We start from the raw sequence: 114,975 nt of genomic DNA, 5'->3' as shown, positions 1-114,975 counted from the left end.
GGCCAACGCCGCCGTGCTGGTGAAGCTGCGCATTGATATGGAAGATCGCGGCGGCCGTCTGGAACTGCTGATCCCCTATGCCACGCTGGAGCCGGTGCGTGAATTGCTGCTCCAGATGTTCATGGGTGAGAAATTTGGCCGTGATAGCATCTGGGAAACCCACTTGGCCTCGGAGCTTTGGCAGACCGATGTTCACCTGTCCGCTGTCCTGGATGAAATCGTGCTGCCCTTGAGCGAGGTGCTGGCCTGGCGTGTCGGCAGCCGCGTTCTGTTGAACGTGGCACCGGACGAAACGATTGAGCTGCGCTGCGGTGACGTGCCGATGTTCCTCGGCCGCATGGGCCGCAAGGGTGGCAATATCGCCGTGCGGATCGACCGCGAGGCCCCGAAACCGGAGTCGCAGCCATGATCCCCGGCCTGTTGTCCCTGCTGCTGGATATCGCCGTCATCGGCCTGCTGGTGGCCACCATCATCTATGCCGTGCGGCTGAACAAACAGCTTTCCGCCGTCAAGGAAAGCCGGGCGGAGCTGGAGGAACTGGTGAAGGGCTTTGCCGAAGCCACCGCCCAGGCCGACAGTTCGGTAAAGGGGATGCGCAAGGCCGCGTCGGAGTCGGGGGAGGCCCTGTCGGCCATGATCACCCGCGCCCGCAGCCTGAAGGAAGAAATGGAACTGATCGTGCAGGCCGCCGACGGGCTGGCCAACCGGTTGGAACAGGCATCCGGCCGGGCGCGTCAGGCTGCCCAGCAGCCATCCCCGCCGCCGCCGCTGACGGCGGCACCGCCCCCGGCTTCCCGCCCCGCAGCGGCAGCGCAGAATATGGCGCCGCCATCCCGCCCGGCCTCCCCGCCGCCCGCCGCTTCGTCCGGCGGGTCTGAACCGCGCTCCCGGGCGGAGAAGGAATTGTTGCAGGCGCTGGAGAATCTGCGGCCATGAGCGTTCCCCCGGATATGCCGGCCGCACCTGCTGTGAAAAGCCCCGCGCCCCCCCGTGCGGCAGCACCGCGCGCGCCGGGCAAGGTGCCGGCTGGCAAACGCCCGGTTGCGGCCAAGCCGAAGGTGAAGGCGCGGCGCCGGCCCCTGCTGCGGCCCGGCCTGCTGCCCGCCACCATCCTGGCCGCCGGTCTGCTGATTGGGGTGAAGGTGGGGGATATCTGGATGGCGGTCACCACCGGTGCCGCCTTCAACCCGGTACCGCCCTCTGTCGCAGAAGAACAGGCCCCCCAGGGCCTGCCGGAAAAGCCGGATACGGCCAAGCTGGCGGTGCCGCCAGCGACCCAGGTGGCCGCCGCCAATGCCCCGGCGCAGGAACCGGCAGCACCCAAGCCTGAACCGGCGCAGGCGCCCAGCCCCCCGGTCACGCCCGCACCGGCGGTGCAGCATGGCGATGATCATGGTGCTGCCCCCTCTGGCGCGCCAGGGCAGAGTTTTACGCCCAAGGAGGTGGAAATCCTCCAGCGTCTGCAGGAACGGCGAGAGCAACTGGACCAGCGCGGGCGTGAACTGGACCAGCGGGAGGCCATGCTGGTGGCTGCCGAATCCCGCTTTGACCAGAAGATCGCCGAGCTGCAGAAGCTGAAACAGGAAATCCAGGGCCTGCTGACCACGGTGAATGCCGAACAGCAGACACAGTTGGACAGTCTGGTGAAGATTTACGAGACGATGAAGCCGGTGGATGCGGCAAAAATCTTCAACAGCCTGGAAAACAAGGTTTTGCTGAATGTCATCAGCCGCATGAAGGAGGCCAAGGCGGCCCCGGTACTGGCGGCGATGGATTCGGCGCGTGCGCAAGAGGTTACAATCCTGTTGGCGGAGCGGAAGAGACTGCCAACCGTGCCTGAATGATTGTATGTAAGCGGCGGAACTGTCTCCGCCAGCAGGGTTTGGCCCTCTCGGTGGGGCTGGAACCCTGTCGCGTTATTCCCTCCGTTGAACCTGATGCTTGCCGAAGGTGTCCAGATGCTCCGCACTGCCGTTGATCCCGCCCTGAAGGAACGTCTGGACCTGGCCCGCCAGGAGGCGCGCCTTCCCCTGTCCCGTGATGAGGTGGCGGGCATCGTCGCCTCTGTGCTGAATTCCATGGGCGGGGAGATTTCCCAGCACGATCTGCGCATCTATTCCGAGCTGGAGGGGTTGGCCCGCTTCATCCACAATGCGAAGAAGGAAATCGCCGCCATCCAGCCGGCCGACATCCATTCGGAGCATATCCCCCTGGCGACGGATGAGCTGGATGCCGTGGTGGGCGCCACGGAAGACGCCACCAACCGCATCATGGATGCCTGCGACCAGATGATGGCGCTGGCCGGCGACGTGCCCAGCGCCGTATCCTCCAAGCTGATGGACATCACCACCGGCATTTATGAAGCCTGCAACTTCCAGGATATTACGGGCCAGCGAATCACCAAGGTGGTGCGCGCCCTGAAACATATCGAACAGAAGGTGGAGGCGCTGCTGGTCGCCATGGGTGAGCAGGTGGAACGCCGCCATCCGGTGACGCCCGATGTGCCGGCCGTGGCCCTGGCGGTTCCCGATTCCGACCTGCTGCATGGCCCCTCCATGCCGGGTTCCGGGATCGATCAGGCCTTTATCGACTCGCTTTTCGACTGACCATTCCCGACAGAGGATGAATGTCCCAGGATCGCCCCCCGAATCAGCCCTTCTTCTGGCCATCCCCGGCGCCCGCCGCCGGTGAGGATGGGCAGGGGGCGGGGGCCCTGACGGTCTATCTGGGCGTTTTCATCCTGCTGCTGGGATTTTTCATCCTGTTGAACGCCATTTCGCATTTCCATGATCAGAAGGTCGGCGCGGTGCTGCGCAGCGTCGACCAGGCCTTCTCCATGCCCCGCCTGCTGTCCGGCGACAGCGGGGAAAAGGTGCATGACCATGCCATGGGCGATGCGTTGCAGGCGATGTCCAGCCTGGGCGATCTGGTACGCAGCGAGGTGGCGCTGGCCAGGGTGGAAACCAGCGCCGATGGTCTGGCCCTGACGGCCACCATGCCCGCCGACGCGCTGTTCGGGTCCGGCGGCGGGGTGCGTACCGATCGGGTGGCGCTGCTGGACCGGCTGGCTGGGGCTCTTGTCCCGCGTCCCGGCGGGGTGCAGGTGGCGGGGGAGATGCTGATGGGCATCAAGGGGCAGGGGGAAACCGGCCCTGCCGTGGCACGCATGGGCGCGCTGGCCCGCGCACTGGTGGCCAATGGTGCCCCGGCGGCGGCCCTGTCCATCGGGCTGGAGCCGGATGACCCGGCCGGGCAGGTGCGCCTTGTCTTCCGGCTGCCGCCGCCCAAGGCCGTGGCCAGTGACGGGGGTGGGCGATGAAGCCCGGCCTGCCGCTGCTGAAACTGTTTCCCGCCCCGCAAACGGCCTCGGGCAAGGCCTGGCTGGTCACTTTCACCGATCTGGTCTGCCTGCTGCTGACCTTCTTCGTCATGCTCTATTCCATGTCAGAGCCGGACGCCGCGCGTTATCAACGCGCGCTGGGTGTGGTTCCTGGCCAGGGCAGCGGCGGCACCGGTGCTCCCCCCCCCAAGGCTGTCTTCACGGCGGAAAGCCTGAACCGGGAAAAGGCGGCCGATCTGGGCTATCTGCGGCGGGTGTTTGAAAATCTGCTGCCCGGAAACCCGGCCCTGGCCGATCTGCGAATGGAACGCCGGCCGGAAGGGTTGGCGCTGTCGCTGCCGGCGGACCTGTTATTCGCGCCGGGGGAGGCGCAGTTATCGGAAAATGGCCGGGCGGCCCTGTTCGTCATGGCCGGGGTGGCGGATAATCTGGGCAACGCCCTGGATGTGGCCGGCCATGCCGATGCCACCCCGGCCGGCAGCCATTGGCCCTCCAACTGGGAATTATCGCTCGCCCGCGCCCAGGCGGTGGCGGCAGCCCTGCATCAGGCCGGCTATCTGCGCCCCATCACCATGCGCGGTCATGGCGACGGCAGGGCCGGGGAGGTCGCCGCCACCCCGGAGGGCAATGCCCTGGCCCGCCGGGTGGAACTGGTGATCCGTGACCATGGGGGGTCCCGCTGATGCGCCGGCCCCTGATCCCGCTGCTGCTGACGATGACGGCGACGCTGGCCCTGCTGCCCGGTCTGGCCAATGCCCAGCCGGGCAAGCCAGCGGCGGCAACAGCTTCCGCGGCCAAGGTGGGGGTGCGCAGTGGGGTGCATCCAACCTATACACGGCTGGTTTTCGACTGGGCCAGCAACACCGCCTATACCGCCGAACAATCCGGACAGGATGTCACCCTGCGTTTTCCGGTGGCGGCGGAGGTCAATCTGGCGCCCGTGCTGCGGGCCAAGCCGGCGCGGGTGGAGGGGCTGACCCAGGCGGCGGAGGGGGGCGCGCTGCTGGTGCGGTTCCGCATCCCCGCCGGGGCCGGCATCAAGGATATGCGGGCGGGCACCCGCGTGGTGATCGATATTCTGGACAAGGCACCACCCGCCCCGGCCAAACCAGCGCCAGCAGCGGCGGCCAATGCGGCACCCGCCCCGGAAAAGGCGGAGAGCAAGGAGAAGCCGGCGGCGGCAGCGCCGGCGAAGGCCGCAGCCCCGGAAAAGCCGCCCGCCCCCGTTGATCCACGGCGGGCCAAGGAAGGCGCGCCGCTGTTTGAGTTGCGCGGCCGCCAGACCTCAGCCGAGGGGCAGGCCGCGGCCAAGGGGCAACCCACGCCCCTGACACCAGCGCCGGCCGCTGGCCAGCCGGCAGCGGCCGCCGGAACCACCACACCCGCGCCGCAAAAGCCGAACGCGCCGACCCCGGCGGCCAGTCCCGCGCCGGTGCCGGCGGTGGAACAGGCTGCCCTGGCACCGGCCCCGCTGGTTGACAGTGTCAGCATCCCGTTTGATCCCAAGCTGGGGACGGCGGCGGCGGTATTTGAGCGGGCGGGATATCTTTATGTGCTGTTCGACCGCCCAGTGCCGCCGGAAACCGCCCCCGCACCCGGCAGCGTGCCCGGCCTGAACACAGCGGTGGAGCCGGTGACGGTGCCGGATGCGTCCGGCTTCCGCCTGCCCATGCCGGCCCTGATGCAGGCCCGCGTCCAGCGCGATGGCACGATCTGGCGCATCGGGCTGAACCGGGCCACCGACCTGCCGCCCAATGACCCGGCGACGGTGCTGACCGCCACGCCGGACCCGCAATTCGCGCTGGGGGCGCGGCTGGTGGTGGCCGCCCCGGATGTGGCCAAGGTGTTGAGCTTCAAGGATCCGGTGGTGGGCGACACGCTGTTCGTGACGCCCATTTCCACCCCCGGCCCGCATCTGCCGGCCGCTCGGCGTTTCGCCCAGGCGCAGTTGCTGCCCAGCCTGCAGGGGCTGGTGGTGCGCCCGCTGGATGACCGGCTGGTGGTGCAGCCGGTGCGCGAGGGGGTGGAAATCTCCGTGCCCGGCGGGCTCAGCCTGTCACCGGCGGCCGATCTGGCCTCTGTCGCGCCCCCGCCGCTGCCCAAGCAGGAAAAGGAAAAGCTGTTCGATTTTAAACGCTGGGGGCAGGGGCCGGCCGACCGCTACATCGCCACCCGGCAGGAGCGCTGGCAGCAGCTGGCGGGAATGCCGGAGGCGGAGCGGAACCGCGGCCGGCTGGACCTTGCCCGTTTCTACATCGCCAATGGTCTGGCCTATGAGGCCGCCGGCATGTTGACCCGCGTGCAGGAGGTGCAGCCCGATGTGGATCGCCGGCCGGAATTCCTGGCCGTGCGCGGCATCGCCCGCGTCCTGACCGGCAATCTGGATGGTGCCTTGGCCGATCTGTCCAATCCGGGATTGGCGGGGGAGAAGGATGCCGACCTCTGGCGGGCCGCCGCCCTGGCCGGCAAGCAGGATTATGCCGGTGCGCACGCCCTGTTCCAGGCCCGCAAGGACCAGCTGGCGGCCTATCCCGATCCGTTCTTTGTCGGCCTGTCGCTGGGCGCGGCTGATGCCGCCCTGCGCCAGGGCCAGCCGGAGGCGGCGGCCCTGATCCTGGACAAGGTGGTCAAGCGCGGCGGGGAGGGCGGCCAGCAGGGGCCGGGGGTGGAATTCTATCGTGGTCTCGCCTTCCGCGCCCTGGGCGACAAGGAAAAGGCGCTGGGCCTGTTCGAGACGGCGATGAACAGCCGCGACCGGCTCTATGCCATGCGCGGCAAGAAGGAATGGATCGACACCGCCCTGGACCTGGGCAAGATCGACGCCAAGGAAGCCGCCAAGCGGATGGAGGAAATGCGCTTTGCCTGGATGGGCGATGCGCTGGAACTGACCAATCTCCGCCGCCTGGGGGAGGTCCATGCCCTGGCCGGCAATTATCCCCAGGCGTTTGAAACCATGCGCCGCACCATCTCCCTGTTCCCGGATACGCCGGACGCCAAGGAGATTGCGGCCGACATGACCCGCACCTTTACAGAGATTTTCTCCAAGGATGGCGCGGCCAAGATGCCGCCGCTGGAGGCGCTGGGCCTTTATGAACAATACCGCGAACTGACCCCGCCGGGGGCAGAGGGCGACCTGATCATCCGCAAACTGGCCGAACGGCTGGTGGAGATTGACCTGCTGGACCGGGCGGCCGAACTGCTGGACCATCAGGTGCAGTACCGGCTGGCCGGGGTGGAGAAGGCCCAGGTCGGCACAAGGCTGGCCGGCATCCGGCTGCTGGATGGCAAGCCGACCGACGCGGTGGCCGCCTTGGATGCCAGCCAGGTGGAGGGCATTCCCCCCGAACTGGCGGAGGAGCGCCGGCTGCTGCGGGCCCGCGCCCTGTCGCAATCTGGCAAGGGGATGGATGCCATCCAGTTGCTGACGGGGGATCAGTCCAGCAATGCCAATCTGTTGCGGGTGGATATCGCCATGCGTGACAAGAAATGGCCGCAGGCAGCGCAGGCGCTGGGCGATGTGATCGGCCCGCCGCCAGCAGCGGGCACGGCGTTGGATGCCAAGACATCAGGCCTGGTGGTGCAACGCGCTGTGGCCCTGTCGCTGGCGCAGGATAATGCCGGGCTGGAGGCGCTGCGCCGGGATTTCGGCCCGCTGATGGAAAAGACCAAGGATGCCACGGCTTTCCGCGTGCTGACCCGGCCAGAGGAAGCGGCTGGGCTGGCCGATGCCGCGACCATCCGGTCGCGCATCACGGAAATCGACCTGTTCCGCAGCTTCCTGGATAATTATCGGGCCAAATCGGCCGACAAGCCGGCCCCCGCCGCAGCCCCAGCCCCGGCAGAACCGGCGGCAACCCCGCCTGCCCAATCAGCGCAGAAACCCTCTTGACCTTCCCTTGTGCCACGGCAGCGTCTATGTAGAAGGGAACGGAACGGGACCAGGGGTGCTGCAAGATCGTGGCCGCAGGATTGTTCGATGCCGCCGCACCACGGCCCCTGGCCGACCGGTTGCGGCCCCAGAAGCTGGCCGACGTGGTGGGCCAGGACCATCTGCTGCGCGAGGGTGCGCCCATCGGCCGGATGATCGCCGCCCGGCGGCTTTCCTCCATGATCCTGTGGGGGCCGCCCGGCTGTGGCAAGACCACGCTGGCCCGGCTGCTGGCCCAGACCACCGACCTGCATTTTGAACCCTTGTCGGCCATTTTCTCCGGCGTGGCGGATTTGCGCAAAATCTTCGAGGCGGCAAGGGCGCGCCGTACCGGCGGGCAGGGCACCTTGCTGTTCATCGATGAAATCCACCGGTTCAACCGCTCCCAGCAGGATGGTTTCCTGCCTTATGTGGAGGATGGCACCATCACCCTGGTGGGGGCGACGACGGAGAATCCCTCCTTTGAACTGAACGCCGCACTGCTGTCGCGCGCCCAGGTTTTCGTGTTGAACCGGCTGGATGATGCCGCCCTGGAGCAGTTGCTGCAACGGGCGGAGGCGGAGGAGGGGCGGCCGCTGCCGGTGGATGGCGATGCCCGCAATGCGGTGAAGGCGCTGGCCGATGGCGATGGCCGCTATTGCCTGAACCTGTGCGAGGAACTGTTCGCGCTGCCGGCGGGCACGCTGCTGGATACCAATGGTCTGGCCAGTGCCGTGCAGCGGCGGATGCCGCTGTATGACAAGGCGCAGGAAGGCCATTACAACCTGATCTCCGCCCTGCATAAATCGCTGCGCGGCTCGGATACCGATGCCGCCCTTTACTGGTATGCCCGCATGTTGGCCGGCGGGGAAGACCCCCGCTATATCGCCCGCCGCCTGACCCGCTTTGCGGTGGAGGATATCGGCATGGCCGATCCGGCCGCATTGATCCAGGCCACGGCGGCCTGGGAAGCCTATGAACGGCTGGGCAGCCCGGAAGGTGAACTGGCCATTGCCCAACTGGTGATCTATCTGGGCACAGCACCCAAATCAAACGCTGCCTATACCGCCTATAAGGAGGCGGTGCGCGCCGCCAAGGAGACGGGCAGCCTGTCGCCGCCCAAACATATCCTGAATGCGCCGACCAAGCTGATGAAGCAGTTGGGGTACGGCAAGGGCTATAATTACGACCACGATACGCCGGAAGGCTTCAGCGGGCAGAATTACTTCCCCGAGGAGATGCCCCGGCGGGAATTCTACCGCCCCGTCGAACGCGGCTTCGAACGCGACGTGCGCAAGCGCCTGGATTACTGGGCCCGGCTGCGTGCGGAGAAAGGCCCTGGTTCGTAAGACGATTCTATTATATAGATATGAATCTCATTAATTGGGATTTGTGGCCCTAACGCTACGGATTCCGATTCATCAGGGATCATTCGCTGATGGGATTCGCTTTGAACCGCCGTGCCTTTCTGCACTTGGCCTTGTCCACCGGTATCACGGCGGCTGCACCCGTCGGTGCCGCCGCGCCGTCCCCCACCTATCGGCCGGGGCCGTTGCTGTTCAGCGATGATTTCACCCAGGGGCTTGGCCAATGGCAGGTGGAGATGCATCGGCCGGGCCGGATGGTGGCCCAGGCTGGGGTGATGGAGATTGATGTGCCCGCCGGCACCTCGGTCTGGTTCCGGCACCCGCTTTCCGGGCCGGTGCTGATTGAGTATGAGGCGCAGGCGGTTTCCGAAGGGGGCCCCAATGACCGGGTCAGCGACCTGAATGCCTTCTGGATGGCGACCGACCCGGCGGCCCCCGGCGGCGATGTGCTGGCGCGGACCCGCAGCGGCAAGTTTGAGGATTATGACACGCTGAAAACCTATTATGTCGGCCAGGGCGGCAACTGGAACAAGACCACCCGATTCCGCCGCTATATCGGTCGCCAGGATGACCGGCCGCTGCTGCCGGAAAATGACCGGCAGGATCCGGCCGACATGCTGGTGCCCAATCGCTGGCAGAAAATCACCCTGCTGGCCGCCGGGCCCACCGTGCGCTACTTCCGCGATGAAAAAATGTTGTTTGATTACAACGACCCCGAACCCTATACGCGCGGCCATTTCGCCATCCGCACCACGCAGAGCCATCTGCGCATCCGCCGGTTCCGGGTTTACCAGGCTGTTGCAGGGTAAACCCGGTGGATGGCAAATCGTTAATGCGGATAGCCACCCGGCGTGAACAGGGCTTGTCCTGATGGGGTCGGATAACCAAACTGGGTGACAATGTTGCCGGAGTTACCCGCCTTGGTTCCCGCCCTGTCCGCCCGCATCCGACCCATCGTCGACTGGCTGTTGCTGGAAGGCAACCGCTTGACCGATATGGATGCGCTGTTCGCGGAGCTGATTGACCGGGTGGCGGCCGCTGGCCTGCCGATCGGCCGCGTCTCCTTGAACCTGGAGCTGCTGCATCCCGAGGTTGTGGGGGAGGGGCGGGTCTGGCTCTGCGGTCAGGCCACCCAGGCCCACCGGGTCCACCGCGTCGATACCGATCTGTCGGAATATCTCAGCAGCCCGGTCTATCAGGTGGACCAGACCAATCAGCCCTATCGCGTGCGGCTGGCGACGGAACAGACGGAAATGTCGTTGCTGCGCCGTCTGCAGGCCGATGGTTTCACCGATTATTACATCATTCCCATGCAGGTGCAGGATCGGCACCGCACGGCGGCCATGTCCTTTGCCGCCAAGCGCGTGCCGTCCTTCAGCGACGATGATATCCGCGATCTGGAACATATCGTTGCCGCCGTCTCCCCGGTGCTGGAAGCCCGCGTCGTGCGGTCCATCGCCTGCGATCTGCTGACCACATATCTGGGCCAGGGCGCGGGGGAGCGGGTCTATGCCGGGCAAATCCAGCGCGGCGATGCGGAGAGCATCTTCGCCGCCGTGCTGTTCTGCGACCTGCGCAACTTCACCCGCTATACGGCCGAACATCTCAGCCATGAGGTGGTGGCCCGCCTGAACCATTGGTTCGAACTGGCGGTGGATGCGGTGGAGGCGCATGGCGGAGAGGTGCTGAAATTCATCGGTGATGGGATGCTGGCCATCTTCCCCGCCGACATGCTGAACCCGCGTGAAGCCTGCGGCCATGCGCTGGCCGCCGCCGCCACGCTGGAAGCCGCCGTCGCCCGCTGGAATGAGGCGCCGCCGGCCGGACAGATTGCGCTGGAATATGGCCTGTCGCTGCATCTGGGCCATGTGGCCTTCGGCAATATCGGCGGCCGGCGCCGGCTGGATTTCACCGTGGTCGGCCCGGCGGTGAATATGACCAGCCGGCTGCTGGATGCCGCCAAGGCGCTGGATTGCCCGCTGGTGGTGTCCACCGCCTTTGCCGGCTGTTCGGGCCGGCCCATGCGCTCCCTGGGTGTCCATGCCCTGCGCGGCATTGACCAGCCAGAGGAAATTTTCACACCACATTGAGGGAAATCGCTGCCCGTGCTATCGCTGCGGCCCGATTTCCCGCCTGCCAAAGCAGTTCTCCCCATGAAGATCGCCGTCCGTTTCGCGCCCAGCCCCACCGGCTTCCTGCATATCGGCAATGTCCGCACCGCCATCGTGAACTGGCTGTTCGCGGCGCGGCAAGGCGGCAGCTTCATGTTCCGCCTGGATGATACGGACGAAGAGCGCTCCACCCAGGAATATGCCGATGCCATCGCGCAGGATCTGACTTGGCTGGGCCTGACCTGGGACCGTTATGCCCGTGAAAGCGACCGCTATCCCCGCTATGGCGAGGTGGCGGAAAAGCTGAAGGCCGCCGGCCGGCTCTACCCCTGCTATGAAACGCCGGAGGAGTTGGGCCTGAAGCGCAAATCGCTGCTGGCCCGCCACCTGCCGCCCATCTATGACCGCGCTGCCCTGCGGCTGAGCGAGGAGGATCGCGCCCGGCTGGAGGCAGAGGGCCGCCGCCCGCATTGGCGCTTCAAGCTGCTGCATGAGGATATCGTCTGGGACGATCTGGTGCAGGGACACAAGCATTTCAAAGGGGTCGACCTGTCCGACCCGGTGCTGATCCGCGAGGATGGTCGCCCGCTTTATACGCTCACCTCTGTGGTTGACGACGTGGATTTCGCCATCAGCCATATTGTGCGCGGTGAAGACCATGTGACCAACACCGCGGTGCAGGTGCAATTGTTCCAGGCCATTATCGGCCTGGAAGGGCAGGGGCAGGTGCCGACCTTCGCCCATCTGCCGCTGATCGCCGGGGCTGAGGGCGAAGGCCTGTCCAAGCGCCTGGGCTCCCTCTCCGTCCGCTCCATGCGGCTGGAAGAGGGGGTGGAGGCGCTGGCGCTGACGTCATATCTCGCGCGGCTGGGTACGGCGGATGCGATTGCGGCGGCCGGATCGCTGGCCGAACTGGCGGACGGGTTCGACTTCGCCAAGTTCGGGCGCGGCACGCCGAAATTCGATCCGGATGAGTTGATGCGCCTGAATGCCCAGGTGCTGCATCAGGCCCCGTTTGCCGCGGTGGCCGAACGGCTGGCGGGCTTGGGGCTGGACGGGGTGGATGAGGCCTTCTGGCTGGCCGTGCGCCCGAACCTGTCCAAGCTGGCTGATGCGAAAGACTGGTGGGCGGTGACCCATGCGCCGGTCACCCCGCTGGTGGAGGATGCCGCTTTCCTGGAAACCGCCGCCGGGCTGCTGCCCGATGGGGTTTGGGATGAAACCACCTGGGGCGCCTGGACCAAGGCGGTGGGGGCGGCCACAGGGGCCAAGGGCAAGGCCCTGTTCCTGCCGCTGCGCCGCGCGTTGACGGCGCGCGACCATGGGCCGGAACTGAAGACCCTGCTGCCGTTGATCGGCCGTGACCGCGCCCTGGCGCGGCTGGCCGGGCGGGTGGCGTGATGGTTGTTCAGTTTAAAGCAGGCTCCCGATGTCGACAGGGCGTTGTCGCCCCGCCTCCTCTCGCCTGATATTCAAGACCAAGTTTCCGAAAGCAGACCCATGGCCCTGTCGCTCTACAACACGCTTCTGCGTGCCAAGGAAGAATTCCATCCCATCGATGCGAATCATGTGAAGCTATATGTCTGCGGCCCCACGGTCTATGACTATGCCCATATCGGCAATGCCCGTACCTTCAGTGCCTTTGACCTGCTGGCAAGGCTGCTGAAGCATCTTTATCCGCAGGTGACCTACGCCCGGAACATCACCGATGTGGATGACAAGATCATCGACCGGTCGAACCAGTCCGGCGAGCCGATTGACAGTGTGACCGCCCGCACCACGGCGCAGTTCCACGCCGATATGGATGATCTGGGCCTGCTGCGCCCGGATATCGAACCACGCGCCACCCGCCATATCGGCGATATGGTGGCGATGATCGAACGGCTGGTGGAGAAGGGCTTCGCCTATGCGGCGGAAGGCCATGTGCTGTTCCATGTGCCTTCCATGGCCGATTACGGCCAGCTTTCCCGCCGCAGCCAGGAAGATCTGATTGCCGGCGCGCGGGTGGAGGTGGCGCCCTATAAGAAGTCGCCTGCCGATTTCGTGCTGTGGAAGCCGGCCAAGGCAGGTGAACCGGGCTGGGACAGCCCGTGGGGCAAGGGGCGGCCCGGCTGGCATATTGAATGCTCCGCCATGACGGCGGCGCATCTGGGGCAGGTGTTTGACATTCATGGCGGCGGGTTGGATTTGATCTTCCCCCACCATGAAAATGAAATCGCGCAGAGCCGTTGCGCCCATGGCACCCAGGTCATGGCCAATGTCTGGATGCATTCCGGCTTCCTGACCATTGCCGGCGACAAGATGTCCAAGTCCTTGGGCAACTTCTACACCGTGCGCGAATTGCTGGATGAGTTTCCGGGCGAGGCGCTGCGGCTGGCCATTCTGTCGGCGCATTACCGCCAGCCGCTGGACTTCACCAAGGAGAAGGTGGCCCAGGCGCGGGCGACGCTGGACCGTTGGTATGGCGTGTTGCGCGCGGCGGGTGACGACCTGCCGGCCGCGGCGGTTCCGGCCGACCTGCTGGCAGCCTTGACCGACGATCTGAACACGCCGCTGGCCATCAGTGCTTTGCACGAACTGGCCAATGCCTATCACCGGGAAGGCGATCCGGCAGCCAAGCAGGCGGCAGCGGCAAGCCTGAAGGCCGGGGCGCAGTTGCTGGGCTTTCTGGGCCAGCCGGCGGAAGCCTGGTTCAAGTGGCAGCCCGCCGGGGCGGCGGCCCTGGACGAGGCGGCGATTGAACAGGCCATTGCCGACCGTCTGGCCGCCCGCAAGGCCAAGAACTTTGCGGAGGCAGACCGCATCCGCAAAGACTTGGCCGACCAGGGCATCATCCTGGAAGACGGCCCGCAGGGGACGAGCTGGAAGCGGGGTTAAGGGCAGGGGGCGCCGCCATTGCCGCTTTCTCCACCGTCACCCCGGCCTTCGCCGGGGTCCAGGGGCCACAGGCGCTTTGCTCTACGAATCTGGACCCCGGCCTTCGCCGGGGTGACGGTGGGTGCAGGTGAAAACGGGGCGAAGGGTCGTTTGCGTTGGCACCAATATAGCGTTTGCTGGCGTGAACGCCCCCCCTCTCAAACCCCATCCAGCCGCCGGCCCCAATCCTCCACCATCGCATTGGCCAGCCGGTTGGCGGCCAGCCGGCGCAGGCCGGGGCTGGCACCGGTCAGCTCCGCCAGTTCTTCCAACGCCTCCTGGTTCAGCGTATCGACATACAGCGTGCGCAGGGTGTGGGCGATGTCCCAGGTCGGATGCGGCCGGTCCAGCAGGCGGATCGGGTCGCCCTGGGAAATCGCCCCCGGTTTCAGCACCCGGTAATACCAGCCGGTGCGCCCGCTTTTCTGCACCAGCCGGGGCAGGGCTGGCAGGCCGAAGCGCACGCCCAGCTTCCAGCAGGGCTGACGGGCCTGGGAGACCTGAAGCTGGGCACCGCCCACCTCCACCACATCCCCTAGACAGACATCCGCCTCTGTCACCCCAGCGACGCTGAAATTCTCGCCAAAGGCACCGGGGGCGGCCAGATGCGGCACCATCAAAGGCTGTTCGGCGGCCCAGCGTGCATAATGGTCGAACGGGTAGAGATGGATGGCCTTCTCCGCCCCGCCATGCACCTTGTCATCGCCCACCTGATCGCCGAACAGGCCATTTTCATCGGCTTGCACCGGGCCGGGCACGGGGCGGCGGGCCTGGATGCTGCTGGGCACCCCTTTGGGTCCCAGCGGTTCCGGGGTGCCGATCAGCAGCGTGTCGATCAGGGCAATGCCATGGCTCATGCGATAATCCTCCAACACAGGCGGGCGCTGTCGGCAGCATAATCCGGCGGCCCCGTTTCTGTATGAACGCATATGTCCCGATGACATTTTCACCGGCGGCCAAATAACCTTTCGATATCGCCCAGCTTCAGCTCCACATAGGTGGGGCGGCCATGGTTGCACTGGCCACTATGGGGTGTCGCTTCCATCTGGCGCAGCAGGGCGTTCATTTCGTCTACATTCATCGCCCGGCCGGCGCGCACGCTGCCATGGCAGGCCATGCGCGAACAGATCGCCTCCAGCCGTTCCTTCAGCGCGTGGGCGTCGCCCAGCTCGGCCAGCTCGTCGGCAATATCCTTGATCAGGCCACGCACATCGGCCCGCGCCCCCAGCATGGCCGGCACTTCGCGTACCACCACCGCCCCTGACCCAAAGGTTTCCAGGATCAGGCCCATCTCCGCCAGTTCGGCCGCGCGTTCGCCCACCCGGTCGGCATCGGCCGGGTCCAGCTCCACCACCTCCGGGATCAGCAGCATCTGGCGCTTTACCCCGGTCCCCAGCATGTCCTGCTTCATCCGTTCATAGACCAGCCGTTCATGGGCAGCGTGCTGGTCGACGATGATGATGCCGTTTTCCGTCTGCGCCACGATATAGGTGGCGTGCAACTGCGCCCGTGCAGCACCCAGGGGAAACTGGCTGGCCGGTGGCGGCGCACTTTCCGGGACGGCTTCATTACGGGCGGCGGGGGCGAAATTGGCATCCGGCGGTTCCGCTGCCGGTTGGGGCAGGGGGGCCTGGAAGCGCCAGCTTGCCTCCGCCAACTCGCGGGCCACCGGCGGCGGGGCATGGTGCTGATATTGGCCGGGGAACGAAGGCCCTGCCGCAGCGGCGGGCCGGGCCGGCGGTTCCCATAACAGGCTGGTCTGCGGGGCGACACGCGGGGTTAGGCTGGCCAGCGTGTCGGCGGCCACCGTGGTGCTGGCCCGGTGGCCGGCAGCGGCCAGCGCATGTTTCAAGGCACCGACGATCAGGCCGCGTACAAGCGCCTGGTCACGGAACCGCACCTCCGTCTTGGCGGGATGCACATTCACATCCACCTCATGCGGGTCCAGTTCCAGGAACAGGGCCAGCACGGGGTGACGGTCGCGGGCCAGGAAATCGGCATAGGCACCGCGCACGGCCCCCACCACCAGCCGATCCTTCACCGGCCGGCCATTGACGAACAGATATTGCCCGGCCGCCGTCGGCTTGTTGTAGGTGGGCAGGCCGATATGGCCGGTCAGCCGCACGCCCGCGCGTTCGGCATTGACCGGAATGGCATTTTCCTGGAATTCCCGCCCCAGCACGGCCCCCAGCCGCACCAGCCTGGCCTGTTCGGCCTCCCCCGTGCTGGCGGCCAGCCGCACCGGCGTGCGCCCCTCATCATTCACGGTGAAGGCAACATGGGGGTGCGCCATGGCCAGCCGTTCCACCACATCAATGGCGTGCTGGCTTTCGGTGCGGCTGCCTTTCAGGAATTTCAGCCGGGCCGGCGTGGCGAAGAACAGGTCGCGCACCTCCACCCGCGTGCCTGCGCCGCCCGGTGCCGGGCCGACCGGCCCCTTAGCCCCGCCTTCCACCTGAATGATGCTGGCATGGTCGGCATCGGCGGTGCGGCTGGTGATGGAAAGGCGGCTGACCGCGCCGATGGAAGGCAGCGCCTCCCCCCGGAAGCCCAGCGTGCGGATATCGGTCAGGTCGCCATCGGGCAGTTTGGAGGTGGCATGGCGTTCCACCGCCAGTTCCAGCTGCTCCGGCACCATGCCGATACCATCATCCACCACCGACAGCAGCGCCTTGCCACCATCGCGCAGGGTGACGTCGATGCGCCGCGCGCCGGCATCCAGCGCGTTCTCCACCAGCTCCTTCACGGCGGCGGCAGGGCGCTCCACCACCTCGCCGGCGGCGATCTGGTTGACAAGCGTATCGGGCAGGCGGCGGATGATCGGCATGACCCAGGTCATAGCACCGATGGGGGCTGGTCGCCAAGCCGGCTACAATATCTATCCGTTCGGGGTGGGGGCGGGGATACCCAGCCTGCCCCGCAGCACGGCGGCCGTATCCACCATCCCCAGGGCTTCGCACATGGTCAGAACCGGGGCCAGGCTGGCCTGCAGCCCCTGGCGGGAGCGGGGCGATACCTCGTGGCTGCGCAGATAGCGGTCAATCTCATACAGCGCCTTGCCGCCCATCTCCGCCACCAGACCGGCAATACGGCCATTGGCATCATTCACCCCCAGCCGCGCCAGCAAGGGCGGCAGGGCGGTGGAAAGTACCGGAATCACCTCCCGCGCCCGGTCGCGCTGCGGCCCCTGGCTATGCAGTAGGTCGGTCAAATCCTCCAGATAGGCCAGACAGAGCCGGTTGACATAATCCAGCGACAGCCGCTGTGGCGGCAGGGCGGCGATGCGCTTTCCCTCTGGCTGGTCGGGGGCCAGCAGAGGCAGCCGGTGCAGCCGGTCAATGAACAACTCCATCCCCGCCAGCTTGTCCGCCATGGTCTGCAGCGCCCCCACAGCCTGCAGCCGGGGGGGAATGGCCAGGGCGGCGCTGATTTCCTGTAACTGCTGGTCCAGACGGTGGCGCAGCCAGCGCATGGCCAGACAATCAGCATCCTCCAGCCGTTCGAAATAGAAGGGGAAGGCATCGATCACATGGGTGGGATCGGCACTGATGCTGAACAGATACAGCAGGTAGAGATCGAACTGGTCTTCCAGCAGTTCCAGCAGCGTGTACCAATTGCTGCAGAGGCGCAGCGCCTCCACCCCCGGCAGGCGCCGCACCAGGGGCGCCTGCTGGAAATAGCGCACATTGGGCATGACCAGCCGATGCCATTTCATCACCCGGGCGATGAAACCCAGCATCTCCGTTTCCGCCGCATTCAGGCCCAACCGGTCCGGCAGATCAGGGGTGTTGTTGAAGAAATAGGCGGCCAGATCCACCACACCGGTGGAGACCTGATCCAGGCTGATCTGGTCCCCATCGAAACAGGCCAGCGCGTGCTGCCGCTTCAGCTGTTCCACCGGCTCCGGGTGGGCGGCCTCCAGCGCCAGCCAGAGCGGGGTCAGCAGCCGGCGGGGCACCAGCCAGCAGGCGGAACCCGCCTCGGGTGCGTCCACCAGGAACCGTTCCAGCGGCCGCCAGCACAGCCGCTCCACCGAGCCGACGCGGGGCGGCCGGGCCTGCCGCAGCCAGGGGCGCAGCATCTCCAGCAACTCCGGCGGCGCGCCTTCCAGGATGGCCTGGAACTCCAGCGAGCGGGTGAGATGCACCAGATCGGTGCCAGTCATTTCCCGCAGGCAGCGCCGCTGCGCCTCAACATCCAGGGCTTGGCGCAGGGCATGGAGACGGGTGAAGGAGGGGGAAGGGGTGCCGGCGTTCATCCATGGCCTTATCGCTGGTGACGCCGGCAAGCGTAGCAGCAGAGGCGGCGGCCTGCCGACAGCCCGCCGCTACCCCCATGGATAGGGGATCATACCGATCTCCCTCAGGCGCCGGGCGCCCGCATCCGCGGGCTTGGCTCACGCAGCATGGGCGGCGGGCCGGCGGTCGCCGGCCTCCAACCCGCCTGAAGGTGACCCTTCAGGCGGGTTGGCATCAGTAAACCCCGCCCGTACCGGTGCCGATGGTGGGCGCCGGCTGGCTGCCCGGCACCGGCTGCCCGGCGGAGGAGACGAAGCCGGCGCCATTGTCGCCGCCATCCAGCACGCCCTGACCGTCATTGGGCTCCGTGCCGGGGATGAAACCTTCCCAGATGGCATTGCGCGTGCCCGGCGGCACCGGCTTGCCGGTTTCCGGATCGACCCGCACCAGCTGCAGACCCGGCGGCACGCGGAAGGGGATGGCCGGTTGATCCTTCAGGGCCACCGTCATGAAATCCTTGAAGATCGGCACGGCCACACTGCCGCCCGTCTCATGATCGCCCAGGGAGCGCGGCTGGTCATAACCAACGAAAACGCCGACGGCCAGATCGGGGGAGAAGCCGACGAACCAGGCATCCATACTGTCATTGGTGGTGCCGGTCTTGCCGGCCAGCGGCTTGCCGATTTCGCGCAACTTGGTGGCCGTGCCGCGCTGCACCACGCCTTCCAGCATGGAGACCACCTGATAGATGGTGCGCGGATCATCCACCTGTTCCCGGTCATCCGGCACCTGCGGCACCTGATCCGGGCTGACGGGCACCGCCTCGGCCAGTGGGGCGGGTGCTGCCGTCTGCGGTACGGGAACCGTGCCGGCGGTGCCGGTTTCAGCGGCGACGGCTGCCGTGGCCAGCGGCATCTGGCAGCCGACACAGGGCCGGTTGTCATGGCGGAAGACGGTCTTGCCGGTACGGTCCTGCACCCGGTCGATGAAGCTGGGCTCAATCTTGCGGCCGCCATTGACCAGCATGGCATAGGCCGTGGTCATGCGCATGACCGTGGTTTCACCGGCCCCCAGCGACATGGAAAGCTGGGCCGGCAGATTGTCATAGATGCCGAATCGGCGCGCCGTTTCCACCACCGGGTCCATGCCGATATATTGCGCCAGCCGCACCGTCATGACGTTGCGCGACTTCTCAATGCCGACGCGCAGCGGGGTCGGGCCATAGAATTTGTCGGAATAGTTGGCCGGCTTCCATTTGCCCAGGCCGCCGCCCTGGTCCAGGGCGAACGGCGCATCCAGCACCAGGGTGGACGGGGTGAAGCCATGGTCCAGCGCCGTCAGATAGACGAACGGCTTGAAGGAGGAACCGGGCTGGCGCATGGCCTGGGTGGCCCGGTTGAACACGCTCATCCGGGCGCTGAACCCGCCGGACATGGCCAGCACGCGGCCGGTATGCGGGTCCATCGCCATGATGGCGCCCTGTACCTCTGGGATCTGGCGAAGGGCGAACTGGTCGGCCTTGTCACCCTTGGCCCCGGCCAGCGACTCCACGAACACCACCTCACCGGGCGACAGTGCGTCGGACGCCTTGGTGATGCTGGGGCCGACAATGCGGCCCTTGTCGGACTTGCGCGCCCATTTCAGTTCGGACAGCGGGATGCGGCCCTGGCGGCCATCGATCAGCCCGACGGTGACGGCATCATCGGCCGTCTTCAGCACCACGGCCAGATCCCAATCCTCCCCGCCGGGCGGGATGCGGACCTCTTCCAGCTTTTCCTGCCAGCTATCCAGTCCCTGCAGCCGGGCAACGGGGCCGCGCCAGCCATCGCGCCGGTCATAGGCCATCAGCCCGTCGCGCAGCGCGGTGGAGGCGGCGGCCTGCAGGGTCGGGTCCAGCGTGGTGCGCACCGACAGGCCGCCTGCATAAAGCGTCTGCTCCCCATAGAGCTTGGCCAGCTCGCGCCGCACCTCTTCGATGAAGTAATCGGCGCGGACCTGATTATCGCCGGCACGGTCGGCGAAATTCAGCGGCTCCTGCCGGGCGGCGTCGGCCTCTGCGGCGGTGATGTAGCCATCCTCTTCCATGCGGCCCAGCACATAATTGCGCCGGGCAATGGCGGCATCGCGGTGACGTTCGCGATAATAGCGATCGGGCGCCTTGGGCAGGGAGGCGAGGAAGGCCGCCTCAGCAATCGTCAACTCATCCAGGGACTTGTTGAAATAGTTGAGTGCCGCGGCGCCGACGCCATAGGCGCGGTTTCCCAGGAAAATCTCGTTCATATACAGCTCAAGGATCTGATCCTTGGTCATCGCATCTTCGATACGGCTGGCCAGGATCGCTTCCTTGATCTTGCGGACGTAGGAGACCTCGTTCGTCAGCAGGAAAACGCGCGTCACCTGCTGGGTGATGGTGGAGGCGCCGATGGGGCGGCGGCCGGAGCCGAGATTTTTCAGGTTCTGCAACTGGGCGCGCAGCACGGCCACCCAATCCACCCCGTGATGGGTGAAGAAATTCTGATCCTCTGCCGAGACAAAGGCATGGATCACCCGCTTGGGCACCGAGGCGATGGGCACGAAGACACGACGCTCGCTGGCAAATTCCGCCACCAGCCGCCCGTCACCGGCATGAACGCGGGTGGCGACCGAGGGCGTGTAATTGGCCAATGTCGTATGGTCGGGCAAATCCTTGCTGTAGCGGACATAGCCCAGAACGCCGATCCCGACACCGACCGCGGCCAGCGCCACACCACAGACCAGCCCGGCCTTGATCCATCTATTCATGTTCCAACCCGTTCCCATACGGGCGCCCGCACCCGCATCAGCAGAAAACACCATAACGGCGGCGCCGAGGCATCGGCCCGCCTTCATCCCGCTATTCTAGCAATCTCGTGAAGATTATGTCGCCCTCATGACCGTTTCCGGCCCGCGCCCGGCGAAAAGTAGCCATCCACGGCACGCACGAGTGAGGCAGCCATGCGGCGGCGGTGGGTGCTGGTGGTCAGCAGCTTGGCATCCTGCGTGTGGGAAAGATAGCCCATCTCCACCAGCACCGAGGGGACATCGGGTGCGGTCAGCACCCCGAACCCGGCGGAACGCAGGGGCGAGGGCAGCACGGCAATCGCCTTGTCCAGGCTGGTCAGCACCAGCGCGGCGAAGCGGCGCGACTGGTTCATCTTTTCCCGCTGGGACAGGTTGATCAGAATATTGGCCACCTGTTCCGGCTGCGACGACAGGTCAAGCCCGCCCAGCGCATCGGCGCGGTTTTCCCGCTGGGCCAGGGTTTCCGCCTCCCGATCCGATGCCTTTTCTGACAGCGTATAGATGGACAGGCCGCGCACCTGCTTGCGGTCGATGCTGTCGGCGTGCAGGGAGATAAAAAGGCTTGCCCCCTGGTCGCGGGCCACGGCGGCGCGGTCGCGCAGGGGGATGAAAATATCCTTGTCGCGCGTCAGCACCACCCGATAGCGCTTGCTGGCCAGCAATTGCCGCCGCAGCTCCCGCGCCATGGCCAGGGTGATGTCCTTCTCGTAGGTGCCATTGCCGGCGATGGCGCCGGGGTCTTGGCCGCCATGGCCGGGATCGATGACGATCAGCGGCAATTCCACCTTGGCCGGTGGCTTGGGTCGGGGTGGCAGTGGCGCGCTGCCCAGGCTGGCAGCGGCCACCACCAGGCCGGCACCGGGTGTGCCGGCCGATTGCGGGCCGTTGGCGCTGGGCTGGGGGCCGGTGACGCTGGCCGCCATCTCCGGCGGTGTGCCGATCGGTTCCTGTGCGCCGCTGGGTGCGGGCAGGGGGGGCAGGGTGCCGATGGTTTGCGGAGCACTCGCGTGCGGCGGGCCGCTGGCGGGCACCAGATCCAGGATGAAACGCGGCGGGCGGCCATCGCGCGGCGGAATGATCTCCGCCAGCGCCACCCGCACCGGCCCCGTTGTTGGCAATACCAGCCGAACCCGGCCGGGGGCGACATTGTCCGACGCCACCGCCAGCACCAGCCCCCGGCCGGGCAGCATGGCCCCGCCCCAGGCGACATCGGCCAGATCGATCACCACACTATGGGGCGATGATTGGGTCTGCACCCGGAAGGGGACCGGCTGGGTCAGTTCCAGCACAAAGCGCGTCTTGTCCGGATGCACGCCCAGCCGGGCGTCGAGAATCTGGGACAAAGCCGGGGAGGCGGGCGGGCGGATGGCGGCCACCTGGGCCTGATTCAGGGCGATCCGGCCATCCTCACCGGCGCGGGCCGCCTGCCAGGGCAGCAGCCAGAGAAGGGCCAGCAGGAGTGCGCAAAAAACCGGCCACGCGAACCGGCCTTGCTGCCGGGCGTGGTCGGCCCCGGTTCCTGCGGGATGCTGACGGCGCGTCACGCCTGTTCCGTCCCCCGGCGGTGATGAAATACCAGCACTTTTATAGGCACGGAAAATCAGCCACTTCAACGGCGTTGATGAGAAATCGCTTTATCCCCATCCGGCCAATCGCCCCTTGTGAAGCAGAAAACGCACATCCCCTATCCGCCAGATGCAAATCTATCATTGTGGAAGGGGGCTACTCCTGTTTATGGTGTCTCTTGCGACAAACCATGCGTCGTCCTTGCCCTCCCGGGCTTCGGCGTCGCGCTCCGGGACCGCGCTGCCGGCAGATTTCTGCTGCCTTTGCGCCCGTTGTCTGTGACGCTTGCCAGGGGTTCAACCCCGGCGGCGCGTGGTGCTGTGGAAACCTTGAGGTTGGTGGTGTGCCGGTTCGCCGGTGTGCTGCCCGGTGATGGTGTTGTTCGCGTCCTGGCTGCTTCCCGTTTCTTAATTTTTGGGCAGCGCTGTTCGACGTGGTTGGCAATGACTGCCGCCGAATGCCTCGCACCGAAATGGTGGCAAGGCCCTTCCCCCGTCCCGTCGCACGGGTGGGTGGGGTTTCTTCGCCACGGGGACGACATATGGCCAAGCGTATGCTTGTGGACGCCACGCATCCGGAGGAAACCCGGGTCGTTGTGGTTAATGGTAACCGCCTGGAAGAGCTTGATTTCGAGATCGCCTCCAGGAAGCAGTTAAAGGGCAATATTTATCTGGCCCGGGTCATCCGGGTGGAGCCGTCGCTTCAGGCGGCCTTCGTTGAATATGGCGGGAACCGGCATGGGTTCCTCGCGTTTTCTGAAATCCATCCCGATTATTATCGCATTCCCGTCGCCGACCGTGAGGCGCTGCTGCGTGAACAGCAGGAGCTGGCGGAAGAGCGTGAAGCCCGCGCCATGGAACGGGCGGAGACGGAGACCGACGGCGAAACCCCCATTGAGCAGGAACCGCCGCTGCCGGCGCCCGAAGATGTGGGCGGTGGCGCCCCCGCCCTGATCGTCGGGGAAGAGGGCAATGGCGATGCATCGGGCGTTGACAGCGACGGCGTAGAGCCGGGGATCAGCGGCGATGCCGATGGCGAGACGGGGGAGGTGATCGACCCGACCGCCGGTGAAGCCGAAGCCGGCGATGGTTCGCCCTTCGTGCATAGCAGCGGCCGCGACAATCGCCGCCGCCGTCCGCGCCCCGGCCCCCGCCCGGTTGCCGCCGCGGTGGAAGCACCGGAGCAGGTGGAAGAGGAGGTTGAGCCGGAAGAGCAGCGCCAGCCGCGCCGCCGGCCGATGAAATCTTACAAGATTCAGGAAGTTATCAAGCGTCGCCAGATTCTGCTGGTGCAGGTGACGAAGGAAGAGCGCGGCAACAAGGGTGCCGCGCTGACCACCTTCCTGTCTCTGCCCGGCCGTTACGCGGTGCTGATGCCCAACACCCCGCGTGGTGGCGGCATTTCCCGCAAGATCACCAACCCGGCCGACCGCAAGCGCCTGAAGGAAATGCTGGAGGATTTCGACATTCCCTCGGGCATGTCGGTCATCCTGCGCACGGCGGGTATTGAACGGTCCAAGCCGGAAATCCGCCGCGATCTGGAATATCTGATGCGGCTGTGGGACAGCATCCGGGAGACGACTTTGCAGTCGGTGGCCCCGGCGCTGATCTATGAAGAAGCCAATCTGATCAAGCGCACCATCCGCGACCTCTATTCCAGCGACATTGACGAAGTGCATGTCGAGGGTGAGGCCGGGTATCAGGTGGCCAAGGACTTCATGCGGATGCTGATGCCCAGCCACGCCAAGAAGATCCAGCTTTATCAGGATGAAGGCATCCCGCTGTTCCACCGTTTCCAGGTGGAAGGTGCGATTGAGACGATGTTCAACCCTATCGTCCAGCTGAAATCCGGCGGCTATATCGTCATCAACCAGACCGAGGCGCTGGTCGCCATCGACGTCAATTCGGGCCGTTCCACCAAGGAACGCAATATCGAAGAGACGGCGGTGCGCACCAATCTGGAGGCCGCTGAAGAGGTGGCACGCCAGCTGCGCCTGCGCGATCTGGCGGGCCTGATCGTCATCGACTTCATCGACATGGAAGACCCGCGCAACAATGCGTCGGTTGAAAAGCGATTGAAGGATTGCATGAAGGCCGACCGCGCCCGCATCCAGCTGGGCCGGATTTCTGCCTTCGGTCTGCTGGAACTGTCGCGTCAGCGCCTGCGCCCCAGCCTGCAGGAAATCAATTTCGAGCGCTGCCCGCACTGCCAGGGCACCGGCATGATCCGCAGCCTGGAAAGCGCCGCCCTGGCCATTCTGCGCGCGGTGGAGGAAGAGGGCATCCGCAAGCGTTCGGCGGAGATTACCGTCACCTGCGCTTCGGCCGTCACGCTTTATATCCTGAACCATAAGCGTGAAGCTTTGGCGGATATCGAGCGGCGCCATGGTCTGCGCGTTTATCTGCAGGCCGATGACCATCTGACCGGTACCGACCACCGGCTGGAGCGTCTGCGCGCCCGGCTGGCCAGCGATGATATCGCCGTGGCCCCGGTCAGTGCCGAACGCGTGATGGCCCAGACCGAACGCGCCATGGAGGCCGAAGAGGCCGAGGTGGAAGAGGTTGTGCCGGTGGAGCCGGAGGAAGAGGAGGTTGAAGCCCCCGCCCCCGTCCAGAATGGCCATCGTGGTGAGGGTAACGGGGACCGTGACCGTGATGGTCGCCGCCGTCGCCGTCGCCGTCGTCGCCGGGGTGAACGCGGTGAGGGTACCGGTACCGATGCCAATGGTGACCAGTCCGATGAGGCAGAGGGTGAGGACGAGGCGGATCAGGAAGCTGATACGGCCGAAATCCCCGCTGCCGCTGCTGACCCGATTGTCGAAGCCGAGGCGGTAGAGCCGGCCGCTGAAGAGTCAGAGGACGAGGCTGAAGAGGCAGCGGCCGCTGGTGAGGACGAGGCCGCTCAGAAGAAGCGTCGTCGTGGCAAGCGTGGCGGTCGCCGTCGCGGTCGCCGGGGTGACGAGCTGTCGGCCGATGGCGAGTCTGACGAGGAGGGGGCCGAGGAGGCCGCCTCCCCTGTCACGGCCGAGGTGCCGGCTGCTGAACCGGTGGTGACTGCCCCGGTTGAACCGGTCGCCGAGGCCGCGCCGACGGTGGAAGCACCGGTGGAGGCTCCCGCCGCTGTGGAACCGGTGGCCGAGGAAGCGGCAGCGCCGAAGAAGCGGGCGACCCGCAGCCGCAAGAAGGTGGCTGAACCGGCGGTGGAAGCCCCGGTGGTTGTCGAAGCACCGGTGGAGGCTCCCGCCGCTGTGGAACCGGTGGCCGAGGAAGCGGCAGCGCCGAAGAAGCGGGCGACCCGCAGCCGTAAGAAGGTGGCGGATGCGGTGACCGAAGCGCCGGTGGTTACCGAGGTTCCGGTGGAAGCACCGGTTGCGGTGGAGCCGGTGGCTGAGGAAGCGGCCACACCGAAGAAGAAGGCGCCGCCCCGCAGCCGCAAGAAGGTGGCGGAGCCTGTGGCGGCCGAGGTTCCGGCAGCCGAACAGGTGAGCGAGCCGGTGCCGCCCGCCCCGGTGGTGGAGCCGGCCCCGGTTGCCACGCCGGCCCCGGAGTCGGCGGCCGAGCCGGCGACGGAGAAGCCCCGGCGTGGTGGCTGGTGGAGCCGTAAGGCCTGACCGGCAGCCCATCGCTGAGACGGAAAAGGGGAGGGGCCAGGCCACCTCCCCTTTTTTCTGTCGGCATTTTCAGGCGGCGGCATGGGGCCGCAGCGTCTTTCCCCAAAGGTCCGGATAGGCTAATACCAGCCGGCCTTCTACCATCGCGGTTTGCAGGGACGGTGCCCGTGGCACCGCCCATCGGAATACAGGAATGATCATGAGCAGCCCCACCCAACCCAGCCCGCAGCCGCAGCGCCTGGCCGGGCGTGTCGCCCTTGTCACTGGTGCCTCCCGGGGCATTGGTGCGGCCGTGGCCGAACAGCTTGCCCTGGAGGGCGCGCATGTCGTGCTGCTGGCCCGCACCGTCGGTGCGCTGGAAGAGGTGGATGACCGTATCCGCGCCAAGGGTGGTGCCGCCACCCTGATCCCGCAGGATCTGATGGATGGGGTGAAGCTGGATGCGTTGGGGCCGGCGCTGTATGAACGGTTCGGTCGGCTGGATATTTTCGTCCATGCTGCCGCCCAGCTCGGTTCCCTGGGCCCCATCGCCCATGCCGATCCGAAGGATTGGGACAAGGTGTTCGGTGTCGGCGTGGCCGCCCTGCTGCGCCTGATCCGCACCACCGATCCGCTGCTGCGCAGGTCCGATGCCGGGCGTGCCCTGTTGCTGACCGATCGGGTGGGCCGGGAGCCCATCGCCTATTGGAGCGCCTATGCCGCGGCCAAGGCGGCGTTGGACATGATGGGCCGCACCTGGGCAGCGGAAACGCTGAACACCACCCTGCGGGTTAATCTGCTGGACCCCGGCCCGGCGCGCACCGGCCTGCGCGCCAAGGCCTTTCCGGGGGAAGATCCGGCCAGCCTGCAGGATCCGGTAATGGTGGCCCGCGCCATTGTGGAATTTGCCGTGCCAGCCTGCGCCCTGCATGGGGAACTGATCGATCTGAACCAAAACTGAGAGAATTGTACAAGAAAATCGCGTGTTTCGGTGATGCCGGTCACAGCGGCGGGGCGGGGTAACGGGCAGATTTTCTTCACCGGGGTACGCCCCCGGTATCGACGGGCGGGTGCCCCCACCCCTTTTTCCCCGCCCGACGCCGCATCGACTGGCCCGCCATTCCGCTTGCCCGCGGGATGGCGGGTTCTTCTTATCCGGCACCGGCCTTTTCCGCAGATGCAAAGCAGTTTATGGTTATTGCCATCCGGGCGGGTGTCGCCCGCCGCTTCCGGCTGCGATGAATGATCGAAAAACTTGTCGAAGCCGCTATCGTTTTCCTTATCGTTGGCGGCATGTCCTATGTGATCGGCCTGGGGATCGCCCATTCGGTCGAAAGCTCCCTGCGTCGCCGATTTGAAGGGCAGGGGCTGGAGAGCAAGTTTAACCGCTATATGCTGGCCGCCCAGCGGTTTGAACAGCGGCGCGAGGCGATGTTGCCGCGTCTGGTGCGGCTGGATGCCCAGGTTAAATCCGCCCGCCGACGCCATTACATGATCAACAAGCGCCTGAACGACCTGAAAATCGCCCGCTCCCAATTGATGCGGGTGATCGGGGAGGAGGAGGCTTTTCTGCGGACAGAAAGGCCAGCCCGCAAATTCATCGCCTATGTTGTGAACCGTCATGTGCAGCGGGCCCAGCTGGACCAGAAGGAACATCCCTTCCTGTCCCGCAGCTGGGCTCGCACCCAGCAGGTGGTGATCTGGGCCCCGACCATTGGCGATGCCAAGGCCCTGGCCGAGCGTACCTATCCGCCGGCGACCGGCTTTTTCATCTCTGAAATCACGGAGCCGCAGAGCGATGCCGATGAGCTGACGCCCCTGCAGGCCGCAGAGATGAAGGCTGTGGTCGAGAGCGGGGGGAACGTATGATCAGTTCCTTGTTCAGCACATTGCCCATCTGGTTTGGCCTGCTGGCCGGCGGCGTGGTGATGGTGCAGGTGATCAGCGGCATTTCCAAGCGCCTGCGTCGCGCCAAGGCCATGGAAAGCACCATGCTGGCGCGGGTGCAGCAGGCCCGCAAGCATATGCGTGAGAAGGCGGCCGTCACCCTCGGCCTGCGCCGGGAGGAAATGCAGCAGCACCGCGAGCTGGCGATGTTGCATGACATGATCGAGGATGGGGAAGCGGCGGCCCGGCGAGAAAAAGGCAACGATTCGCAGATCTATGTTTTTGATGAACGCAAGAACCTGGGCGACCAGGCCTTCATGCTGACCATCTCGCACCCGGACTTCAACACACTGGCCCGCAAGGCCCCGGACGAGGTGGCGCAATCCTGGCGGGGTGGCCGGCGTTACATGGTGTGGGCCGCCAGCGAAAAAATGGCCGGCGCCAAGGCCGGGATGCGCTTCAACCAGGATAAGGGCTATCGCGTTTCCGAGCCGGTGCCGTTTCAGGGGGATGCGGAAGCGTTCTAGATTGGCATTGGTCTGGTTTTGGTTCTATATTGGCATTTCGTCCCGCATCCTGGCCGGTTCTTTCCATATGTTGCAAAATAACCGGATTTAGGGGGTGATGCGTTACATGGATGTCTTGTGAAAGGCATTCTTCGTGCTATCACTCTGGCCGCAACCCTGCATCCGCAGCACCGGAGAAGTGATCCGATGTCCCGTCTTACCCAATCCCCCGCCTGGCAGGCCCTTGCCGCCCACCGTGCCGCCCTGGAAGGCACCAGTCTGCGCGACCTGTTCGCCGCCGATGCGGGCCGGTTTGACCGGTACAGGATCGCGTTTGACGGCATGTTGCTGGATTACGCCAAGAACCGCATCACCGACGACACCCTGTCCCTGCTGCTGGACCTGGCCCGCCAGCAGAATCTGGAGGGGATGCGCGATGCCATGTATGCCGGTGAAAAGATCAACATCACCGAGGATCGTGCCGTCCTGCATGTGGCGCTGCGCAACCGCGCCGACCGGCCGGTGCTGGTGGATGGCCAGGATGTGATGCCCGATGTGCAGGGTGTGCTGGCCCGCATGTATGCCTTCTGCCACAAGGTGCGCGATGGCGAATGGCGCGGCTTTGACGGCCAGCCCATCACCGATATCGTCAATATCGGCATTGGCGGGTCCGATCTGGGGCCGGTGATGGTGACGCAGGCGCTGACGCCCTGGCATCATCCGCATCTGGCGGCGCATTTCGTCTCCAACGTTGACGGCACCCATATTGCCGATGTGTTGAAGAAGGTGGACCCGGCCACCACCCTGTTCATCATCGCGTCCAAGACCTTCACCACCCAAGAAACGCTGGCGAACGCCCATACGGCGCGGGACTGGTTCCTGGCCAATGGCGGGTCAGAGGCCGACGTGGCCAAACATTTCGTGGCCCTGTCCACCAATGCCGGCGAAGTGGCGAAGTTCGGCATCGATACCGACAATATGTTCGGCTTCTGGGACTGGGTGGGCGGCCGTTACAGCCTGTGGTCGGCCATCGGCCTGCCCATCGCCCTGATGGTGGGGCCGGAGAAGTTCGGCGAATTGTTGGCCGGCGCCCATGCCATGGACGAACATTTCCGCACCGCCCCCCTGGCGCAGAACATGCCGGTGATCCTGGGTCTGCTGGGTGTGTGGTACGGCAATTTCTGGGGTGCCTCGGCCCACGCCGTGCTGCCCTATGACCAGTATCTGGCCCGCCTGCCGGCCTATCTGCAGCAGCTGGATATGGAGAGCAACGGCAAGTCGGTGGACCGCCAGGGCAACCCGGTGGATTACACCACCGGCCCGATCATTTTCGGCGAACCGGGCACCAATGGCCAGCACGCCTTCTATCAGTTGATCCACCAGGGCACCCACCTGATCCCCTGCGATTTCATTGCGCCGGTGACCTCGCAGAACCCGCTGGGCCGCCACCATGCCATGCTGCTGTCCAACACCTTTGCCCAGACCGAAGCGCTGATGCGCGGCAAGAATGGCGATGAAGTGCGGGCCGAGCTGGTGAAGGAAGGCAAGACGGGGGTCGCCCTGGAAGCCCTGCTGCCGCACAAGATTTTCACCGGCAACCGCCCGACCAACACCATTCTGGTCGATGCCGTGGACCCGTACCGGCTGGGGATGCTGATCGCGCTGTACGAACATAAGGTGTTCGTGCAGGGCATCATCTGGAACATCAACAGCTTTGACCAGTGGGGCGTGGAGCTGGGCAAGCAGCTGGCCAAGGTGATCCTGCCCGAACTGGAGGGTGAGGCCGCCAAGGCCCATGATGCCAGCACCCAGGGCCTGATCGCCGTGGCCAATGCGGGCAAGGTTGGGTGATCTTTCCCAGCGGTTGCACGGCCTTGTAAAGCCCCTGTCCCTGATCCATCATCAGGGACAGGATGGGAGGCAGCCATGGAAGTATCTGTTGGCGACGCTTTGGTACGTTGGCAGGAGTTGATCCAGCGGGCAGAGGCGGGGGAGGAGATCATTCTCACCCGCCAGGGCCATGCGGTGGTGCGTATGCTCCCTGTTCAGCCATCTGCTGTATTTGATCCAAAACGGCGCGCTGATTTCCTGCGGACCCTGTCGCGGAAGGCTTCGGCAAAAGCTGCCCCAGGGGCACCGGCAGCGCAGGCCGACCAATTTCTGTATGGCAATGATGGATTGCCAAGGTGATTGTGATCGATACATCCGCGCTTATGGCGGTTTTACTGGATGAGCCGCTGGCACCATTCTGTATCGAAGCACTTTGCGTACAGGACTTGGCGATGTCTGCCGGCACGCTGGCTGAGGTGTTGATCGTTGCCGGTCAGCGCCGTTTAAAGGCGGAGATAGATTCTTTTTTAGCGGAGTTATCGCCGGAGATTGTACCGGTTGATGAACAGTTTGCTTCTGCCGTTGCCGCTGCTTATTCCCGTTGGGGTAAGGGCAATCATCCAGCTTCCCTGAACTATGGTGATTGCTTTGCTTATGCGTTGGCTGCCAAGCGGGGATGGCCGTTATTGTATGTCGGTCAGGATTTTGCCAAAACCGATTTAGCTTCCGCCCTCTCCCCTGGCTAACGCCATCTTTCCGCCCCACCACCCCTTGATATAGCATTGGGTGATCGGGGGGATTTTCATGCTGCATCCATCCAGCGCCAGGGCGTGGCCCTTTTTGGCGCGTTTTATCGACCGGGAAGCCCGGTTCGCGCAGGCCGCCGCCGCCCGGGGCGGGCTGGCGCTGGCCGGATATGAATTCCTGCGCTTTGGGGTGAAACAGGCCTGGGCCTGTCTTTATGGCGGGCTGATGCTGGCCCTGCTGCTGGGCACCTATCTGTTCTATCCGCGTGATCTGCCGCTGGCCCGCTATGATTTCCTGACGCTGGCGGCACTCACCCTGCAAGTATTGCTGGTCCGGCTGCGGCTGGAAACGCGGGAAGAGGCGCTGGTCATCGCCCTGTTCCATCTGGTCGGCACGGGCATGGAGATTTTCAAGACTGCCATGGGCTCCTGGGTCTATCCCGAACCCAGCCTGCTGCGCATCGGCGGGGTGCCGCTGTTCACCGGTTTCATGTATGCCGCCGTCGGTTCCTATATCGCGCGGGCCTGGCGACTGTTTGATTTCCGTTTCACCCGCCATCCGCCCCTGTGGGCCACGCTGCCTTTTGCCTTGGCGGCCTATGGCAATTTCTTCTTGCACCATTACTGGTTCGATCTGCGCTGGGTGTTATTTGGGGCGGCTTTTGTGCTGTTCGGGCGCGGCTGGATTCATTTTCGTATCTGGCATGACCATCGCCGGATGCCGATGTTGCTGGGCTTTGCCCTGGTGGCCTTGTTCATCTGGTTTGCCGAGAATATCGGCACCTTTGCCGGGGCCTGGATCTATCCCAGCCAGCGCGATGGCTGGGCCATGGTGTCACCGGCCAAGTTTGGCTCCTGGTTCCTGTTGATGCTGCTGTCCTATGTGCTGGTCACGCTGGTGCGACGTCCGGTTTCATTTCCATTGCCCTATGATGAACCGGTGAGGTCGCACGCCAGCTGAAAAGGTAGATTGGCCGTGCGTAGCGGCGACGTCTCACCTCTCCCGCTGACGGGCCGAACTGGTGGGGCTGTTGAAACTATAAAAAAGGGCGGCCCCGTCACCAGGGCCGCCCGTTTACCTATGCCAGAATCAGGGGATGTTACAGCCCCTGTGTCGCCATGGCCGGCATCATGATGGTGTTCTCCTCCCCGCTGCGCAGGATCGGCAGCAGGGGCGACAGTACGGGCCGCACATCGGCCAGCGCATCGGCCGCCATGCGGGCGCTGACGGCAGCGCGCAGGTCACCCACGCTGACCTCACCCGACATCAGCTTCATTACCATTTCCCACGGGCTGCGCTGGGCTGGGTAATTAATCAGGAACAGGCGCTGATCCTCGCTGACGCCCAGCGCCTCACGCACCAGCTTGATCGCCACCTGATAGCCGCCCAGCGCGTCCACCAGCCCCAGCTCCTTGGCCTGCCGCCCGGTATAGACACGGCCCTTGGCGATTTCCCGCACCTTTTCCAGCGGCAGCTTGCGCCCTTCGGCCACACCGCTGGTGAAGGCGCCATAGGTGGCATCCAGGAAGCTGTTCAGCTTGGCGTCCTGTTCCGGGCTGAAAGGCGCATTGGACGACCACATGCCGGCATTGGCCCCCCGGCTGAACGGGGCAAAGCTGACACCCACCATGTCGGTCAGGCCCTTGGTCACCATCTTGCCGGCGACCACGCCGATGGAACCGGTGATGGTGGCCGGCTGGGCGACGATCTTGTCCGCCCCCATCGAGACCCAATAGCCACCCGACGCGGCAACGGCCCCCATGGAGACGATCACCGGCTTGCCGGCGGCCTTGGCCTGCAACACCTTGCGGCGCACCACCTCCGACGCCACGGCGCTGCCGCCGGGGCTGTTGACGCGGAACAGGATGGCCTTCACCTGCTCATTCTCAATCGCCTCGTCAAAGGCGGCGGCGATGGTGGTGGCGCCAAAGCTCTCCGACCCGGACAGCGGATCGACATTGGATTCGCCGCGCATGATGGCGCCTTCACCCACAATGACCGCCACGACGGGTGCATTGTCGGTGGGCAGCTTCACCTTGCTGGTCGCGCTGGCGATCTTGGCATAATCCAGCACCGACACCAGTTGGGCCACGCCGTCGCCCTTGGGGGCTTTCAGCGGCTGGTCGGCGGGGGGCGGCACCTGGCCGCTGGCCTTCAGCAGGGCCCAGGCCACCGCCTCATCCCAATAGGCCAGCCGGTCCACCAGCTTGGCATCCAGGGCGGCCTTGTCCAGCAGGGGCGCATTGTCCACCGCCTGACGCACGGCATCCAGCGCCAACCCGCGATCAGCGGCCACGCCGGCTACCCATTGTTCGTAAAGGTCACCCACCAGCGCATCGGTGGATTCGCGGTTGGCGGCCGAGGGCCCGGTTTCCGTATATTGCTCGGCGAAGGTCTTATATTCCTCGCGCTTGCGGAATTCCGGCTGCACCTGCAGCTTGTCCAGCGTGCCGCGGAAGAAGGTCAGTTCCGCCTGCATCCCGGTGATACCCAGATCGCCCATGGGCTGCAGCCAGATCTGTTCAAACGCGCTGGCCAGATAATAGGGCTGCATCCCATTGCCGGTTTCACCGAAGCTTTCGGCATGGACGATGGCGAAACGCCCGGTCTTGCGGAAGGCGGCGATGGCGTCGCGCAGTTCCTGCGATTGGGCAAAGGGGAAGGCCGGGCTGCCGGTGCGGGCAATGATGCCCTTCACCCGGCTATCCTTGGCGGCATTGTTGAGCGCACCGATCACCTGGCTCAAGGTGGCGCGGCGTTCCCCCAGCAGGCCCGAAACCGGATCATTGGGCGGTGCCTCCGCCAGCGGCTTTTCCAGGTCCAGTTCCAGCACGATATTGCCGGGCAGCGTGGGCGCGCGGTTGGAGAAATGAATGGCGAGCCCGATGAGCAGGCCGGTAACCAGCACGCCCAACAGGCCCAGAATGGCGAAAACGCGGACGATGATACGCATGAACCTCATCCAATGGCTTGGGGAAGAACGGGAATGAAACCTGTCCCCTGCGCGACAGAGTAGACGGGCGCGTCGCTGGCCGCCAGCGATGAAACCAATTGGTTACGCAACCGGGCGGTCACAAGCATCTGTCCCTGATCTTTATTGTCCGCCAGGGCGCGGCCGATTATCGTCCGCCGCATGAATGCCACCAGCCTGCCCATCATCCTGCCCTTGCCGCCGCTTGACGCGGCCACCGCCTTCGCTGCCCTGGCGGGGCAGGATGGCGCCATGCTGCTGGATGGCGGCGCGGCGGACCAGGGGCGGGCGCGTTACAGCGTGATCGCCGCCGATCCCTTTGTCTGGCTGGAGGCGACGGGGCGGCTGGTAAGCCGTGACGGGCAGGTATTGACGGTTGACCCTTTCACGGCGCTGGAAGAGTTGCTGCGCCCGTTCCAGCGCCGTGCCGTGGCCGGTCTGCCGCCTTTCCAGGGCGGTGCCGTCGGCCTGCTGGGGTACGAGCTGGGGGGCTGGCTGGAACGGCTGCCGGTGCCCCGCAGCCGGGGTCTGGACCTGCCGGATATGGCCTTCGGGCTGTATGATACGGTGGCCCTGTTTGATCACCAGACCGGGCAGGCCTGGGTGGTTTCCGGCGGGGAGCGGGAAACGGATGCCGCGCGCCGGCCTGCCATGGCCTGCGCGCTGGCGGACGGGCTGCGCGACCGGCTGCTGGCCCCTCCGGCTGTGACGCCGCTTCCGGGGCCGATCTTGCGCCCGCCTGGCTGGCAGGCGGAATTCGCCCCTGCTGCCTATCGCGCCGCCATCGTCCGCATTCTGGATTATATCGCCGCGGGCGACATCTATCAGGCGAACATGACCCAGCGATTCCTGGGGCGTCTGGCACCGGGGGCCGGTGCCTGGGATGCCTATTGCACGCTGCGGCCGCGCACGGCGGCCCCGTTTTCGGCATTCCTTAATCTGGGCCGGGGCCGGGCCCTGGCGTCCGGGTCGCCGGAACGCTTCCTGGCGCTGGATGCCGGGGGCCGGATCGAGACGCGGCCCATCAAGGGCACCCGCCCGCGCCATGCCGACCCGGTGCAGGATGCGGCCTTGGCCGCCGAACTGCTGGCCAGTGAGAAGGACCGGGCAGAAAACCTGATGATTGTCGATCTGCTGCGCAATGATCTGTCTCGCGTGGCGGAAATCGGCAGCGTCGCCGTGCCCAGCCTGTGGGGGCTGGAAAGCTATCGCACAGTCCATCACCTGACCTCGGTGGTGACGGCACAGCTGCGGCCCGGCCTGGGGCCGGTTGACCTGTTGCGGGCGGCCTTTCCCGGTGGCTCCATCACCGGGGCGCCGAAGATTCGCGCCATGGAGATCATCCACGAGCTGGAGCCGGCGCGGCGCGGTGCCTATTGCGGCTCGGTGGCCTGGATCGGCTGGGATGGGGCGATGGACAGTTCCATCATCATCCGTACCGCTGCCGTGGCGGGCGATCTGATCCAGGTGCAGGCCGGTGGCGGCATTGTCGCCGATAGCGACCCGGAGGCGGAATATCAGGAAAGCCTGACCAAGGCCCGCGCCCTGCTGACCGCCATCGACCCCGGCATGGCCTGGCCGCCGGCCAGCGGTCTGGCGGCGCTGGGCGACAGGATGGCAGGGGAGGCGGCATGAGCAGCATCTGGCTGAATGGCGAATTCCTGCCGGCGGACAAGCCGGCTTTGTTGGCCAGCGACCGGGGGCTGACCCTGGGGGATGGGCTGTTTGAAACCATCGCCGTGAAGGCCGGTGCCCCGCTGCGGCTGGAAGCACATTGTCAGCGGTTGCGGTCGGGTGCCGACTTTCTGGGGTTGCGCGTGCCGCTGGCCGACGATGCGCTGGCCAATGCGGTGGCCGGGATTGTGGCTGCCAATGGGCTGCATGATGCGGCGGTTCGGCTGACCCTGACGGCGGGGCCGGCCCCGCGTGGGCTGCCGCGCCCGGCGATGTTGGCGCCGACCCTGCTGCTGACGGCGGGGCCCTTGCCGGGGGAATTGCCGCCGGCGCGGCTGATCATTGCCACCCGCACCTGCCGCAATGAACATTCGCCCCTGTCGCGTCTGAAAACGCTGAACTATCTGGACAGCATCATTGCCCGGAACGAGGCGCAGGCGCGGGGGGCCGATGATGCCATTCTATTGAACAGCCGGGGGCAGGTGGCGGAGGCCAGCGCCGCCAACCTGTTCGTTCGCCTGGACGGCCATTGGCTGACACCGCCTGTCAGCGATGGGGCCTTGCCCGGCACCATGCGGGCGGCCTTGCTGAAAGCCTGGGGGGCGGGGGAGCGCAGCCTGCTGCCGGCCGATCTGGACCGGGCGGAAGAGATGGTGCTGACCACCGCCCTGGGCATCCGGCCGGTCAGCACCGTATCGGGGTGACCCCGCCGCTATCCGACGGCTTTCACCCGGTCCGCCAGGAAGCGGGGTTCGAAAGCGCTGGCGGGCACAGGTGGGGAGACCAGAAAGCCCTGCAGGGTCTGGCAATTCATGGCACTCAGCCAGGCCCGTTGTTCTTCGGTCTCCACCCCCTCCGCCACAATTTCCAGCCCCAGCCGCAGCCCCAGTTCCAGAATGGTGGCGGCGATGGCGGCATCGCCGGGAACCGTGGCCATCAAGGTGCGGTCGATCTTCAATTCTGTCAGGGGGATTCGGCGCAGATGGGAGAGGGAGGAATAGCCGGTGCCGAAATCATCCATGGCGATGCCAACCCCGATTTCCCGCAACCTGTGCAGGGTGACGAAATCGCCGCTGGCCTGATTCATCGCCGCTGTTTCGGTGATCTCCAGCGTCAGCAGGGCAGGGGGCAGGCCACTGAGGGCAAGGGCGGTGCGCACTTTGTCGGCAAAACCGCTGTCGGCCAGCTGGCGCGGGCTGACATTCACCGCCATATTCAGATCACCATGGTGCTGGCACCATTGCGCGGCTTGGCGGCAGGCCTCCCGCAGCACCCATTCCCCAATCGGAATGATCAGGCCAGTTTCTTCCGCCACCGGAATGAATTCGGCCGGTGAGATGAAACCTTTATCAGTACGCCAGCGTAACAAAGCCTCCGCCCCCAGCAGCGACAGATCATGCGGGCTGACCTTCGGCTGATAGAACAGCACGAATTCTTCCCGCAGCTCGGCAGCCCGCAAACGGGCTTCGGTCTGCAGCCGGTTGACCGCCTTCTCCGACATTTCGGCGGAGAACATGCGCCAGCCGGCGCCGCCGGCGGCCTTGGCGGCATACATGGCAATGTCGGCGGAGCGCAGGAGGCTGGCCCCGTCCTCCCCATCGCCCGGCCAGATGCCAATACCGATCGAGGCACTGACCTGGAGTTGCTGTCCATCAATTTCCAGCGGCTTGGCAATGGCCATCAGGATGCGGTCGGCCACCTGGATGGCCTCCTTCGGTTCCCGCACCTCTTCCACGATCACCAGAAACTCATCCCCGCCCAGGCGGCCCACCGTATCGGACCCCCGCAACATTTGGGACAGCCGTTGGGCGGCGGCCCGCAACAATTTATCACCAGCCTCGTGGCCCAGGCTGTCATTGATGGTCTTGAACCGGTCCAGATCCAGGAAAAGCACAGCAATACCACCTGCACCCCGCCGGGCGCGGGACAGGGCATGGTCCAGCCGCTCCTGCAGCAGGGCGCGGTTGGGCAGGCCGGTCAGCGGGTCGCGTGTCGCCAGCTGGCGCAACTGATCTTGGGAATTGTCCAGTCTTTCCAAGGTCTCATTGATCCGCTGGGTCAGCCGCCCCAGCTCGTCCTGCTCATGCCCTTCGGGCAGCGGCAGGCGATTATAGCCACGGCCGCCGCTGTCCAACGTGGCAATATGCTGTTCCAGCGCCAGCAGGGGGCGGGTCAGGAAACGGTGAAACACCAGGGTCAGGGCCAGCCCCAGCAACAGATTGCGCAACAGGCCACTAAGCAGGGTGGACGTTACGAAGGCGATATAATCGGCCGAGAGCCGGCTCATATCGAAATGGATACGCAGCACGCCAATGGGCGGACGGCTATGGCCATCAGCTTGCGGGCGGTACAGCAGGCGGTCGCTGACCCGCAGATCGTCGAACACCAGCCGACCCATCGGGTTCATGGCGGCCTCTTCCGCTCCGCCATTGCGGAAGCGCTGCCACAGCGGCTGTTGTGGTGTCAGCAGGATTTCCAACCCGTCAATGGCACCAATGGACAGGGCAGAAAGGCCGATCTGTTCGGCCAACCCTTCATCGACATTCCAGGCGGCGGTGGCGGCCCCGCCTTCCAGCAGATCCAGCATCTGGCTGGACAGTTCTGCTGCTTTACCGCGTTCGCGCCAGGTGGCCCAGGCTACTTCCAATATTGACAGCGACAGGCCGATCAGGCAGGCGGCCAGCACGGCCCGTGCCGCCTGCCGTGCTGCCAGTGATTTGGCCAAAGTGCCACGCATCCTTACCGGTTCCGATTATTGCCAATATGATGGGACATCCCCGCCAATCCCGACAACGCACCGGCAGTTTCAACCGGAACACGGATGCGTTGAGGGCGGAGGTATGAGGGCCAATATGATTATGAACCAAAACCATGACGCCAAAAATATAGCCGGTTGTATAGAAAATACTTTTGGTAGAGACCAAAATGTGAAAAAGGGCCGCCCTTTCAGGCGACCCTTTCACAACAGCACCGCCCCTTTCAGGACGTTTGCCCGAAAACCGGTCTTCAGCTGGCAGTCTTCAGCTTGCGGAAGCTGGCCCACAGCGGGGTGGGGTTCTTGTCCAGGTCGAAGGCCCGCGCTTTCTTCGGGTCCAGGCCCTGGCGCACACATTCCAGTGTGAACATGTTCGTGTTTGCTGGGTCAAGGCCATGCTCGCGGCAGGCCGTATCGAAGCTCTTCTCAAAATCCGCGCTGCTCATTCCATCCACCGTACAAGCGTGTCTTACCCGAAGGGCTGCCGGTTCTACCCATGGCCGCCACTTTCCCGTTGCACCCGCGAAATCCGCTGATTGAAGAACCGGGAAAGCGAAGCTGTTGATCGGGAAGCCAAGCACCCTTCTCTGACAGAACAATCTTTCCGTCCGCATGTTGCAACGGCGAAGAACGCAGGGCCGCTTTCTGCTGCGCGGGGGCCAAGGGTGGACCGATTGCCCAGCGGGCCGATTCGCCGCTATCTTTCCCGGTTCGGGAAGATACTGATCCCCTGGCTTGCCTTGATTTGAACAATTGGCTGGTTAACGCTGGCTATTAAGGATTGATGAAGAGCGGTTTCCCGAAAGGCGATCATCAGTATGGGGTATCATCCCTTTACCTTTTGCCCGGCTTGGGGCCATTCTTTCATCATGCATGGGTGGAACCGCCCTTTGTCTGGGGCTGCCCAGCGTGCCGGCCGGGTTTGGCAGGAATCGAACCGGTGCCGGAAGTATTGAACCATTCCGCAGGTGTGCCACCATGGGCATCGGGATAATGGTTTGGTTAGGGAACAAATGTGATGGCGGCCCAGCGTTCGGCCGCCTGCTTTCCGGTTGTTGAGGAATATCCTTAAGCAAAGCCTGCTGCCCCTTGCCTCGATAAGGGCAGTCAACAATCTGAGTCAGGTACAGAAGTTTTCACAGCGTGACGAAGGGACATGCGGTGATGTGCTTCCAGAGGGCCAGGGCAGTCGTACCCGGCCGGCGGATTTCCGCCGGGGTGGCGATTGCGGGCTTGAAGGACGGCACAAAGGGGTGGCACGCCGCCATCCATTCCCTTCCACGAATTGCCATAAGGGTCGTCCGCGTTTGCCCGGGCGCCGCCGCTGCCAGCCCCCGCTTCGCCCCCTGTTGGAACCGCCACCGGTCCAGCAATACCCGGCCTTTACCCGATGGCCGGACCGGTTGCCGATGAAGGAGAGTGCTCATGAGCTTGGTCACGGACCTGTTCGCCAGCTACGCCAGCACCTATGAGAGCCGTCGCGATATCGAGATGTCGCTGTCCGAGTTCCTGGAGGGTTGCCGCGACGAACCGCTGCGCTATGCCAGCGCTGCGGAACGCTTACTGGCCGCCATCGGCGAACCGGAAGTGGTTGATACGGCGAAGGATGCGCGGCTGGCCCGCATTTTCATGAACCGGACGATCAAAGTCTATCCGGCCTTTACCGAGTTCTTTGGCATGGAGGAGACGATTGAGCGTATCGTCGGCTTCTTCCGCCATGCCGCCCAGGGGTTGGAGGAACGCAAGCAGATCCTCTATCTTCTGGGCCCGGTGGGTGGCGGTAAATCCTCGCTGGCCGAGCGGCTGAAGGCGCTGATGGAGGAACAGCCGATCTATGTATTGAAGGCCGGCGACCAGATCAGCCCGGTCTTTGAGAGCCCGCTGGGCCTGTTCGACCCGACCAAGATGGGGACGGTGCTGGAGGAACGGTTCGGCATTCCGCGCCGCCGGCTGACCGGCCTGATGAGCCCCTGGGCCTTGAAGCGGCTGGACGAATTTGACGGCGATATCCGCCGCTTCCGCGTGGTGAAGCTGCGCCCCTCCCGCCTGCGCCAGACCGGCATCGCCAAGACCGAGCCGGGCGATGAAAACAACCAGGATATCAGCAGCTTGGTCGGCAAGGTCGATATCCGCAAGCTGGAGCTTTACAGCCAGAACGATCCCGATGCCTACAGCTATTCCGGCGGCCTGAACCGGGCCAATCAGGGGATGCTGGAATTTGTCGAGATGTTCAAGGCGCCGATCAAGATGCTGCACCCGCTGCTGACGGCGACGCAGGAAGGCAATTATATCGGCACGGAGAATATCGGTGCGCTGCCCTTCCAGGGCGTCATCATGGCCCACAGCAATGAGGCGGAATGGCAGAGCTTCAAGAACAACAAGAATAATGAGGCCTTTATCGACCGTATCTGCGTGATCAAGGTGCCTTATTGCCTGCGGGTGACGGAAGAACAGCGCATTTATGAAAAGCTGATCAGGACATCTGAGTTGTCGGCGGCCCCTTGCGCGCCGGCAACGCTGGAAATGCTGGCGCGCTTCACCGTGCTGTCACGCCTGCGTGACCATGGCAATTCCAACCTGTTCAGCAAGATGCGCGTCTATGATGGCGAAAGCCTGAAAGAGACCGACCCCAAGGCCAAGACCCTGCAGGAATATAAGGACGCCGCCGGGGTGGATGAGGGGATGAACGGCATTTCCACCCGTTTCGCCTTCAAGGTGCTGGCCAGCACCTTCAACTATGACAATACAGAGGTGGGGGCCGATCCGGTCCACCTGATGTATATCCTGGAACAATCCATCAAGCGGGAGCAGTTCCCCGACGAGACGGAGAAAAAATATATCGAGTTCATCAAGGCTGAACTGGCCCCGCGTTATGCCGAGTTCATCGGCAATGAAATCCAGAAAGCCTATCTGGAAAGCTATCACGACTATGGTCAGAACCTGTTTGACCGTTACGTCGATTATGCCGATGCCTGGATCGAAGATCAGGATTTCAAGGATCCTGATACCGGCCAGTTGATGAACCGCGACCTGTTGAACCAGGAGCTGACCAAGATCGAGAAACCCGCTGGCATCGCCAATCCGAAGGATTTCCGCAACGAGGTGGTGAAATTTGCCCTGCGTATGCGGGCCAATAATGGTGGGCGTAATCCTTCTTGGACCAGCTATGAGAAGTTGCGGGACGTCATTGAGAAGCGCATGTTCAGTCAGGTGGAGGAACTGCTGCCGGTGATCAGCTTCGGGTCGAAGAAAGACAGCGACACGGAGAAGAAGCACAGTGAATTCGTCAACCGGATGATGGCGCGCGGTTATACCGAGCGCCAGGTTCGCCGGCTGGTCGAGTGGTACATGCGGGTTAAGCAGGCTGGCTAAACCGTTCCCTCAGGCGAAATCCCCGCCGCCGGTCCCCATCCGGGCCGGCGGTTGCGGAACGGCAAAGGCTCCCGCCGCTTCTGGTTTTCTGGAAGCACGGGATGCGCCAGTGAAAGGACGGTGCAACCTTGTTCACCATTGTTGATCGACGTCTGAACCCTTCCGGCAAATCCCTTGCCAACCGTCAGCGCTTTCTGCGCCGGGCCAAGGAACAGGTGATGCGGGCCGTGCGCGATGCCTCCGCCAAGCGGGGCATCAAGGATATCGATATGGGCGGGGATATCAGCATCTCCCCCGACGGTATCAAGGAACCGACCCTGCAGCGCTCGTCCAGCGGCGGGGCGCGGAATTATGTCGTGCCCGGTAACAAGGAATTCATGTCCGGCGACAAGATCAAGCGCCCGCCGCAGGGCGGTGGGGGCGGGCAGGGCAATGAGGGGGCCGATGATGGCGACGGCCAGGATGAATTCCGTTTTGTGCTGAGCCGGGAGGAATTCATCGATCTGTTCCTGGAAGATCTGGAACTGCCCGATCTGGCCAAACGCAAGCTGGCGGTGACCGACAGCCTGGATTGGCACCGGGCCGGCTATTCCGTCTCCGGTTCGCCGACCAATCTCAACCTTGTGCGCACCATGCGCAATTCGCTGGCCCGCCGCATCGCGCTGAACCGTCCGACGGGGGATGAGATCAAGGCCCTGCGCGTGGAGATCGACGATCTGGAGCGCACGGGCCGTGACCGGGTACGGCTGGAAGAGGCGCGGGAAGAGCTGGCCTTGCTGCTGCGCCGCACCCAACGCATTCCCTATATCGACCCGGTGGATGTGCGCTACAACCGGTTCGATGCCACCCCGCGCCCGGCTGCCCAGGCGGTAATGTTCTGCCTGATGGATGTCTCCGGCTCCATGACGGAGCATATGAAGGACTTGGCCAAGCGCTTCTATATGCTGCTCTATCTGTTCCTGACCCGGCGTTACAAGCATGTGGAGGTGGTGTTCATCCGCCATACCCACAAGGCGCAGGAGGTGGATGAGGAGACCTTCTTCTACAGCCCCGAAACCGGCGGCACCGTGGTGTCGACGGCACTGGAGGAGATGCAGCGGGTGGTGGAGGCGCGCTTCCCGCCATCGGAATGGAACATCTATGCCGCGCAGGCCAGCGACGGCGACAACGCCCTGTCGGACAATGGCAAGACAGCGCAGTTGATGAAGGAGATCATCCTGCCGATCTGCCAATATTATGCCTATATCGAGGTGGGGCAGGATGGCATGTCCCCCGGTCTGGCCTATGGCGGCGGGGTGCGGGAAACCGATCTCTGGCGCACCTATAAATCCATCGCCGAACCGGTGCTGGCCATGCGCCGGGTGACACAGCGGCGGGAAATCTACCCTGTCTTCCGGGAGCTGTTTGCCAAGGACGGGGTGGCGCAACAGGCGGAGGCCGGCGCATGAGCATCATCACATCATTGGGCAATGTACTGGGCGGCGGTGCTGCCGCCGGCGGCGAACCGCTCTATCAGGGGGCGGACTGGGATTATGACAAGGTCCGCCGCGTCTATGACGCCATCGAGCAGGTGGCGGTGCAGGATCTGGGGCTGGATACCTATACCAACCAGATCGAGGTAATTACCTCTGAACAGATGCTGGATGCCTATTCCAGCATCGGGATGCCGCTATTCTACAAGCATTGGTCCTTCGGCAAGCATTTCGCCCGTGACGAGGCGATGTATCGTAGCGGCCAGCGCGGGCTGGCCTATGAAATCGTCATCAATTCCAACCCCTGCATCAGCTACATCATGGAAGAAAATACCATGACGATGCAGACGCTGGTGATTGCCCATGCGGCCTTCGGCCATAACCATTTCTTCAAGAATAACTATCTGTTCCAGCAATGGACCGATGCCGACGGCATTCTGGATTATCTCTCCTTTGCCAAGGAATATATTGCCAAGTGTGAGGAACGGTTTGGGCATGTGGCGGTGGAGCGGGTGCTGGATGCCGCTCATGCGCTGATGAACCATGGCGTCCACCGCTATCCCCGCCGCCGCACGCCCGACCTGCGCAATGAGGAACGCCGGGCGCGGGAGCGGGAGGAGCACCGTGAGCGGACCTTCAACGACCTCTGGCGCACCGTTCCGGGTAAAGCCGGCGGGGCCAGCCCACTGTCGGACCGCGACCGCCGCCGCGCCATGCTGGAACTGCCGGAGGAGAATATCCTCTATTTCCTGGAGAAGAAGGCGCCGCGCCTGGATGGCTGGCAGCGGGAGCTGCTGCGCATTGTCCGCCACGTGGCGCAATATTTCTATCCCCAACGTCAGACCAAGGTGATGAACGAGGGCTGCGCCACCTATTGCCATTACCGCATCCTGCAAACCCTGCATGAGCGTGGGCAATTGACCGATGGTGCCTGGATGGAGGCGATGCACAGCCACACCAATGTGGTGTTCCAGCCGGATTTCGATGACCGGCGCTATGGTGGTATCAATCCCTATGCGCTGGGATTCGCCATGATGCAGGATATCGAGCGTATCGCCAGCAACCCCACGGCGGAGGATCGGGAATGGTTCCCCGATCTGGCCGGCCGTGGCGATCCGATGGGGGCGCTGCGCCATGCCTGGGCCAATTACCGGGATGAAAGCTTCATCCTGCAATATCTCTCCCCGGCGCTGATCCGCAAATTCCGCCTGTTCCATGTGGCCGATGATGCGCGTGACCCGGAAATGAAGGTGGCCGCCATCCATGATGAGCGGGGTTATCGCGCCGTGCGCCACGCCCTGGCGCGACAATATGACATTGCCTGGGCGGAGGCCGATATCCAGATCGTCGATGTCGATCTGGTGGGGGATCGCCGGTTGATCCTGGAACATCGGGTGCTGAATCAGGTGCTGCTGGATGAGGCGTCGACCAAAGCCGTGCTGCAACATCTGGCCGATCTCTGGGGCTATGAGGTCGAACTGGAGGAGGTTGATCCCGCCACAGGTGCACGGCTGAAAAAGCACACCATCGCGCCCCGGCGCGTTCTGGGTAGCCCGGTTTAGCCGGTAAGCTGCCCGCTTCTATCCACAGGGGCCGTCATGCTTTGGCCACCATTTGCCGCATAGATTGGGGGGCCAACCCGTTTAACAGTCTTGCTTTGCCGGGCGCTGGTTGGCAAACAGGCGGCTCCCTATTCTTGTGGATCGAAGTGGCAGGCATGATGCGGCGTCTTGCAGGTTTCCTGATCGTTCTGGCGGTGGCCGGCTGTGCCAGCAAAACCCCACCCGCCCCGCCGGAGGCGGCGGCGCCCCCGCCTCCGCCCGCCGCGCCGGCCAAGCCCACCAGCATCATCATGGATGCCGGCGATCTGGCCGCCGTCCAGGGCGCACTGCGGGAGATGGGCACCAAACCGGTGGATCAGGTGGTGGGCTGGGCCAATCCGCTGACCGGCAAGCGTGGGGCTGTGAAGGTGCTGCGCGATGGTTATGATGCGCAGAACCGCCCCTGCCGGGAGTTCCATTCCGTGGTGATCCTGGACGACATGTATCAGCACACCACGGGTTTCCTCTGCCGCCAGCCCGACGGCGCCTGGGAAGTGGTGGATGCGCGGGAATACCCGCTCTACACCCACCGTCAGTAAGCTGACGCTTCCACACCCGACGGGGTTCCGATGCGGCGTATCCTCCTTGCCTCCACCGCCATTGTCCTGACCGCCATCGGTGCGGCGCTCTGGCTGGTGCCGGGCGGGGAACGGCCATCTGCCCCCGTGGTGGCGGTGCCGCCGCCACTCCCACCGCCGCCGATCGTGGCGGCGGTGCTGAAGGGCGGTCCGGGCGGGCTGCTGCCGGTGGCCGACCCGGATGCCTTGACCCTGTCGGAGGAGGGGGTAAAGGCGCTGACGGATTTTGCCCGCCGCAGCCACAGCCAGGCCCTGCTGGTCTGGCAGGCGGGGGCCTTGCAGCTGGAATATTATGATCCTGCCCTGCAGCCGGGTGACCGGCTGGACGCGGCGGGTCTGCTGCCGGGCCTGCTGGCCCTGCTGACGGGCATTGCCCTGCAGGATGGCACCCTGGCCGGGATTGATGATCCGATCAGCCGCTACCTGCCGGAATGGGCCGGTGATGCCCGTGGCCGCATTACCGTGCGCCATCTGCTGGAAGGCAGCAGCGGGCTTACACCGCCGGCGACTCCGCCCGGCGATGATGCGTCCGTCTGGACGCTTTCGGCTGAACTGGCTGTTGAGCCGGGCACCCGCTTCGCCCCTAATAGCTATGAGGCCCAACTGCTGGGTCTGGTGCTGTCCCGTGCGCGCAACCAGCCGGTGGCGGACTACCTCGCCACCGCGCTTTGGCAGCCGCTGGGGGCCAGGGATGCCAGCCTGGAAGCGGGCAGCAAGACTGGTGCCGCCTATCTGCAATGCTGCATGAAGGCGACCGCTCGCGATTGGCTGCGTCCCGGCCTGCTGCTGCTGGAGGATGGGCGGGTCGGGGCCGACACTCTCGTGCCCAAGCCCTGGCTGGACCTGATGCTACGGCCGAACGGCCATTCCCGCAATGATGGCTGGCGCCTGCGCCTGGGCTGGCCCTTTGATCCGAAGGGACCGGTGGCTGCCAAGGCCCCCTTTACCGATGGGGATACGGTTTTCATGGCGGGGGACGATGGCAGCCGGCTCTACATCTCCAAGGCGAGGGAGCTGGTGATTCTGCGCTTAGGTGCCCTGGGGGCGGATTGGGATGAGTCCACCCTGCCGAATCTGGTGTCACGGGCCAGCACCCTGGTGGCAGCGGAACCCCGCAGCGTGAATGGCAAGAAGGTGCAAAAGGCCAATGATCTCAACGGCAAGGTGGCCATGCCGCCGATCACCAAACCGCCGCCCATCCCGAAGGTGACGGTGGAGCCGCTGGAAGATGGTGCGCACAGCAACATGGCCCCCAAAGACCGCCCGCTGACGAATGTGCCCGCCCCTGACCTTCCGCCGACTCCAAAACCCTGATCCCGGATTGTCACTCCGCGATCAGGCTGGCCGCGAAAAGCGGGATAAGTCAGTCTTTAGCCAGCGGCACGAAATCATGACCGCCGGTTACGCTTTCGTGCCTCTCAATCGCCGGCGCCGGCATCCGCTGGCTTGGCTAAGCCGCATGAGCGGTGCGGCGGCAGCCGCAGCACTACCAACGGTCATGGATTATGACCGTTGGTATTATTCAACATTAGGTTTATTTTGACTTGTAGGCGCGCAACTGTTTGTTGAAGTCGGCGGCGAGCTTTTCCATGCGCGCGGATGCGTCATTGTAACGCTTCGTCCAGTCGCCACCGCTCTTGCCTTTGCCTTCGAACTCCAGGCAGGCCAGAAATTCCTGTGTTTCAGCGACATATGCCTTCACGGCCTTCTGGGCGGCAACCATGTCGGGTTCAGTGGCAGAGGCACCATCAGGAACGGCCGGCGGATCCTTCAATGCGCACTCGGCATGGGCGACGCCCGATATCATGAAGCTCGCGATTGTCACTGCCAGCGCAGTCGCTTTTTTCATATCTTGCAGCCCCTCTTCTTGTTGCAAAGTACTAACCCAAGACCCTCGTCAAGCAAGTGCTATACCTGACGGTTACAGGCGGAATGCTGCAGTGCATCACCAACAATGGTTAAGGGCGTCCTCCAGAAGGCAACTTCCGCTGGGGTTAAGCTTAACACATGCTGGATAATCGAACGTTAATGCTATTCCGCATCGAATTCAGTAGATACGCCTACATTTTCCCAACAAGCTCGTTTATACCTATTCGAAAGGATGGTGCCAGGGCAAGCGCCAATCCCACTTTGGGATGGTGGGATTAATATAAAAGTTTATGCAATCCTGGTTTTGTTTGCCCGGTGGGAGCCGACAGCGCCCAAACAATAATAGGGCGTTTAATGAGGATGCCATGGTCCGCCATGGTATCCGTCAAGGGAAGGTTGAGTGGAGCAGGTTGCGTTGCTGAGAAGGACAGGAAAGGTTAGTCGAGATGAGCAATTTTAATCGGACCATGCGGCCGGCCGGTAGCCCCGCTCCGGCCGGGTCTGGCGGGCTGTTCAGTAATTGGTCGATCAGCCGTAAGATCACGTTTGCGATTGCTATACCGATCATTATCGGTCTTGGCGCCGTGATCGCCCTCAGCGCTTCTGCCATGCGTTCGTCGATGCTGGACCTTTCCAAGCGCTCGGAAAGCCAGGTCACGGAAATGATGGCTGCGCAGATGTCTGCCGCCGTCCGTTTCAAGAATGCTGACGCCATCGCCGACAGCTATGCTGACCTCGCCACGGCCAAGAGCACCAGCCTGGCCTTTGTGCGCGTGCTCGACAGTGACGGTGAGTCGCTGATCGAATATCCCAGCAAGGACAAGCCGCTGCCGGCCGGGATGGCCCCGTTTGAGCCGGCAAAGGCGCAGATCGCCAAGACGGTGACCGAAGTCAAGCTGCTGGACCAGGGTGATTTCCTGGTTGTGCAGGCCCCCGTCCGCGCCGGTGCCAACCGCGATCAGGTTGGTACACTGACCGTGGCGTGGAGCCGGGCCAACCTGCAGGCCTCCATTGCCGATGCGGTGATGGGCAACACCCTGATCGCCCTGGTCGTTCTGGCCGTGCTGATCGGTATTCTGGTGGTGCTGCTGCAGAAGATCGTCGGCACGCCGCTGAAATCCATGCAGGGCGCCATGTCCAAACTGGCGTCTGGCGATCTGACGGTGCAGATCACCGGTACCCAGCGCGGTGACGAGATCGGCGCCATGGCCCAGTCGGTGCAGGTCTTCAAGGACAACGCGCTGGAGATGGACAATCTGCGTCGCCGCCAGGAAGAGGCGGAGCGTCAGGCCGCCATCGAGAAGAAGGCGGCCATGGAGAAGCTGGCGTCCGATTTCGAGAACTCCGTCAAGGGCGTGGTTTCCGAAATCTCCGGCGCGTCCAGTCAGGTCCAGTCCACTGCCGAAGGGCTGTCCGCTTCGGCCGAGGAAAGCCGCGCCCAGACCAGCGCCGTGGCTGCCGCCACCCAGCAGGCTTCCGCCAATGTGCAGTCGGTGGCCAGCGCCACTGAAGAGCTGGCCGGATCGCTGGCGGAGATCAGCAATCAGGTCAATACCTCGGCCCGCATCGCCCGCGATGCCGCCAAGACCGCCGAGAAGACCAACGGCACCGTGCAGTCGCTGGCGCAGCGCGCCCAGTCCATCGGTGATGTGGTGAAGCTGATTTCTGACATTGCCAGCCAGACCAACCTGCTGGCCCTGAATGCCACGATTGAGGCGGCGCGCGCCGGTGAAGCCGGCAAGGGCTTTGCTGTCGTGGCCTCTGAAGTGAAGAGCCTGGCCAACCAGACGGCCAAGGCCACCGAGGAGATCGCCAGCCAGATCACCACGATGCAGGACGCGACCAAGGAGGCCGTGGACGCCATCGTTGTGATCAGCCGGACCATTGCGGAGATCAACGACATCTCCGAAATGGTGGCCGGTGCCGTGGAAGAGCAGGATGCGGCGACCAAGGAAATTGCCCGCAATGTCCAGCAGGCCTCCATGGGCACGATGGAAGTGACGCGCAATATCGAAAGCCTGGAGGAAGTGGCGCACCAGACCGGTTCGTCGGCGACCGACATGTTGGGTGCGGCGCGCAACATGGCCCGCCAGTCGGGCGAATTGGGGCGTACTGTCGACCAATTCCTGGCCCAGGTGCGCAGCGCCTGATCAGGTTCGGGATGGTCTGCCGTTCGTTCGGCTGCCGCCAGACTTTTACAGTGCTTTCCTGTTTGGCCCCCGCACCCGATGGTGCGGGGGCTTTTCATTGCGCCCGCCCTGATGCATCCTGAAACGGGAGGAACCATGCGACGTCACATCCTGGCTTTGGTTATTTCAGGCATCTTTCTGGCGGGCGTGCCAGCTGCATTGGCGGAAGAGGTGCCGGGCCCCTTGGACCGTCTGGAACGGTCCTTCCTGGATTTGCGGATCTGGCTCTGGCCGGATGACCCGAATGTCCGGCTGGCGCGGGCCAATCTGCTCTATCATCTGGAGGAACTGGACGCGGCCTTGGCAGATTATGACCGCGCCATCGCCCTTCAACCCTCACCCGCCGCCTATATGCGCCGCGCCCAGGCGCGCAGTCACCATCCTGATGACCGGGTGCGGAAGGGGGCCTATGACGACTTGGCCGCCGTGCTGGATGAATTACCGGATTTCGATCGCGCCATCGACATGCGGGCGACGATGCGTATCCAGGATGGCGCCTATAATGAAGGCATTGCGGAAATCGATACGCTGTTGGAGAGCTTTCCGAACGCTGATCTGCTGCTGCGCCTGCGGGGTGATTTGTCCGAAGCGGCGGGCCGGCCGTCGGATGTGAAGGATATGTTGGTCGAGCTGGTGGAAAAGCAGCCTTCACCCAGCCTGCTCAACCATCTTTGCTGGGTGCGGGTGACACGGAATATTGAGCTGCAAGAGGCGTTGGAAAATTGTGATGCGGCGCTTGCCGAAGCGCCGGAATTTCCCGAAGCACTGGACAGCCGGGGTGTTGTGCTGTTGCGGCTGGGGCGCCCGGCGGAGGCGATTGCCGCCTTCAACAAGGCCCTGACGAAAGAGCCTGATATGGCGCCTACGCTTTACATGCGCGGCCTGGCGCGCCTGTGGCTGGCCCGTAAAGACCCGGCAGAGGCGGCCCTGGCGGAGGCTGATCTGCAAGCCGCCATCGAACTCGATCCGGAGGTGGAGGAGGATTATCAAGCCTATGGGCTGACGCGCCAATGGGCGATGGGTGGTTGAGTTTTCACGTAAACTTCATGCCACCCCCTGCTGCCGGTCGCTACAGTCAGCACCCTGACGGATGATCCGGTTGATGGTGGAAAATCAATGTCTTTCAAGCGTCTGGCGCTGGCCGCCCTGTCTTCTCTGCTGCTCTCCGGTACGGCGGGGGCCTTTGATCTGGAAGCCCATCGCGGGGGGCGCGCCTTGTGGCCGGAAAATACCCTGCCGGCCTTTGCCAATGCGATTGCGCTTGGCGTGACGACGCTGGAACTGGATACAGGCATCAGCAAGGATGGCACGCTGATCATCGCCCATGAACGGCATGTGGATACCCATCTGGCCCGTGGGGCCGATGGGCAATGGGTGACGGCGCCGACGCCGTCCTGGCACAGCCTGACCCTGGCGGAAATCGGTCGCTATGATGTGGGCCGCATCCGCCCGGACAGCGATTATGCCAAGCGGTTCAGCCGGCAGCAGTCGATCGACGGCACCCGCATTCCCACCCTGGCCAGCCTGTTCGATCTGGTCAAGGCCAAGGGGGCCGATCAGGTCCGTTTCAACATTGAAACCAAGATCGACCCGACCGCACCCGGCGACACGGTGGACCCGGAGCCCTTTGCCCGCACGCTGGTGGAGGCGGTGCGCAAGGCCGGGATGGAAAGCCGTGTGACGATCCAGAGCTTCGACTGGCGGACCTTGCAGGTGGTGCAGCGCATCGCCCCAAGCATCCCCACCGCCTATCTGACCATCGATGATCCGCAGGAAAGCAACGTGACCGGGCCCAAGGCGGCGGCCTGGACGGCCGGCTTCGCCCCGGCGGACCATGGTGGCAGCGTTCCGGCGGCGGTGAAGGCGGCCGGCGGTAAAGTCTGGTCGCCCTATTACCGCAATCTGAGCAAGGAACTGGTGGCCCAGGCCAAGGCGCTGGGCCTGCAGGTGCTGCCCTGGACGGTCAATGATGCCGACACCATGCGCCAGCTGATCGACTGGCAGGTGGATGGCATCATCAGCGATGACCCGGTGTTGCTGCGCCAGGTGGTGGCGGAGAAGGGGCTGGCCCTGCCGGTGGCAGGGCGCTGAGCCTTATACTCGGTTGCCAAAGCTGTTTCCGGGCAACTGGAAACAGCCTTAATCCAGCCAGCGGGAGGTGACGGGGGGCAGTTCCCCCCGCCATTCCGCCACTTCCTTGGCCACCTTTTCCAGCGCCCGCTGATCGCGGTAGCGTTTGCGGGCGCGGTTATTCTCGCCCTTGGCCAGCATGTCTTGCAGGCGGGCAGCCACGCGCGGCTCGCCAATAATCACCTGCCGCCAGCGTTCCAGGCGCAGTTCCGCCACGCAATCGACAATCGCCTGGGTGGCGGGGCGTCGGCCCAGCTTGATCGCCGCCGGGGCCAGCCGGGCTGCCACCGATGAGGCCACATCATGCGGCATCAGCGGGAAGGCGGCCTGCACCGCTTCGGCCAGACTGGAGCGTAGATCCTGGCCGCGCTGACGGTCGTTGCGGGTGCTGCGCTTGGCGGCAATCTCCATGCGCCGGGCGCTGTGGGCCAGCACGTCGGCCACGACCTCCGCCCCGTCCGTGTCCAGCCAGAGGATGGGAGCATCGGCAATGCGTTCCCGCACATTGGTGGGCAGGGCAGGGTGGTCGCCATCCGCCTGCAGCACCAGTTCCAGCTTCAGCAACGATTTCAGTGACCGTTCGCGCCCTTCCTGTGCCGCCAGCCAGTCGGCCAGCGGCAGGGGGGCCTGTTTGGCCAGACTGTCCATTGCTTCCAGGTCGGCGCCGGTCCAGCGGCGGCCATGCAGCAGCCGTTCCGTGCGCTCCCGTAACAGGGCGCGGGCCTGATCGCGCGGCAGGGCCGGTTCCTGCTGCACCAGTTGCCAGATGTCGCCGGTCAGCCGCCCCAGCGCCCAGCCACCATGGCTGGCGATGGGCGTGTCAGTGGGGAAGCTGCCATCGGGCAGGTTCCAGTGGTCGCTGACCCGCAGCAGGCCACGCTCATCGAGCAGCGCCTCCCCACCGGGGGAGCGCTGGATGGCGGGCCATTCAGCCACCAGGGCGGCCAGCCCGTCCGGCATGGCGGACGGGCGGTTCAGTTCACCTAAGCGCAGCGCCCTGGTAAAATCGGTCACCTCAATACCGCCCTTCGATGGCATCGATGAAGCGGTTGAACAGGTAATGGCTGTCCTCCGGGCCGGGGCTGGCTTCCGGGTGATACTGCACGGAGAAGACCGGGCGGCCCTTCAGGCGGATGCCTTCATTGGTGCCGTCAAACAGGGAGACATGCGTGACCTCCACCGTGTCCGGCAGGCTTTCCGGCAGCACGACGAAGCCATGGTTCTGGCTGGTGATCTCCACCACGCCCGAGGCCAGATCCTTCACCGGATGGTTGGCACCGCGATGGCCCCTTTCCATCTTCTCTGTCCGGCCACCGAGCGCCAGGGACAGCATCTGATGGCCCAGGCAAATGCCGAACACCGGCTTGCCGCTATCGACAATGGCCTTGATGGTCGGCACGGCATAGGTGCCGGTGGCGGCCGGGTCGCCGGGGCCGTTGGACAGGAACACGCCATCGGGGTTCAGCGCCAGGATATCGGCGGCGGGCGTATCGCCCGGCACCACCGTCACCTTGCAACCCGATGCGGCCAGGCAGCGCAGGATATTGCGCTTGGCGCCGAAATCCATGGCAACGACATGGTGCTTCGGTTCGGTCTGCTTGCCGTAACCGGTTTTCAGCGACCAGATGCTTTCATCCCAGCCATAGGTCTGACGGGTGCTGACATCCTTGGCCAGATCCATGCCTTCCAGGCCGGGCCAGGACTTGGCCAGCGCCAGCAGCGCCTCCAGGTCGAACTTGCCATCGGGGGCATGGGCGATGACGCCGTTGGGGGCGCCGGCATCGCGGATGCGCCGGGTCAGGCGGCGGGTGTCGATCCCGCTGATCCCCACAATGTCGTTCGATTGCAGCCAGTCGTTCAGGTGGCGCGTGGCGCGCCAGTTCGACGGCTCCGTCACATCGGCCTTCAGGATCAGGCCGCGCGCCACCGGCGTCAGCGTCTCGATATCCTCGGCATTGGCGCCGACATTGCCGATATGGGGGAAGGTGAAGGTGATGATCTGGCCGGCATAGGACGGATCGGTCAGGATTTCCTGATAGCCGGTCATGGAGGTGTTGAAGCACACCTCGCCCACGCGATGGCCGGCGGCGCCCATGCCGCGCCCCCAGAACACCGATCCGTCTGCGAGAACCAGAACGCCAGTGGCTCCGGTCGGGGCGGGCGCGTGGGTGGGGGAACCCATCGACGGGGTGTCGGTCATCGGCGGCGTACCTTATGATCAGTGGCGATGCCCGGGGGCGGGCACCCAAAAATGGTTGGCCACCCGCTGAAAAGCGGGGCGGCCTGCCCGCGGGGCGTCGCGCCCCATCCATCGCCCGCTGGGTTTGCACCCTCTGGGTTATGGCAGGTCGCGCCGATACCGCGCGCCGGCCGGGGCCGGAACGGTTCGGGCGTTGAAATAGACAATCGCGTTACAGCGGTCAACCCGACCTCTGCGCGCCCCTGCTAAGCGTCGCCATGCAGGGGGCAAACATACGGGTGTTTCTTGTCGGGGTTTCCGAATGGCTGGCATTTGAAGCTTATGTTGTTTACTCTTCGCCCCTGTTTTTCTGGATCAACCCCGAGGTATGTCATGTTGCGTCAGACGCTGAACGAGGCCCTGAAGGATGCGATGCGCGCCAAGGATCAGCGCACCGTCGCCACGGTGCGTCTGATCATCGCCGCCCTGAAGGACCGCGATATTGCCGCCCGCACCCGTGGCCAGATGGATGGCGTGGATGATGCCGAAATCCTGGCCATGCTGCAGACCATGGTGAAGCAGCGCCGCGAAAGCATCATCATGTATGAGCAGGGCGGCCGCCAGGAACTGGCCCAGCAGGAAGCCGAAGAAATCACCGTCATCGAGAATTTCCTGCCCCAGCAACTGGATGAAGCCGCGACGCGGGAAGCCATTGCCGCCTTGATCGCGGAGATCGGCGCCACCGGCGTGAAGGATATGGGCAAGGTGATGGCCGAACTGCGCGGCCGCTTCGCCGGCCAGATGGATTTCACCAAGGCCAGCGCCATCGTGCGCGAAAAGCTGGTGAGCTGAGAGGGCGCCTTGACGCGGATTGTGCGGTTGGCACCGGGGGATGAGGGGCGGCTGGATGCCTATCTGGCCGGCCATCCGGCCACATCACTGTTCCTGCGTTCCAACCTGCGCCGCGCCGGGCTGGTGGATGAAGGTCAGCGCTTCCAAGGCCGCTATGCGGCCGCCCTGACGGCAGAAGACGATATTGCTGGCGTCATCGCCCATAGCTGGAATGGCAATATGCTGATCCAGGCGCCGCCTGTGCTGGCGGTGGAACTGGCCCGCCATCTGATGGCTGAGGGTGATCGCCTCCTCTGCGGTCTGATCGGGCCGCTGGAGGCGGCCAGCGCGGTGGCAGACGCATTTCCTGAACAATCCTTCCGGCGGGGTGGGGCAGAGGATCTGTTTGACCTGCCGCTGGATCGGCTGGTCGTCCCGCCCCTGTTGAGCAGCGGTACTTGTCGCTGCCGGCGCGCGACGGCGCAGGATATTCCGCTACTGGCCGGATGGCGGGTGGATTATTCTGTAGAGGCGCTGGACGCCGTGCCGGATGCCGCCCTGCGGGCGCAGGCGGAAGCTGATATCGCCGTCTGGGTGTCAGCGGGCGATGTCTTCCTGCTGACCGGGGCCGATGGGGCGATTCTCTCCATGGCTACCCATAATGCCCGTATTCCCGATACGGTGCAGATTGGCGGTGTCTGGACCCCGCGCGACAGCCGGGGCCGGGGCTATGCCCGTGCCGTGGTCGCAGGCGCGCTGCTGGCCGCCCGTGAGGATGGGGCAAGGCTGGCCGTGCTGTTCACCGGCAAGGAGAATGAGCCGGCGCGCCGCGCCTATCTGGCGCTGGGTTTCCAGATCATCGGCGATTACGCCATCCTGCTTTGTTGACCCGGTTGCCTGTGGATAACAGAGCAACCTGGGGATAAGTCTGCAGCCACATGGCACAGCGGCGGGTGCCTGTTGTATGGTTGCCGGCTGATCTGTCTGCCCGTTGATGGGAAGTCCGCCTTCACATGGCCCTGCCGCCGCAGTTTCTGGAAGAGTTGCGCACCCGCATTTCCGTGTCGGAAGTGGTGCAGAAACGTATGCGCCTGATCCGCGCCGGGCGGGAATTCAAGGCGCCCTGTCCCTTCCATAATGAGAAGTCGCCCAGCTTCTATGTCAACGACCAGAAGGGCTTTTTTCACTGCTTCGGCTGTGGTGCCCATGGCGACCAGATCGGTTTCGTCATGCGCTATGACAACCTCTCCTTCATGGAGGCGGTGGAGAATCTGGCGGGCGAAGTGGGCATGGCGGTGCCCAAGGCCACCCCGCAGGAGCGTGAGCGGTTCGAGCGGCAGAAGTCGCTCTATGATCTGGTGGAACGCGCAGCCAAATATTATGAGCAGCAGCTGTTCAGCCATGGCGGCCGTATGGCGCTGGATTATCTGCGTCGGCGCGGGTTGGATGGCGAGGGTATCGCCCGCTTCCGCCTGGGCTACGCCCCGCAGGACGGGGCGGGGCTCTATGCCGTACTCACCGAGGCCGGCTATGGCGAGGCCGACATGATCGAGGTCGGGCTGTTCAAGCGGCCCGAAAACGGCAAGGCGGTGCGCAATTTCTTCTGGAACCGGGTGATGTTCCCCGTCACCGACCGGCGGGGCCGGGTGGTGGCCTTTGGCGGGCGCGTGCTGGAAGGGGACGGGCCGAAATATATCAATTCGGCTGAAAACCCGCTCTTCCACAAGGGGCACATTCTCTACGGCATGTCGCGGGCGCGGCAGGCGGCGGCGGATGGCCAATCGCTGATCGTCACCGAAGGCTATATGGATGTGATTTCCTGCGTCATGGCCGGGTTCGAAGGGGCGGTGGCACCCCTGGGCACGGCCCTGACGGAAACCCAGATCCAGGAGCTGTGGAAACTGGCACCGGAGGGACGTCGCCGGCCCATCCTCTGCTTTGATGGCGATAATGCCGGCCGGCGGGCGGCGCAACGGGCGGTGGAACGCATCCTGCCGGTGCTGACGCCCGACGTATCGGCCCGCATTGCCTTCATGCCGGAAAAGGAAGACCCGGACAGCCTGATCCGGGGTGGCGGCAAGGCAGCGTTTGAGGCGGTGCTGGACAGGGCCCTGTCGCTGGAAGATTTCATCTGGGAATATGCCCGCCAGGGCAATGAGCCGCGCACGGCGGAAGGCCGGCTGACCATTGAAAGCACCATCAACCAGTTGACCGACGCCATCGCCGACAAGTCGGTGCAATATAATTACCGCGCCGCTTTGCGCGACAAGCTGCGCGCCGCCATCCGGGGGGCGGGCTTTGGCGAAGGCGGTGGGCGCAGCTTTGGCGGCAGCGGCGGGCCGCGCCGTCTGCGGCCGGGGGATATTCCCGTCAGTCACCTGTGGGACAAAAGCCACCGCAGCGGCGCCATCCTGACCGATCCGCGCCGGCGGGAGCGCTGGCTGTTGGTCACCGTGCTGCACCATCCTGCCCTGTTCGAACAGGTGGGGGAACTGCTGGGCCAGGCAGATTTCAGCGATCCGGCGCTGGAAATGCTGCGTCAGGCGCTTGTTGCATGTCTGACGGCCGAATCAGCACTTGACGCGGACGGCTTGAAGCGCCACCTGTCTCTGCGCGGCTTTCAAGAGACGCTGGATAGTCTGCTGAGTGCAGACGCGCCGAAGTTTGCGCAACCAGGAGCGTCCATCGAAGCGGCGAAGAGTGGCTGGCAGGAGGTTTGGTTAGGCTCCGAGGTGACATTGCTTCAGCAGGAACTGCGGGAAGCCGAGCGACGTTTCGCTGAAACCTTCAGCGAAGCCGATCTGGCACGCTTACGAATGCTTCAACAGGAAGTGCTGAACCGCCGGGGGCATACCAATGATCCCGATCAGGATGGGGTATAAGGGCACATGCCGAGGGGTATGGGGGCTCGTGTAACCTATCCACGCCGAAACTGTGTCTTGGCCGACACAGTCGTATGTCACTTTTTGATTTTGTAGCCAGGACAGAGATTGGTGGATGACCGGGCACTTGCCCGAGTCGTCCATTTGCGTTTACCGGTGGCAGCCTTGAAGGTACGGGGGCAGCGAGCGAATGGCGACTAAAGCGGCGCAGACGGCGGAAGTGTCGGAGCAGCGTGAAGAGGAAGCGAACGGCCCTCTGATGGACGGCATGGCAATTGCCGTCAAGAAGATGATCGCGCGGGGCAAGGAGCGTGGCTACGTCACCTATGACGAGCTGAACGCGGCCCTGCCGCAGGACAGTTCGTCTTCCGAGCAGATCGAAGACACGATGGCCTTGCTGTCCGAAATGGGCATCAATGTCGTCGAGGCAGAGGAACAGGAAGAGAGCAACGGCGAAGCCGGCGACGGCGAAGGCCGCCAGTCCGGTAACCTGGACGATGATGATATCGGCCGCACCGATGACCCGGTGCGCATGTATCTGCGCGAAATGGGTTCGGTGGAGCTGCTGTCGCGCGAAGGCGAAATCGCCATCGCCAAGCGCATCGAAGCCGGCCGGGAAATGATGATTGGGGCGATTTGCGAATCGCCGCTGACCATTCAGGCCATCATCGAATGGCATCAGTCGTTGCAGGACGGCAAGATGCTGCTGCGCGACATTATCGATCTGGATGCCTCTTACGGCGTTGACCCGGAATCGGGTGAGCTGCCGCCGGAGACGCTGGACGGCCCGGCCGCCGACCGTGAGGAAGAGGAAGGCGAGCGCGCAGAGGGTGAAGGCGAGGGCACCGGCCCGGCCGCCGACGGCGAAGAGGAAGGCAATGTCTCCCTTTCCGCCATGGAAGCCGAGCTGAAGCCCAAGGTGCTGGAAACCTTCGGCAAGATCGAAGAGACCTATGAGCGCCTGCACAAGATGCAGGAGCTGCGTCTGGCGGCCTTGCAGCGCGGCGAAGAGGTCAAGGGTGCGGACAAGAAGTACGAGAAGGTGAAGGCCGAATTGACCGAACTGGTCAATTCCGTGCGCCTGAACAATGGCCGTATCGAACAGCTTGTCGAACAGCTCTATGCCCTGAACCGCAAGCTGCTGGGCTTTGAAGGCCGCCTGCTTCGTCTGGCCACTGATTGCCGCGTAAAGCGTGAAGACTTCCTGCAGCATTATTACGGGTCGGAACTGGACCCGAACTGGCTGGACCGCTGCAAGAATATCTCCAAGGCCTGGGGCCGTTTTGCCGAACGCTCCTCGCACGAGGTTGCCCGCGTGCGGGAAAATATTGGTGACGTCTCCACCCAGGCGCGGTTGCCGATCGGTGAGTTCCGCCGCATCGTCTCCACCGTGCAGAAGGGCGAGAAGGAAGCCAGCCGCGCCAAGAAGGAGATGGTGGAAGCCAACCTCCGTCTGGTGATCTCCATCGCCAAGAAATACACCAACCGTGGCCTGCAGTTCCTGGACTTGATCCAGGAAGGCAATATCGGTCTGATGAAGGCGGTGGATAAGTTCGAATATCGGCGCGGCTACAAGTTCTCCACCTATGCCACTTGGTGGATCCGGCAGGCGATCACGAGGTCGATCGCCGATCAGGCCCGCACCATCCGTATTCCCGTGCATATGATCGAAACGATCAACAAGCTGGTGCGCACCAGCCGTCAGATGCTGCACGAGATCGGGCGGGAGCCGACGCCGGAGGAACTGGCCGAGCGGCTGATGATGCCGCTGGAGAAGGTCCGCAAGGTGTTGAAGATCGCCAAGGAGCCGATCTCCCTGGAAACGCCGATTGGCGACGAGGAAGATTCGCATCTGGGCGATTTCATCGAGGATAAGAACGCCGTTCTGCCCCTCGATGCCGCCATCCAGGCGAACCTGCGCGAGACCACCACCCGTATACTGGCCACCCTGACCGCCCGTGAGGAACGGGTTCTGCGGATGCGCTTCGGCATCGGCATGAATACCGACCATACGCTGGAAGAAGTGGGCCAGCAGTTCAGCGTGACCCGCGAGCGTATCCGCCAGATCGAGGCGAAGGCGCTGCGCAAGCTGAAGCACCCGTCGCGTTCCCGCAAGCTGCGCAGCTTCCTGGATACGTGATCGGTTCGGCTATGCCTTTCCCCGCTCGGCAACGGGCGGGGAGGGGATACGAAAAACCCCGCCTGGGCAATCAAGCCCGGCGGGGTTTTTTCGTTTAGGCAGATGTTGGAAATTTACAGTGCCAACACCGCATAACCCAGACCACCGACCACAGCGATAATCGCCAATAGTTTGGCCAGACGGGCCAGTCTTTTGCCCAGGGGCGCGGGATTATCATTGGCGGCAGTTGGCGCCCGCCAGAGGAAGACGGGTGCTGCGAACATGGATTGGGCGTTACGGGCGGCCCACAGGGGGCCGCCCGCTTTATGCTGACTATTCAGCCGCTCAGCCACGCTCGTTCAGCGGGACGAAATCCCGCGTCACGTGACCGGTATAGAGCTGACGCGGACGACCGATCTTCTGGGTCGGATCCTCAATCATTTCCTTCCACTGGCTGATCCAGCCGACGGTACGGGCCAGCGCGAACAGCACGGTGAACATGCTGGTCGGGAAGCCGATCGCCTTCAGGATGATGCCGGAATAGAAGTCGACGTTCGGGTACAGCTTCTTCTCGATGAAGTACTCGTCGGACAGCGCGATCCGCTCCAGCTCCACGGCGATATCCAGCAGCGGATCGTCCTTGATCCCCAGCTCGGCCAGCACTTCCTTACAGGTCTGCTGCATAACCTTGGCGCGCGGGTCGTAGTTCTTGTAGACCCGGTGGCCGAAGCCCATCAGACGGAAATTGTCGTTCTTGTCCTTGGCGCGCTTGATGAATTCCGGAATGCGATCAACGGACTTGATCTCTTCCAGCATCTTCAGCACGGCCTCGTTCGCACCACCATGCGCGGGACCCCACAGGGAGGCGATGCCGGCGGCGATACAGGCGAACGGGTTGGCACCCGACGAACCGGCCAGACGCACGGTGGAGGTCGAGGCGTTCTGCTCGTGATCGGCGTGCAGGATGAAGATCTTGTCCATCGCCTTGGCGATGACCGGGTTCACCTTGTACTGCTCGCACGGGACCGCGAAGGTCATGTGCAGGAAGTTCTCGGCAAAGCCCAGATCGTTGCGCGGATAGACGAAGGGCTGACCGACCGAATACTTATACGCCATGGCAGCAATGGTCGGCACCTTGGCGATCAGCCGGTGCGACGCGATGATGCGCTGGGTCGGGTCATTGATGTCGGTGCTGTCGTGATAGAAGGCCGACAGGGCGCCGACGACGCCGCACATGATGGCCATCGGGTGGGCATCGCGGCGGAAGCCACGGAAGAAGTTCGCCAGCTGCTCATGCACCATGGTGTGGCGCGTGATGGTCTGCTCGAACTTGGCCTTCTGCTCCGGGTTCGGCAGCTCGCCGTTCAGCAGCAGGTAGCAGACTTCCAGGAAGTCGCTCTTCTCCGCCAACTGCTCGATCGGGTAACCGCGGTGCAGCAGCACGCCTTCATCGCCATCGATGTAGGTGATTGCCGATTCGCAGGAGCCGGTGGAGGTGAAACCCGGATCGTAGGTGAAGCAGCCGGTGGCCGCATAGAGCTTGCGGATGTCGATGACATCCGGCCCCGTCGCGCCGTGCAGGATGGGCAAGGTGACTTGCTTGCCGTTCCGGTTATCGATCAGGGTCACCGTATCGGCGGTTCCATCGCCCGCCGTCTGGGGAGTCTGGCTCATATCGGCACGTCCTCAAGGTGTTCTTGGGTGGGGCGGCTGCCCCGGGGTTCTTTTTAGGTGGCGGAGTGTAGTTGCGCGGCGCAGCAATGGCAACGCAACTGCATCAAATTATCCACCCTTTGCGACATCTTCCAGCCGCACCAAGGTCTCGGCGCGACCAAGAATTTCCGCCACCTCGAAAATCGGCGGCGAAACGGTGGAACCGGTCAGGGCGGCGCGCAAGGGCTGGGCCAGTTTGCCCAGCTTCAGACCGGTGCGCTCCGCATGGTCGCGCACGATCTGTTCCAGTGCAGCACCGCTCCAATCGGGCGACGCGGCGAACGCTTCTGCCAGCGCCGCCAGCTGCGACCGTGCCTCGGCCGTCAGCAGGGCCGCTGCCTTGTCATCCAGGGCAAGCGGCCGGTTGGCAAACAGATAGAGTGAACCATCTGCCAATTCCAGTAGGGTTTTCACGCGCGGCTTGAAACCGGGCACGGAACGCAACAGCCGTTCCTTCTCCGCGTCCGTCAAGGCGCGGCCGATCTTGGCCTCAATGAAGGGGCTGGTCAGGGCCACCAGCCGCGCATCATCCGCCTCCCGAATATAATGGGCGTTCAGGTTCTCCATCTTGGCGAAGTCCAGCCGGGAGGGGGAGCGGCCGATCCCTTCCAGCGTGAACCATTCGATGGCCTGTTCGGTGGAGATAATCTCCGCATCGCCATGGCCCCAGCCCAGACGCAGCAGGTAATTGCGCATGGTTTCCGGCAGGAAGCCCATGTCGCGATAGGCCTCAATCCCCAAGGCGCCATGGCGCTTGGAGAGCTTGGCCCCGTCCGGCCCGTGGATCAGCGGGATATGCGCGAATTCCGGGGCTGCCCAGCCCATGGCATTATAGATCTGCAGCTGGCGGAAGGTATTGGTCAGGTGATCGTCACCGCGCACCACATGGGTCACACCCATATCATGGTCGTCCACCACCACGGCCAGCAGGTAAGTAGGTGTGCCGTCGGAGCGCAGCAGGATCAGATCATCCAGCTGGCTGTTCTGCACCCGCACTTCGCCCTGCACATGGTCATTCACCACCGTCTCCCCCTCGCGCGGGGCCTTCAGGCGGATGGCGGGGGCGATGCCGGCCGGTGCTTCCGACGGGTCGCGGTCGCGCCAGCGACCGTCATAGCGCGGCTGCTGACCGGCGGCCTTCTGCGCCTCCCGCATCGCGTCCAGCTCTTCCGGGGTGCAATAACAACGATAGGCGGTGCCGTTGGCCAGCATTTCCGCCACCACTTCGGCGTGACGGTCCTTGCGTTCGAACTGGCTGACCGCTTCACCGTCCCATTCCAGGCCCAGCCATTTCAGCCCATCCAGAATGGCATCGACGGCCGCCTGGGTGGAACGGGCGCGGTCGGTATCCTCGATCCGCAGCAGGAAGGTGCCCTGATGGTGCTTGGCGAAAAGCCAGTTGAACAGGGCTGTGCGGCCACCGCCAATATGCAGAAAACCGGTGGGGGATGGTGCGAAACGGGTGACAATTTTCATGATTAATACAATCTTCTGCGGGTAAACCAGTCCGTTGCCGGCAGATGTAGCACAGCAGCGGGCCTTATGCACCGTGACGGTCATCACCAATGCGGCAAAGCACGCACATAAGAATAGCGGGGCCCTGGGCCTGGACAGGGGAGGGCTGGTCACCCCTGGCGCTGGCACGGCGCCTGCTGGGCGCGCTGGCGGCTGAACAGGGCCAGTGGTTGCTGTGGATACCGGTCACCTTGTCGTTGGGCATTGGTGCCTATTTCGCCCTGCCGCTGGAACCGCCCCTGTGGCTTGTGGGGGTGCTGGCGGTGGCGATGCTGACCCTCAGCCTGACGCTGGGGCTGCGCTGGCCGCTCGCCGGGCGGCTGGCGGCCATCCTGCTGCTGGTCCCGGCCCTGGGGTTGCTGGCGGGGGCGTGGCGGACGGCCGGCATGGCCGCCCCCATGCTGGATGCCGCCCGTGGCCCAACGGTGGTGACCGGCCGGGTGGTGGCGCTGCAAAAGCAGGAACATGATTTGCGGCTGCAACTGGCCGATCCCTGGATTGCCGTTGTCCCGGCCGCGGAGACGCCAAAACGACTGACCGTCTTGCTGCGACCGGATGACATGTTGCCGCCCTTGGGGGAGAAGGTGCGCATCTGGGGCCGGGTCGCCGGCCCTGGCGGTCCGGTGGAGCCGGATGCCTTTGATTTTCGACGCTATTCCTATTTCCAGGGCATTGGCGGCAGTGTCGTGGCCTATGTGCGGCTGGAGCGTAAAGGACAGGCGGTCGCGTCGGCGGATGGGGATTGGGGATTGTGGCTGGAACGGCTGCGCCAAGCCATCGCCACAAAGGTGGAGGCGCGGTTGCAGGGCGGGGCCGCCGGGTTGACCACCGCCCTGTTGAATGGGGACAGCAGCGGTATCCCTGACGATGATCTGGCGGCCATGCGGGTCTCAGGCCTGCAGCACCTGATCTCCATCTCCGGCCTGCATATCGGGTTGGTGGCGGGGCTGGTGTTTCTGCTGGTGCGCGGCGGCTTGGCATTGTGGCCGGCCTTGGCCCTGCGCCATCCGATCAAGAAATATGCCGCCGTGCTGGCCATGGCGGCGGCGTTCTTCTACATGCTGATGGTGGGGTCGCCGGTGCCGACGCTGCGGTCGGTGCTGATGACGGGGATCATGCTGCTGGCTGTGCTGGCCGATCGCAATCCGTTTTCCCTGCGGGTCATTGCCGCCGCCGGGGTGGCGGTGCTGCTGGTGGTGCCGGACAGCCTGACCGGCCCCAGCTTTCAGATGTCCTTTGCCGCCGTGGCCGCCCTGATCATGGTCTATGACGCACTCGCCCCCTGGCTGGCGCGGAGACGGCGGGAAGGCGGTGGCGGCTGGGTGGGCAAGCTGGCCGCCTATGCCGGCGGGCTGATTCTCACTTCCCTGGTGGCCAGTCTGGCGACGACGCCCTACGCCGTCTATAATTTCCAGAAGGTGGCCAATTACGGGCTGCTCTCCAACATGATTGCCGTGCCCTTGACCAGCTTCTGGGTGATGCCTTGCGGGCTGCTGGCCTGCCTGCTGATGCCGCTGGGGCTGGAGGGCTGGGCCATCAGCGCCATGGGCTGGGGGGTGGAGGGTATCCTCTGGACCGCCCGTCTGGTGGCCGGTTTGCCCGGTGCCACGCTGACCCTGCCAGTCATGCCGCTCTGGGGGCTGGTTGCCTTCACGCTGGGTGGCCTGTGGCTGGGTATCTGGCAGGGGCGGGTGCGGTGGTGGGGTTTGGTGGGTATCCTGCTGATGCCGCTCAGCTTTCTGTTCTTCGCCCCGCCGGATGTGCGGGTGGATGCCGATGCTGGGGTGATTGGCATCCGCGCCGCCGATGGCGGTTTGCTGGTTTCCACCCGACAGCGCGCACGCTTTGACAGCAATGCCTGGGCGCTGCGGGACGGGCTGCCGGACCCACCCCGCCGCTGGCCCAAATCCGGCAGTGCCAAGGACGGGCTGACCTGTGACGGGGCCATCTGTCTATACCGGGCCAAGGGGCAGGTGCTCGCCCTGATCGACGACCGGGAAGGCGCCGTGACCTGCCCGGCAGAGGCGCTGAATGCTGTCATCAGCCTGCGGGAGGAAGCAGAGTGCCCGGCCCCGCTGATCATCCGGCGGGATGATATTGTGCGGCGGGGTGCCCATGCCCTGCATCTTTCCCCGTCCGGCATCAGGGTTGAAGCCACAAGGCCGCACCCGGGGGCGCGGCCTTGGCAATGACAATCCTGGCTGCTGCGGATCAATAGCCCGGCGGGCGCTTGGCCGTCTGTACCTTCTTCGGCAGGGTCAGTTCGGATTTCTGCTGGGCATAGGCCACAGCGATGCGGGCGCCCACGGCGGCATTGTTCAACAACAGGGCGCGGTTGGCCGTCAGGCTGGCACCGTCGGTCAATTCCTCCATCCGCTTCAGCAGGAAGGGGGTCAGCGCCTTGCCGCGCACGCCTTGGGCGTCTGCCTCCGCCACCGCGCGTTGAATGGCAGCTTCCACCGCTTCGGCATCCAGGGCGGCGGCATCGGGGATTGGCACACCGACCACCACGCCGCCGCCCAGACCCAGCAGCCATTTGGCGCGCAGCACGCGCGCCACCTCGTCCGGCGTGTCGCAGCGCCCATCCACCGGCAGCGGCAGGCTGGCGGTGTAGAAGGCGGGGAACCGGTCGGTGCCATAGCCGATCACCGGCACGCCCTTGGTTTCCAGATATTCCAGCGTGCGCGGCAGGTCCAGGATGGCCTTGGCCCCGGCGCAGATGACGGCCACATCGGTGCCGGCCAGTTCTTCCAGATCGGCGGAGATATCCAGCGTGGTTTCCATGCCACGATGCACACCGCCAATGCCGCCCGTGGCGAACACGGCGATGCCGGCCAGATGGGCGGCAATCATGGTGGAGGCCACGGTGGTGGCGCCATCAGCCTGCTGCGCCAGGGCCAGCGGCAGATCCCGCCGGCTGACCTTGCGCACGCCCGGCTGGGCCAGCCGTTCCAGATCCTCATCATCCAGACCGACGCGGATGCGACCATCCAGCACGGCGATGGTGGCGGGGATCGCCCCTTCGGCCCGGACCGCCGCCTCGATGGCGCGGGCGGTCTCCACATTGGCCGGATAGGGAAGGCCATGGCTGATCACGGTCGATTCCAGAGCCACCACGGCCCGGCCCTGCTTCAACGCCTGGGCGACCTCGGGATGGATGGAAAGGAAGTCCTGCATCTGTCTCTCCTGCTTTGCAGCGGAGAATGCCCCCGCGCCGGGCGGCACGCAAACGCGGATCAGGGGCTGCAAGGCTGCTTCCCGCTTGCCGCAACCCAGCTCTGCGGTTAGCACTGAAGCGATGGTGCCGGCGGTAAGACCGGCCCCGAAAAACGGACAAGGAAGGCAGTATGGCAAACCAACCTATCGGACAATCCTCGGGCGGCATTCTGGGCGCCATTGAACGGGTGGGCAACCGCCTGCCCGACCCGGCCAGCCTGTTCCTGATCGCCATCATCATCCTGATCGCCCTGTCGGCCACCATGGCCGGCATGGGCGTCTCGGCCCTCCATCCGGCGACGGGCAAGGAGGTGGCGGCGGTCAGCCTGCTGTCGGCGGAGAATATCCGCCGCCTGTTCACCGACATGCCGACCATTTTCGCCAGCTTCCCGCCGCTGGCCATGGTGCTGCTGGTGATGATGGGCGTCGGCGTGGCGGAAAAGACCGGGCTGATCGGGGCGTCGCTGGGGGCGCTGGTGCGCGCCATGCCGAAAAGCCTGCTGACCTTCACGGTGATATTCGCCGGCGTGCAATCCAGCCTGGCCACCGATGCCGGCTATGTGGTGCTGATCCCGCTGGCCGGCCTGATGTTCCACAGTGTAGGGCGGCATCCGGTCGCCGGTATCGCGGCCGCCTTTGCCGGGGTGTCAGCGGGCTTTTCCTCCAACATCCTGATCACCGGGCTGGACCCGCTGCTGGCCGGCATCACCCAGGCGGCGGCCCGGCTGGTCGATCCCGCCTATGAGGTGCCGGTGACCGCCAACTGGTATCTGATGATGGCCTTTGTGCCGCTGTTCAGCATCGTCGGCACCGTCGTGCTGGACCGGTTGGTGGAACCGCGCCTGCTGGCCACCGCCCCCGTTCCCGCCGGCCATGTGGTGACGGTGGAAACGGTGACGGAAGCGCAGCAGGCGGCGGAACGGCGCGGCCTGCGCTTTGCCGGCGGGGCGCTGCTGCTGTGCATCCTGGCCATGCTGGCCGCCGTGCTGCCGGAAGGGGCGATCTTCCGCGATGCCAAGGGCACGGTGGAACCGTTCCTGAAGGGGCTGGTGGCGATGCTGTTCGCCATTTTCCTGATCATCGGCATCGCCTATGGCATCGGCGCCCGCATCATCCGCAATGACAAGGATGTGGTGCGGATGATGGGCCAATCCATGGCCGATATGGGCGGCTATATTGTGTTGGCCTTCTGCTGTGCCGTCTTCATCGCCCTGTTCGGCTGGTCGAACCTGGGGGTGATCCTTGCCATCGAAGGGGCGGAGATGCTGAAATCCGCCGGCATTGTCGGGTTGCCGCTGATGCTGGCGCTGATCCTGGTCTCGGCCCTGATCAATATCCTCATCGGCAGTGCGTCCGCCAAATGGGCCATTCTGGGGCCGGTGCTGGTGCCCATGCTGATGCTGGTCGGTGTCACCCCGGAAGCCACACAGGCAGCCTATCGCGTGGGGGACAGCTTCACCAACCCGATCACGCCGCTGCTGCCCTATTTCCCGCTGATCCTGATCATGTGCCAGCGCTATGTGCCAGGATTTGGCATCGGTTCGCTGATCGCCACCATGCTGCCACTGGCGCTGTGGATGGGCTTTGCCGCTGTCGCCCTATTCTCCGGCTGGGTGATCCTGGATCTGCCGCTGGGGCCGGGGTCGGCCATCCACATGAAGGCGGGTTGAACGGGGAGCGGCTGGCAGAGGCTGGAATAGAGCCTATATCAGGGATATGACCATGCCAGCCACCGACCCACCCCCGCCGCCCGACAGTTGGGTGCGACCCTGCCCGCCGGAACAGGGTGGCGGCCTTTGGGTGGAACCGGGCGGGTTCCATGTTGACCCTATCCGTGCCGTCAACCGCGCAATCATCAGCCATGGCCATTCCGACCATGCAAGGCCGGGCCATGCCCATGTGCTGGCGACATTGCCGACGTTGGATATCATGCGGGCACGGTTGGGGGAGGGGGCGGGCGGCAGCCTGCAGGCGCTGGCCTATCACCAGCCGCTGCGTATCCATGATGTCACCGTCACCCTGGTGCCGGCGGGCCATGTGCTGGGCAGTGCCCAGGTGGTGCTGGACTATCAGGGCAGCCGCGTCGTGGTTTCCGGTGATTATAAGCGCCGGCATGATCCCACCTGCGCCCCGTTTGAGCCGGTGGCCTGTGATGCCTTCATCACGGAAGCCACCTTCGGCCTGCCGGTCTTCCGCCACCCGCCCGCAGCGGCGGAGATTGCCCGGCTGCTCCATGCCGGGCAGGTGTTCCCGGAGCGCTCGCTGGTGGTGGGTTGCTACGCGCTGGGTAAGTGTCAGCGGCTGATCGCCCATCTGCGGGAGGCGGGCTATGATAAGCCTATCTATCTGCACGGCGCCCACCTGCCACTGTGTGAGCTGTATCAACGCCATGGCGTCGATCTGGGGGAGTTGCGCCCGGCCACCGCAGCCGCCAAGGAGGAGATGCGGGGCGCCATTGTGCTGGCCCCACCATCGGCCCTGATGGATAAATGGGCCCGCCGCCTGCCCGATCCCCTGATCGCTTATGCATCCGGCTGGATGCGGGTCCGCGCACGTGCCCGCCAGCACGGGGTGGAGATGCCGCTGGTGATTTCCGATCATGCCGATTGGGATGAACTCTGCCAGACCCTGCAGGATGTGGCCGCCCCGGAAGTTTGGGTGACCCATGGCGCGGAGGAGGCGCTGGTGCATTGGGCCAATCTGAACGGCTTCCGCGCCCGGCCCCTGCATCTGGTCGGTTTCGGCGATGAGGAGACGTGAACCATGGAACGGTTCGCCGCCCTGATCGATGCCTTGGCCTATCAGCCCGCCCGCAATGGCAAGCTCCGCCTGCTGGTGGATTATTTTGCCCAGACGCCGGACCCGGATCGCGGCTATGGCTTGGCGGCGCTGACCGGCGGCCTGTCCTTTGCTGCCGCCAAGCCGGCCCTGGTGCGCGAACTGGTGGCGTCGCGCACCGATGCCACCCTGTTCGCACTCTCCTATGATTTTGTCGGCGATCTGGCCGAAACCGTGGCCCTGATCTGGCCGCAGCGGCCCGGCAGCAACCAGCCATCGCCGTCCTTGTCGGAGATCGTTGCAGCATTGGCCGGGGCCAAACGGGCAGAGGTACCAGGCCTGATCGAAGGCTGGCTGGATGGGCTGGACGCCACGGGGCGCTGGGCGCTGCTGAAGCTGATCACCGGCGGAATGCGTATCGGCGTGTCGGCCCGGCTGGCCAAGACGGCCCTGGCCGATTATGGCACGGCGCGCGGCGTGGCCGTGGATGTGGATGCGATTGAGGAAATCTGGCACGGGCTGACCCCACCCTATCAACCGCTGTTCGACTGGCTCTCGGGCAGCGGCCCCCGCCCGGATGTGGCCGGCACCGGCGGTTTCCGCCCGATGATGCTGTCCCATCCGCTGGAGGAGGGGGATTTGGAGAGCCTTTCAGCCACGGATTTCCGCGCTGAATGGAAATGGGATGGCATCCGCGTGCAGCTGGTGGCACGCGGCCAGCCGGGGGCGGCGCGGATTTACAGCCGCACCGGCGACCAGATCGCCACCGCCTTCCCCGATGTGGCGGCGCATATGGGCTTTACCGCCGTGCTGGATGGGGAATTGCTGGTGGCGCGCGATGGCCGCATCGCCCCCTTCAACGACCTCCAGCAACGCTTGAACCGCAAGCAGGTTACGGCGAAACTGCTAAAGGACTATCCGGCCTGGGTGCGGATTTACGATATCCTGTTTGACGGCGATGAAGACCTGCGCGGCCTTCCCTTCGATGAACGCCGCGCCCGGTTGGAAGGCTGGTTCGCCCGCAGCAACCCCAACGCCATGGACCTGTCCCCCCTGCTGGATTTCCAAAATTGGGAAGAACTGGCCACCTTGCGGCTGAATGCCCGCGACAGCGCGGTGGAAGATGGCGCCATCGAAGGGGTGATGCTGAAACGGCGCGACAGCACCTATGTCGCCGGCCGCCCCAAAGGCCCCTGGTTCAAATGGAAGCGCGGGCCGCTGGTGGCCGATTGCGTGCTGATGTATGCCCAGCGTGGCCATGGCAAACGCTCCAGCTTTTACAGCGACTACACCTTTGGGGCCTGGCGGGGAGAGCCGGGGGCAGGGGGCGAACTGGTGCCGGTCGGCAAAGCCTATTTCGGCTTTACGGATGAAGAACTGGCCCAGATCGACCGCTGGGTGCGCAACCATACCAGCAACCGTTTCGGCCCGGTGCGGGAGGTGTCGCCGGGGCTGGTGTTCGAGGTGGCGTTCGACAGCGTTCACTCCTCCGCCCGGCACAAAAGTGGCATCGCCATGCGCTTCCCCCGCATCAGCCGCATCCGCTGGGACAAACCAGCGGCAGAGGCAGATCGGCTGGAGACATTGGAGCGGATGGTGGTATCATAGCCTGGCGGCAGAAACCGGGGGTGCCCATGTCAGGTTGGTCGGGAAAGGTGGTCCGTGCCGGGCTTTCCGGGCTGGCAACCTGTATGGGGGGCCTTCTCGTCATCTCGCTCTGGCTGTCTGTCGTGACGTATGAGCAGGAGACGGTGGAACAAGCCGTGGGCGTGCCGTTCATGTTTGCAGAGTTTGACATAGGGGATGCATCCTTGGCTATATATTGTCCGGGAGTTTTCGTCTTAGAAGAAGTCACTCCACCCCGTGCGGAAAAACGCACCCATAAATCCCGCTAAATATTTCGGGCGGGAAAAGCTGGCTGGTGTCGGGCTTTCCGGGCCAGCCTTTGGTGCTTCAGCGGTTCCCATTCTCTTTCTTGGGCTGCCTGCGGTGACCCAGAGACAGGAACTGGTGGAAAGACTTGTGGGATCGCCGATGATGGTCACTGTCATTGAAGATGACGAGCCGCCACCGCCCCGGTACTTTGATAAACAGGGCAATCCAGACCCTTGCCACTATGACTGGAGTGCTCCAAAGGCTGCCTCCATCCCCCGATTAGAAGTTGATACTGATGAAGCCCGCTAAATCCCGCGTCCTGATCTATCCCGCCCAGAAGGTGCAGCCGGCCAGCATGGCGCTGGCCATGGCGGAGCTGGAGAAAATCCCGCCGACCTCGGTACGCGGCGGGCGAGGCTGGGTGCGGCTGGCCGGTCTGGTCGGGGTGGTGATTGGGGCGCTGATCATCCCCGGCTATATCGTCGCCATCTCACTGGGCTATCAACCGCTGGAGCCCCTGCAGGGCAAGATCCTGATGATCATGCCCCCATCGGAAAAGACGGCTGTGCCCCAGACCCCGACACCCTGAGGGGTGTCGGGAAGCTTTTTTTTATTATCAACGCCTTACTTTATCCTCACCGTCACCCCGGCCTGCGCCGGGGTGACGGTGATACATAAAATCAAATCGTGTATAACATTCCCGACAGACCCCAAGAGAAAATCTGCATGAACCGGTGAAATAGAGAATTATTCTTAGTGTCGCGCAGGAGTGATGGTATCTTTAATAATAACGTCTCTCAATTTCAGCGCATAAAGAATAAACATTCACCTCTTCATCAGTGGAATCTACTGCTTTTGCACCTTCATTCAGATGGCTTCCGCCAGACGCCCTTTTTATCCTCAGCGGATCAAAAGGGCGGTGCTGCCTGCAGGGGATGCAGGCGGAACCCGCTGGATCAAAAAAGGCGGCGGTGTCGGGATGATGAAGGTTTGGGGCTGGCTGGCCGGCATCTGCGGAATGGCATTGCTGTCTTCCTGGCCCGCCGCCCAGGCGCAGGACTGGACGGCGGATGCCGCCATCGTTACCGATTATGTTGATCGCAGCCTCAGCAATTCCGGTGGCAAGCCGGCACTGCAACTGGGCTTGGCCCGTGCGCTGGGTGAGGGGTTCACCCTGGGCACCTGGGCTTCCACCATCGGTGAGGGGGAGGGTAACAACTGGTCGGAGGTGGATTTCTACCTGGCTAAGGATTGGCAGATCGCTGATGGCAATCTTGAGCTGGCGGCGACCTGGATCGGCTATCCCGGTGCGCCGTCCGATAGCGATGCCAATCTGTGGGAATTCTCCGCCGTGCTGCACCAGCCGGTGACGGAGCATGGTCAGATCGGCCTGATTGCCATTGCCACGCCTGATAATTCCGGCCATGCCGGGGACGCGCTGTATCTGGCTTTGGAAGCCCAGTGGCAGCTGGACGATAATTTCGCCCTGTTCGGCCATGTCGGGCGGCAATGGAACCGGCGCGAAGACCGCGCAGGCCCGGATTATAATGAATGGGCCGTGGGCCTCTCCTACAGCATCAACACGGTGTCGCTGTCGCTCACCTTCTCCGACACGCCGGGTTTGGCCAAGGCTGATGCCCCCGGCCCCTGCGGCAAGCGGCTGGTGGCCGGGATCACCTGGCAGCCGGAATGGTGAAGGAAGGCCCGGTCGGGCCTTCCCGCTATTGCCTTTACGCTGCCAGTTCCTGACAGCCATCCACCAAGTGTGGCAGCCGGGCCAGGAAGGCCTTGGCCGTCGCCTCGTCCAGTTCAAAGGCGGCGTGCAAATGGCGGTCGGTGGCCTTCAGCCCGTGGAAGGGCAGGCGCAGACCATCCAGCACCAACACCCCGCGCGCCGTATTGGCATCCAGACCGGCCAGCGTCACCCCGGCTTCAGAGATATTCTGCACCCGCACCCGCTTCTGCCCGGCCTTGGTTTCGGCTGTGGCGTCGCGGTCCAGCACGAAACGGCGGGCCGGGCGCTTTTCCGCCTCCTCGGCCGACTGGCGGACCACCCGCACCAGGGTGCCACGCAGCGCCGTCACCGCCTCGGCCAGCCCGTGCGAGGCGGTGCGCACCGTGCCGGCAGCATTGTCGGTGGCGGCAGCCTCCTGTGACACCTCGGCAATACGGGAGGATACTTCCCGCGCGGCCTGGGCGGTCTGTTCCACATTGCGGGCGATTTCGGCAGTGGCGGCCGATTGCTGTTCCACGGCAGCGGCGATGCCGGCCGATACCTCGTTCAACTCGCCCACGCGTGCCCCGATATCATGCACGGCGGCCAGCGCCCGGTCGCGTACCTGCTGGATTTCACCGATGCGGCGGTTGATATCCTCCGTCGCCCGTGCCGTCTGGCCGGCCAGATTCTTCACCTCACCCGCCACCACGGCGAAACCCTTGCCGGCCTCCCCGGCGCGGGCGGCTTCAATGGTGGCATTCAGGGCCAGCAGGTTGGTCTGGGCGGCGATGTCGGCGATCATCTGCGCCACATCGCCGATCTGCGACACGGCACCGGCCAAGGCGTCGATGGCGGTAACGGCTTCGCTGCCGGCCTGTACGCTGCGGGCAGTGGCGTCGCTGGAATGGGCGACCTGATTGCCGATTTCCTGGATGGAGGCGGTCAGCTGGTTGGTGGCGCTGGCCACCGTCTGGGCGTTGGACAGGGCCTGGGCGGCGGCGGCGGCCACCCCCTCGGCATTGGCGCCGACGCGGCGGGCGGCGGCGGCCATTTGGTCGGCCTCAGCCTCCATCATATGGGTGCGTTCGGAAACGCGGTCCACGGCACTGCCGGTTTCGCGTTCCACTGTGTCGGCCATGGCGGCCAGGGCTTCGACGCGGCGGCCTTCGGCGGCCTGACGCTCTTCCTCCTGTGCTGCGCGCAGGGCCTCGGTTTCCGCCAACCCGTCGCGGAACACGGCGACGGCGCGGGCCATGGCGCCCACATCATCCAGCCGCTCCGTGCCTTCCACGCTGCGCGACAGGTCACCGGTACGCATAGCATCCATGGTTTCCCGCAGGGAGCGCAACGGCCGCAGCAGGCTGGCGGTGACGGCATGGCCACCCAGGATGATGGCCAGTGCGATCACGCCACCACCGATCACGATCCATCGCAGGGCCCGGTTGAATTCCGCGAACAGGTCGGCCTTACGCAGGCCGACATAAAGGATACCGATGGTTTGGCCATTGGCATCCTTGAGCGGATCATAGGCGGCGTAGTAGCGCTCTCCCAGGATGTCCACTTCGCCACGATAGGGTTGGCCGCGGTCCAGCACGGCTTCGCGTGCCTCGGCGCTGGTCAGTTTTGTCCCGACGGCCGGCTTGCCATCGGCACCGGTGACATTGGTGGCCACCCGGATATCACCCTTGAACAGGGTGACGCGACCGCCGGTGACGCTGGCGATGGATTGGATCAGGGGCTGATTGCCCTCCAGCGCGGTGTCACCGGCAAACAGCTTGCCATCCTTCAGGCTGGGGGTGCCTTCGTTCTTCACCGCGTTCCAGGCCAGTTGCATGGACAGCTTCTGGGTGGCATGGGCATTGCGCTCCATGGCGACACTCATCTGCTGATTGGCAAAGCCTAAGATCAGGGCGCAGAGCAGCAGAAGACCGAAGGCATTCATGGCGGCCACCTTTGTGGCTACCGGCAGGCGATAGATGCGGTTCACGGGCCAACCCCCAAAAAGTCATCACTAACTGGGGGAAAGTTGGCACCGGAAATGATTTGCCCGCCTTGATTCAAGTCAAGCCCCCATCCCGATGCGGGATGGGGGTACAGTTGCGAAAATTCCGCTGTCCGTCTGGTGGTCAGTCGCGCTCATCTTTCAGGATTTCGCCGCTGCGGGCATCCACCAGCAATTCGCGGCGGATGCCCTGGCTGTCACGGGCCTTCACCTCGAACAGCTTGTCGCTCTTGCGCTCCACCTCGCGGATTTCGGTATAGCCCTTGGCTGACAGGTGGTCGATCACCTGGGTCATGCCCATCGGCTGACCCTGCGGGAGGGCGGGGGTGGCCGCCGGGGTGGCGGGGGTGGCATTCTGTGCCAGGGCGAAACCGCCCAGCGGCAGGGCGATCAGGCCGGTGGCGAGCGTCAGGGCGGCGATCTTCAGGTTCCGGGTCTTCATTGTCATAATCCTTCCAATTGGGGCTGTTGCGATAAAACCCTTTCTGATGCATCTGCCCTGAACCGATGCTGAATGGCCCGTTCATCGGCCGTTCAGCTTGGCGCCGTCATATTGGTCCCCATGCGAAACCTGTTGCTCCCCCTGGCCTTGCTGGCCGTCACCCTTCTGGCCGTACCGCTGGCGCCCATGGCGGCCGGTGATGACCGGCCCGACCATGACCGTGCCCGCACCGCCCTGCAGCGGGGCGAGGTGTTGCCCCTGCGCGATATCGTGGCGCGGGCGGAGGCGGCCTTTCCCGGCCGCCTGCTGGAAGTGGAGCTGGAGGAGAAGGACGATGCCATCGTCTATGATATTGAGCTGCTGTCCCCCGATGGCCGGCTGATCAAACTGCGCTACGATGCGCGCACCGGCACCCTGCTGAAAGCCAAGGGGGCCGGGCTGACCGAACCGAAGCACGGACATGGGCCGGAGAAGGATTGATGCGCCTGCTGGTGGTGGAGGATGATCCGCAACTGCGGGCGCAGTTGCGCGCCGCATTGGAAGCCGCCCCCTATGCCGTGGACACGGCCCCCGATGGGGAGGAGGCGGCCTTCATGGGGGAGACCGAACCCTATGATGCGGTGGTGCTGGATCTGGGCCTGCCCAAGCGCGACGGGCTGTCGGTGCTGCGGGGTTGGCGGGCGGCGGGACGCTCCATGCCTGTGCTGATCCTGACCGCACGCGGCACCTGGCAGGAAAAGGTGGAGGGCATGGATGCCGGGGCCGATGATTATCTGGCCAAGCCCTTCCGCATGGAGGAACTGCTGGCCCGTGTACGCGCCCTGATCCGCCGGGCTGGCGGGCAGGCGGCGGCAGAGATCACCTGTGGGCTGGTGGCGCTGGATACCCGCGCCGGGCGGGTGACGGTGGCGGGCCAGCCGGTGACGCTGACGGCGCATGAATTGCGCGTGCTTTCCTACCTGATGCATCACCAGGGCCGCGTCATCTCCCGCACCGAACTGACCGAACATGTGTATGCCCAGGATTTCGATCGGGACAGCAACACGATCGAGGTCTTTATCGGCCGGCTGCGGCGCAAGTTGGGGGTGGATGTGATCCATACCGAACGCGGTCTCGGCTATCGGTTGGCAGCGCCCTAATGGGGCGCGTCGGTTCCCTGGGGCGGCGCCTGCTGGCGCTGGCCGTGATCTGGGTGCTGCTGGCGCTGCTGGTGGCCGGTGTGGCCCTGACCGACCTGTTCCGCCGCCATGTGGAGGCGGATTTGACCCGCGCCATGGAACAGCATCTGGACCAGTTAACGGCCGCCTTGTCGGCGCCGGGGCAGGGGGCTGGCCGGCCCCTGGCCCTGGCGCGGGAATTGAGCGATCCGCGTTTTGAACGGCCGCTGTCTGGGCTTTATTGGCAGGTGTCGCAGGCGGGAACGGTACGGTTGCGCTCCCGCTCCCTGTGGGATCAGGATTTGCCGGGGGGCGGCCCGGTGCCGGCGGATGGCGCCCTGCATCTGCGCCGGGCCGCCGCGCCGGAGGGGGGCACGCTGCTGATCTGGGAACGGCGGGTCAGCCTGCCCGATGCGGATCAGCCGCTGGATATTGCCGTTGCCGCCAATGCCGCCGCCTTGGAGGCCGCGACGGGGAATTTCGCCCGCGTGCTGGCCCTCTCGCTGGGTGTGCTGGCGCTGGGCCTGCTGGCGGCGGCCCTGGTGCAGGTGCGGCTGGGGCTTGTACCGCTGGACCGGTTGCGCGCAGCCCTGGCCGACCTGCGGGCCGGGCGGTCAACACGGGTGCAAGGTGCCTTTCCGTCAGAGGTGCAGCCGCTGGTCGATGATCTGAACCAAGTGCTGGCCGACAATGCCGATATGGTGGAACGCGCCCGCACCCAGGCGGGCAATCTGGCCCATGCCTTGAAAACCCCGCTGGCGGTGATCGCCAACAGCGCCCATGGCATGGCCGATGCCGAGGGTGCTCGGCTGATTGCGGCGGAGACGGAGCGGATGCGCCGCCAGATCGACCATCATTTGTCGCGCGCGCGGGCCGCAGCCATGGCGCGGGGGGCGGGACTGCGCACGGCGGTGGCGCCTGCCCTGGCGGGGCTGGCCCGCACCATCCCGCGCCTGCACCCGGACCGGGACATTGCCCTTGATCTGCAGGTGCCCGATGGGCTGCTGTTCCGCGGCGAAGGGCAGGATTTGCAGGAAATGGCCGGCAATCTGCTGGATAATGCCGCCAAATGGTGTGAGGGCCGAATCCGGCTTTCCGCTGCCCCGGCCGGCCCCGGCCAGCTTTGCATCATCGTGGCCGATGACGGTCCGGGCATTCCGGCCGACAGACGGGCGGCCGTGCTGGCCCGTGGCACCCGCCTGGATGAGGCGGTGCCGGGCAGCGGGCTGGGGCTGGCCATTGTCGATGATCTGGCCCGGCTCTATGGCGGGGTGCTGGAACTGGACGAGGATACGGCATTGGGGGGATTATCGGCCCGCCTGACCCTACCCCGTGCATGAGGAAGCTTGAAAGATGAGCGCCAGCGACAAACAGCACCATTACGCGGTCAACGTCACCTGGACCGGCAATCAGGGGACGGGCACCAGCGCCTATCGTGCCTATTCGCGCGATCATCTGATCAATGCGGGTGACAAGCCCGCCATCGCCGGCTCGTCCGATCCCAGCTTCCGGGGCGATCCGGCGCGCTGGAACCCGGAGGAGCTGCTGCTGGCCTCGCTGTCAGCCTGTCACAAGCTCTGGTATCTGGGGCTTTGTGCCGGGGCTGGAATCGTGGTCACGGATTATCAGGATGCAGCGGAAGGCTGGATGGTGGAACATCCTGGCGGGGAGGGGCAGTTCACCCGTGTGTTGCTGCGCCCCACGGTGACATTGGCAAAAGAGGCCGATGTCGAAAAGGCCCGCGACATGCACCATACGGCGCATGAGAAATGCTTCATCGCCCGCTCGGTGAATTTCCCGGTGGAGGTGGAGCCGGTTTTCGTCATGGCACCGTGATGCCGGCGCGGGGGCGCTTCATTTCTGTGCCAGCCGTTGCGAGACCCAGCCGGTGATCAGTGTCAGTGTCGCCGGCTCGACCGGGCCGGTGAACCCGCCATTCTGATTTTCCTTCAGATTATGGCTCAGTCCGGGGCGGATGGCGACGCTGCTGCCATCCTGTCGGCTGGCCAATGTTTTTTGGAAGGGGCCAGCATCCTTTTCCGCCGAAATCTGGATGTCATCGCCCCCGTTGACTACCAGCACCGGCGCTTTGACCTTTGCCAGTGCGCGGAGCGGGTCCAAGGAGAGAGCCCCCTGCATGAAGGGGCCGATATAGGCCGGGTACAGTCCCCGCAGGCCGGGGGGTACCTGGGCTGGCACCTGACCAGACTTGACGATTTCACGACGGATGGCCCCGTCTGCTTCCAGAATAGCCTTGCGCGGTGGCTCCGGCACATTGGCCCGCGCCATTTGCGCTCGTAATTGATCGGCAATCACGTCTCCCAGCGGGCGCGAGGCAGTCCCCAGCAGCACGATGGCGGCGGGTGATATCCGCCCCTCGTCAATGGCGGCGAGCACCAGCGCCCCGCCCTCACTATGGCCCATGACGCCGCGCTTTGCGCCATTGATACCGTCTTCCCGGCCCAAAGCATCATAGGCGGCGGCAAGGTCACCGACAAAAGCACCCCAGCGGAAAAACTGCGCCATGGCTGCCGGGTCATGCGGCATCTGGGCAGCATTGGCCTGCATACCCCGTTTGTCCAGCCGCAGGCTGGCGATGCCTTTCCCTGCCAGGGCCTCAGCCAGTTGTTTCAACAGATCGATGGGTTTGTCCGGAAGCATGGCGCTGTTGCCATTGCGATCCGTGGGACCACTGCCCTGGACCAGCAGAATGGCGGGCCAGCCCTGTGCCGGAGCGCTGCCATCCGGCAAAAGCAAGGTGCCTGCCAAGGTGGCCCCATCGGTACCCGTTACGGTCACCGGTCTTTCGGCAGCCTGGATTTGCGGTGCCGACAGGAAGCAGACCAGCAGGAATGCTGCCAAACAATATCTTTTCACGATAAGCCCTCAGAACTTATTCGTGAAACAATACGGGCATCCATGCGTCGTGGCAATTTTTCCCGGTGCTGTGGAGGCAGCTTAAACCGGCCTGCTGGTACCCAGCGCCTGCTCCACCGCGCGGCGCAATCTGGCTGGCATGGCGGGCTTGCCCAGCAGCGCCATGCCAGCGGCCTCTGCCTTGCGGCGGGCTTCTGCTGTGCCGTCGCCGGTCAGCAGCAGGGCCGGCACCGCGCTGCCATAGCGGGCGCGCAGGGCCTGTACCAGATCGGGGCCGCTCTGCCCGCCCGGCAGATGCAGGTCGGTGATGATCAGGTCTGGCTGGCGCCCGGCCAGTTCCCCCTGCAATTCCGTCTGGCTGCCGCCGACGGCGGTGCGATAGCCCCATTCCTGCAACAGCATCTCAAGCGCTGCCAATTGCAGCCGATCATCCTCCAGCACCGCCACCAGGGGGGCTTCCGGCAGCGACTCCGCGGCCGGTGCGGGACTGGGCGGCGCCATCCCGTGGCGGTTGGCCAGCAGGCTGAAACGGCAACCCTTGCCGGGCGCGCTTTCCAGGGTCACCCGGTGGCCCAGCGCCTGCGCGCCGCGCTGCACGATGGCAAGCCCCAATCCCAGGCCGCGCCGGCCCTGTCCGGCTTCCTCCAGCTGCACGAAAGGTTGGAAAATGCGTTCCTGATCGTCAGGGGCGATGCCGGGGCCGCTGTCCCAGACCTCCAGCGCCGCCAGATGGCCCCGTCGCCGCGCGGCCAGCAAGACCTTGCCGCCGCGCCCGGCATGGCGCAGGGCGTTGCCCAGCAACTGGCGCAGCAGCCGATCCAGCATCATGCCGTCGCTCTGTACGGTCAATTCGCTGGGCACATGGCGCAGGCGTACATCCAGGCTGGCCGCCTGTTCCTGATGTTCCTCCACCAACCGGGCCAGCAGCGGCCCCAGCGGTACCGGGCCGGGGGACAGTTTGGCCGTACCCGCCTGCAGCACGGAAAGGTCCAGCAAACTGCTCACCTGATGGGCCGCCGACTCCACCGCATCGCCCAGCCGCTGGATCAGCTCCCCCTGGCGCGGGTCGGCCGCCCGGCTTTCCAGCAGGTGCAAAAATAGACGCATGGCCTGGAAGGGCTGGCGCAGATCATGGTTTGCCTTGGCGAACAGGGCGGCGGCCGCCTGCGGGTCGGCGTCGGCCGCTGGCACGCCATGCCCGATGCCGACCAGCCCGCTGATCGACCCATCCTCGGCCCGCATGGCGGCAAGCGAAAGGCTGACCGGCTGGGCGCAGCCCTGGATGAAAAGCCGCACGGTCAGCCGTCGCGGCTGCCCATCGGCCAGCACGGCCCGTTTGGCGGACAGAAGCTCTGCCGGGATTTGGCTGTCTTCCGGCTGGTCTGCCCAGCCGGTGAAGATGCCCCGCGCCTGGAGATAATGCAGCCGGGTATCCTGGATGAAATCCCCGCTGCCGCCTTGCCGCAACGCCGTCTCGTAAGCCGCCAGCAGGGCCGGGGGAAGGGCATCGTTCGACATGCGGGCGGGCTCCGGCGGCGTTGGGTGTGGGCTTGGGTGGGGTGGATCGACTATGGCGCCGCCCGCTCCCGGCGTGAAGCCCCTCATCGGCAATCAACACCGCTGCCTTCAGCGGGTTCCGCCCACCTCAGCCGCGAATGCGATTATCCAGCCGCTCATCCTCCAGCCCGGCCGGTTCCTGATGGATAGCGAATTCGGCCGTAGGGAAGGCGGCCTTCAATTCGCGCTCGATCTCATCGGTAATATCGTGCGCCTGGGCCAGGGTCAGATCGGGGTCCAGTTCCAGATGGAACTCAATCTGCTGACCGAGACCGGTGGAGCGGGTGCGCAGATCATGCAGGCCGCGGGCCTGATGATGGGCCAGCACCAGCTCCTTCACCTTTCGGCGGTCCTCGTCCGGCAATTCCCGGTCCATCAGCACATCCAGGGCGGTGGTGACGATGCGGCTCGCCCCCCAGACCAGGAAGCCGGCAATGCCCAGGGCAAACAGCGGGTCCCAATAGGGCCAGCCGGTCCAAGCCGTCAGGCCCAACGCAACGATGACGGCGGCGTTCATGAACAGATCGCCGCTGTAATGCAGGCTGTCGGCATTGATGGCCATGGAACCGGTGCGCCGGATGACAAAGCGCTGAAAACCCAGCAGCAGCGCTGTCATGGCGATGGCAAACAGCATCACCCCGATGCCCAGCCAGGTTTCCCCCACCGGGCGCGGATCAACCAGCCTTCCCACCCCTTCATAGCCGAGAAACACGCCGGACCCGGCGACGAAGGCGGCCTGGGCCAGGGCGGCCAGCGGCTCCGCCTTGCCATGGCCGAAACGGTGGGCATGGTCGGGCGGGCGCAGGGCGCGCGCCACCCCCAGCAAGGTAACGACGGAGGCCAGCAGATCGACCGAACTGTCGATCAAGGATGACAGGATGGAGACGGCATCCGTCGCCATATAGGTGGTGAGTTTGGCCAGGATCAGCGTCATTGCCACGGCGACGCTGGCATAGGTGGCGCGGCGGCGCCACCTGTCCAGTGCGGCGGTATCGGTCTCGACCATCTCACCCCTGCCGGGTTTACGGATAGAAGCGTTGCTTCGCCCATTCCCCGTCGGTGCGGGTGAAGACGATGCGATCATGCAGGCGGAATTCGCGATCCTGCCAGAACTCAATATAGTCCGGCACGACACGATAACCCGACCAATGCGGCGGACGCGGCACGGGCTGGCCCTCATAGCGGGCTTCCACCTCGCGGATCGCCGCTTCCAGCGTCTCCCGCTTGTCCAGCGGGCGGGATTGCTGGCTGGCCCAGGCGCCGATCTGGCTGCCACGCGGGCGGGAAGCGAAATATTCATCCGCTTCCTGCGGGGTCACAAGCTCCACCAGCCCTTCGATCCGCACCTGCCGGCGCAGCGACTTCCAATGGAAGGTCAAGGCGGCGACCGCATTTGCGGCCAGCTGGTCACCCTTTCGGCTCTGCATATTGGTGAAAAAGGCGAAACCGCGCTGGTCAAACCCCTTCAGCAACAAAATGCGCAGCGACGGGCGGCCATTTTCACCCACCGTTGCAACCGACATGGCATTGGCGTCGTTTACCTCGGTGGCTTCCGCCTCGGCAAACCAGGTCTGGAATTGGACAAAGGGATCGGTGGCGTCTGCAAGGGACATCGGGATGATCTTTGTCATAGTTGCGCCTGAATTTCGGTGGAGGATAAGCCCTGTTGAACGAATGTCCATGCCTCCCCCCGCATGGCTGTGTTCGCCACTTTCCGCGTGGAGCCGCCTGTCGGTCGGCCCCCGCCGCGTGTAAGCAGGCGGACCCTTCCCCAGGGGGGGCATATAAGATGAGGTCAAAAATGCTGAAGAAGGTCGTGATCGCCACCGCCATGGTGGCCATGCTGGCGGGGTGTCAGAACAGCAATGCTGGTCAGAAGCAGACTGGCGGCGCCGTGCTGGGCGGTCTGATCGGTGGTCTGGCCGGCAGCCAGATCGGTGGCGGCTCGGGCAAGCTGTGGGCGACCGGTGCCGGTGCCGTGCTGGGTGCCTTGCTGGGGTCGGAAATCGGCGCGTCGCTGGACAAGGCGGATCGTGCGGCGCTGGAGCGCAACACCTACCAGTCTTTCAATGCGCCGCTGAACCAGCCGATCGTCTGGGATAATCCCAACAATTCCAACCGGGTGATCGTCACCCCGACGGCGGAAGGCCGCCAGCAGGGCACCGGCGCCTATTGCCGCGAATACCAGCAGACGATCATCGTCGGCGGTCGCAGCGAGCAGGCTTTCGGCCGCGCCTGCCAGCAGCCGGACGGCAGCTGGAAGATCGTGAGCTGATTGCCAGACGGGAGGGGCTGGCCGGTTTCCCGCCGGCCCTGTCACCGCATATACGCATGGACCGGTGTACTGCGCGTGGTTTACTTGACCAAAGCGGAGCGCGCGGTAGGATGCATGGTTTGAAACGTCCTATTGCTTGTGGTGACCATGCGCGATCCTTACACAGTCCTTGGTGTGACTCGGACGGCTTCCGCCGATGACATCAAGCAGGCTTTCCGGCGCTTGGCCAAGCAATACCATCCGGATGTCAATCCCGGTCGGCCGGACATTGAACTGAAGTTCAAAGAGGTCAATGGCGCCTATAGCCTGCTGTCCGATCCGGATAAGCGGGCGCGCTTCGACCGGGGTGAGATTGATGCCAGCGGGGCCGAACGGCCGGACCGCAGCTTCCGCCGCGCCTATGCCGGTGCCGGGGCGGGCCGCGACTCCGGCAGCCGGGCCGGGGCCGATCCGTTCGGCGATGATGATCCGTTCGCCGATTTCTTCAGCGGGGCCCGCAAGCGCTATTCCACCGGGGGCGGCTCCGGCGTGAAAGCCAAGGGGGCCGATGTCAGCTATTCGGTTACCGTTCCCTTCACCGAAGCGTGTCTGGGCACCAAGCGGCGCCTGACCCTGTCCACCGGCAAGACCATTGATATCAATGTGCCGGCGGGAACCAAGGATCAGACGAAATTGCGCCTGAAAGGGCAGGGGCTGCCGGGGCTCGGTGGTGCCGGGGCCGGGGATGCGATTGTTGAAATCCATGTCGATGGCCATCCGTTCTTCACCCGCAAGGATGATGATATCCATCTGGATGTGCCGGTGACGCTGCAGGAGGCCGTGCTCGGCGCTGCCATTAAAGTGCCGACTCTGGATGGCCAGGTTGCCGTGAAGGTGCCACAGGGGGCCAACAGTGGCACCGTGCTGCGCCTGAAGGGTAAGGGCATTGCCAATGCCGAGCGCAAGGTGACCGGCGATTTCTATGTGAAGCTGGTGGTAATGCTGCCGGAAAAACCGGATGCGGAGCTGGCGGGCTTCATCGAGAAATGGGCCAAGACCCACGATTATGATGTGCGGCGCAAACTGAACCAGCCGGTTTGATCGGCTGCCTGACACTGTCATAATCCAGTCATCTGATACGCGTTGGGCAGGGTGCAATGCAATTGTCGCATGGCCCCGCGGACTTTTCCCGAAAGGGGCATGTCCGGCTTCCTGACGATCAGGCCACCTTCAGGGTTGAGGGTGGCTTTTCTATTTAAAATCAAAATATTATCGATATCCCCTTGCCCCAATCCCCTCTCCGGAATGGCCCGGTTGATCGGCAGGCGGGGCGGCCCTGCGGCTACCGGTGGGGCGCGTCATTAAACCGTAACATTGTTGTAGTATTTGCTTCGCGCAGCGCCGCTATGGTCCCGGCACCCAGCAGGGACATTGACCTGGATGGATGTCTCCATTCCAGGGTGCTGCCCAATAAACCGGAGGCCATTGCTGTGACCACCAAGAAGCTCATCCTCGCCGCCGTTCTCGGCGCCGTTTCCGCCGTCGGCCTGGCCGGCGCGGCTGCTGCCCGTGACCAGATCCGCATCGTCGGTTCCTCCACCGTGTTCCCGTTCACCTCGACCGTTGTCGAGCGTTTCGGCCAGACCACGAAGTTCGGCGCCCCGATCCTGGAATCCACCGGCACCGGCGGCGGTATGAAGCTGTTCTGCTCCGGCGTCGGCGCGGATTTCCCGGATGCCACCGGCGCTTCCCGCCCGATGAAGGCTTCCGAGTTCGATACCTGCCAGAAGAACGGCGTTGAGCAGATCACCGAGCTGGTCATCGGCTATGACGGTATCGGCTTCGTCCACTCCAAGAAGGGTGCCGACTTCAAGGTGACCAAGGCCCAGCTGTTCCAGGCTGTTGCCAAGGAAGTGGAAGTCAACGGCCAGATCGTGTCGAACCCCTACAAGAAGTGGTCCGATATCGACAAGTCCCTGCCGGCTGACGACATCGAAATCCTCGGCCCGCCGCCGACCTCCGGTACCCGTGATGCCTGGGTTGAGCTGGTGATGGAGCCGGGCTGCAAGGAATTCCCGGCCATCAAGGCGCTGGATGCCACCCGTCACGCCGCCGTCTGCAAGACCGTCCGTGAGGATGGTGCTTATGTCGAAGCTGGCGAAAACGACAACGTTATCGTGCAGCGCCTGGAAGCCAACCCGAAGGCCTATGGCATTTTCGGTTACAGCTATCTGGAGCAGAATCAGGACAAGCTGAAGGGCGTGGCCGTCAATGGCGTGCTGCCGACCTATCAGACCATCTCCTCTCAGGAATACCCGATCTCCCGTCCGCTGTTCGTTTACTTCAAGAACCAGCACATGGGCGTGATCCCGGGCCTGAAGGAATTCATCGCCGAATACGCTTCTGAGCGCGCCATGGGTTCCGAAGGCTATCTGGTCGATAAGGGCCTGATCCCGCTGCCGGACGCCAAGCGCAAGGCTTCCGAGCAGGCCACGCTGAAGCTGACCCCGATGGCCAAGCCGGCCTCGTAAGGCAAGGCTGTCATCCGGTATTGGGTTCCCGCGGCAGCTTCCGGTTGCCGCGGGTTTCCCGTACCTAGGTGACGATGATCTCCCTTCGACTGCGGACGGGTACCTTTCATGTCAGCCACGTTCACCGTCGGCCTGCTGCTGCTGCTTTCCCTTATCGGTTATGTGATGGGGCGCAGCCGGGCCGTCACCGTCGCCGGCGGCAGCATCGCCACCCTTCATTCTGTTCCCAATTACTACGGCAGCTTTGTGGCGCTGTGGGCTGGTTTGCCGGCTCTGGTGCTGGTGCTGGTCTGGATGGCACTGCGCGGGCCGGTCATGGACTGGCTGGTGCTGGATGGGCTCAACGCGCAGCAGATCGAAAGCTGGGCGCGGGTCATGCTGCCGCCGAACGATCTGCAGAATCTGCTGTCCAACATTGCCGATGAGACGGCGGCCCTGACGGAAACCCACCGCCAGCTGCTGCTGATCAACATCAAGAATCTTGCGGCAGGTCAGGCGCTCTATGTGAACCCTGCCGTGGTGGACGCGATCCAGCCGGCTGCCGATCACCTGCGCAATCTGCGCGGTCTGTCGGATTGGACATTATTCGGTGCTGTGGCCGCCCTTTCGGGTGGCGCGCTGGCCTTTTGCTGGTCGCGGATCAATCCGGATTTCCGGGCCCGCAATAATGTGGAACGGGTTGTCACCTGGCTGCTGATCCTGTCGTCCACCATTGCCATTTTCACCACCATCGGCATCGTGCTGTCGCTGCTGTTCGAGAGCATCCGGTTCTTCACCAAGGTGCCGGTGACAGAATTCCTGTTCGGCCTGCATTGGAGCCCGCAGACGGCCATCCGCGCTGATCAGGTTGGCTCTTCCGGTTCCTTCGGTGCCATCCCGCTGTTCACCGGTACGATGCTGGTTGCCGTTATCGCCATGGTGGTGGCGGCCCCGGTCGGTCTGATGTCGGCCATTTACCTGTCCGAATATGCGCCCAAGCGGGTGCGGTCGTTGGTGAAGCCGGTGCTGGAGATCCTGGCCGGCGTGCCGACGGTGGTCTATGGCTTCTTCGCCATTCTGACGGTGGCGCCTTTCATCCGTGATATCGGCACGGCGATGGGGCTGAATGTGTCATCGCAGAGCGCGCTGGCGGCGGGTGTGGTGATGGGCGTGATGATCGTGCCCTTCGTCTCCTCCCTGGCCGATGACGTGATCAATGCGGTGCCGCAGGCGCTGCGCGATGGTTCGCTGGGTCTGGGTGCCACCAAGTCGGAAACCATCAAGCAGGTGGTGTTACCGGCGGCGCTGCCCGGTATCGTCGGCGCCATGTTGCTGGCGGCCAGCCGCGCCATCGGCGAAACCATGATCGTGGTGATGGCCGCCGGTCTGCAGGCGAACCTGACGCTGAACCCGCTGGACAGCGTCACCACGGTGACGGTGCAGATCAAGTCCATCCTGGTCGGCGACCAGGAGTTCGACAGCGCCAAGACCCTGTCGGTGTTCGCCCTGGGGCTGGTGTTGTTCGCCGTGACCTTGGTTCTGAATGTCGTCGCCCTTCGGATCGTCCAGAAATACCGGGAAAAATATGACTGAGATCGCAGAGCCGATGCAGGCAGCCGCTCCCGTGTCCGCCTCCTTCCACACTGGCGACGCCGCCATGAAGCGCCTCCGCTCGCGTTATGCAGCGGAGCGGCGCTTCAAGATCTACGGTATCCTGGCGATCTCTTTCGCCTGTATCATGCTCGTCATCCTGCTGTTCACCCTGCTGAAGGGGGGCGTCAGCGCCTTCTGGCAGACGGAGATGCGGCTGGAAGTCACGCTGGATGCCGCCATCATCGACCCCCAGGGCACGGGCAATCCGGCCGATTGGGATCGGGGTGCCCTTCAGACTCTGGCCAACAACGCCCTCTACAAGGAATTCCCCGAGGTTGAGGGGCGTCTGGAAAAGCGCGACCTGCGCGGTCTGGTCAGCCCGGTGGCCGGTGTATTCATCAGCAAGATCCTGGACAAGGATCCGTCCCTGGTGGGGCAGACGGTGCAGCTCTGGCTTCCCACGTCCGATGGGGTGAACCAGATTCTCAAGGGCGGCATTGACCGGACCCTGCCGGAAGCGCAGCGCACCATCAATGACCGGCAGCTGGCCTGGGTCGACAAGATGCAAGCCAATGGCCATCTGAAGACCGCCTTCAACAGCACCTTCTTCACCTCGTCCGACAGTAACTATCCCGAACTGGCGGGTCTGTTTGGCGCGGCGGTCGGCACCCTGCTGACCATGATGATAACCTTGCTGGTCTCCCTGCCTGTGGGTGTGGCGGCAGCGGTCTATCTGGAAGAATTCGCGCCGAAGAACAAGCTGACCGACCTGATCGAGGTGAATATCAACAATCTGGCGGCCGTGCCTTCCATCGTGTTCGGTCTGCTGGGTCTGGCGGTGTTCCTCAATTTCTTCGGGATGCCGCGTTCGGCCCCGCTGGTCGGTGGTCTGGTGCTGGGTCTGCTGGTGCTGCCCACCATCATTATCGCCAGCCGTGCCGCGCTGAAGGCGGTTCCGCCCTCGATCCGTGAGGCGGCCCTGGGCATGGGGGCGTCACGTTTGCAGGCGATCACCCATCATGTGCTGCCGTTGGCCATGCCGGGCATCATGACCGGCACCATCATCGGCATGGCCCATGCCGTGGGTGAAACGGCGCCGCTGCTGATGATTGGCATGAATGCCTTCGTCACCCAGGCGCCGACCTCGGTGCTGGACAGCTCCTCAGTGTTGCCGGTGCAGATTTTCATCTGGGCGGACAAGCCGGAGCGCGGCTTCGTTGAACTGACCTCGGCCGCGATCCTGGTGTTGCTGGCCTTCCTGATCACGATGAACGGTGCGGCCATCTGGCTGCGCAAGAAGTTCGAACGGCGGTGGTAAGAAAATGGATACGACGACCCTGACCAAGAATACGGAAGCCGTCTCCACCCAGCCGGTGAAGGTCTCCGCCCGCGACGTGAAGGTGTTCTACGGCGCCAAGCGCGCCCTGCACGGCGTCAATGTCGATGTCTATAAGAACGAGGTTCTGGCCCTGATCGGCCCCTCGGGCTGCGGCAAGTCTACCTTTCTGCGCACGCTGAACCGGATGAACGACACGATCGACATCTGCCGCGTGGAAGGCAAGATCCTGCTGGATGGCCAGGATATCTATGACCCCAAGCTGGATGTGGTGCAGCTGCGCGCCCGTGTTGGCATGGTGTTCCAGAAGCCGAACCCCTTCCCGAAATCGATCTATGACAACATCATCTATGGTCCCAAGCTGCATGGCCTAGCCACCCGCAAGGATGAGTTTGACGAGATCGTCGAACGTTCGCTGAAGCGCGCGGGCCTGTGGAACGAGGTGAAGGACCGCCTGCAGGAGCCGGGCACCGGCCTCTCCGGTGGTCAGCAGCAGCGCCTGTGCATCGCCCGCGCCGTGGCCGTCAGCCCGGAAGTCATCCTGATGGACGAGCCCTGCTCGGCCTTGGACCCGATTGCCACCGCGCATATCGAGGAACTGATCGACGAGCTGCGTGAAAGCTTCACGATTGCCATCGTGACGCACAACATGCAGCAGGCCGCCCGCGTCTCCCAGCGTACCGCCTTCTTCCATCTGGGCGATCTGGTGGAAGTGGGCAATACGGAAGAAATCTTCACCAACCCGCGTGATGAACGCACCCAGGGTTACATTACCGGCCGTTACGGCTGAGTCCGGTTGACGGCGGCCCCGGTGATGCCGGGGCCGCTGCGCCCAATTTTCCGGGGCGGCGCGGCTGCCCCCTGGTCCTGTCCGCCAGCCCGCCATTGCGGCCTGAAAAGGGGCAGATACCTGCACACCAGCAAAGGGGCCGATCATGGTCACCGAACATACCGTCAAATCCTTCGAGCAGGAACTTCAGCGCCTTTCCAACCAGATCGCCCAGATGGGCGGCGTGGTCGAAGCGCAGGTGGAAGCGGCCGTGCAGGCTGTCGGCCGCCGCGATGTCGAAGGGGCTACCAAAGTCATGCAGGGCGATGCCCGGCTGGATGAGTTTGAACGCCAGATCGAGCATGATGCCATCCGGATGCTGGCGCTGCGCGCGCCCGTTGGCGTTGATCTGCGCGAAGTGCTGGTGGCGCTGAAAATCTCTGCCGATCTGGAACGGACCGGCGATTATGCCGCCAATATCGCCAAGCGCTCCATCGCCCTGGCGCAGCTGCCGGTGATGCGCCCGGCCGCCGCCATCCCGCGCATGGGCCGGCTGGTGCAGGAAATGCTGAAGGAAGTGCTGGACGCCTATATCGACCGCGATGTCGAGAAGGCCATCGCCGCCTGGCACCGCGATGCTGAGCTGGACGATCTCTACACCAGCCTGTTTCGCGAAGTTCTGACCTATATGATGGAAGACCCGCGCAACATCACCCCCTGCACGCACCTGCTGTTCATTGCCAAGAACCTGGAACGTGCCGGTGACCACGCGACCAACATCGCCGAAAACATCCATTATCTGGTAAAGGGCCAGCCCTTGAACGCCGAACGGCCGAAGGGTGACCGTTCCAGCTTCACCGTGTTGGATAGCGACGTTGTCGTCGGTTCCCCTGAGCAGCGTTAATCCGTTTCGACTGTGCGTCCCTTCGACGTTTGACTGGAATCGTCATGAACTCCGCCTTGAAGCCGTTGATTTTGGTTGTGGAGGACGAGGTCGATCTCGTCACCCTGCTGAGCTACAATCTGGAGCGCGAGGGTTTCCGCGTCATAACCGCCAATGACGGGGAAGAAGCCCTGTTGCTGGCCGATGAGAGGACGCCGCATCTGGTGCTGTTGGACTGGATGCTGCCGTTGATGAGCGGGCTGGAGGTTTGCCGCCAGCTCCGCCGCAACCCCAAGACCCGCGACATCCCCGTCATCATGCTGACGGCGCGGGGGGAGGAGGCGGACAAGGTGCGCGGCCTGAACAGCGGTGCGGATGATTACCTGTCCAAGCCCTTCAGCCCGACGGAGCTGGTGGCCCGTATCCGCGCCGTGTTGCGCCGGGCCGCCCCGGCCCTGGCGGAGGAGATGCTGCGCTTCTCCGACATTTCCATGGATCTGGCGGCCCACCGGGTTCGGCGCAGCGGCCGTGATATCCATCTGGGGCCGAAGGAATTCGCCCTGCTGCGCCATTTCATGCAGCATCCCGGCCGCGTCTTCTCCCGCGAGCAATTGCTGGATATCGTCTGGGGCCACGACGTCTATGTCGAACTGCGGACGGTGGATGTGCATATCCGCCGGCTGCGCAAGGCACTGAACGAGACGGACGATCAGGATGTGATCCGCACTGTGCGTTCCGCCGGCTATGCGCTGGATACCAAGACGACGATGTGATTCCAGGCCCTGCCTGGATTAAAAAATAGGAACCCCATCGGATCGGCCTATGTTGCCATTGGCACAAGGGCTCTTTCCGATGGGGTTTTTTCATGAAACCTGTTCTGGCTGCCTATGGCGGTGGTTTGCTGCTGTTCCTGGCGTTGGATTATCTCTGGCTGGGCCATCTGGCCCGCGATTTTTATGCCCGCCAGTTAGGTGATCTGTTGCGTGACCCGCCACAATTGGGCATCGCCGCCTTGTTCTATCTGGCCTATGTCGCTGGCATCGTATTCTTTGCCGTGCTGCCGGCGCTGCGCGAGGGTGGCGTTTGGCAGGCAGCCCTTTATGGGGCGCTGCTGGGTCTGCTGGCCTATGGCACCTATGACATCACCAACCTTGCCACCATCCGGGGATGGCCCTGGACCGTGTCCCTGGTGGATATGGCCTGGGGGACCGCTGTTTCCGCCACGACAGCGGCGGCAGGTTATCTCGCGGCGCGGTGGCTGGGGTAGGGGAGGGAAGGGGTTTATCCCGCCTTCTTCACATCATCTTCAGCCGCAACCTTCACCGCCGGCAGCAGCACGGTGAAGGTGCTGCCTTTGCCAACCTCGCTGTCGATGATCAGCCGACCGCGATGGCGGTTGACGATATGTTTGACGATGGCCAGCCCCAGCCCGGTGCCGCCCAGGGCGCGGGAGCGGGCAGGATCGACGCGGTAGAAGCGCTCTGTCAGCCGGGGCAGGTGGGTGCGGGCGATGCCTTCGCCCCGGTCGGTCACCGCCACGCAGATGGCCGGCCCCCGGGTGATGCGCCCGGCCAGGGCGGCATTGCTGCCCATGCCGGTGCCGGCATTGTTGGGATCATTAATCGACAGATTGACGGTCACCTCCGTCTGCTCCTTGCCATATTTGATGGCATTGTCGATCAGGTTCTGGAACACCTGGGACAGTTGATCTTCGTCCCCGATCACCGGGGGCAGGGCGGGGGGGCCTTCGATCCGCAACTTCACCTTGCGGGCTGCTGCGCGTAATTCCAGCGTGGCGGTCAGATTGCGCACGATCTTGGCCACATCCACCTCAGCGGTCGGCGGCGTATGCTCGTCCATCTCAATCCGGGAGAGGGAGAGCAGGTCATTGACCAGCCGCGACATGCGGTTGGACTGGTCAAACATGATGCCCAGGAACCGTTCATGGGCGTCGCGGTCATCCTTGGCTGGGCCGCGCAGGGTTTCGATGAAGCCGATCAAGGCGGCCAGCGGGGTGCGCAATTCGTGGCTGGCATTGGCGACGAAATCGGCCCGCATCTGTTCTGACCGTTTCAGCAGCGTGATGTCATGCAGGGTCAGCAGCACCTGGCGGGGGCCGGCGCTGCCCAGCGGCTGGAACGGTTTCACCCGCGCCTGCAGGGTGCGTTCCACCGGTACTGGCAGCAGGATTTCCACAGTACGGGAGGCCCCGCCACCCAGCACGGCGTCCACCGCCTCCAGCAGGGTGGGGTTGCGCACGCTGCCGGCCAGATCGCGCCCCACCATCCGTTCGCCGAACAAGGCGCGGGCGGCCTGGTTGGCGCGCAGCACATCACGTTCGCCAGACAGCAGGATCAGCGGGTCATGCAGGGTTTCCAGCACTGCCTCGGCCGCTGCCGCGCGGCCGGCATCGGCGCCATCCCGATCCAGCCATTGCTGGTGCGAACGGGCCAGCGCCCCGGCAATGGCAATGGCGGAGATGGAATCGAATGCAGGGGTGGCAACGGGTTTTTTTGCCTCACCCAACGCATCAGCATAATGAACCAGACGGTTGGTATCCCGGTAAATCAGCCGCAGGATAACCAGGGCAGCGGCTGTGACAAACAGGATGATGCCGGCGCCGGCCAACGGCGGCAGAGCGCCCGCAAAGATCAAGGCGATGGCCGCGATGACAGTCGGGGCGGCCAGCAACAGGCCGATGATCGTGAACCGCACAGGACGGACCAGTTGCCAACCCTTCACCACATTAAACCGCCCGTTCAGACCCGTTGTTCTTGTTCACCCGCTGGCGGGTGGGATCGGAGGACATAGCATCCTCCGCCCCGGCCCGTCAGTGGGATCACAGAAACTTAATATGGGGCCACGCTTTACCGCACCAGCGCATCATGCGCCGCCATCACGGCGGCGGTGGTCAGGTCACTGGCATTGGCGCCCATCTGCACCACCTGCACCGGCTTATCCATGCCGATCAGCAGCGGGCCGATCAGCGTGCCACCGCCGAACTTATGCAGCAGCTTGGCGCCGATATTGGCGGCGTGCAGGGCCGGCATGATCAGCACATTGGCCGGACCCGACAGGCGGCAGAACGGGTAAAGCCGCTTCATCAGGTCATAATCCAACGCCACGTCGGCCGACATTTCACCATCATATTCGAAATCGACACTGCGCCCATCCATCAGGGCCACGGCTTCCCGCACATGGGCAGCACGCGCCCGCATCGGCTGGCCGAAATTGCTGAAGGAGAGGAAGGCGACACGCGGTTCATGCCCCATCTGCCGGGCCATGCGGGCCGACTGGATGGCGATATCGGCCAGCTGTTCCGGCGTGGGCCGTTCATGCACCGTGGTGTCGGAGATGAACACGGTGCGCTGACGGGTGGCCAGCACCGACAGGCCGAAGACGATATGATCGGGCTCCGGATCGATCACCCGCTCAATATCCTCAAAACTGACGGAGAAGCTGCGGGTCAGGCCGGTGACCATGGCATCCGCTTCGCCCGTGGCCACCATGCAGGCGGCAAAGACATTGCGGTTCTGGTTGACCATGCGCTGCACGTCGCGGTGCAGATGGCCACGCCGCTGCAGGCGGCGATAGAGGAACTCGGTATAGCGTTCATTGGTCGGCTGGCCGAAGGTCGAGTTCTGGATTTCCAGCGGCTCGATTCCCGCCATCCCCAGGCTCACCAGCTTTTCCTGGATCACATGTTCACGCCCCACCAAGATGGGTGTGCCATAGCGCCCCGACCGGAAGGCGATGGCGGCGCGGATGGTGCGTTCCTCTTCCCCTTCGGCGAAGACGACGCGCTTGGGATTGTTGCGCACCCGCTCGGAAATGATCTGCAGACTGTCGGCCGTGGGGTCCAGGCGCAGGCGCAGGGCGCGGCGATATTCATCCATATCGACGATGGGCTTGCGGGCCACGCCCGTGTCCATCGCCGCCTGGGCCACGGCGGCGGGCACAGTGACGATCAGGCGCGGGTCGAACGGCACCGGGATGATATATTCCGGGCCATAGCGCAGGCGGCGGCCGGCATAGGCGGCATCCACCTCATCCGGCACATCCTCGCGCGCCAGGGCTGCCAGCGCCTTGGCGGCGGCGACCTTCATCGCGTCATTGATGGTGCTGGCCCGCACATCCAGCGCGCCGCGGAAGATGTAGGGGAAGCCCAGGACATTATTGACCTGATTGGGATAATCCGAGCGGCCGGTGGCGACGATGGCATCATCGCGCACGGATGCCACCTCTTCCGGGGTGATTTCCGGATCGGGATTGGCCAGCGCGAAGATGATCGGGTTGGGGGCCATGGATTTCACCATGGCGGGCGTCACGGCACCCTTGGCCGACAGGCCGACAAACACATCGGCACCTTGCAGCGCATCGGCCAGGGTGCGGGCATCCGTCACCACGGCATGGGCCGATTTCCACTGGTTCATACCCTCGGTGCGGCCTTTCCAGACCACGCCTTTGGTGTCGCACAGGGTGATGTTGCCGGGCGGCAGGCCCATGGCCTTGAACAGTTCGGCGCAGGCGATGGCGGCGGCACCGGCACCGTTGATCACCAGACGGGTATCTTCAATCCGGCGGCCGGTCATTTCCACGGCGTTGAACAGGCCGGCGGCGGCGATGATGGCGGTACCATGCTGATCATCATGGAAGACGGGAATATCCATCAGCTCCCGCAGGCGCTGTTCAATGATGAAACAGTCAGGTGCCTTGATATCTTCCAGATTGATGCCGCCAAAGCTGGGGCCGAGATAGCGCACCGCATTGATGAACTGGTCTACGTCGCGGGTATCGACCTCCAGGTCGATGCCATCCACATCGGCGAAGCGCTTGAACAGCACCGCCTTGCCTTCCATCACCGGCTTGGAGGCCAGCGCCCCCAGGTCGCCCAGGCCCAGAACGGCGGTGCCGTTGGAGATGACGGCCACCAGATTACCCTTGGCCGTGTAATCATAGGCCAGGCTGGGATCTTCATGGATTCGCAGACAGGGCGTCGCCACGCCGGGGGAATAAGCCAGCGACAGATCGCGCTGCGTTGCCATCGGCTTGGTCGGCGTCACCTCCAGTTTGCCGGGCCGGCCGCTGCTATGCAGCAACAGGGCCTCTTCCTCGGTGATGCGCTTCTCGATACCGGCCATTACGTCACTCTCCTCATTATGCTCGCATCCCATTGGGCGGGAAGGATTGCGGGCATGGTAGCGACCGAAAGCTGCGCACACCAGGGGTGAAGATGCGAGAAAATTGCGCAGGTGCTGGCCGTTGGGTGGTTAACGGCACCCCGGCCGGAGCCTGTTGTGTGGAGTGAAAAAAACTGCGATCATCACAAAATGGCTGAACAAAAATCGATCTTCGACTGGGTGGATGAAGAGCGCTTTGCAAGCGCCATCGCCGAAGCGCGCGCCGATTTTGACGCCGGACGCACCGTGCCGCATGAGGTGGTGGCGGCGTGGTTGCTGAAACTGGCGACCGCCATTGAAACCGGAGCGGAACGCCCACCCCCGCCACTTTCTGGCAAATAGCCTCCATGGTGGAATGGTCTGAGACGGCGCTGGCCGATATCGCGGGCCATGCTGGCTATATTGCCCAGTATAATCCTTTTGCCGCTGCCCGTGTCGTGCGTTCGCTTTATGCCGCCGGCAACAGCCTTGCCACTTTCCCCCGCCGGGGGCGGCCGCGGCCTGATGGGTTGCGGGAACTGACTGTCGTTCCGCCCTATGTGCTGGTTTATGAGCTGACCGGGGATGCCGTCCGCATCCTGCGCATCTGGCATGGCGCGCAGGAGCGGTGAAGATGCCAAGCCGCCGCGCTTGACAAGCCCCGCCCCCTTTCTGGCACGATGCGAACGAGCGTGCTAAAATGCCGTCCATCAGATAACCAATAAGGGAGAGCCCGCCAATGTCCGTGCCCAGCCTGTTCAAGGGGAAGCTGTCGCTGCCCGTCATCGCCTCGCCGATGTTCATCGTCAGCTATCCGGAGCTGGTGTTGGCGGAGTGCAAGGCCGGCATTGTCGGCACCTTCCCCAGCCTGAATGCCCGCCAGCCGGGGCAGCTGGATGAATGGCTGGGCCGCATCACGGCGGACTTGGCCGATCACGCGGCGGCCAACCCCGGTCAGCCGGTGGCCCCGTTCGGCGTGAACCTGATCGTCCACAAGTCCAACACCCGGCTGCGGGAAGATGTGGAACTGATGGTCAAGCACAAGGTGCCGCTGATCATCACTTCCGTTGGGGCGCCCACCGGGATTGTGGAGGCGGTACATTCCTATGGTGGACTGGTTTTCCATGACGTCACCAACATTCGCCACGCCAGGAAGGCGCTGGAAGTGGGTGTTGATGGCCTGATTCTGGTGGCCGCCGGGGCCGGCGGCCATGCCGGTACCTTGTCGCCCTTCGCCCTGTTGAGCGAGGTGCGGGAATTCTTTGACGGGCCGGTGGTGCTGGCCGGGGCCATGTCATCCGGTGCCTCGGTGCGGGCGGCGGAGGTGATGGGGGCGGATTTCGCCTATATCGGCACCCGCTTCATCGCCACAGCGGAGGCCAATGCCTCCGATGGTTATAAGCAGATGCTGATCGACGGTTCCGCAGCAGACATCGTCTACACGCCGATGTTCAGCGGCATTCCCGGCAATTATTTGGGGCCCAGCATCGCCGCCAACGGCCTGGACCCGAAGGCGATCAGCGGCGGGCAGGCCGATCCCAACCTATCGATTGAGGATTGGTCGAAGAAGAAGGCCTGGAAGGATATCTGGTCCGCCGGCCAGGGCATCGGCACCATCCATGATGCGCCCAGCGTGGCGGAACTGGTGGCGCGGATGCTGGCGGAATATCGCGCTGCTGCCGCCAAGGGCAGCGATTTCATCTGAACAATTGACCGGCGGCGGGGGCGTTGGCCTCCGCCGCCGGTGATTGATTACCCCTGCTTCAGCAGACGCGCGGCATCGACCGCGCCATAGGTCAGCACCGCGTCACAGCCGGCGCGTTTGAAGCCCAGCAGAGTCTCCAGCAAGGCCGCGTCATAATTCAGCCAGCCATTCAGGCTGGCGGCCTTCAGCATCGCGTATTCACCGCTGACATGATAGGCGAAGGTCGGCACGCCGAACTCGCTCTTCACCCGGCGGATAATGTCCAGATAGGGCATACCGGGCTTCACCATCACCATGTCGGCCCCTTCGGCGATATCCATCCCCACCTCGCGCAGGGCCTCGTCGCTGTTGGCCGGGTCCATCTGATAGGTTTTTTTGTCGCCCTTCAGCAGCCCGCCGGTCTGCAGCGCCTCCCGGAACGGGCCATAGAAGGCGGAAGCATATTTGGCGGCATAGGCGCAGATGCGGGTCAGGCTGTGGCCGCGCGCTTCCAGCGCATCGCGGATGGCGCCGATGCGCCCATCCATCATGTCCGACGGGGCGATGATGTCACAGCCGGCATCGGCCTGCACCAGCGACTGGCGCACCAGCACCTCCACCGTCTCGTCATTCAGCACATAGCCATCGCGGACGATGCCGTCATGGCCATGGCTGGTATAGGGGTCCAGCGCCACATCGCCCAAGATGCCGATGCCCGGCACCTGTTCCTTGATGGCGCGCATGGCGCGGCACATCAGGTTGTCGGGGTTGGCCGCTTCGCTGCCATTGGGATCCTTGCGTTCCAGCGGCACCACCGGGAACAGGGCAACACAGGGGACACCCAGGTCGCGCGCCTCTGCCACCGCCGGCAGCAGCAGGTCCAGCGACAGCCGATCCACGCCGGGCATGGAGGTGATGGGCTGGCGCTGATTCTCCCCCTCCACAACGAACACGGGCCAGATCAGATCAGCACTGGTCAGCGTGTTTTCCGCCACCAGCCGGCGGGTCCAGCCATCGGCGCGGTTACGGCGCAGGCGGGTGCGGGGAAAATTCGTGTGGGGCAGGCTGGTCATGGGCAGCGGTCCGCTGGTGGGATGAGGATGGCGGCGATGCTACGCCCCGGCCCCGCCGGCATCAACCCGCGCGCTGACTTGCCGCACCTTCCCGCACGGTCTCCGCCCCGACTGGGTGCCAAACCCGCAACTGCCCTGGCTCGATCCGAAAACGCAGGGGCGTGCGGCGGCGCTCCAGCTCGCCATCAATGGCCACCCGCAGATGCCGGTGACGGGAATGCACGGTGGCGGCGGTGACGTGATGCACCTCCAGTTCCGGGTCGTTCTTCCATTTTGACAGCAGGGCGCGCAGAAACAGTTGCACCAGCCCCCAGCGGGTGCGGTGCTTGCCGATATAGAGGGAGAGGCGGCCATCATCCAGCCGCTCCCGGTGCGGCACCGGGCCATAGCCTTCCTCATAGGCATTGTTGGCGATGGCCACCATATGGGTATCCACCTGCCTTGTGGTGCCATCGGCCAGCGCCAGGGTGACGGTCAGGCGCGGGTTGCTGGCGATGGTCTTTACCAGGGCCCAGCCCATGGCTGGCCATTTGCGCCAGCCCCGGCGCTGGCGCAGCTTTTCCCGCTCATGCACCATGCGGGCATAGAGCCCGATCACCGCATTGTTGAGGAAGGGAGTGTCGTTGATATAAGCAACATCGATCGGCCTCACCACACCCTGCGCCAGGGCCGCCAGGGCGCCTTCCAGCTCCAGCGGGATGCACAGGTCGCGGGCCAGCAGGTTCATAGTGCCCAGCGGCAGCAGGCCGAAGGCGATGCCATGACGCAGGGCGATTTCCGCCCCGGTCTTGATGGTGCCGTCGCCACCACCCACCACCAGCATGTCCGCCCCCAAGCGGGCGGCTTTCTCCATCGCGGCACCGACTGCTGCACCGGGAACACAGACGCAATCCACCTGATGCCCGGCGGCGGTGAAGGCCGTTGTCACCTGGTCGATCACCTCAGACGGTTCCCGCTGCAACAGGGAACCGGCCTGGCTGTTCATGACAATGGCAAGCCGCATGGATCATCCGTTTCGCGTTACCCCGGGGGGAGGGCAGGAAGGTAACGCCCAGGGCTGATAAGGGGTTCCAGTATCAGCCGAACAGCCAATGAACGGCAAACAGGATGCTTTTCAGGACGATGGCGACCGAACCGGCGGCGATGATTGTGGCGATGACAGACATGATGTAGCCGGCAATCATGGTGGCACCATCGCGTTCCATCTGGGCCAGCGCCATCAGCCCGATGGCGATGGATGGAAAGATGTTCCCCAGTGGAATCGGCAGGATCAGCACAACGGAAAGGAAAAAGATCACGAATCCGGCGATTCGCTCCAGCCCGCCCTCTGTCAGATGGATCATCCGGGGGCGGGAGAATTTCTCGATCCAGCGCAGATAGGGTTCCGCTTTTTCCAGCACGCTCAACAGATCGCTGCGCAAAAAGCTGCGGCGGCGCAGGAAGCCGGGCATCCAGGGATGCGGGCTGCCTAGGATCATCTGTACGGAAAACAGCAGAATCGGCAGGCCGGTGATGGCTGACAGGCCGGGCGGGGCTGGCAGGATCGTCGGCAGGGCAAACAGCAACAGCAGAATGCCGAAAGCCCGTTCACCTAAGCCATCCACCAGTTCCCCGATGCTGATCCGCTCATGGCTGCCGTTCCGCACGGCATCGAACAGGATATCGGTGGTGCGGCGGGGCTTTTCCGCGTCGCCCGGCACAAGGGCGGGCAGGCTGACATGATCGGGGGGAATCTGTGTATCCACGTTCGGCCCTGTGTTCCCGGCCGCCATGCGACCGCTTCCCCCCGACATTAACGATCCCCGGTTACCGGTTTATGATTGGCCCTGTCGGCGCCGATCACCTGATAACGCCTATATGGGGATCATCATCCCAGATTGAAGCGGGTAATCGCGCTGGCAATATCATCCTGGAAGCTGGGGCCCAGATGTACGACGGCCGTGTTGGGCGGCACGCCACGCAACTGATCGGCCCCCATGCTGGTCATCAGGGCGACCGGCACATGCTCGGTTACCGACATGGCGCGCAGGCCGCGCAGCAGATCAATGCCGCCCAGCCCATCCATCACCGCCGAGGCGATCACCATATCCGGCGGCATCCGCACGGCGATGGAAATGGCCTCGATCGGGTCGGAGACGATGTTGACGCGGAAGCCGCAGGCTGCCAGCTCGTTCGCCGCCCGCCGCGCCACCAGCTTGTTGGGCGTCACCAGCATGATTTCGACGTCCTGCACCTCAACATCGGTGATGTCGAATTCAAAGCGAGTCGGCAGCTTGCGGATGATCTGGTTGGTGGTGGCCAGATCGGGCTGTTCCGGCAGTTCCGCCATTTCCGCGATGCGGTCGGCGAAAATCTGGATATGGTCGATCTGCTTTTCGTCCAGATCCTTCAGATCGGCAATATAGGTTTCCAGACGCTGGGCGATCAGGCTGACAATCGGATAGCCGAAGGTGGAGCCGGCGCCCTTCAGGGAATGGGTTTCACGCCGCAATTCCCGCAAGGTTTCATTGGCAGTCACCAGCCCCTGTTTCAGGACTTCCAGGCAGCCATAGATCGTCTGCAGCCGGTCATGGATGTAATCCTGGAACTCTGACTCCAACTGGGCAACCAGTTCATCCAAATCGGCTTCGGCCATCGCTGCACACCTCTTCGCGTATTCACTTCCCTGTACTCCGGACAGGGTAACCCTTCAAGGCCCCTCATATGCACGGAAGGTGAGGCGCAAATGAAGAGGGCTGGGTGACTTTGCCACCCAGCCCTTCAGAAATCGTTTACAAATTCGTGATTTTTTATGCGGCCCGCTGCAATTCCAGGCTCCGCCAGACGCTCAGCAGGGCATCGACCAGCTGATCCATCTTGCGATCATCATGATAGGGGGTCGGCGTCAGGCGCAGCCGTTCCGTCCCGCGCGGCACGGTCGGGTAATTGATCGGCTGCACATAGATATTGTGGATGTTCAGCAGATCGTCGCTGGCCTGCTTGCACAGCACCGGATCACCCACCAGCAGCGGCACGATATGGCTGACCGACGGCATCACCGGCAGCCCCGCCTGGATCAGCCGGCGCTTCAGCGTGGCGGCGCGTTCCTGGTGGCGGATGCGGATTTCATTATGTTCCTTCAGGAACATGACGGAGGCCAAGGCACCAGCCGCCAGCACCGGGGCCAGCGAGGTGGTGAAGATGAAGGAGGGGGCGAAGCTGCGCACGCAATCCACCAGGGCGGTGGAACCGGTGATGTAGCCGCCCATCACGCCGAACGCCTTGCCCAGCGTCCCTTCGATCACGGTCAGCCGATCCATCACGCCTTCGCGTTCGGCCACACCGGCGCCACGCTGGCCATACATGCCAACGGCGTGGACTTCATCCAGATAGGTCATGGCGCCGTGCTTGTCGGCCACGTCGCACAATTCCTTGATGGGGGCGATATCGCCATCCATCGAATAGACGCTTTCGAACGCCACCAACTTGGGCTGTGACTTGGGCAGGCGCGACAGCAGGGTATCCAGATGTTCCACATCATTATGCCGGAAAATATGCTTTTCCGCGCCAGAGTGGCGGATGCCCTCGATCATGGAATTATGGTTCAACGCGTCGGAGAAGACGACGCAGTTGGGCAGCAGGCGGGGCAGGGTGGAGAGCGTCGCCTCGTTGCTGATATAGCCTGAGGTGAACAGCAGGGCCGCTTCCTTGCCATGCAGGTCGGCCAGCTCCTTCTCCAGCAGCACATGATAATGGTTGGTGCCGGAGATGTTGCGGGTGCCGCCAGCGCCAGCGCCGCATTTATGCAGGCTGTCCACCATGGAGCCGATCACCACCGGGTGCTGGCCCATGCCCAGATAATCGTTGGAGCACCAGACGGTCACGTCCTTGGGCGGACCCTCTTCCGGATGGAAGGAGGCGACGGGAAAATCACCGACGCGGCGCTCAAGGTCGGCGAAGACGCGGTAACGCCCTTCGCGCTTGAGGCCGGCAATCTGGCTCTTGAAGAAGCTCTCGTAATCCATGGGCCGTTTGTCCCGTCTTGGCCGTTCCTGCGTCAGTCTTGTTCCGGCCGTCCTGAATGTCCACCCCTCTTTACTACTGCAAAGGAAGAGGTTCAGAAACCCCTTAGCGACGGCTTGTCGCGCCAGGGCCGGACAATCAGGACGTTCTGACCGATGCATGGTCAGGCATATCCGTCTGCCGCGCTTTGATTTCGGTCAATTCATCGTTCTGTCCAAGAGGTGTCGGCGCATGACAAATATGTGATGCCATGCGCCATATAACTATGATTTGAAATTACGATTCATTAAAGAAGTTTTTCTATCTTTGCGCGCATATCTTCCGGCTTGGTGGTGGGTGCCGCGCGGTCCACCACCTCGCCCGTGCGGTCCACCAGGAATTTGGTGAAATTCCATTTGATGGCCTCTGTTCCCAGTAGGCCCGGCTTCTGCGCCTTCAGCCACTGGAACAGCGGATGGGCATTGTCCCCGTTCACATCCACCTTGGTGAACATGGGGAAGGACACGTCATAGGTGAGGGAGCAGAAATTGGCGATTTCCGCCTCATCGCCCGGCTCCTGATGGCCGAACTGGTTGCAGGGGAAGCCCAGCACCACCAACCCACGCGGCCCCAATTCACGATACAGCGCTTCCAGCCCCTGATATTGCGGGGTGAAACCGCATTTACTGGCCGTATTGACGATCAGCAGCACTTTGTCACGCCACTGGTCCAGCGTTACCTCGCTGCCATCCAGCAGGGTGGCGGAGAAATCATAGATGCTCATGCTGGCGATCCCCGAGATTGTTTGGATTGAATCATGGATGCTGTACAGGCAAAGGGCAATGGGCAAGCGGTTGGTTTTCTTCACCCGGCGTAAATGAATGGACAGGCAATTCGATCTTTACCTGGGCATCGACTGGACGGGGGCACAGCCGGCCCGCTCTGTGGCCATGGCCGCCTGCGATGCCGCCGGTCTGGTCCGCCCCATCCAGCCGCAGGGCCGGTTCTGGGAACGGCTGGAGGTGGCGCAGTGGATCGCCGATCAGGCGGCGGGGGGAAAGCGCATCCTGGCCGGGTTCGATTTTGCCTTCGCCATGCCCTGGGTGCCAGGCCAAGGTTATCTGGATGGGCGGGTGCCGGATGTTGCCGACATGCTGGCCCTGTGGGATCTGGTGGAAGAGGCATCGGCGGGCGGGGCCGATGCCTTCGCCGGTGCCGCCGTGCTGGACCCCCGCCTGTTCCCCAGTTTCTGGATCAACGGGCCGACCCCTTCCCATTGGGGCGATGGCTCCACCAAACGCCGGCGGGTGGAGATGGTGGCGGCCGACACCGGGGCCGGCACCCCGGTATCGGTGTTCAAGCTGGCGGCGGCGGCCAAACAGGTGGGCAAGGCATCGCTGGCCGGGATGCGCACGTTGCGCCACCTGCACGGGCTGATGGGCGATGGGCTTTGCGTCTGGCCGCTGGAAATACCGGGGCCGGGGCAGAGCGTGGTGATGGAAATCTATCCCACCCTGTTCCGCAAACAGGCGCTGGGTGGCAATCGCAAGGTGGTGGAGCGCAAGATTCTGCAACCGGGTCTGGCCTTCTATGGCTGCCATGCCGATGCGTCACTACCGGATCGGTTTGACGATCACATCGGTGATGCCATGATCAGCGCCGCCGGGTTGCGCCATCTTGCCCGCCAGCTGTCCGCCTGGGCGCCGGCTTGGATGGATGCGGATACCGCCCGGCGTGAAGGCTGGATTTTCGGGGTCGGCGCATGAAGATGGTCCTCTATGTCGCATTCGGTGGTGCACTCGGCTCCGTGGCGCGCTATCTCACCGCCCAGGGTATGGGGCGATGGCTGGGGGCGGACTTCCCCTGGGCGACGCTGACGATCAATATCGTCGGTTCCACGGTCATGGGGCTGCTGGTCGGGCTGATGGCGCAGGTATGGGCACCGTCGCCGGAACTGCGGGCCTTTCTGACGGTGGGTATCCTGGGCGGCTTCACCACCTTTTCCACCTTCTCGCTGGATGTGGCGACGTTGCTGGAACGGGGTGATCTGGGCGGGGCCGCCTTCTATCTGCTGGCCTCTTTGATTGTGTCGATCGGCGGCCTGTTCGCCGGTCTTTATCTGGTACGGATGGTGACGGCATGAGCGATGCCGATGAAGCGCGCGGCCCCGCCAAGGTGGTCGAAACAAGGCTGGTGACGGAGGACGAGGCGGATATCCGGCTCGACCGCTGGTTCAAGCGGCATTACCCCCAGATCGGCCATGGCGCGCTGCAAAAGCTGTTGCGCACGGGACAGGTGCGGGTGGATGGCAAGCGGGCGGATGCCAATACCCGCCTTGCCCCCGGTCAGTCCCTGCGCATTCCGCCGCTGCCCGATGTGGCCCCGCCGGTTGAAGGGGCAGAGGATGAGGCCCCCGCCCGCCAGCCCGCCTTCAGCGAGAAGGAGGCTGCCGCCCTGCGCGGCCGGGTGCTTTTCCGTGATGCGGATGTCATCGTGCTGGACAAGGCTGCCGGGCTGGCGGTGCAGGGGGGGACCGGCCAGACCAAGCATCTGGACGCCATGCTGGACCTGCTGAAATTCGACGCCAAGGAACGGCCCAAGCTGGTCCACCGGTTGGACAAGGATACCAGCGGCTGCCTGGTGCTGGCCCGCAACGCCTTTGCCGCGACCCGGCTGACGGAAAGCTTCCGCAGCCGTGATGCCCGCAAGATCTATTGGGCCATCACGGTGGGTGTGCCCGACCCGCATCAGGGCCGCATCGACCTGTCGCTGTCCAAGGAGCCGGGGGCCGGCGGCGAGCGCATGATGGTCGATCCCAAAAACGGCCAGCGGGCGCAGACCTATTATACCGTGCTGGAACATGCCCACCGCAAGGCGGCCTTTGTGGCACTCTGGCCGCGCACCGGCCGCACGCACCAATTGCGCGTGCATATGAATGCCATCGGTACGCCCTTGCTGGGTGATGGCAAATATGCCGGCCAGGGGGCCTTTCTGGAAGGCAGCGCCAATGTGAAGCGCCAGCTTCACCTGCACGCCCGCCGCATCATCATCCCGCATCCGCGTGGCGGCACGATCGATGTGACGGCACCTCTACCAGAGCATATGCGCCCGGCCTGGGATTATTTCGGCTTCAGTGCCAACCTGAAGGAAGACCCGTTCGCCGCACTGGACTGACCGATAAGATGCTGAAGCTCGCCCTTTTTGATTGTGACGGTACGCTGGTTGACAGCCAGCACGCCATCGTGGCCGCTATGGTTGCGGGGTTCCAGGCCGTGGGCCTGACCCCGCCCCCCTCACTGGCCACCCGCCGCGTGGTCGGTCTGCCGCTGGTGGATGCGGTGGCGCGGCTGGCACCCGATGGGTCGGATGCCAGCCTGCATCAGGCAATTGCCGAGGCCTATAAGCAGGCCTTCTATCGCAACCGGCTGGCCGGCACCCACCCGGAACCTTTGTTCGACGGGTTGCTGGAGGCACTGGACCGGCTGGAGGCGGCGGGCTTCCTGCTGGGCATCGCCACCGGCAAAAGCCGGCGGGGGCTGGATGCCACGCTGGCCCATCACAATCTGGCCCATCGCTTTGTGACGCTGCAGACCAGCGACCGGGTAAACGGCAAGCCCCATCCGGACATGGTCTATGAGGCGCTGGCCGAAAGCGGGGCCGATGCGGCGGGCACCGTGGTGATCGGTGACACCACCTTTGACATCCTGATGGCGCGCAATGCCCGTGTGGCGTCGGTTGGGGTGGCCTGGGGCTATCACGACCTGTCGGAACTGCGCGCCGCCGGGGCCGACCGGCTGGTGGATGATTATGCCCAGGTGCCCGATGCCCTGGCCGATATTCTGGCAAACAAGGTGCCGTGATGAAGCGTTTTTACAAGCAGGTGACGGTGCAGGCGGTCGATGGTGGCTGGAGCATCGCCCTGGATGGCCGCCCGGTGCGCACGCCTGCCAAACACCCGCTGATCCTGCCCACACAGGCCCTGGCGGAGGCGATTGCCAATGAATGGCAGGGCCAGGGGGAAGAGGTGAAGCCCCAGACCATGCCGCTGACCCAGTTGGCCAGCACCTGCCTTGACGGGGTGGTGGGCCGGATGCCGGACGTGGCGGCGGCATCGGCCGAATATGGCGGTTCTGAACTGCTCTGCTATCGCGCGGAGGAGCCGCCGGAGCTGGTGGCCCGCCAGGCCGCACTCTGGCAACCGCTGCTGGATTGGGCGGCCCGTCGCTATGATACGCATCTGCGGCTGGCCAGCGGCATCATCCATATTGCCCAGCCGCCGCAGGCGCTGAACGCCCTGCGCGCCGGGATCGATGCGCTGGACGCCTGGCGGCTGACGGCGCTGCAGAATGTCATCGGCATTACCGGGTCGCTGGTGCTGTCGCTGGCCCTGGTCGATGGCAGGCTGACGCCGGAAGAGACCTTTGATCTGGCCCAGCTGGATGAGAATTTCCAGATCGAGAGATGGGGCGAGGATTGGGAGGCGGCCGACCGCCGCAACAATCAGCGCACCGATCTGGCGGTAACCAAGCGCTTCCTGGACATGCTGCCGCCGATATCGGCTGCCTGATCCATCAGGGCGGCGGCGGGGGACGCCAGGGCTGTATCTCCGCCGCCTGTTCCTGATCCAGCTTACCGGCGCAGATGGTGTTTTTCGAACCGGGGGTGAAGTTTTCTGCCTCCGGTACGCGCAGGGTCACTTCCAGCAACACCATCTCCACCAGCATCTCCCCGAACGGTTCGGGGCGACCGCTGCGGGTGTCGGCACCGAACAGGCGTTGTAAATACCAGGGCGGCCCCGACAGGCCGCCCGGCGCACCGGCCAGCAGGTTTTCCCGTAGCAAACCGTAGATTTCCTGGCACTGTTCCAGGCTGCGCGCCTTGCCCGCCACGGGTAGGGAGACATAGGCCACCACCCGCCGGTCAAAAGGCCGGAACAGGGTGCCGGTCTTCACCTTTGCCGTGCCGTTGCGGCCGCCATCCAGGGACAGGGCTGTCACCGCCGCCTGCATGTCGCGGCCCAGCCGCAGCATCCCCCATTCCAGCAGGGTGACCGGCGTTTCCGCCAGATATTGATAGAGCTGGGGATCAACCGGCGGCGGTTGCTGGGCCAAGGCGGGGAAGGGGGCCAGCACCAGACCCAGCGCCATCAACCGCCGCCATCCCGCCATTGGCCTGATCCTCCCGTTTGTATAAGGGGGCATAGGCTACAGCGGTCATGTGACGCTTTTGCTACGCGAACAGGCGACGCAGGAACAGGCGCAGACATTGATCGGACCAGACCCCACCCGGCCCATGGAACCCGACATGCCCGCCGCCGGGGCTGAGCAGCGGGGTCAGCAGCGGCAATGCCGACCACTCCACCGCCTGATAGGCATCACCGGGAATCCACGGATCATCCAGCGCATGGATCAGCAGGGTGGGAACGGTGATGCCCGGCAGGAACCGGTTGGCGGAATTCACCGCATAATATTCCGCCGCCCCCGACCAGCCATTCCAGGGGCCGACCAGCCGGTTGTCGAAATCCCACAGGCTGGCAGCGGTGGCGGCGGCGTCCAGCCATTGCGGCTCCACCAGACCAGCCGCCAGCGCCATTTCCGCCTTCATCTTGCCCAGCAGCCAGCGATGATAGAAGCGATTGCCCGGCGACATCATGTGCTGGCAGGAGGCGGCAAGGTCGATGGGGGCGGAAATGCTGGCCCCGGCCCGCACCGGCAGGGGGAAATCCGCTTCCCCCAGCAGTTTCAGCGTGGCATTGCCGCCCAGGGAATAGCCGATGATCACCACGCCATGGCCGGCAATCGCCGCCGGCAACTGTGCCAGTACGGCGCGGATATCGCCCGTGCGCCCGGCGTGATAGCGCTGGCGGCAATGGCCGGCCGTGGGGCCGGCCCCGCGCAGGTTCAGCCGCAGCACCGGGAAACCATCGGCCAGCAGCATCGCCGCCGTGGCCCGCATGTAATAGCTGTCCTCGCTGCCCGTCAGCCCGTGCAGCAGCAGGCAGAGCGGCTTATCCGTGCGGGGGACCGGCTGGTTCAGCCGGCCCTGCAAACGGTCGCCGCTGCTATCTTCCAGGGGAAAATGCAGCACGTCGCCCGCTGGCAGCTGGGGGGCCGGGCGCAGCAGCGTATTGCGGATGGTCTGCAGATGCGGGCCAAGCCAGGGTGCCCGCGCCCGGAAGGGCGGGTACCCTTCAGCCGGCCCGCCATTCATCTCAATCATGCCGCGACAGGAAATCCCGGATCACGGCAATCTGGTCAGGTGCCATCAGGGCCGGTGCGTGGCCGGCATCGGGGACGGTGTAAAGCTGGGCCTTGGGGCCCTCCGCCGTCATCCGTTCTGCCGTCTCGGCCAGCAGCAGATCGGACAGCGCCCCCCGGATCACCAGGGTCGGCTGGCGGATCACCTGCCACAGGGCCCAGAGATCGACATCGCCGATGGGGGCGATCTTGAAGATGCGGGCAATGCCAGGATCATAGGCCAGCCGGTAGCTGCCATCATCCTGCCGGTCGGTGCTGTGCTGCGCCATATGCAGCCATTGTTCGGCCGTCAACTGGCCGAATCCGGCATAATGGTCGCGGAAATATTGTTCTGCGGCAGTCAGATCGGCAAAGACCGGATCCTGGCCGACATAATCACCGATCCGTTCCAAAGCCGCCTTGGGCACGAAGGGGCCGATATCATTGATTACCAGCCGGCGGATCGGGCTGTTGGGCTGGGCCGCCAGCATCATGCCGATCAGCCCGCCCATGGAGGTGCCGATCCAATCGACATGCTCCACCTCCAGCCGGGCGATCAGGGCCGCCATATCGGCCAGATATTGCGGATAGCCGTAATGATCGGGATTGACCAGCCGGCCGCTCTGTCCGCGCCCCACCACATCGGGGCAAATCACGCGGGCCTTCAGCGTATCAGCCAGATCAGCGGCCAGCCGGTCAAAATCCCGCCCATTGCGGGTCAGCCCATGGACACAGACGATGGTGCGCGGGCCCGCCCCCCATTCCCGATAGGCGATCTTGTGAAAACCGGTCGCCGAAAGCCCGAGCAGGTTCTTATCGTGGTAATAGGTCATGCGTCGCGTCTCCGGCGTCGGTTGCGTGCTCGTCAGGCGCTTGCCAAGGCGGCATAAGCGCCACGGTAATAAAGCAAGGGGGCACCGGCCCGGCTGGCCAGCCGCAGCACCCGCCCCACCAGAATATGGTGATCGCCACCATCATGCACGCCATGAAGCTGGCAATCCATCGCCGCCAGACCGTTTTCCAGCACGGGCGCACCCGATTCCCAGACGCTGTGCTCCACCCCCACCCAGCGGCTGGCCTGATCGGCCACGGCAAAGCGGGTAGAAAGATCCTGATGCCCGGCATCCAGCACGGCCAGGGCGAAGCCCGGCGCGCTGAGGAAAGCCGGCGCACTTTCCGCCCGCTTGTCGATGCAGAACAGCACCAGCGGCGGGTTCAGCGAGACGGAGGTGAAGGAATTGACGGTAATGCCAACCGGCTGCCCCTGCGGATCGACGGTGGAGGCGATACAGATGCCTGTGGCAAAACAGCCCATGGCGTCGCGGAAAGCGCGCTTGTCGATCGTCATCGGTGAACCCCGGCCATGATATTGTGATCCTAAATGATTGGAGAGGTAAACGAGCTACCCTGGCGATGCAAGATTACAAGGCCCTATTGAACTTGTTCATTTTCTGTCAGGGAAGTGCTTGATACACTCTTGTCCATTAATCGGACGAACGGATCGGATCGACATTGTGGCCGCCGGCGGCGAAGAAAAAGCACCCATCATCATCAAGAAGATCAACAAGGGCGGCGAAGGGCATCATGGCGGTGCCTGGAAGGTGGCCTATGCTGACTTCGTGACGGCGATGATGGCCTTCTTCCTGCTGCTCTGGCTGCTGAATGTGACGACAGCCGAACAGAAGATGGGCATCGCCGATTATTTCAGCCCGGCCAGCGCCTCGAAACAGACCAGCGGTGCGGGGGGGGTGTTGGGTGGCACCACGGTGACCGTCTCCGGCTCCCTGGCCAACAGCAGCAGCCCCGCCGGCCTGACCGTGCCGGTCCCCACCCTGCAAGGGGCTGCCAATTCCGAAGAGCAGACGGAAGACATGCAGGAAAGCTCCAGCGGCAAACCGACGGAGCAGGATGCCACCGGCAAGGGTGCCGGCGAAAAGGAAGGCGGTTGGACGGCGATTGACACGGTGAACGGGATGGCCAAGCTGGCCGCCGCCGGGGAGACCGCCAGTGCGGATAAGAACCGCGACGGCAAGGTGGATGAAAAGGAACTGCGGGACGCCCTGGCCAAGCACGAACAGGCCCAGTTCGCCAAGGCAGAGGCGGAGCTGCGCCAGGCCATCCAACAGATCCCGGAACTGCGCGATCTGGCGAAGAATCTGGTGATTGAGAATACGCCGGAGGGGCTGCGCATCCAGCTGATCGACCAGGAAGGCTATTCCATGTTCCCGTCGGCCAGCGCCAAGATGCTGCCGCAGACGGCCCAGCTTCTGTCCCAGGTGGCGCAGGTGGTCGCCAAGCTGCCCAACAAACTGTCGATCAGCGGCCATACGGACAGCACGCCCTTCAGCGCCGGTTCCTCCTATGGCAATTGGGAATTGTCCACCGACCGTGCCAATGCCAGCCGGCGGGCGCTGGAGGCGTCGGGTGTCGCCAATGACCGTTTTGAATCCGTGGTGGGACGGGCCGACCGCGACCATCTGTTCAAGGATGACCCCAACTCCCCCCGTAACCGCCGCATCTCCATTGTGCTGTTGCGGGAAAACCCGTTGCGCGGGCAGGCCCCGGCAGGTGGCCCGGCTGGGGCTGGTCTGGGGGCTGCCAGCCCGGCCCCGGTGGCCAACCCGCCACCCGTGCGCCCCGGTGTGACCCCGGCACCCTCGGCCGTTGGCACCTCCCGCTAGGTTGATCAAGGCTGGTTGTCACTTTCCCGTCACAGCGCCACCGATGATGGTGGTGAAATGTGTGTGACGCATAACAGACCCCTGTTCAAACGCATCCGTTCTGATAGTCTCGTGTGTGCGAATGCGAAACGAACCCGCCATCGGCATCGCCCTCGGTGGCGGACAGCATGGCACGAAGGGCGTGGGGGGCTCTGTTGAGCGGGTCTGGAAACGGTGTCGACCATCTGCTGTCGACTTATAATGCCAACGGCTTTTATGATGAGCTGTTCGGGAACGCGGCAAAGCCTGCCAGCCATACGCTGTCGGTACAGGAAAGGCTGCGACAGCTTGATTTCGATGACCTGCGACGACGGGCTTCGGATGCGGAGCGGGAGCTTTATAATCTCGGCATCACCTTCCTGGTCTATAGCGATGCCAAGGCGGTGGACCGCATTCTGCCCTTCGATGTGATCCCACGCATCATTTCGGCCAAGGAATGGGCGCATCTGGAAGCAGGTGTGCAGCAGCGCATCGCGGCGCTGAACCTGTTCCTGCACGATGTCTATCACGATCAGAAGATTTTGAAGGACGGCATCATCCCGGCCGAGCTGGTGCTGGGCAATGCCAATTACCGCGAACAGATGCGCGGCATCGATCTGCCCTTCAACACCTATATCCATATCATGGGCGTGGACCTTGTCCGTGACCATGACGGCACCTTCCGGGTGCTGGAAGATAATGGTCGCGTGCCCTCCGGTGTCTCCTATGTGGTGGAAAACCGCCACATGATGCAGCGCGCCTTCCCCGACCTGATGGGGGATATCGGCCTGCGCAGCGTGGATAATTACGGCATGAAACTGCTGGAGGCGATGTGCGAGATTGCACCGCCCCGGCCGGACGGGGTGGATGGCGACCCGCAGGTGGTGCTGCTGTCGCCCGGTGCCTATAACTCCGCCTATTTCGAACATATCTTCCTGGCCCGCGAAATGGGCGTGCCGCTGGTGGAAGGCCGCGACCTGATCGTTGAAAACGACAAGGTCTATATGAAGACCACGGGCGGGTTGCGCCGGGTGGATTCGATCTATCGCCGCATCGGCGATGATTTCCTCGATCCGCTGGCCTTCAACCCGGACAGTATGCTGGGCGTGCCCGGTATTTTTGAGGCCTATCGCAAGGGCAATGTGGCGCTGGCCAATGCGATTGGCACGGGCGTGGCGGATGACAAGGCCGTCTATGCCTATGTGCCGCGCATGATCAAATATTACCTGGGTGAGGAAGCGATCATCCCCAATGTGGAGACGCATATCTGCCGGGAACCCGATGCCCTGAAGTTTACCCTGGATAATCTGGACAAGCTGGTCGTCAAGCCGGTGGGGGAGGCGGGGGGCTATGGCATTACCATCGGCCCGCGCGCCAGCAAGGCGGAGCTGGAGGAGTGCCGCGCCAAGCTGCTGGAAGACCCGGCCAATTACATCAGCCAGCCGATGGTGCCGCTATCTGTCTGCCCGACGCTGACGGAAGACGGGATTGAGCCGCGCCATGTGGATTTGCGTCCCTTCGCCATTACGGCGCGTAACACCTGGGTATTGCCCGGCGGGTTGACCCGCGTGGCGCTGAAGAAAGGCACGCTGATCGTGAATTCCAGCCAGGGCGGCGGATCGAAGGATACCTGGGTGCTGACCGAGGGACCGGCGGAGGAGCCGGCGCTGGAATCGGCTGTGGCCGATCCGTTCCAATCCCAGTCGCAAAGCCAGTAAGGGGGATCGGAAAATGGCTGCCCTTCTCGCCCGTTATGCCGAATGCATCTTCTGGCTCGCCCGCTATATGGAGCGGGCGGAGAATCTGGCCCGCATTCTGGATGTGAATGAAACCTTCGCCCGCGACAGCTATGGCGCCACCAACTGGGTGACGATCGTGCGGCTGAACGCGGATGAAAAGCGCTTCTTTGAGCTGTACCCGACGGCCAGCGCCAAGAATGTGCTGAATTTCTACATCCTGGACCAGCAGAACCCCACCTCCATCATCGCTGCCGTCAGTTCAGCGCGGGAGAATGCGCGTCAGTTGCGCCCGTTGATCAGCACGGAAATGTGGGCCCAGATCAACGTCTTCTATAACAAGCTGCTAGCCTGGGGACCGAACGACATCGCGCCCCAGAATATTCAGCGGCAATGCGCTTTCATCAAGGAAGCCTGCCAGACCCATACGGGGATTACAGAGGGCACCTTCTTCCGCGATCAGGGTTGGTATTTCTATAATCTGGGCCGCAACCTGGAACGGGCGGACCAGACGACCCGCGTGCTCGACATCAAGTACCACACATTACTGCCCAGCCCGCGCGATGTTGGCACACCCGTTGATATCAGCCAGTGGAACAGCCTGCTGCGGTCGGCCGCTGGATATCACGCTTTTCGCCGGGTTTATCCTCGGGGTTTGACCCCGGCGGCGGTGGCGGGATTCCTGCTGTTCAACGATAATTTCCCGCGTTCCGTCATGGTCTGTATGCGGGAAGTGGATAGTTTGCTGAACCGCTTGAATTCCAAATACCGGCTGCGTCGTGGTACGCTGCCGCTGGAGCGTTCCGATGAGCTGTTGGGCAGCTTGGCCAGCCAGACCATTGAAGCGGTGATTGCCGGCGGTTTGCATGAATATCTGGATAGGTTGCAGCTCAGCTTCTCCAGCCTGACCAGCGATATCGCCCAGGCATTCTTCCATGCGGATCAACCTGCCACCATGACGGCCTGACCGGATAATCCCCAGCAATGAGCGTCATCCCGCCCCTGCATCGGCCCCTGCAACAATTCTTCCGATCCGGGCCGATGCCATGTCCCTATCTGACGGGGCGGGTTGAACGCAAACTCTTCACCCGGCTGGTCGGCACGGATAATGGCGAGATCAATTCGCAATTGTCGCGTGTCGGCTTCCGGCGCAGCCATGACATTCTTTATCGGCCCGTCTGTCCGGGCTGTTCGGCCTGTGTGCCGGTGCGGGTGCCGGTGGCGGCCTTCCAACCCGGCCGCACCATGCGGCGCATCCAGCGCGTCAATCAAGATCTGTCCTTCCGGCTGATCCCGGCGGAAGCGACGATGGAACAGTTCCGCCTGTTCGCCGCCTATCAAGACGCGCGCCATAATGACAGCGACATGAACCGCATGACCCCCGGCGATTACGCCGCCATGGTGGATGAGGGGCAGGCGGATACGATGCTGCTGGAAGCGCGGGATGAAGGCGGCCGTCTGCGCGGGGCCATGCTGGTGGATCGGCTGGATGATGGCTATTCCGCCGTCTACAGCTTTTATGATCCCGATCAACCCCGCCGGTCGCTGGGCACCCAGCTGGTGCTGGCACTGATTGAACAATCCCGCCTGCAGGGCCGGCCCTATATCTATCTGGGCTATTGGATCGAGGGCAGCCGGAAGATGGAATATAAGGCCAAGTTCCAGCCGTTGGAGGCGCTGGGCCGTGACGGCTGGGCGCCGCTGGCGCTGGCGCAGGCGGCAGATTGATGCCGTGGCGCCCCGGTTAAAGACCGGATGGCGCCGGCTCATTCTCCGGGATTTCTTCTGTCGGCGTTGGCCGCAGGTCCAGCACATAGGCCAAGGTCACACCCATCCGGCGCACGCGCAGGATTTGCTTGCCCGTCGGCGCGTCGGGGCAGGTGCCGCGGGTGAAGGCGATATAGAAATCCGCTGGCCCCTTGCCGTCCGGTGGGGCCACCCAGCGGGGCGGCAGGAAATAGAGGGCCGATTCCGGCGGGCCACAGACCCGGATACGATAGGGATGGGCCAGGGCCCACGCCCCTTCCCGTGCCACCAGATGGTCACGCAGACGGCTTGCCGCCTCTGACAGGGCGGTCCCCCCCACATCCAGTTCGAATCGGCCTTCCGCCCCCGTTACCCCACCGGCAAGTGCATTGTACCAGATGGCCTCATAGGGGTGCAGGCGGCCGATACTGACGATCTGCCACACCACCCAGAGGCCCATCAAACCTGCCACCAGACGGATTTCCCGCAGCGGCCGTGCCGCCAACAGCCCCGCCAGCCAGCCAAGCCCCAACCCAGCCAGGGCATAGAGCGGCACCATCACAAACAGCAGGTGCCGGATGCCATCATAGAGCACAGCATGGCTGATGATTACGGTGGCTGGCGGCAACAGGGCCATGCTGGCGAGCCCCAGCCAGGGGGGCGTCAAGCCCGCCCAGCCCTGCCGCCGCAGGGCAAGGATACCGGCAACGCAGGCCGCCAGCAGGCCGAGGAGCGCTGGTTCCGGCAGCTTCACCGCGAAGGCGACGGGTACATACCAGAGCGGCAGGGCCGTGGTTTCAACCTGCTGCCCCGCAAAGGGGAAATGGAAGCTGAGCGGGAAATGCGAGAAGGCCGCCAAAGCCTCCAACGGGCGCAGCCATCCCGTCTGCGCCCAGGGCCAGAAGGCCACCATCATGGCCCAGGAGAGCAGCAGCGATGCGGCCAGCGGCCCGGCCATGCGCGCCATCAGCCGGGCGGCGCTGAGGGGTCCATCGCGCAGCGCTTGGCGCAGCAGCATCAC

General features: G+C 64.2%; 99 protein-coding genes (2 of these 99 running past the window's edge). 64 read left to right on the top strand and 35 right to left on the bottom strand.

Annotated features, from left to right (window positions below; all coding sequences use genetic code 11):
• The 12 genes from fliM to cysS form a co-directional block, all read left to right on the top strand.
• Nucleotides 1-409, top strand: partial view of a flagellar motor switch protein FliM gene (gene fliM, locus CHB97_RS10700; RefSeq protein ID WP_089287953.1) — the end only. Its footprint begins 677 nt before the window's first position; the window shows 409 of its 1,086 coding nt (coding positions 678-1,086); its start codon lies beyond the left edge, outside the window; the stop codon is at nucleotides 407-409.
• Nucleotides 406-936, top strand: a complete 531-nt coding sequence (locus CHB97_RS10695; RefSeq protein ID WP_089287952.1) for a DUF6468 domain-containing protein — start codon at nucleotides 406-408, stop codon at nucleotides 934-936. The genes fliM and CHB97_RS10695 overlap by 4 nt, the downstream gene beginning before the upstream one ends.
• Complete coding sequence (locus CHB97_RS10690; RefSeq protein WP_089287951.1) at nucleotides 933-1,844, top strand: MotE family protein; 912 nt, start codon at nucleotides 933-935, stop codon at nucleotides 1,842-1,844. Before CHB97_RS10695 ends, CHB97_RS10690 begins: the two co-directional genes overlap by 4 nt.
• Nucleotides 1,845-1,958: 114 nt before the next feature.
• Complete coding sequence (locus CHB97_RS10685; RefSeq protein ID WP_089288116.1) at nucleotides 1,959-2,606, top strand: chemotaxis protein CheZ; 648 nt, start codon at nucleotides 1,959-1,961, stop codon at nucleotides 2,604-2,606.
• A gap of 20 nt (nucleotides 2,607-2,626) precedes the next feature.
• Nucleotides 2,627-3,319, top strand: coding sequence for a hypothetical protein (locus CHB97_RS10680; protein WP_089287950.1), 693 nt, complete (start codon nucleotides 2,627-2,629; stop codon nucleotides 3,317-3,319).
• Nucleotides 3,316-4,023 (top strand): flagellar motor protein MotB, encoded by a 708-nt coding sequence (locus tag CHB97_RS10675; protein WP_089287949.1) that lies wholly within the window; start codon nucleotides 3,316-3,318, stop codon nucleotides 4,021-4,023. Before CHB97_RS10680 ends, CHB97_RS10675 begins: the two co-directional genes overlap by 4 nt.
• The gene (locus tag CHB97_RS10670; RefSeq protein ID WP_089287948.1) at nucleotides 4,023-7,229 is read left to right on the top strand and encodes a hypothetical protein; all 3,207 of its coding nucleotides are present in this window, start codon (nucleotides 4,023-4,025) and stop codon (nucleotides 7,227-7,229) included. The genes CHB97_RS10675 and CHB97_RS10670 overlap by 1 nt, the downstream gene beginning before the upstream one ends.
• Before the next feature lie 68 nt (nucleotides 7,230-7,297).
• Nucleotides 7,298-8,596, top strand: coding sequence for a replication-associated recombination protein A (locus CHB97_RS10665; RefSeq protein WP_089287947.1), 1,299 nt, complete (start codon nucleotides 7,298-7,300; stop codon nucleotides 8,594-8,596).
• Between the two features lie 89 nt (nucleotides 8,597-8,685).
• Complete coding sequence (locus CHB97_RS10660; protein WP_089287946.1) at nucleotides 8,686-9,423, top strand: DUF6250 domain-containing protein; 738 nt, start codon at nucleotides 8,686-8,688, stop codon at nucleotides 9,421-9,423.
• Between the two features lie 90 nt (nucleotides 9,424-9,513).
• Nucleotides 9,514-10,704, top strand: coding sequence for an adenylate/guanylate cyclase domain-containing protein (locus CHB97_RS10655; RefSeq protein ID WP_089287945.1), 1,191 nt, complete (start codon nucleotides 9,514-9,516; stop codon nucleotides 10,702-10,704).
• Between the two features lie 63 nt (nucleotides 10,705-10,767).
• Nucleotides 10,768-12,126 (top strand): glutamate--tRNA ligase, encoded by a 1,359-nt coding sequence (gltX, locus tag CHB97_RS10650; protein ID WP_089287944.1) that lies wholly within the window; start codon nucleotides 10,768-10,770, stop codon nucleotides 12,124-12,126.
• Between the two features lie 99 nt (nucleotides 12,127-12,225).
• Nucleotides 12,226-13,602: a cysteine--tRNA ligase gene (cysS, locus tag CHB97_RS10645; RefSeq protein WP_089287943.1), complete on the top strand. Its 1,377-nt coding sequence runs from the start codon at nucleotides 12,226-12,228 to the stop codon at nucleotides 13,600-13,602.
• 197 nt (nucleotides 13,603-13,799) lie between these two features.
• Here the strand turns inward: cysS and CHB97_RS10640 are convergent, their stop codons facing one another.
• From CHB97_RS10640 to CHB97_RS10620, 5 genes are all read right to left on the bottom strand, one after another.
• On the bottom strand, nucleotides 13,800-14,498 hold the full coding sequence (locus CHB97_RS10640) for an MOSC domain-containing protein (protein ID WP_089287942.1): 699 nt from the start codon (nucleotides 14,496-14,498) through the stop codon (nucleotides 13,800-13,802).
• 89 nt (nucleotides 14,499-14,587) lie between these two features.
• Entirely contained in the window at nucleotides 14,588-16,468 is a 1,881-nt protein-coding gene (gene mutL, locus CHB97_RS10635; RefSeq protein WP_089288115.1) for a DNA mismatch repair endonuclease MutL, read from the bottom strand.
• 51 nt (nucleotides 16,469-16,519) lie between these two features.
• The gene (locus CHB97_RS10630) at nucleotides 16,520-17,899 is read right to left on the bottom strand and encodes a hypothetical protein (protein WP_089287941.1); all 1,380 of its coding nucleotides are present in this window, start codon (nucleotides 17,897-17,899) and stop codon (nucleotides 16,520-16,522) included.
• A gap of 214 nt (nucleotides 17,900-18,113) precedes the next feature.
• Nucleotides 18,114-20,660 (bottom strand): penicillin-binding protein 1A, encoded by a 2,547-nt coding sequence (locus tag CHB97_RS10625; protein WP_089288114.1) that lies wholly within the window; start codon nucleotides 20,658-20,660, stop codon nucleotides 18,114-18,116.
• Between the two features lie 125 nt (nucleotides 20,661-20,785).
• Nucleotides 20,786-22,243 carry an N-acetylmuramoyl-L-alanine amidase gene (locus CHB97_RS10620; protein WP_160105758.1) on the bottom strand — a complete coding sequence of 486 codons (1,458 nt, stop codon included), beginning with the start codon at nucleotides 22,241-22,243 and terminating at the stop codon, nucleotides 20,786-20,788.
• 563 nt (nucleotides 22,244-22,806) lie between these two features.
• Between CHB97_RS10620 and CHB97_RS10615 the strand changes: the two genes are divergently transcribed.
• From CHB97_RS10615 to CHB97_RS10580, 7 genes are all read left to right on the top strand, one after another.
• Nucleotides 22,807-25,875 (top strand): ribonuclease E/G, encoded by a 3,069-nt coding sequence (locus CHB97_RS10615; protein ID WP_089287939.1) that lies wholly within the window; start codon nucleotides 22,807-22,809, stop codon nucleotides 25,873-25,875.
• Between the two features lie 199 nt (nucleotides 25,876-26,074).
• Nucleotides 26,075-26,815, top strand: coding sequence for an SDR family NAD(P)-dependent oxidoreductase (locus CHB97_RS10610; protein ID WP_089288113.1), 741 nt, complete (start codon nucleotides 26,075-26,077; stop codon nucleotides 26,813-26,815).
• A 281-nt stretch (nucleotides 26,816-27,096) separates the two neighbouring features.
• Nucleotides 27,097-27,723, top strand: a complete 627-nt coding sequence (locus CHB97_RS10605) for a hypothetical protein (RefSeq protein WP_089287938.1) — start codon at nucleotides 27,097-27,099, stop codon at nucleotides 27,721-27,723.
• The gene (locus CHB97_RS10600) at nucleotides 27,720-28,268 is read left to right on the top strand and encodes a hypothetical protein (protein WP_089287937.1); all 549 of its coding nucleotides are present in this window, start codon (nucleotides 27,720-27,722) and stop codon (nucleotides 28,266-28,268) included. Before CHB97_RS10605 ends, CHB97_RS10600 begins: the two co-directional genes overlap by 4 nt.
• Before the next feature lie 186 nt (nucleotides 28,269-28,454).
• Nucleotides 28,455-30,098, top strand: coding sequence for a glucose-6-phosphate isomerase (gene pgi / locus CHB97_RS10595; RefSeq protein ID WP_089287936.1), 1,644 nt, complete (start codon nucleotides 28,455-28,457; stop codon nucleotides 30,096-30,098).
• A gap of 335 nt (nucleotides 30,099-30,433) precedes the next feature.
• Nucleotides 30,434-30,823 carry a type II toxin-antitoxin system VapC family toxin gene (locus CHB97_RS10585; protein WP_089287934.1) on the top strand — a complete coding sequence of 130 codons (390 nt, stop codon included), beginning with the start codon at nucleotides 30,434-30,436 and terminating at the stop codon, nucleotides 30,821-30,823.
• A 58-nt stretch (nucleotides 30,824-30,881) separates the two neighbouring features.
• Nucleotides 30,882-31,784: a DUF817 domain-containing protein gene (locus CHB97_RS10580; RefSeq protein WP_089288112.1), complete on the top strand. Its 903-nt coding sequence runs from the start codon at nucleotides 30,882-30,884 to the stop codon at nucleotides 31,782-31,784.
• Between the two features lie 139 nt (nucleotides 31,785-31,923).
• Here CHB97_RS10580 and sppA read toward each other — a convergent pair whose 3' ends face one another.
• Entirely contained in the window at nucleotides 31,924-33,777 is a 1,854-nt protein-coding gene (gene sppA, locus CHB97_RS10575; RefSeq protein WP_160105756.1) for a signal peptide peptidase SppA, read from the bottom strand.
• 144 nt (nucleotides 33,778-33,921) lie between these two features.
• Here sppA and pabB point away from each other — a divergent pair, with 144 nt between their 5' ends.
• Both pabB and CHB97_RS10565 read left to right on the top strand, forming a co-directional pair.
• Nucleotides 33,922-35,430, top strand: a complete 1,509-nt coding sequence (gene pabB / locus CHB97_RS10570; protein ID WP_244559494.1) for an aminodeoxychorismate synthase component I — start codon at nucleotides 33,922-33,924, stop codon at nucleotides 35,428-35,430.
• Nucleotides 35,427-36,173: an aminotransferase class IV gene (locus CHB97_RS10565; RefSeq protein WP_089287931.1), complete on the top strand. Its 747-nt coding sequence runs from the start codon at nucleotides 35,427-35,429 to the stop codon at nucleotides 36,171-36,173. The genes pabB and CHB97_RS10565 overlap by 4 nt, the downstream gene beginning before the upstream one ends.
• 8 nt (nucleotides 36,174-36,181) lie before the next feature.
• On the opposite strand, the gene CHB97_RS10560 is transcribed toward CHB97_RS10565, so the two are convergent.
• From CHB97_RS10560 to CHB97_RS26970, 3 genes are all read right to left on the bottom strand, one after another.
• Nucleotides 36,182-38,206, bottom strand: a complete 2,025-nt coding sequence (locus tag CHB97_RS10560) for a bifunctional diguanylate cyclase/phosphodiesterase (RefSeq protein ID WP_089287930.1) — start codon at nucleotides 38,204-38,206, stop codon at nucleotides 36,182-36,184.
• 269 nt (nucleotides 38,207-38,475) lie between these two features.
• Nucleotides 38,476-38,670: a hypothetical protein gene (locus tag CHB97_RS10555; RefSeq protein ID WP_089287929.1), complete on the bottom strand. Its 195-nt coding sequence runs from the start codon at nucleotides 38,668-38,670 to the stop codon at nucleotides 38,476-38,478.
• Between the two features lie 690 nt (nucleotides 38,671-39,360).
• A complete protein-coding gene (locus tag CHB97_RS26970; RefSeq protein WP_256387121.1) occupies nucleotides 39,361-39,492 on the bottom strand; it encodes a hypothetical protein in 132 nt (43 codons plus the stop codon).
• A 157-nt stretch (nucleotides 39,493-39,649) separates the two neighbouring features.
• Here CHB97_RS26970 and CHB97_RS10545 point away from each other — a divergent pair, with 157 nt between their 5' ends.
• The 5 genes from CHB97_RS10545 to CHB97_RS10525 all read left to right on the top strand — a co-directional run bounded on the left by CHB97_RS10545 (nucleotide 39,650) and on the right by CHB97_RS10525 (nucleotide 46,561).
• Complete coding sequence (locus CHB97_RS10545; protein WP_089287927.1) at nucleotides 39,650-41,596, top strand: PrkA family serine protein kinase; 1,947 nt, start codon at nucleotides 39,650-39,652, stop codon at nucleotides 41,594-41,596.
• A gap of 128 nt (nucleotides 41,597-41,724) precedes the next feature.
• Entirely contained in the window at nucleotides 41,725-43,044 is a 1,320-nt protein-coding gene (locus CHB97_RS10540) for a YeaH/YhbH family protein (protein WP_089287926.1), read from the top strand.
• Nucleotides 43,041-44,630: a SpoVR family protein gene (locus CHB97_RS10535; protein ID WP_089287925.1), complete on the top strand. Its 1,590-nt coding sequence runs from the start codon at nucleotides 43,041-43,043 to the stop codon at nucleotides 44,628-44,630. The genes CHB97_RS10540 and CHB97_RS10535 overlap by 4 nt, the downstream gene beginning before the upstream one ends.
• A gap of 155 nt (nucleotides 44,631-44,785) precedes the next feature.
• The gene (locus CHB97_RS10530; protein ID WP_089287924.1) at nucleotides 44,786-45,208 is read left to right on the top strand and encodes an RT0821/Lpp0805 family surface protein; all 423 of its coding nucleotides are present in this window, start codon (nucleotides 44,786-44,788) and stop codon (nucleotides 45,206-45,208) included.
• A gap of 30 nt (nucleotides 45,209-45,238) precedes the next feature.
• Nucleotides 45,239-46,561: a serine hydrolase gene (locus CHB97_RS10525; protein ID WP_089287923.1), complete on the top strand. Its 1,323-nt coding sequence runs from the start codon at nucleotides 45,239-45,241 to the stop codon at nucleotides 46,559-46,561.
• 220 nt (nucleotides 46,562-46,781) lie between these two features.
• On the opposite strand, the gene CHB97_RS10520 is transcribed toward CHB97_RS10525, so the two are convergent.
• Nucleotides 46,782-47,096, bottom strand: coding sequence for a hypothetical protein (locus CHB97_RS10520; RefSeq protein WP_143270830.1), 315 nt, complete (start codon nucleotides 47,094-47,096; stop codon nucleotides 46,782-46,784).
• 466 nt (nucleotides 47,097-47,562) lie between these two features.
• Between CHB97_RS10520 and CHB97_RS10515 the strand changes: the two genes are divergently transcribed.
• The 3 genes from CHB97_RS10515 (at nucleotide 47,563) to CHB97_RS10505 (ending at nucleotide 51,396) form a co-directional block, all read left to right on the top strand.
• Nucleotides 47,563-49,266: a methyl-accepting chemotaxis protein gene (locus CHB97_RS10515; RefSeq protein WP_089287921.1), complete on the top strand. Its 1,704-nt coding sequence runs from the start codon at nucleotides 47,563-47,565 to the stop codon at nucleotides 49,264-49,266.
• Between the two features lie 135 nt (nucleotides 49,267-49,401).
• Entirely contained in the window at nucleotides 49,402-50,334 is a 933-nt protein-coding gene (locus tag CHB97_RS10510) for a tetratricopeptide repeat protein (protein WP_160105754.1), read from the top strand.
• A gap of 87 nt (nucleotides 50,335-50,421) precedes the next feature.
• Nucleotides 50,422-51,396, top strand: a complete 975-nt coding sequence (locus CHB97_RS10505) for a glycerophosphodiester phosphodiesterase (RefSeq protein ID WP_089287919.1) — start codon at nucleotides 50,422-50,424, stop codon at nucleotides 51,394-51,396.
• Between the two features lie 48 nt (nucleotides 51,397-51,444).
• Here CHB97_RS10505 and CHB97_RS10500 read toward each other — a convergent pair whose 3' ends face one another.
• Entirely contained in the window at nucleotides 51,445-52,449 is a 1,005-nt protein-coding gene (locus tag CHB97_RS10500; RefSeq protein WP_143270828.1) for a hypothetical protein, read from the bottom strand.
• Nucleotide 52,450: 1 nt separating this feature from the next.
• On the bottom strand, nucleotides 52,451-53,617 hold the full coding sequence (gene carA, locus CHB97_RS10495; protein ID WP_089288111.1) for a glutamine-hydrolyzing carbamoyl-phosphate synthase small subunit: 1,167 nt from the start codon (nucleotides 53,615-53,617) through the stop codon (nucleotides 52,451-52,453).
• Between the two features lie 390 nt (nucleotides 53,618-54,007).
• On the opposite strand from carA, the gene CHB97_RS10490 reads away from it, so the two are divergent.
• The 4 genes from CHB97_RS10490 to rpoD all read left to right on the top strand — a co-directional run bounded on the left by CHB97_RS10490 (nucleotide 54,008) and on the right by rpoD (nucleotide 59,467).
• Nucleotides 54,008-54,466, top strand: a complete 459-nt coding sequence (locus CHB97_RS10490) for a GatB/YqeY domain-containing protein (protein WP_089287917.1) — start codon at nucleotides 54,008-54,010, stop codon at nucleotides 54,464-54,466.
• Between the two features lie 9 nt (nucleotides 54,467-54,475).
• Entirely contained in the window at nucleotides 54,476-55,333 is an 858-nt protein-coding gene (locus CHB97_RS10485) for a GNAT family N-acetyltransferase (RefSeq protein ID WP_089287916.1), read from the top strand.
• Between the two features lie 125 nt (nucleotides 55,334-55,458).
• The gene (gene dnaG / locus CHB97_RS10480; protein ID WP_089287915.1) at nucleotides 55,459-57,327 is read left to right on the top strand and encodes a DNA primase; all 1,869 of its coding nucleotides are present in this window, start codon (nucleotides 55,459-55,461) and stop codon (nucleotides 57,325-57,327) included.
• Nucleotides 57,328-57,517: 190 nt separating this feature from the next.
• Entirely contained in the window at nucleotides 57,518-59,467 is a 1,950-nt protein-coding gene (gene rpoD, locus CHB97_RS10475; protein WP_089287914.1) for an RNA polymerase sigma factor RpoD, read from the top strand.
• A 113-nt stretch (nucleotides 59,468-59,580) separates the two neighbouring features.
• On the opposite strand, the gene CHB97_RS25895 is transcribed toward rpoD, so the two are convergent.
• The 3 genes from CHB97_RS25895 to gltX (CHB97_RS10465) all read right to left on the bottom strand — a co-directional run bounded on the left by CHB97_RS25895 (nucleotide 59,581) and on the right by gltX (CHB97_RS10465) (nucleotide 62,635).
• On the bottom strand, nucleotides 59,581-59,799 hold the full coding sequence (locus CHB97_RS25895) for a hypothetical protein (protein ID WP_089287913.1): 219 nt from the start codon (nucleotides 59,797-59,799) through the stop codon (nucleotides 59,581-59,583).
• Nucleotides 59,792-61,120: a citrate synthase gene (gene gltA / locus CHB97_RS10470; RefSeq protein WP_089287912.1), complete on the bottom strand. Its 1,329-nt coding sequence runs from the start codon at nucleotides 61,118-61,120 to the stop codon at nucleotides 59,792-59,794. Before gltA ends, CHB97_RS25895 begins: the two co-directional genes overlap by 8 nt.
• Nucleotides 61,121-61,228: 108 nt before the next feature.
• Nucleotides 61,229-62,635: a glutamate--tRNA ligase gene (gene gltX / locus CHB97_RS10465; RefSeq protein ID WP_089288110.1), complete on the bottom strand. Its 1,407-nt coding sequence runs from the start codon at nucleotides 62,633-62,635 to the stop codon at nucleotides 61,229-61,231.
• An 89-nt stretch (nucleotides 62,636-62,724) separates the two neighbouring features.
• Here gltX (CHB97_RS10465) and CHB97_RS10460 point away from each other — a divergent pair, with 89 nt between their 5' ends.
• The gene (locus CHB97_RS10460) at nucleotides 62,725-64,866 is read left to right on the top strand and encodes a ComEC/Rec2 family competence protein (RefSeq protein WP_089287911.1); all 2,142 of its coding nucleotides are present in this window, start codon (nucleotides 62,725-62,727) and stop codon (nucleotides 64,864-64,866) included.
• Nucleotides 64,867-64,885: 19 nt separating this feature from the next.
• Here CHB97_RS10460 and CHB97_RS10455 read toward each other — a convergent pair whose 3' ends face one another.
• Nucleotides 64,886-65,851 carry a pseudouridine-5'-phosphate glycosidase gene (locus CHB97_RS10455; RefSeq protein ID WP_089287910.1) on the bottom strand — a complete coding sequence of 322 codons (966 nt, stop codon included), beginning with the start codon at nucleotides 65,849-65,851 and terminating at the stop codon, nucleotides 64,886-64,888.
• A 170-nt stretch (nucleotides 65,852-66,021) separates the two neighbouring features.
• Here CHB97_RS10455 and CHB97_RS10450 point away from each other — a divergent pair, with 170 nt between their 5' ends.
• The 5 genes from CHB97_RS10450 (at nucleotide 66,022) to CHB97_RS10425 (ending at nucleotide 72,239) form a co-directional block, all read left to right on the top strand.
• Complete coding sequence (locus CHB97_RS10450) at nucleotides 66,022-67,560, top strand: AbgT family transporter (RefSeq protein WP_089287909.1); 1,539 nt, start codon at nucleotides 66,022-66,024, stop codon at nucleotides 67,558-67,560.
• Nucleotides 67,561-67,612: 52 nt separating this feature from the next.
• Nucleotides 67,613-68,650 carry a ligase-associated DNA damage response exonuclease gene (locus CHB97_RS10445; RefSeq protein ID WP_371333003.1) on the top strand — a complete coding sequence of 346 codons (1,038 nt, stop codon included), beginning with the start codon at nucleotides 67,613-67,615 and terminating at the stop codon, nucleotides 68,648-68,650.
• A 3-nt stretch (nucleotides 68,651-68,653) separates the two neighbouring features.
• Nucleotides 68,654-70,276 (top strand): cisplatin damage response ATP-dependent DNA ligase, encoded by a 1,623-nt coding sequence (locus tag CHB97_RS10440; RefSeq protein ID WP_089287907.1) that lies wholly within the window; start codon nucleotides 68,654-68,656, stop codon nucleotides 70,274-70,276.
• 562 nt (nucleotides 70,277-70,838) lie between these two features.
• Nucleotides 70,839-71,132 carry a hypothetical protein gene (locus tag CHB97_RS10430; protein WP_089287905.1) on the top strand — a complete coding sequence of 98 codons (294 nt, stop codon included), beginning with the start codon at nucleotides 70,839-70,841 and terminating at the stop codon, nucleotides 71,130-71,132.
• Nucleotides 71,133-71,522: 390 nt separating this feature from the next.
• Nucleotides 71,523-72,239 carry a TorF family putative porin gene (locus CHB97_RS10425; RefSeq protein WP_160105752.1) on the top strand — a complete coding sequence of 239 codons (717 nt, stop codon included), beginning with the start codon at nucleotides 71,523-71,525 and terminating at the stop codon, nucleotides 72,237-72,239.
• Nucleotides 72,240-72,273: 34 nt separating this feature from the next.
• Here the strand turns inward: CHB97_RS10425 and CHB97_RS10420 are convergent, their stop codons facing one another.
• Both CHB97_RS10420 and CHB97_RS10415 read right to left on the bottom strand, forming a co-directional pair.
• Nucleotides 72,274-74,247: a methyl-accepting chemotaxis protein gene (locus CHB97_RS10420; RefSeq protein WP_089287903.1), complete on the bottom strand. Its 1,974-nt coding sequence runs from the start codon at nucleotides 74,245-74,247 to the stop codon at nucleotides 72,274-72,276.
• Between the two features lie 139 nt (nucleotides 74,248-74,386).
• Nucleotides 74,387-74,704 (bottom strand): PepSY domain-containing protein, encoded by a 318-nt coding sequence (locus tag CHB97_RS10415; RefSeq protein WP_160105750.1) that lies wholly within the window; start codon nucleotides 74,702-74,704, stop codon nucleotides 74,387-74,389.
• Nucleotides 74,705-74,824: 120 nt separating this feature from the next.
• Between CHB97_RS10415 and CHB97_RS10410 the strand changes: the two genes are divergently transcribed.
• From CHB97_RS10410 to CHB97_RS10395, 4 genes are read left to right on the top strand one after another with little or no spacing between them, the layout of a single operon-like run.
• The gene (locus tag CHB97_RS10410) at nucleotides 74,825-75,184 is read left to right on the top strand and encodes a PepSY domain-containing protein (protein ID WP_089288109.1); all 360 of its coding nucleotides are present in this window, start codon (nucleotides 74,825-74,827) and stop codon (nucleotides 75,182-75,184) included.
• Entirely contained in the window at nucleotides 75,184-75,843 is a 660-nt protein-coding gene (locus CHB97_RS10405; RefSeq protein ID WP_089287901.1) for a response regulator transcription factor, read from the top strand. Before CHB97_RS10410 ends, CHB97_RS10405 begins: the two co-directional genes overlap by 1 nt.
• Entirely contained in the window at nucleotides 75,843-77,201 is a 1,359-nt protein-coding gene (locus CHB97_RS10400) for a sensor histidine kinase (RefSeq protein ID WP_089287900.1), read from the top strand. The genes CHB97_RS10405 and CHB97_RS10400 overlap by 1 nt, the downstream gene beginning before the upstream one ends.
• A 13-nt stretch (nucleotides 77,202-77,214) precedes the next feature.
• Complete coding sequence (locus tag CHB97_RS10395; protein ID WP_089287899.1) at nucleotides 77,215-77,697, top strand: OsmC family protein; 483 nt, start codon at nucleotides 77,215-77,217, stop codon at nucleotides 77,695-77,697.
• An 18-nt stretch (nucleotides 77,698-77,715) separates the two neighbouring features.
• On the opposite strand, the gene CHB97_RS10390 is transcribed toward CHB97_RS10395, so the two are convergent.
• The 4 genes from CHB97_RS10390 to pdxH form a co-directional block, all read right to left on the bottom strand.
• On the bottom strand, nucleotides 77,716-78,723 hold the full coding sequence (locus CHB97_RS10390; protein ID WP_089287898.1) for a S9 family peptidase: 1,008 nt from the start codon (nucleotides 78,721-78,723) through the stop codon (nucleotides 77,716-77,718).
• Nucleotides 78,724-78,819: 96 nt separating this feature from the next.
• Nucleotides 78,820-80,256, bottom strand: a complete 1,437-nt coding sequence (locus CHB97_RS10385) for a hybrid sensor histidine kinase/response regulator (RefSeq protein ID WP_160105748.1) — start codon at nucleotides 80,254-80,256, stop codon at nucleotides 78,820-78,822.
• 127 nt (nucleotides 80,257-80,383) lie between these two features.
• A complete protein-coding gene (locus CHB97_RS10380) occupies nucleotides 80,384-81,301 on the bottom strand; it encodes a cation diffusion facilitator family transporter (protein ID WP_089287896.1) in 918 nt (305 codons plus the stop codon).
• A 16-nt stretch (nucleotides 81,302-81,317) separates the two neighbouring features.
• Nucleotides 81,318-81,908: a pyridoxamine 5'-phosphate oxidase gene (pdxH, locus tag CHB97_RS10375; protein ID WP_089287895.1), complete on the bottom strand. Its 591-nt coding sequence runs from the start codon at nucleotides 81,906-81,908 to the stop codon at nucleotides 81,318-81,320.
• 188 nt (nucleotides 81,909-82,096) lie between these two features.
• Here pdxH and CHB97_RS10370 point away from each other — a divergent pair, with 188 nt between their 5' ends.
• The 9 genes from CHB97_RS10370 to CHB97_RS10330 all read left to right on the top strand — a co-directional run bounded on the left by CHB97_RS10370 (nucleotide 82,097) and on the right by CHB97_RS10330 (nucleotide 90,907).
• On the top strand, nucleotides 82,097-82,570 hold the full coding sequence (locus tag CHB97_RS10370; protein ID WP_089287894.1) for an RT0821/Lpp0805 family surface protein: 474 nt from the start codon (nucleotides 82,097-82,099) through the stop codon (nucleotides 82,568-82,570).
• A gap of 147 nt (nucleotides 82,571-82,717) precedes the next feature.
• Nucleotides 82,718-83,650, top strand: coding sequence for a DnaJ C-terminal domain-containing protein (locus tag CHB97_RS10365; RefSeq protein WP_089288108.1), 933 nt, complete (start codon nucleotides 82,718-82,720; stop codon nucleotides 83,648-83,650).
• A gap of 389 nt (nucleotides 83,651-84,039) precedes the next feature.
• Entirely contained in the window at nucleotides 84,040-85,080 is a 1,041-nt protein-coding gene (locus CHB97_RS10360; protein WP_244559492.1) for a substrate-binding domain-containing protein, read from the top strand.
• Between the two features lie 108 nt (nucleotides 85,081-85,188).
• Nucleotides 85,189-86,652, top strand: a complete 1,464-nt coding sequence (gene pstC, locus CHB97_RS10355; protein WP_089287892.1) for a phosphate ABC transporter permease subunit PstC — start codon at nucleotides 85,189-85,191, stop codon at nucleotides 86,650-86,652.
• Nucleotides 86,645-87,970, top strand: a complete 1,326-nt coding sequence (pstA, locus tag CHB97_RS10350; RefSeq protein WP_089287891.1) for a phosphate ABC transporter permease PstA — start codon at nucleotides 86,645-86,647, stop codon at nucleotides 87,968-87,970. Before pstC ends, pstA begins: the two co-directional genes overlap by 8 nt.
• A 4-nt stretch (nucleotides 87,971-87,974) precedes the next feature.
• Nucleotides 87,975-88,778 carry a phosphate ABC transporter ATP-binding protein PstB gene (gene pstB / locus CHB97_RS10345; protein WP_089287890.1) on the top strand — a complete coding sequence of 268 codons (804 nt, stop codon included), beginning with the start codon at nucleotides 87,975-87,977 and terminating at the stop codon, nucleotides 88,776-88,778.
• Nucleotides 88,779-88,923: 145 nt separating this feature from the next.
• Entirely contained in the window at nucleotides 88,924-89,661 is a 738-nt protein-coding gene (gene phoU / locus CHB97_RS10340) for a phosphate signaling complex protein PhoU (protein WP_089287889.1), read from the top strand.
• Between the two features lie 44 nt (nucleotides 89,662-89,705).
• The gene (gene phoB / locus CHB97_RS10335; RefSeq protein ID WP_089287888.1) at nucleotides 89,706-90,413 is read left to right on the top strand and encodes a phosphate regulon transcriptional regulator PhoB; all 708 of its coding nucleotides are present in this window, start codon (nucleotides 89,706-89,708) and stop codon (nucleotides 90,411-90,413) included.
• Nucleotides 90,414-90,505: 92 nt separating this feature from the next.
• Nucleotides 90,506-90,907 carry a DUF2177 family protein gene (locus tag CHB97_RS10330; protein WP_089287887.1) on the top strand — a complete coding sequence of 134 codons (402 nt, stop codon included), beginning with the start codon at nucleotides 90,506-90,508 and terminating at the stop codon, nucleotides 90,905-90,907.
• Nucleotides 90,908-90,921: 14 nt separating this feature from the next.
• Here CHB97_RS10330 and CHB97_RS10325 read toward each other — a convergent pair whose 3' ends face one another.
• Entirely contained in the window at nucleotides 90,922-92,355 is a 1,434-nt protein-coding gene (locus CHB97_RS10325) for an ATP-binding protein (RefSeq protein ID WP_244559491.1), read from the bottom strand.
• 152 nt (nucleotides 92,356-92,507) lie between these two features.
• A complete protein-coding gene (locus CHB97_RS10320; RefSeq protein WP_089287886.1) occupies nucleotides 92,508-94,781 on the bottom strand; it encodes an NADP-dependent malic enzyme in 2,274 nt (757 codons plus the stop codon).
• Nucleotides 94,782-94,970: 189 nt separating this feature from the next.
• Between CHB97_RS10320 and CHB97_RS10315 the strand changes: the two genes are divergently transcribed.
• The 3 genes from CHB97_RS10315 (at nucleotide 94,971) to CHB97_RS10305 (ending at nucleotide 96,504) form a co-directional block, all read left to right on the top strand.
• Nucleotides 94,971-95,162 (top strand): hypothetical protein, encoded by a 192-nt coding sequence (locus CHB97_RS10315; protein WP_200819888.1) that lies wholly within the window; start codon nucleotides 94,971-94,973, stop codon nucleotides 95,160-95,162.
• 5 nt (nucleotides 95,163-95,167) lie between these two features.
• Complete coding sequence (locus tag CHB97_RS10310) at nucleotides 95,168-95,431, top strand: type II toxin-antitoxin system RelE/ParE family toxin (RefSeq protein WP_089287885.1); 264 nt, start codon at nucleotides 95,168-95,170, stop codon at nucleotides 95,429-95,431.
• Nucleotides 95,432-95,538: 107 nt separating this feature from the next.
• Complete coding sequence (locus CHB97_RS10305) at nucleotides 95,539-96,504, top strand: nitronate monooxygenase family protein (RefSeq protein ID WP_089287884.1); 966 nt, start codon at nucleotides 95,539-95,541, stop codon at nucleotides 96,502-96,504.
• 47 nt (nucleotides 96,505-96,551) lie between these two features.
• On the opposite strand, the gene hemB is transcribed toward CHB97_RS10305, so the two are convergent.
• From hemB to CHB97_RS10275, 6 genes are all read right to left on the bottom strand, one after another.
• Nucleotides 96,552-97,556: a porphobilinogen synthase gene (gene hemB, locus CHB97_RS10300; RefSeq protein ID WP_089287883.1), complete on the bottom strand. Its 1,005-nt coding sequence runs from the start codon at nucleotides 97,554-97,556 to the stop codon at nucleotides 96,552-96,554.
• Nucleotides 97,557-97,617: 61 nt separating this feature from the next.
• Nucleotides 97,618-98,559 (bottom strand): diacylglycerol kinase family protein, encoded by a 942-nt coding sequence (locus CHB97_RS10295; RefSeq protein ID WP_089287882.1) that lies wholly within the window; start codon nucleotides 98,557-98,559, stop codon nucleotides 97,618-97,620.
• A 73-nt stretch (nucleotides 98,560-98,632) separates the two neighbouring features.
• On the bottom strand, nucleotides 98,633-99,328 hold the full coding sequence (locus CHB97_RS10290) for an exopolysaccharide biosynthesis protein (protein WP_160105746.1): 696 nt from the start codon (nucleotides 99,326-99,328) through the stop codon (nucleotides 98,633-98,635).
• 95 nt (nucleotides 99,329-99,423) lie between these two features.
• The gene (locus tag CHB97_RS10285) at nucleotides 99,424-100,191 is read right to left on the bottom strand and encodes an Hpt domain-containing protein (RefSeq protein WP_089287880.1); all 768 of its coding nucleotides are present in this window, start codon (nucleotides 100,189-100,191) and stop codon (nucleotides 99,424-99,426) included.
• A 154-nt stretch (nucleotides 100,192-100,345) separates the two neighbouring features.
• On the bottom strand, nucleotides 100,346-101,560 hold the full coding sequence (gene hemA, locus CHB97_RS10280) for a 5-aminolevulinate synthase (protein WP_089287879.1): 1,215 nt from the start codon (nucleotides 101,558-101,560) through the stop codon (nucleotides 100,346-100,348).
• Nucleotides 101,561-101,844: 284 nt separating this feature from the next.
• Nucleotides 101,845-102,321 carry a glutathione peroxidase gene (locus CHB97_RS10275; RefSeq protein ID WP_089287878.1) on the bottom strand — a complete coding sequence of 159 codons (477 nt, stop codon included), beginning with the start codon at nucleotides 102,319-102,321 and terminating at the stop codon, nucleotides 101,845-101,847.
• Nucleotides 102,322-102,418: 97 nt separating this feature from the next.
• On the opposite strand from CHB97_RS10275, the gene CHB97_RS10270 reads away from it, so the two are divergent.
• The 5 genes from CHB97_RS10270 to CHB97_RS10250 are packed head-to-tail and all read left to right on the top strand — an operon-like array spanning nucleotide 102,419 to nucleotide 106,104.
• Nucleotides 102,419-103,303, top strand: a complete 885-nt coding sequence (locus CHB97_RS10270) for a hypothetical protein (protein WP_089287877.1) — start codon at nucleotides 102,419-102,421, stop codon at nucleotides 103,301-103,303.
• Nucleotides 103,300-103,680 (top strand): fluoride efflux transporter CrcB, encoded by a 381-nt coding sequence (gene crcB, locus CHB97_RS10265; RefSeq protein ID WP_089287876.1) that lies wholly within the window; start codon nucleotides 103,300-103,302, stop codon nucleotides 103,678-103,680. Before CHB97_RS10270 ends, crcB begins: the two co-directional genes overlap by 4 nt.
• A complete protein-coding gene (locus CHB97_RS10260; protein WP_089287875.1) occupies nucleotides 103,677-104,711 on the top strand; it encodes an RluA family pseudouridine synthase in 1,035 nt (344 codons plus the stop codon). The genes crcB and CHB97_RS10260 overlap by 4 nt, the downstream gene beginning before the upstream one ends.
• An 8-nt stretch (nucleotides 104,712-104,719) precedes the next feature.
• The gene (locus CHB97_RS10255) at nucleotides 104,720-105,397 is read left to right on the top strand and encodes an HAD-IA family hydrolase (RefSeq protein ID WP_089287874.1); all 678 of its coding nucleotides are present in this window, start codon (nucleotides 104,720-104,722) and stop codon (nucleotides 105,395-105,397) included.
• Nucleotides 105,397-106,104, top strand: coding sequence for an ATP12 family chaperone protein (locus tag CHB97_RS10250; RefSeq protein ID WP_089287873.1), 708 nt, complete (start codon nucleotides 105,397-105,399; stop codon nucleotides 106,102-106,104). Before CHB97_RS10255 ends, CHB97_RS10250 begins: the two co-directional genes overlap by 1 nt.
• A gap of 4 nt (nucleotides 106,105-106,108) precedes the next feature.
• On the opposite strand, the gene CHB97_RS10245 is transcribed toward CHB97_RS10250, so the two are convergent.
• The 4 genes from CHB97_RS10245 to CHB97_RS10230 all read right to left on the bottom strand — a co-directional run bounded on the left by CHB97_RS10245 (nucleotide 106,109) and on the right by CHB97_RS10230 (nucleotide 109,121).
• The gene (locus tag CHB97_RS10245; protein WP_089287872.1) at nucleotides 106,109-106,705 is read right to left on the bottom strand and encodes a hypothetical protein; all 597 of its coding nucleotides are present in this window, start codon (nucleotides 106,703-106,705) and stop codon (nucleotides 106,109-106,111) included.
• Nucleotides 106,706-106,766: 61 nt separating this feature from the next.
• On the bottom strand, nucleotides 106,767-107,756 hold the full coding sequence (locus CHB97_RS10240; protein WP_089287871.1) for a YheT family hydrolase: 990 nt from the start codon (nucleotides 107,754-107,756) through the stop codon (nucleotides 106,767-106,769).
• Nucleotides 107,749-108,606, bottom strand: a complete 858-nt coding sequence (locus CHB97_RS10235) for an alpha/beta fold hydrolase (protein ID WP_089287870.1) — start codon at nucleotides 108,604-108,606, stop codon at nucleotides 107,749-107,751. The genes CHB97_RS10240 and CHB97_RS10235 overlap by 8 nt, the downstream gene beginning before the upstream one ends.
• A gap of 32 nt (nucleotides 108,607-108,638) precedes the next feature.
• Nucleotides 108,639-109,121 (bottom strand): flavin reductase family protein, encoded by a 483-nt coding sequence (locus CHB97_RS10230; RefSeq protein ID WP_089287869.1) that lies wholly within the window; start codon nucleotides 109,119-109,121, stop codon nucleotides 108,639-108,641.
• A 163-nt stretch (nucleotides 109,122-109,284) separates the two neighbouring features.
• On the opposite strand from CHB97_RS10230, the gene CHB97_RS10225 reads away from it, so the two are divergent.
• The 4 genes from CHB97_RS10225 to CHB97_RS10210 all read left to right on the top strand — a co-directional run bounded on the left by CHB97_RS10225 (nucleotide 109,285) and on the right by CHB97_RS10210 (nucleotide 113,936).
• On the top strand, nucleotides 109,285-110,454 hold the full coding sequence (locus CHB97_RS10225) for a flagellar motor protein MotB (protein ID WP_089288106.1): 1,170 nt from the start codon (nucleotides 109,285-109,287) through the stop codon (nucleotides 110,452-110,454).
• 194 nt (nucleotides 110,455-110,648) lie between these two features.
• Nucleotides 110,649-112,190, top strand: a complete 1,542-nt coding sequence (locus CHB97_RS10220) for a circularly permuted type 2 ATP-grasp protein (protein WP_244559490.1) — start codon at nucleotides 110,649-110,651, stop codon at nucleotides 112,188-112,190.
• A gap of 13 nt (nucleotides 112,191-112,203) precedes the next feature.
• Nucleotides 112,204-113,175: an alpha-E domain-containing protein gene (locus CHB97_RS10215; protein ID WP_089287867.1), complete on the top strand. Its 972-nt coding sequence runs from the start codon at nucleotides 112,204-112,206 to the stop codon at nucleotides 113,173-113,175.
• A gap of 17 nt (nucleotides 113,176-113,192) precedes the next feature.
• On the top strand, nucleotides 113,193-113,936 hold the full coding sequence (locus tag CHB97_RS10210; protein ID WP_089287866.1) for an arginyltransferase: 744 nt from the start codon (nucleotides 113,193-113,195) through the stop codon (nucleotides 113,934-113,936).
• A gap of 16 nt (nucleotides 113,937-113,952) precedes the next feature.
• Here CHB97_RS10210 and CHB97_RS10205 read toward each other — a convergent pair whose 3' ends face one another.
• On the bottom strand, nucleotides 113,953-114,975 hold the 3' portion of the coding sequence (locus tag CHB97_RS10205) for a glycosyltransferase family 39 protein (RefSeq protein WP_089287865.1). 603 nt of this gene lie beyond the right edge of the window; 1,023 of the gene's 1,626 nt are visible here — the last part of the coding sequence; its start codon lies off the right edge, out of view; the stop codon is at nucleotides 113,953-113,955.

Origin of the sequence: Azospirillum sp. RU38E (assembly GCF_900188385.1) — a bacterium.
Lineage (GTDB): Bacteria > Pseudomonadota > Alphaproteobacteria > Azospirillales > Azospirillaceae > Niveispirillum.
The sequence above is the reverse complement of the archived record's forward strand: the minus strand, read 5'-3'. Positions and strand labels throughout refer to the sequence as shown.

Excerpts from the sequence above, each read along its gene's own strand:
- CHB97_RS10305 (WP_089287884.1), top strand. The coding sequence starts at position 95,539 with ATGTCCGTGCCCAGCCTGTTCAAGGGGAAGCTGTCGCTGCCCGTCATC.
- CHB97_RS10605 (WP_089287938.1), top strand. The coding sequence starts at position 27,097 with ATGATCGAAAAACTTGTCGAAGCCGCTATCGTTTTCCTTATCGTTGGC.
- CHB97_RS10330 (WP_089287887.1), top strand. The coding sequence starts at position 90,506 with ATGAAACCTGTTCTGGCTGCCTATGGCGGTGGTTTGCTGCTGTTCCTG.
- CHB97_RS10440 (WP_089287907.1), top strand. The coding sequence starts at position 68,654 with ATGGAACGGTTCGCCGCCCTGATCGATGCCTTGGCCTATCAGCCCGCC.
- CHB97_RS10530 (WP_089287924.1), top strand. The coding sequence starts at position 44,786 with ATGATGCGGCGTCTTGCAGGTTTCCTGATCGTTCTGGCGGTGGCCGGC.
- CHB97_RS10230 (WP_089287869.1), bottom strand. The coding sequence starts at position 109,121 with ATGACGATCGACAAGCGCGCTTTCCGCGACGCCATGGGCTGTTTTGCC.
- CHB97_RS10695 (WP_089287952.1), top strand. The coding sequence starts at position 406 with ATGATCCCCGGCCTGTTGTCCCTGCTGCTGGATATCGCCGTCATCGGC.
- CHB97_RS10310 (WP_089287885.1), top strand. The coding sequence starts at position 95,168 with ATGGTGGAATGGTCTGAGACGGCGCTGGCCGATATCGCGGGCCATGCT.
- CHB97_RS10400 (WP_089287900.1), top strand. The coding sequence starts at position 75,843 with ATGGGGCGCGTCGGTTCCCTGGGGCGGCGCCTGCTGGCGCTGGCCGTG.
- CHB97_RS10535 (WP_089287925.1), top strand. The coding sequence starts at position 43,041 with ATGAGCATCATCACATCATTGGGCAATGTACTGGGCGGCGGTGCTGCC.
- CHB97_RS10450 (WP_089287909.1), top strand. The coding sequence starts at position 66,022 with ATGGCAAACCAACCTATCGGACAATCCTCGGGCGGCATTCTGGGCGCC.
- hemA (WP_089287879.1), bottom strand. The coding sequence starts at position 101,560 with ATGGATTACGAGAGCTTCTTCAAGAGCCAGATTGCCGGCCTCAAGCGC.
- pdxH (WP_089287895.1), bottom strand. The coding sequence starts at position 81,908 with ATGTCCCTTGCAGACGCCACCGATCCCTTTGTCCAATTCCAGACCTGG.
- CHB97_RS10260 (WP_089287875.1), top strand. The coding sequence starts at position 103,677 with ATGAGCGATGCCGATGAAGCGCGCGGCCCCGCCAAGGTGGTCGAAACA.
- phoU (WP_089287889.1), top strand. The coding sequence starts at position 88,924 with ATGGTCACCGAACATACCGTCAAATCCTTCGAGCAGGAACTTCAGCGC.
- sppA (WP_160105756.1), bottom strand. The coding sequence starts at position 33,777 with ATGCGTATCATCGTCCGCGTTTTCGCCATTCTGGGCCTGTTGGGCGTG.
- CHB97_RS10425 (WP_160105752.1), top strand. The coding sequence starts at position 71,523 with ATGATGAAGGTTTGGGGCTGGCTGGCCGGCATCTGCGGAATGGCATTG.
- CHB97_RS10560 (WP_089287930.1), bottom strand. The coding sequence starts at position 38,206 with ATGCGTGGCACTTTGGCCAAATCACTGGCAGCACGGCAGGCGGCACGG.
- CHB97_RS10285 (WP_089287880.1), bottom strand. The coding sequence starts at position 100,191 with ATGGCCGAAGCCGATTTGGATGAACTGGTTGCCCAGTTGGAGTCAGAG.
- CHB97_RS10610 (WP_089288113.1), top strand. The coding sequence starts at position 26,075 with ATGAGCAGCCCCACCCAACCCAGCCCGCAGCCGCAGCGCCTGGCCGGG.
- CHB97_RS10615 (WP_089287939.1), top strand. The coding sequence starts at position 22,807 with ATGGCCAAGCGTATGCTTGTGGACGCCACGCATCCGGAGGAAACCCGG.
- CHB97_RS10455 (WP_089287910.1), bottom strand. The coding sequence starts at position 65,851 with ATGCAGGACTTCCTTTCCATCCATCCCGAGGTCGCCCAGGCGTTGAAG.
- phoB (WP_089287888.1), top strand. The coding sequence starts at position 89,706 with ATGAACTCCGCCTTGAAGCCGTTGATTTTGGTTGTGGAGGACGAGGTC.
- CHB97_RS10505 (WP_089287919.1), top strand. The coding sequence starts at position 50,422 with ATGTCTTTCAAGCGTCTGGCGCTGGCCGCCCTGTCTTCTCTGCTGCTC.
- CHB97_RS10675 (WP_089287949.1), top strand. The coding sequence starts at position 3,316 with ATGAAGCCCGGCCTGCCGCTGCTGAAACTGTTTCCCGCCCCGCAAACG.
- CHB97_RS10320 (WP_089287886.1), bottom strand. The coding sequence starts at position 94,781 with ATGGCCGGTATCGAGAAGCGCATCACCGAGGAAGAGGCCCTGTTGCTG.
- CHB97_RS10245 (WP_089287872.1), bottom strand. The coding sequence starts at position 106,705 with ATGGCGGGATGGCGGCGGTTGATGGCGCTGGGTCTGGTGCTGGCCCCC.
- CHB97_RS10380 (WP_089287896.1), bottom strand. The coding sequence starts at position 81,301 with ATGGTCGAGACCGATACCGCCGCACTGGACAGGTGGCGCCGCCGCGCC.
- CHB97_RS10215 (WP_089287867.1), top strand. The coding sequence starts at position 112,204 with ATGGCTGCCCTTCTCGCCCGTTATGCCGAATGCATCTTCTGGCTCGCC.
- CHB97_RS10295 (WP_089287882.1), bottom strand. The coding sequence starts at position 98,559 with ATGCGGCTTGCCATTGTCATGAACAGCCAGGCCGGTTCCCTGTTGCAG.
- CHB97_RS10490 (WP_089287917.1), top strand. The coding sequence starts at position 54,008 with ATGTTGCGTCAGACGCTGAACGAGGCCCTGAAGGATGCGATGCGCGCC.
- cysS (WP_089287943.1), top strand. The coding sequence starts at position 12,226 with ATGGCCCTGTCGCTCTACAACACGCTTCTGCGTGCCAAGGAAGAATTC.
- CHB97_RS10630 (WP_089287941.1), bottom strand. The coding sequence starts at position 17,899 with ATGAACGCCGGCACCCCTTCCCCCTCCTTCACCCGTCTCCATGCCCTG.
- CHB97_RS10270 (WP_089287877.1), top strand. The coding sequence starts at position 102,419 with ATGGACAGGCAATTCGATCTTTACCTGGGCATCGACTGGACGGGGGCA.
- CHB97_RS10545 (WP_089287927.1), top strand. The coding sequence starts at position 39,650 with ATGAGCTTGGTCACGGACCTGTTCGCCAGCTACGCCAGCACCTATGAG.
- crcB (WP_089287876.1), top strand. The coding sequence starts at position 103,300 with ATGAAGATGGTCCTCTATGTCGCATTCGGTGGTGCACTCGGCTCCGTG.
- CHB97_RS10680 (WP_089287950.1), top strand. The coding sequence starts at position 2,627 with ATGTCCCAGGATCGCCCCCCGAATCAGCCCTTCTTCTGGCCATCCCCG.
- CHB97_RS10430 (WP_089287905.1), top strand. The coding sequence starts at position 70,839 with ATGAAGCCCGCTAAATCCCGCGTCCTGATCTATCCCGCCCAGAAGGTG.
- CHB97_RS10255 (WP_089287874.1), top strand. The coding sequence starts at position 104,720 with ATGCTGAAGCTCGCCCTTTTTGATTGTGACGGTACGCTGGTTGACAGC.
- CHB97_RS10515 (WP_089287921.1), top strand. The coding sequence starts at position 47,563 with ATGAGCAATTTTAATCGGACCATGCGGCCGGCCGGTAGCCCCGCTCCG.
- CHB97_RS10510 (WP_160105754.1), top strand. The coding sequence starts at position 49,402 with ATGCGACGTCACATCCTGGCTTTGGTTATTTCAGGCATCTTTCTGGCG.
- mutL (WP_089288115.1), bottom strand. The coding sequence starts at position 16,468 with ATGCCGATCATCCGCCGCCTGCCCGATACGCTTGTCAACCAGATCGCC.
- CHB97_RS10385 (WP_160105748.1), bottom strand. The coding sequence starts at position 80,256 with ATGTCGAACGATGCCCTTCCCCCGGCCCTGCTGGCGGCTTACGAGACG.
- CHB97_RS10210 (WP_089287866.1), top strand. The coding sequence starts at position 113,193 with ATGAGCGTCATCCCGCCCCTGCATCGGCCCCTGCAACAATTCTTCCGA.
- hemB (WP_089287883.1), bottom strand. The coding sequence starts at position 97,556 with ATGACCAGCCTGCCCCACACGAATTTTCCCCGCACCCGCCTGCGCCGT.
- CHB97_RS10640 (WP_089287942.1), bottom strand. The coding sequence starts at position 14,498 with ATGAGCCATGGCATTGCCCTGATCGACACGCTGCTGATCGGCACCCCG.
- pstC (WP_089287892.1), top strand. The coding sequence starts at position 85,189 with ATGTCAGCCACGTTCACCGTCGGCCTGCTGCTGCTGCTTTCCCTTATC.
- CHB97_RS10655 (WP_089287945.1), top strand. The coding sequence starts at position 9,514 with ATGTTGCCGGAGTTACCCGCCTTGGTTCCCGCCCTGTCCGCCCGCATC.
- CHB97_RS10405 (WP_089287901.1), top strand. The coding sequence starts at position 75,184 with ATGCGCCTGCTGGTGGTGGAGGATGATCCGCAACTGCGGGCGCAGTTG.
- pgi (WP_089287936.1), top strand. The coding sequence starts at position 28,455 with ATGTCCCGTCTTACCCAATCCCCCGCCTGGCAGGCCCTTGCCGCCCAC.
- carA (WP_089288111.1), bottom strand. The coding sequence starts at position 53,617 with ATGGGTTCCCCCACCCACGCGCCCGCCCCGACCGGAGCCACTGGCGTT.
- dnaG (WP_089287915.1), top strand. The coding sequence starts at position 55,459 with ATGGCCCTGCCGCCGCAGTTTCTGGAAGAGTTGCGCACCCGCATTTCC.
- CHB97_RS10235 (WP_089287870.1), bottom strand. The coding sequence starts at position 108,606 with ATGACCTATTACCACGATAAGAACCTGCTCGGGCTTTCGGCGACCGGT.
- gltX (WP_089287944.1), top strand. The coding sequence starts at position 10,768 with ATGAAGATCGCCGTCCGTTTCGCGCCCAGCCCCACCGGCTTCCTGCAT.
- CHB97_RS10565 (WP_089287931.1), top strand. The coding sequence starts at position 35,427 with ATGAGCAGCATCTGGCTGAATGGCGAATTCCTGCCGGCGGACAAGCCG.
- CHB97_RS10525 (WP_089287923.1), top strand. The coding sequence starts at position 45,239 with ATGCGGCGTATCCTCCTTGCCTCCACCGCCATTGTCCTGACCGCCATC.
- pstA (WP_089287891.1), top strand. The coding sequence starts at position 86,645 with ATGACTGAGATCGCAGAGCCGATGCAGGCAGCCGCTCCCGTGTCCGCC.
- gltA (WP_089287912.1), bottom strand. The coding sequence starts at position 61,120 with ATGAGCCAGACTCCCCAGACGGCGGGCGATGGAACCGCCGATACGGTG.
- CHB97_RS10520 (WP_143270830.1), bottom strand. The coding sequence starts at position 47,096 with ATGAAAAAAGCGACTGCGCTGGCAGTGACAATCGCGAGCTTCATGATA.
- CHB97_RS10240 (WP_089287871.1), bottom strand. The coding sequence starts at position 107,756 with ATGATTGAGATGAATGGCGGGCCGGCTGAAGGGTACCCGCCCTTCCGG.
- CHB97_RS10395 (WP_089287899.1), top strand. The coding sequence starts at position 77,215 with ATGAGCGCCAGCGACAAACAGCACCATTACGCGGTCAACGTCACCTGG.
- CHB97_RS10365 (WP_089288108.1), top strand. The coding sequence starts at position 82,718 with ATGCGCGATCCTTACACAGTCCTTGGTGTGACTCGGACGGCTTCCGCC.
- CHB97_RS10600 (WP_089287937.1), top strand. The coding sequence starts at position 27,720 with ATGATCAGTTCCTTGTTCAGCACATTGCCCATCTGGTTTGGCCTGCTG.
- CHB97_RS10690 (WP_089287951.1), top strand. The coding sequence starts at position 933 with ATGAGCGTTCCCCCGGATATGCCGGCCGCACCTGCTGTGAAAAGCCCC.
- rpoD (WP_089287914.1), top strand. The coding sequence starts at position 57,518 with ATGGCGACTAAAGCGGCGCAGACGGCGGAAGTGTCGGAGCAGCGTGAA.
- gltX (WP_089288110.1), bottom strand. The coding sequence starts at position 62,635 with ATGAAAATTGTCACCCGTTTCGCACCATCCCCCACCGGTTTTCTGCAT.
- CHB97_RS10445 (WP_371333003.1), top strand. The coding sequence starts at position 67,613 with ATGCCAGCCACCGACCCACCCCCGCCGCCCGACAGTTGGGTGCGACCC.
- CHB97_RS10250 (WP_089287873.1), top strand. The coding sequence starts at position 105,397 with ATGAAGCGTTTTTACAAGCAGGTGACGGTGCAGGCGGTCGATGGTGGC.
- CHB97_RS10580 (WP_089288112.1), top strand. The coding sequence starts at position 30,882 with ATGCTGCATCCATCCAGCGCCAGGGCGTGGCCCTTTTTGGCGCGTTTT.
- CHB97_RS10415 (WP_160105750.1), bottom strand. The coding sequence starts at position 74,704 with ATGAAGACCCGGAACCTGAAGATCGCCGCCCTGACGCTCGCCACCGGC.
- CHB97_RS10670 (WP_089287948.1), top strand. The coding sequence starts at position 4,023 with ATGCGCCGGCCCCTGATCCCGCTGCTGCTGACGATGACGGCGACGCTG.
- CHB97_RS10625 (WP_089288114.1), bottom strand. The coding sequence starts at position 20,660 with ATGAATAGATGGATCAAGGCCGGGCTGGTCTGTGGTGTGGCGCTGGCC.
- CHB97_RS10290 (WP_160105746.1), bottom strand. The coding sequence starts at position 99,328 with ATGGCGGCCGGGAACACAGGGCCGAACGTGGATACACAGATTCCCCCC.
- CHB97_RS10460 (WP_089287911.1), top strand. The coding sequence starts at position 62,725 with ATGCGGCAAAGCACGCACATAAGAATAGCGGGGCCCTGGGCCTGGACA.
- CHB97_RS26970 (WP_256387121.1), bottom strand. The coding sequence starts at position 39,492 with ATGGCGGCGTGCCACCCCTTTGTGCCGTCCTTCAAGCCCGCAATCGCC.
- CHB97_RS10410 (WP_089288109.1), top strand. The coding sequence starts at position 74,825 with ATGCGAAACCTGTTGCTCCCCCTGGCCTTGCTGGCCGTCACCCTTCTG.
- CHB97_RS10370 (WP_089287894.1), top strand. The coding sequence starts at position 82,097 with ATGCTGAAGAAGGTCGTGATCGCCACCGCCATGGTGGCCATGCTGGCG.
- CHB97_RS10275 (WP_089287878.1), bottom strand. The coding sequence starts at position 102,321 with ATGAGCATCTATGATTTCTCCGCCACCCTGCTGGATGGCAGCGAGGTA.
- CHB97_RS10555 (WP_089287929.1), bottom strand. The coding sequence starts at position 38,670 with ATGAGCAGCGCGGATTTTGAGAAGAGCTTCGATACGGCCTGCCGCGAG.
- CHB97_RS10315 (WP_200819888.1), top strand. The coding sequence starts at position 94,971 with ATGGCTGAACAAAAATCGATCTTCGACTGGGTGGATGAAGAGCGCTTT.
- CHB97_RS10685 (WP_089288116.1), top strand. The coding sequence starts at position 1,959 with ATGCTCCGCACTGCCGTTGATCCCGCCCTGAAGGAACGTCTGGACCTG.
- pstB (WP_089287890.1), top strand. The coding sequence starts at position 87,975 with ATGGATACGACGACCCTGACCAAGAATACGGAAGCCGTCTCCACCCAG.
- CHB97_RS10660 (WP_089287946.1), top strand. The coding sequence starts at position 8,686 with ATGGGATTCGCTTTGAACCGCCGTGCCTTTCTGCACTTGGCCTTGTCC.